Consider the following 98,407-nt stretch of genomic DNA (forward strand, 5'->3'; position numbering starts at 1 on the left):
ATATAAAAAAGTAGTGGTATTAGTAGCACCAACATCTTCAGGATTAGCAACAAAGATTAACGATTATTATGAAGATAACGAGATTGAAGTGGTAGATGTACAGTACCAAGTTATGGATAAACAATACACTGCATTAGTTCAGTATGTTTTAAATTAAGGTGGTGATTAAATGAAACAGTATCAACTATCAAGATTAAAACATACAGCACAGTTTGGTGAGTACCAAACACACGAAACAGTAAATGGTATTTCAGTATCATCATTTAAACCACTATTCACTAAACGGTTTGGTTATGTAACCCAGAGTATTAATAGTCAATTATCGAATACAGGTGTTAATCAAACATATCAAAAGGCAATCTTTGTTAAACATGATAAGCGACTAAAGGACACGCTTACAGTTATGATTGATAAAGTACAGTATGAAATTGTTTCATTGAATATTGATGATAGTTTAAATGGATATGACACGCTAACATTGCAGAAGAAAACAGGAAATAAAGTAAAATGAAACCAGTTAGACAATGCGAGCATGCAGGCTGTACAGTGCTAGTACCTTATGATGTTAAATATTGTACAATGCACAAGAAACAGGTTGAGAAACAGCGATATAGCTATCGAATGCAACGTGAAGGCAAGTATCAACGTTTCTATAAAACAACAGCATGGCGAAAACTATCGCACAGCTACTTATTAGCTAATCCATTATGCGAATGGTGCTTAAAAGATGGTATCATGCGCAAGGCTGACATCGTGGATCATATCGAACCAATCAGGGATAATTGGAACAAGCGACTGGATAAGGATAACTTACGGAGTTTATGTAATTCTTGCCACTGGAAACGACATCATCGAAAATAAAATTTTAAAAATCAACTAACTTAACTGATGAATGTTAGAAAAATAACCGGGGGCTATGAAATTATTTTGCAGGAGCGGGCACAGACTTTTCCGTAAATAAAAATCCCTTTAAAATAAAATGAAATTTTAGCTTTTGAACCATTAATAATAATTATTTATTGTTATTGGACTTTTTATAAAAAAATGTTATAATAAATGTATGATAGAGAGAGTATGAAGTGCCGTTGTTAGTAATAACAGCGGTATTTTTGTATACAAAGTGAGGTGAAATGATGAGTAGAAATGTAAAAGCGCTTGGTGACATGACTAAACATTTAACAAATGAAGAAAAAGCACAGCGTAGAGATATGGAAAAAGCGTTAAATCAGTACTCTAAATTAGATGTAACACCGCCTGAATGGTTAACTGATTACGCATTGGCTGAATGGAATCGAGTAACACCGATTTTATTAGAAGAAACACCAATCAGTGAATTAGACAAAGGGTTATTAACAGCTTACTGTGAAACGTATTCCTTAATTAAAACGTGTACCTTAGCAATCAAAGAAGAAGGAACAGTGGTTGATGGTAAGGAAAACAAAAATTTGCGCTTACGTGAAAAGGCAATTAAGGATTTACGCTCTTTAAGTAATGACTTAGGACTCTCAATTTCATCAAGAGCTAAGCTAGCTTTAAATCAAGCACGAGAAAATGAAGATGATGAAATCGGTGATCTGCTTGAATAATCGAGTGCAAGAATACGCTAATGAAGTTTTAAATGGTGAAATTACTGCATGTAATAAAGTTAAACAGGCTTGTGAACGATTTAACAATGATATTAAAAAACAAAACACAAATGATTTTCCTTACTATTTTGATGAGAAATTAGTAGATAAGATTTTTCGATTTGTTGAATTACTACCAAGAACAGATGGCAAACCACTAAAGCTTGAATTATTCCAATGTTTTATACTTGGTAATTTATATGGTTGGCGGTCTGTAAAAGATAACTCACGACGCTTTAATCGGTGCTTATTATCATTTGCACGTAAGAACGGTAAAACGTTTCTCATTGCAATTATGGGTGTGATTGAATTACTGCTAGAAAAAAGCCCAGCACGCGGTAAGCAGGTATTATTCACAGCTAACAGTAGTAAACAAGCTCATCTTGCTTTTGACATGATGGCGGACCAATTACATTTGCTTAGCGGTAAATCAAAAGCGGTTAGACGGAGAGTGAAGATTAACAAACAAAGAATTGAAGATCGAAAATCAAATTCATTTGCTGTTCCACTTGCAACTGATACAAGTTCGCTAGATGGTTATAATCCTACTTTAGGTGTTGTTGATGAATTTCATTCAAGCAAGAATCGAGATATTATTAACGTTTTAAAATCTGGTATGATTCAACAGCCTAACAGCTTATTAGCGATTATTTCAACTGCTGGGTTTAATACCAATTCGCCTTTTAAAGAAGAGTGTGATTACGTTTCTGATATTTTATCAGGCAAAGAACAATCAGACCGTTATTTTGGAATTATTTACACCTTAGACGACAAGGAAGAAATCAATGATCCTGATAAATGGATAAAGGCTAATCCGTTACTATCCAACAAAGAAGTTTGCGATACCATGCTTGAACAAATTAAATCAGATGTTGAAGTTGGTATGAAACAAGAGAATATCACGAATGTAATGGTAAAGAACATGAATGTATTCATGCAAGCTCAAGAAGATAGCTACATTAGTGTTAGCGATTGGAGCAAGGGCGAAACAGAAAAGATTGATATTCACGGTAAAGATATTTATATCGGTATCGATTTATCAAAGAGTAACGATTTAACAGCGGTAAGCTGGATAATTCCAAGCGATAATAAGTTTTACTGTGATTCGCATTCGTGGGTTGGTACTCATTACGGACTGGAAAGCAAGATAAAGCGTGATGGTATTAACTACATTTCGTTGGAACGTAAAGGTGAATGTACAATCACATCACTAGAAAGCGGAGTAATTGATTATGATGATGTATTTAATTATGTTCAAAACTTAATTTTAGAGAACGATTTAAACGTTAAATATATTTGTTATGATCCATGGAATTTTGCACCACTACTTACTAAGTTTGAAAAAGAGGGTTATCCATTGTTTGAAGTTCGACAGGGTACTAAAACGATGAATATACCGACACGTGATTTTAGAGAGAAACTTTATAATGACAAAATAAAGCATTATGGTAATAAGATCCTTGCTTATTCAATTAGTAATGCGATTTTAAAGGTTGATAATAACGGTGTGATTATTGATAAAGCGAGAAACAGTAATCGAATTGATCCAGTAGACGCCTTATTAAATGCTTACGTAGCGTGCATGAGTTATTTTGATGATGAGGAGGCGAACAAACAGCGTGAAGAAATTATTAATCAAGGTGCTTTCATTTTTTAAAAATTATATTCAAACCATTCTCTTAATGTTGGGAATGGTTTTTATTATGATTGGCTGTTTTATTAATTTTGGTGTGGGTACGGGAATGATTGTTACAGGCGGATTAATAACTGCGATTGCCTTCATTATCAATTACAACATGAAAGGAGGCGAATAAAATGGCGTTTTTTAAATCCAACACAATAAAACAAACCGTGTTGACTGATGATCCAGTCTTTAATGCTTTAATTTCATATACCGATACAGGAAATAGTTACATATCACCTTCAGTATTAAGAAATAGCGATATTTTTAGTGCAATTAATATTATTGCTTCTGATGTTGCTAGTAATGAAGTATATTGTGATGTCCCTGTATTAACAAAAATGGTTAATTTTACACCATGTGATTATATGGATGGCTGGCATTTTAAGTATGCGTTATGTGCAAATATGCTTTTAAATGGAAATGCTTTTGCGCTGATTGAAGGTAACCATACCTTACGCTTTGTTCCTAATTCTCAAATGGCAGTATTACAAGATGATATAACTGATGAAGTTTCTTACCAGTACACGCCAGAGAATGGTAGGGCGAGAGAATTAAAAGCGAAAGATGTTTTGCATTTTAAATATGCAACTGTTGACGGAGTAACAGGAATTAGTCCGTTATATTCATTAGCAAATGAAAGAAAAATACAAGATTTAGCTGATAAGTTACTTATCGGCTTTTTTAATAACGGCGTAATTGGGGCAAAGATCCTAAAAGTTAAAAATACAAACCTTAGTCAAGAAGGATTGGATAACATCGCACAAGGCTTTCAAGACTTAAAGAACGGAGAAGCTGGTGTTGTTGCCCTTGATGACAATATGGATTTACAAAACTTGGAAATCAATTCAGATATTCTAAAGCTAGTAAATTCAAATGATTGGACGACAAAGCAGATTGCAAAAGCCTTTGGGTTACCACCTGAAAAATTAGGTGTTGAAAATGAACACAGTAACCAACAGATGAGTAATCTTCAATACTTACAAGGATCACTGCAAAAATATTTTGACTGTTTCACATCAGAATTGTCTTTCAAACTTGGCAAGGATTGGAAATTTGATACCAGCAAGCTATTATCTTTAGATCCTACAACACAGCAAAATAATGCAATCGAAGGATACACAAACGGAGTGCTTACGTTAAATGAAGCACGGGCAAGAATTGGATTGCCTGAAGTTGATAATGGAAATGAATTTTTAGAAAGGAATGATATTCATGACACAGGATCGCAGGCTAACATCACAAGCGGGAATGGAAGCGAATGATGTTCAAGTTGAAACTCCTCAGAATGAGGATCAAGAACAAAACGAAAATAATACAGAAACATCTAAAGTTTTATCAGGATATGCGATTGTTTGGAATACGCCAAGTAAAGATTTAGGCGGATTTACAGAAGTTGTGGCGCCGAATGCTTTAGATGATGTAGATTTGTCTGATGTTTTAATGTTAAACAACCATGATTTTACACAAGTTTTAGCTAGTGTAAAGGCTGGAACTTTAGAATTAGAGCCAGATGATAAAGGGTTACATTTTAAAGCCACTTTGCCGAATACATCATTTGCTAATGATGTTTATGAAGAGGTTAAGAGTGGTAATGTTGACGCTTGTTCATTTGGTTTTGAAGTAAATGATGGTGGTGATACATGGACTAAGGACGATGAAGGAAACGTTACACGGACAATTAATCAAGTAAAGAATTTATTTGATGTTTCTGTGGTTGCTGTACCGTCTTATGATGATACAAATGTTCAAGTTGATACACGTAGTTATGAGAAATTTATGAATCAAGGAAAAGAGGAAAAAGAAATGAAAAAAGTAATTTTAGATAAAGAAGATAAATCAGAAACACGTTCATTTGAAGAATATATTCGTAGCCGTGGTGAATTTCGTGATGGTGTGACAACACAAGGTGCAAGCGCAGTTATTCCTGATGAAATCATCACGCCAGTATTTGAATTAAAAAACTCAACTTATGATTTAGCTAAACTTTGTACAGTAAAACAGGTTTCAAACGGACAAGGACATTATCCAATCGCTGCTAATCCACAAAGTGCGGTTTTGGCCACTAAAGAAGAATTAGCAGAAATTGGTGATGTTAATGCTAACATGTTCCAAGATGTTAAGTTTGATGTAAAAACACGTGCTGGTAAGATTGCTTTATCAAATGAAGTTATTGAGGATAGTGCAGTTGATATTGTTTCAGAAGTGAAAAATCAATTACAAAAATTAGTTCAAAATACTAATAACAAAAATATCATTGATTTATTAATCGGTTCATCAAGTCAATTTGCAAAGGCAACCGCTAAAAATATTGATGATTTAAAGAAGGTATTTAACGTTACTCTTGATCCTGCTTTGAGTAAAACATGGGTTGTAAATCAAAACGGATTTAATTTCTTAGATACGTTGAAAGACAATGAAGGACGTTACTTATTACAACCAGATGTAACAGCGCCAAGTGGTTTTAATTTATTAGGTGCACCAGTGATGGTAATTTCAAATGCGCTTTTACCAGATAATTCAGATGGTACATCACCTGTTTTAGTTGGCGATTTTGCTCAAGGGTTAGTTGTTTTTGAACGGAATCAAGTTACAGCTCAATGGGATAAATTTGATAGCTTTAGTGAAGGTTTATCAGTTATTTTACGTTCAGATTATGAAGTGATTGATAAGAACGCAATCGTAAATATTTCTTTAACAACGACTAATACATCAACCACTGAATCAGGAAAATAATTAGTAGGAAGTGAGCTTAGGTTTTGCCTAAGCTCTTTTTTTGTAAGGAGATGAAAGTATGGCGGTAAGCGTAGATGATGTAAAAAAAGCCTTATGTATTGATATAAACGATGATGATGAGGTAATTCAAACATATATTGATAATGCAGTTGAATATATAAAAACAGCAGTATCAGAAACAGCCGATTTAACGCAGTTTAAGCAATTTGATTATGCTGTTACGTTGTTAGCGCAATTTTGGTATTTAAATCGTGATACTGATATGAAAACACAGCCATATCAAGTAGTATCATTGATTCAACAGTTAAAGGCAAAAGCAACGTTCATAAATTAATATTATAACTATTTATAAAATGATAAATTTATGTTATAATTAATACGTGATGAAAATCACAACTAATTTATCAATATCAACACGTGATCTTAGTTCTCTTGACTGGAATTTTAAACGTAAACGATTGATATTCATTAATGCACTTTGCAAAATTTTTAATTTTTAATTTTTACCTCTATCAATTTTGATAGAGGTTTTTTTATTTAAAGAGGTGGTTAATTTGAGAAGTGATGTAAAGATGGTTAAAGCGATCTTGAATAAATATACCCAGTTAAAACAAGATTTACAAGAATTTACGATTATTTCAAGCCCTGCTTTAGGTATAGTTGGTGGGAAAAGTAAGAAAAATGGTGCTGAGAATAAAGTTATACGACACGTGGACTATGAATTAACCATCCAAAAAATTGAAAAAGCAATAGAAAGCGTTTCTGATGACCGTTTAAGGTTTATTTTGAATAACTACATAATTAATAAACAATATAGTGTTTCAGAAATGTGTGAGAAATTATCAACCTCAAAGAGCAATTTTAATTATTTAAAGAATAAAGCACTGAAAGAGTTTTACACGTTATATGCTGGGTGATCGCTATGAATGATGAAGAAAAAAGACTATAAAACAAGTTAAACAATTCTTCAAGAAAGATTATCCAAGATATAAACAGTTATCAGTTTTTGCTGATCTAGGTTCAGTAAATTTTGATGGTGTAAAAAGTTCTAGTAATATTAACCATCAAGAGCAAAAAATGGTAAAAACGATTGAGGCTAAAAATATTATAGAAATAGTTAATATAATTATTGATAATATCTTTGATAATCGATATAAAACGATTTTAAAGAAATGTTATTTACAGAATGTGCCTAAATGGCAAGTGGAAAATGAATTAATGTACAGTTATGCAGTGCTTTTTGAATTACAAAATAAAGCGCTGTTATTGTTTGCAGAGCCGATTAAAGGATTTAAAAAATACTAAATAAAGTTTAAAAATTTCATTTTATATTTATTTTAATATTTATTTTGTATTTATTTTAATATTTATTTTGTATTTATTTTAATATTTATTTTGTATTTATTTTAATATTTATTTTGTATTTATTTTAATATTTATTTTGTATTTATTCATTGCTATAATAGGCTTGTAAAGAAATATAAGGATAGAAGTTGAATAGACCATTGGAAATTACATTTACTAGTAAACAGCCTAAGAAGCCTACACTAGAATGGTGTATTCCACTGTTCCATGTAGGAACAAGTAAATCTATTGAAGAATTAAAAAAAGGAATTTTTGATTCTTCTATTAGCAATAACAGTGGTAATAAAAACTGGTTAGGTAAGGGCATTTATTTTTGGGATAATAAAGGTAATGCAAGATATTGGTATAATCAAAAAAATTCAAAGCCAGTGAAAATAGCACGCGTTCCTTTGCGTTTGAATGATAGTGTAAATTATGGCGATTTTACAGATTGTAATCAGTTGATTTTTTTTGATAAAATTTGGGATTCCTACAAAAGGCATTCAAACAATAAAAAAAAGGGTAAGAAAGAAGACTTTGTTGATTATTTGTCTGAAAAATTCGATATATCAGTTATTAGATGTACAGCAGTATATCCTAAAATTCATGTATTTGAATTTATTGCCGAAAGGATGAAAGAACAATCAATGCCACATATTTGCGGTAATGTTAAGGTTGTTTATTGTATTAAAAAAAATTTTAGAAATGCTTTAGATGTATCAAATTTATCAATAGTAGATGCGGAGTGATATCTATGTTAGTCGATATGGAAAAGATATATAAGGAATTCCAATCTTTTGATTCAAAAGATTGGGAAGCAGTTGATAAAGCAATGTCGGATATTATAGCTAGGCGAGAGGCTGCTGAAAGAGAATCGGTTGATTTTGATTTTAAAATATTATCACCTAAAACTGATAGATTTAAAAAGTTTAACGATTTAGCAAAAAAGAAGATAAGTGAAACTATAAGTGGATCTTGTATAAATAGTGAGAATATACCTAATAATTTAGAAATATCGTATCCTAACTATAAAAAAGGAGATGGCATTAATTGGAATTACAAAATTATAGAATAAAAAAAGTGGAATTTGAGACACATGATGAAAAATTAAATACAGAAGATAGTGTAGAAATAAACATTAATTTAGATTCTGACAATAATACTGTGTATTTTAATCCTACATTATCAGCTACAGAGTCGTTCAAAACTAATGATAATTCGTTTTTTTCTAAGAGTTTAAATATTACTTTTAATTTTATTTTAAAAATAGAGGATGATGAAATTCCTGAAAATGTTAAGGATAGAAATGATATGAAAAAATTTGCAATTAAATTATTCAATAATGTTTCACCCATCATCATATCTGTATGCACAATGATATCATCAATGGATGGGCAAGGGGCTATTCATGTTGGTAATAAATTATTATTAGAAAATATGAACTAGAGTCTTTTTTGCGCCACTTATAGTGGCGTTTTTTTTTGATTAAAAAAACTGCTAGCTTAATTGCTAACAGTTATGCCCTTGATCTAAAATTTTTTGGCTAGGTTTTGGCTAGGCTTATAGTGAAAACCAATGATATTCCATAAAAATAAATGAAACGATTAAAATAACAAAAAAGCCGTTATATCAAGGATAATTAAACCCAATATAACGGAACGCATAAATATTAGTTGGGTATACTGGATTCGAACCAGTACATTAAGGATTCAGAGTCCTCTGCCTTACCAATTTGGCTAATACCCAATAAAACCTGACTTTCTTATCTTATTAAACTTTAAAATGAATGTCAAGAACCAACAAAGTAAATTTGAAATAAAATTTTTCTTTAAAAAACGCTACGATCCGGTATAATGAATTCAAAAGATGAAAAGGGGATTGAAAGATGCATAAGGTTTTGATCGTGATGCATGATCACGTCCATGATGATTACTATCGAATGAATAAGGTTGAATTTGAAACCCTTCCAGCCATTGGACAGTATCTTTATAATACTGACGGATTAGTTTATCAGGTTGAAGAAGTTACGAATTTTGCCGGTTACGTATCAAGCAAGGGTGCAGTAGCCCTCGTTGTTGTTCATCAAGTTGAAAAAGAATTGCCAGTTAACGATTTATATGGATTAAATATTGAAGAAGATTTGGATGATTAAAAAGCGCAGCTGCGAGATGATCGCGGCTGCGTTTCATTTCTTACTATTCAAATGACAATTCAATTAAATAAGCCTTTTCCTTTAACAAATGAGCGGTCGTTGCCCAAACTTCATCAAAGCTTGGACGCGGCTTACCAGTTGCTTCCCAATAATCAGCAAATAAATTAGGATGCGATTTAATAAATTCATTCGGGAGACGGTTAACCATCAACTTATTTGATGGAAAGTAAAAATCAGCGTGTTCAACCGGCGTTGTGTCAGGAATGAAAACCTGGACAACGTTTTTATACGGTGATTTGATGGCGATGATTAGTTCAGGATGCGTTTCGATTCGTTTTAACACATCATAAATTGGTTCAAATTCAAACTCGATCAACGTGAAACCTTCTCTCAATGATATATTTTCATTTTAACAGGAAAGTCCAAAAAAAGATAATTAAGTTTATTCATAAAAACGCTTTTAATCGGTATAATTAAAAGTAGATGATATGAAAGGAGAGTTTTAATGGCAACGGTTCACTTTTACCTTGTTCGGCATGGCCAAACAAAATTAAATCGCGCAGCAAGGTTACAGGGGATTACCGACTCTCCTTTAACGGCAAAGGGAATTCGGATGGCGAAACGTTTAGGATATGAATTACGTAACCTTGAGTTTCGAGCAGTTTATACCAGTGATTTGAAACGGACCCAGGCAACCGCTAAATATATTTTAGAGGAAAATCAACGCAAGATTCCGCCAATTTATCGTGACCCGGATTTGCGTGAAATGAGTTTCGGTCAGTTTGAAGAAGCCAAGAACATGAAATTGATTCCGCAAGCGTTGCGTACCCTTGGGTTGAAGAAAATCATTCGGGCTTTCTTGAACGAAGAACATGTTGGCGAATTGATTCGGCTGTTTCGGACGATGGACGGAACGGAAGAGATTGAAAATGCAGCGCAGTTAAATACCCGTTTTCGTAGGGCGTTGCGCATGATTGGCGATGAATATCAAGACCGCGAATGCAATATTTTGATTGTTACTCATGGGTTGATTTTATCAAATTTCATTGAAAGTCTTTACGGTGAAGTGCCGTTATTTTTGGTTGATAATTCGCGGGCAAGTTTAGTTGATTATCAAAACGGCGAATTCAAAATCAGATATGTAAATCAGTTGAGACAGGAGGATCCAGATGAAGGCAGACGCAGTTAAGGCGCGAATGATGCAGATGGTTGATGAACAGATCGCTCCCGGAGTGTCCTACGCTCATTTGCACGATGGGCAAGTGGAAACGATGGTCTATGGCAAAGCAGCCCTGGTCCCGCAAGTTCAACCGCTGCGGTGGGGAATGTTGTACGATATGGCCTCATTAACTAAAGTTGTTGGAACAACAACGATGATTTTGAAAATGATCGAGCAGGAAATGCTTGCTCTTGATGATCGGGTTGCAGATCATATTCCGCTTTTTAACGATCAGCGGGTAACGGTGCGGCATTTATTAACGCATACATCTGCAATTTCAGGATACATTCCGCACCGCAATCAATTACCGCCGGACAAGTTACTTGCCGCCCTTGATTCGCTTTCGGTGGGCGATTGGTTTGATCAAAAAGTCGTGTATACTGATGTCGGCTTGATCATGCTTGGACAAACAATTGAGAAATTTTACCAAGCACCGGTTCAGACGGTAATCCAAAATGAAGTTTTGATTCCGCTTGGATTAACTGAAAGTACCTTTGATCCGGTCAAAGAAAATTGTGTTCCCACGGAGATGACAGCTACTCGGGGATTGATTCAAGGTGAAGTCCATGATCCCAAGGCCTTTATCCTGAAGAAGCATTGTGGTTCCGCCGGTCTTTTTATGCCGCTTAATGATTTGATCAAGTTTGCGCAGTGGATTTTAGGAATTACTGAGAATGATCTTTTACAACGTTCAACACTTGATTCCCTTTTCAAAGATTGGACAACGCACCATTTAGGGAGATCGCTTGGATGGGATCTCCGTATTTCGCCGGATCAAACGCCGTGGATCTATCATACGGGATATACCGGAACGTACATTTTACTAAGCAAAGCACGCCAAGAAGGATTGATCGTCTTGACGAACCGGGTTCATCCAACCGCGGATAACCAGGCATTTCTTGATTTCCGGGATCAATTAGTTGCGGATTTTATTGAATAGATAGCGTTTACATTTAACGCTCTTTTTGATAGAATTAAGGTAAATCTGATCAGTGAAGAAGGAATTATGAATGGCAGAACCAATGTTTTTGAAACCATATTTTCAGGAAAAAATGTGGGGCGGCGATAAGTTAGCAACTGAATTTGGTTATCAAATTCCAAGTGACCATACAGGAGAGTGCTGGGCAATTTCTGCTCATCCGCATGGGCCCGCAACGGTTGAAAATGGCAAATATAAGGGAATGACTCTTGACCAGGTTTGGAAAGATCACCGGGAAGTTTTTGGAAATGCTCAAGGTGATGTTTTTCCGTTATTAACAAAAATTTTAGATGCCAAAATTGATCTATCAGTGCAGGTTCACCCAGATGATGCGTATGCTGAAGAACACGAACATGAATTGGGCAAGACAGAATGCTGGTACGTGATCGAAGCTGACGAAGGCGCAATGATGTACTATGGGCATAATGCTCAAAGCCGTGAAGAATTTGCGGAAATGATTCAAAAAGGTGAATGGGATAAGTTATTACGGAAAATTCCAGTGCATGCCGGTGACTTTCTGTACGTTCCAAGCGGGACCGTTCACGCGGTCGGTAAGGGCATCATGGTGCTTGAAACGCAACAAAGTTCTGACACCACATATCGGATGTATGATTTTGACCGGGTGGATGCTTCAACCGGCAAAAAGCGGGATCTGCACATTCAACAATCAATTGATTGCGCAATGATTCCGCACAAGGATCCGAAATTAAATCAAAAGCACTATCAAGTTGGTGACGTAGCGGTGACTCAATTCGTTTCAACTGAATTTTTTGCAGTTTATGAATGGAAGGTTGACGGCGGTCAAGGAACGTTTACTCGGGGAACAGCCCCGTATACCTTGGTTTCAGTTCTTGACGGTGAAGGTCAGATCGAAGTTGACGGGAAAGCGTATGATTTGAAGAAGGGCATGCACTTTATCTTGCCATATGACATTCAAGAGTGGACAATTCGCGGGAAGATGCAGATCATTGCATCGGAACCGGGTGAAAAAGCATAATTAATTTGATAAAAGTAAGGCTGAAATGGCCTTACTTTTTTGGTAAAGTCTTTTTTGAAAATTCCCTTTTAAATGAAATAAGTTGTATACTTAACTATGTATTCTTTATATAAGGAGATTAATACATAAGCTATGAAAAAGAGAAATTGGCGGCTGGGAACCATTCTTGGGTTAGCAGTTGCGATGTTAACTGTTTTTGCACTTGGTTCTAACCGACCAAAACAGGGGCCTTTCGCGGTCCATGCAGATGATGTTTCTACCAAAACGGGAAAGAAGACAACGATCACGTTTTGGAATGCAATGAGCGGAAGTGCTTCGACTGCATTGAAGCAGATGACGGCTGACTTTGAAAAAGCTCATCCGAATATCGAAGTTAAGCTTGAAAATCAAGGTGATTATTCTGATTTGCAAGGCAAATTAAATTCAACCATGCAAAATCCTTCAAACTTGCCAACGATCACACAAGCTTATCCGCAATGGTTGTACACGGCTGTAACTAACGGCCAATTAGTTGACTTAAAGCCATATTTTGATAATTCGAAGATTGGTTTTGGTTCAATCCAACGGTCAAACATTGCCAAACCATTCCTTGAAGGGGCAACTATTAAAGGAAAACAATATGGGGTTCCGTTTAACAAGTCGACGGAAGTCTTATTCTACAACCCAGATCTTTTGAAGAAGTACGGGGTTAAGGTTCCCAAGACGATGGCTCAATTAAAACAAGCTTCAAAGGAAATCTATGAAAAGTCAAATCATAAAGTTGTTGGGGCTGGTTTTGATGCGTTGAATAACTATTACGTCATTGGAATGAAAGACTATGGCGATTCATTCACATCGAAATTGAACTTTGATTCAAAGGATTCAAAGAAAGTCATCAACTACTATGCTGATGGGGTCAAGGATGGCTACTTCCAAATTGCCGGCGCCCAAAAATACATGTATCTTCCATTTACGAACGGAAAAGTCGCAATGTTTGTCGGCTCATCATCATCAGAACAATACATTAAGCCAACGCATGCCAACTATGCGGTTGCTGCGCGTCCAAGCAAGAACAACTTGCAACAGGGAACGGACATTTACATGTTCAAGAATGCCAGCAAGGCTCAACGGACAGCGGCATTTGAATACATGAAGTTCTTAACCGAACCAAAACAACAATTGTACTGGGCAAAAACAACGGGTTACATGCCGGTCAACAATCAAGTCTTGAAGAGCGCCAGCTATAAGAACTTAGCCGGAACCAAGGTCCCAGTGGTTGTATCAAATTCAACTGAAAACATGTTTACGATGCCAGTCGTTAAGAATTCAAATACGGCGTTCGTTCAATTGAATCAAATTATGCAGGATATTTTGACTCATCCAAATAGTAATCGAAATCAATTGATCAAACAAAATGCGCAAAAATTAAAGAGTGCATGGAATCAATAACAAAATCTTCCTTCTGGAATAACCGGAAGGAAGTTTTTTTTAGTGTTAAAATTAAGAAAAAGAGGGGGAGAAATGCATGAAATCCAAAAATTCAAAATTTACCCGATATTTGAAATACGGGCGCATGAGTATTCAGGGCGAGAAGAAGAAACATTCAATTTTGATTTACTATGATACACAAGAACATCGCTTTGTAAAATTTCACGCGTCAGCAAAAACTTCCAGAAAAATGCTGATTTATAACATGATTGTTTTAGGAATTGTTCTGATCCTGGTTTGTTGGGATGAATTAATTTCGTGGGTTACCCCATACTCTTATTCAATTAATACCAAAGAGACGGCGCTGATGCAATGGTTAAACTCATTTGAATGGAAGTTTCATTGGTGGCTGGGAATACTTGCAGGAGTGCTTGCTGTTGGATGGTATTTACTTAACCGCCATGTGGATCCGAATGAATTCGAGGATCCAGTCGAGCTAAAAGGCGTTGCAGATTCTAATAAGGATTACGTTTTTATGTTTATCGTCATGCTGCTGTTTGATTGCTTTTTCATTTGGCTGATTTATAGTGATTCGGATTATCCGTTTCCCAATTTAGGGCTAAGCGATGTGTTCACGGTTTTCTTGGTAATTCTTTTTACAATTTATTTTTTGTGTATCATCGTTGAAAGCATGATTGCATATTGTAAGTATTTATGGAATGTGAAAATTAGAAAAAAATAAAAGTGCTGATTTAGTCAGCACTTTTTATAATATTAACTTTAGAATGCTCCATCACCAGAATCGCCACCGAAACCGCCGGAATCTCCGCTTGAAAATGAGTCGTTGTCATCACTGGATGAGCTATTGTCAGAATTTGAAGCAGTCGATGAGAAACTATCAAAGTCTGAAGAGAATTCATCATCGAAATAATTATCGTCATAGAAATAGAAATAATCATCTGCATTAAATGTTTGAAGAAGTTCAGCCTCAGTAAAACTTTGTTTCAATTTTTTCAAAACTTCTTTTGAAATATTGAAACCAACCGCAAATGGAAGAATGTCTTTCCATAATATTAAGTCATTAAATTTTGACTCTTTAAAGTTTCCGATTTCTAAAAGCATTTTTTTGAAGCCAGCAATCTTAAGATATTCAGTTAATCCATTAGAATTAAATGGAACTTTATTGCGATAAATATTTAATGTTAAAAGAGCAATTATAAAGGTAATCAAAGCGAGTGAGAATATGCTCCAACTTTGGTTAAAGAACCACCAGATTCCTAAAATAATGAAGGTTCCAATCAGATAGAAATAGTTATTAATAAAAAGAAAGTTTGCTTTAGCGTTAACATCTTCCTTTTCAACTGGTTGAGTGTAATCATCAAACCAAGTTGTTAAAGCATTAGTTATTTTTTTAGCAAAATCTTTGTCATTTTCTTCAACTAATTCTTTTAATTTTCCAATTGTAAATTGTTTGCCATCTCCAACAGTATTAAAAAGAATGTCAAAAATATTTCCTTCTTTAACTAATTCATTGTTGATGATCGAAATGACATAGTCATTTTGCTCATGTTTAATTGAAATTTTTTTTTGGTTATGAAGTTGAAGAAGCTGACCAGTAAAAGCATGATTTTTATCAACTGATTTACCCCAAAATGATTTTGAATCCATTTGAGCAAAAAATGCATCGGCCGTTCCAACTGAAATATTAGGAATTTCAAAATTGTGTGGAATTTCTGGCATTGATAGAATATTGTATTTTTTGATTTTAACAATTCCAATTATTAGCCGAATAACTGCATATAGAATAATAATCAATGGAATTAGAAGATACTTTTTGAATAACCGAATCTGGTTATCACGAATGATTTTCTTTTCTAAATTAATTGTTGATTGAATAATTTTGCGTTTACTTACATTAGGGTTTTGAGATGTAATTGAAGTTGGAAAGAGAATATCAGCTTCAACATCATCGTTTGCAGGTAACTTTTTAACCTTGATATTTACGGTTCCATTATGAGCAGAAACCTGTTTTTGAAGATTAACATCTGCGTGAACCCATGCCTTTAAGAGTTTAAGATTTTTCTTTCCAAAATCAAAGGTAATATTGACATTTTTTTGTGGAACATCAGTATCAAAACCGATTACTTTGTAATTCAAACGGGCTGCATCGCGATAATTGGTAATTGCATCAACCATTGTAAAAACATACCTAATCGTTACTTGTTGATCACTTTTAACTTTGTGATATGTCTTGATTAGGAAAACGTCAGGTAAGTCATTATCAGAAACGGAGTAGGTGTTGTTTTTATGTGAATTGCTTTTTGTTACGTTTTGAAAATGACCATTTCCGTTTGCAATTTCGACTTTTTGAATTGAATATTTTGAATTATCTTTTGGAAGTTCTTGTTGATATGTTAAACCATGAGCATCATCACTGAATTTGTAGGTTACTGTCCGTGTGAGTTGAAGAGAACCATCTTTTTCAATTTTGCAGTTGATGTTCAATTTATTAATTGAATATGATGGATCATCGTCTGCACGAATAATCCCAAATGATAGGAGAAAAACTGCAAATATTGAAAAGCAGATTTCAAAAAATATTTTTTGAAATTTCTTAATATTATTCATTTTCTTACATCCTTTTCTTTAAATAATCGCTTTAAATTATAATATATTCTAGAAATTTAAACAATTTAATAAATAAAAAGGCTCTCTTTCCGTTAAAAGAAAAGAGAGCCTTTTAGTTAAAACTAAGTTTATTTCATTTTCTTCTTGTTTTCCATGATTCCATCGATCAAACCATAATCAACGGCTTCTTGAGCAGTCATGAAGTTATCCCGATCAGTGTCGGCGTTGATCTTCTTGATTGATTGACCAGTGTGATCAGCAAGAATTTGATTGATCAACTTGCGGGTCTTAAGAATGTGTTCAGCTGCAATTTGAATTTCAGTTGATTGACCTTGAGCACCGCCAAGTGGTTGGTGAATCATAATTTCTGAGTTTGGCAATGCAAACCGTTTGCCTTTTGCTCCAGCGGTTGCAAGGATTGATGCCATTGATGCAGCCATGCCCATTACGATTGTTTGAACGTCAGCATTAACGAAGTTCATGGTGTCGTAAATTGCAAGCCCAGCTGAAACAGAACCACCGGGTGAGTTAATGTACATGTAAATATCTTTTTCTGAATCTTGGGCATCAAGGAAAAGTAATTGGGCGATGATGGCGTTTGCCATGTCGTCGTTGATTTCACCTGATACCATAATGATCCGATCCTTTAACAAACGGGAGTAAATGTCATAAGCCCGTTCGCTTTGACCAGATTGTTCAATAACTGTTGGAACTAAATTCATGAGAATTTGCCTCCTTAAAATAAAGTAACTAGTTTGAGTTTAACACACAAAACTGATTGATTACATTCTAACCCTTTGGTCAAAAAAGGTCAAATAATAAATTAAATGGGAACAAAGCCCGGAATTAAAAGATTTTAATAAAATAATGAATTTAATATGATAAAAATATGTCAAAAAGATTATAAAATGATTAAAAAGAATGGTATACTTAATTTAACGTTAATTAAAGGAGATGGCGAAATGTCAGGAATGCCCGCGTTAAATGATCCGGCCCTTCATTGGGAAAGCCGGTATAAACGGAACTGTTTTGTGTACATTGTAATTTATGGTTTATTAGGTGCGGTTACAGGAATTACCAATAACACTTTGGTTTCATACCTTGATCTTGCTGCACCGAAAGTTGTTACCGGATTGAATATTTATACTGCGATTGGATCAGTTTTAATGGCAATTATGCTGATCTACATTCACAAGACCGGATATAAAAAAGTTTTGGTCGTTGCGCCGATTTTAACGATTGCAACGATGTTAGCAATGATTTTTACTGATAATACGCAGATTATTGCGATCTCATATGCATTATTAACTGCCGGAGTCGGAATTTATGATTTCATGTATCCGTTAATGTATTCGGTTTACGTTCCGCGAAAAATTCGGACATTTATGATGTCAGTCGTTATGATCACGAACTTGGTTACTCAAGCAATTGTAACCTTCTTTGGCGGGAAGATTGTTGTTTGGGTTTTTAGTAAGATTATGGGAACCAGTTATGCGAAGGCTTCAATTTTGTCAGGGAATCAGGCTCATATGAAGGGCAGCATGTTACATAGCTACATCACGTCATACAAGTCAGTGATCTACATTGCGATTGGATTTACTGTCTTGGCATTTATTTGCTCATTGTTCTTGAAAGAACGGCCAAGCGACTACACCGAAACGGAAGCCGAACTTGCTGAACGGAAAGCTAAGAAGGCTGTTAACTTTAAGATGTTGGCGCAAAAGGACATTGTCTTATTCGTTACGTTCCTTGCTTTAATTCGGGTAGGGGCATACTTGGTAACACCATACTTCCCAATTTACCTGAACAACTTCTTACACATCCAACGGGGAACCGTTTCAACGATTATTACTTTGCAAACCTTTGCGATGTTGATTGGTTATACATTTGCACCGTGGTTGGAAAAGAAACTTGGTTCAATAGTTTCAATTTCAGTCATGACGCTTTCATGTACGCCATTGATGCTGCTGATGGCGAAGGGGAACATCTTCGGCAGCAACGTGGCAATTGCAATCGGAATTGTTTTGTTCCTCCGTTCAGGCTTGGCCAACGCTTCAATGCCGGTCCAACAGTCATTGCAAATGGCGCTTGTCCCGAAAAACTTACGGCCCGCATTTAGTTCACTAACAACGATCGTCAATGCGGTTGTCGGAATTGGGGTTGGATTATTTACATCATTGTTCTTACTGAAAGATCCATCAGGCTATGCGATTGCATACTATATTGCAGCGGCCTTCTATATCATTGCATGTATTCTTCTCTTGATCTTAAAGAAGAAATACAACCGCATCATGGAAAAAGAATCTGAAGAAGAAAAAATCGAACGCAAGCAAGAAGAACAAGCGGAGAAAAAAGAAGAACGGGAAGCTTAATACAAAGAAGGAAATGGCAACTGCTATTTCCTTCTTTGTAATTTGATTTTTTTAATAATTAGCGTAAAATATTCTCCTAGTATGACTTAAGTCAAAATAAACGATGCCTGTGAGCATTAATTTTGGAGGAAGATATTTATGGATAACTCAAAACCAACCAGTCTCAGTAAGGATCAAAAGCGTGTAATTGCGTCTACTGCGACTGGTTTTTCTTTTGAAAACATGGACTTTAACTTCATGTCTTTCGCTTTGACTTCCGTAATTGCCAGTTTGGGAATTACGACGACTCAAGCCGGGATGATCAACACGATCACCAACCTTGGAATGTTGCTTGGGGGATTGATTTTTGGAATCCTGAGCGATAAGTACGGCCGGGTAAAGATTTTCTCATATACGATCTTTATTTTTGCCGGCGCAACAGCGTTAATGTACTTTGCAAATAGCTTTACGATGGTTTGCATTTTGCGGTTCCTCGTCGGTTTTGGTGAAGGTGGGGAATACGGTGCCGGAATGGCAATGATCGGCGAGTATTTCTCAGCTAAGCGGTATGGTCGGGTGACGGCGATTGCAAGTATCGGCGGCCAACTTGGGGGCATCACTGCTGCGATTTTATCGGCATTGATCTTACCGCACTTTGGTTGGCACGTCTTATTCTTAGTCGGGGTCTTCCCAGTGATCTTAGCATTCTTTATTCGGCGGAATTTAAAGGAAAGTCCGACGTTCTTGAATAACCAAAAGAAAGCAGACAAGCCGAAAGTTTCATTCTCACGGTTGTTTGAAACTCCTCAACTTGCCGGGCAAACGATTGGTTTGATTTTCATGCTGATCGTGCAAACAGGTGGTTACTACGGCCTGATGAACTGGCTTCCAACCATCGTACAAAAGCAACTCGGGATTACCGTTCGCGGATCATCATTATGGATGGTAGCGACGATTATTGGAATGTGCATCGGGATGCTTGTTTTCGGAAATATCTTAGATTACTTTGGTCCGCGGAAGTCATTTGGCTGCTTCTTAATTGGAGCTGCATTTGTGATTTATGCGTTGATTCAAGCCCGCAACATGATCGAGTTGGTTATTTTAGGAGCGATTGTCGGTTTCTTCGCAAACGGAATGTACGGTGGTTATGGTGCTATTATGACATACCTGTACCCAGCTGACATTTCAGCAACTGCGAATAACCTGATCATGAATGTCGGAAAAGCGGTCGGAAGTTTTTCAACGATTGTAATCGGCTTTTTGATGAGCAAGTATTCAATGAATGTCGTAATGGGCTTCTTATCGGTGATGTATCTTTTAAGTTTTGTTGTAATGCTGCTGATTCCTGGATTAAGGGAAATGGGGAAGAAGAAAGCATAAAGCGAAGGTGTGACAAAACGTCAAAAATGAGCGTGGTGGAAGGAGAAAAGCGAACGAATCGCGGAGCATAGATTCGGAGTTTTTCGAACTTCCACATAGCTCGTTTGTTTTGGAACCCGATTATGCGGATATAATAAAAAGGTTGCGCTTTACGGCGCAACCTTATTTTTAACCTCGATAATAATTTAAAAAGTAATTAATAACCCGAAAAATCAGGTAAATAATCGCACAAATTACGAAAAGTTTTAAAATAACGTACAGGATCGGAATGTACCATAATTCAGTTTTAAAAAGCGCGAAAACGGGATGAATTCGGTGATAAGTTCCAGTGTGCGGATTTAACCCGATCAAAAGCTGAATTCCAAAAATGATGACCCCAAGAATGACGCTGAGTTTGAATTGTTTATGGTTAATCAATATGATTCCTCCCTCACGAGTTTCATTATAATATGAAAGGGTTTGAAAGAGAATATTAAATTCAAAAACGCAACCGAATTTTAAAATCAAAAATTTTTGATTATATTATTGACAACGCTTACATAGTGATATATATTATCAGTGTAAGGTATTTAATAATTTACCTTCTAATCAATTCTCTTTCTCTCTTATGCCGAGGTTGTGACAGTTGTCATAGCCTCTTTTTTATTGTTTCATTTTTTTGTACACTGGAACTAGGAATTTAAATGGAGGGATTGCCATGAAGAGTCACGAAACGTTAACGTTGATTGAAGAAATTACGCGCAATGATGGTTCGCGGTATTTTGAAATTTCAAACATTGTTCAAAATGGCCGGGCTGAACTGGCTGCAATTCGCGGTTTTATTAAAGAAGTGCGAATTGTTCAATTAAACATTCCGCGTTCCAAAAATGTGATTGCATACGAAAACTACATCAACGAAAATTTTGAAATGCCGGAAGAAAACTTTGACCATTTTGAAGAGTGGAAGCGGACGCCAGAAATGGAAGAGGTCGTTGAAAATATCTTGCATGAAAATCATGTTGCTTAAATTATAAAAGCGTTAATCTTGGTAGAACCTACTCGAGATTAGCGCTTTTATTTTAATAATATTAATTTTTAGAATTTAGTATTTTTTGGCTTTCATAGAACTCTTCAGCAGCAGGCAATTCATTAAAATCGAAGGTTAGATTTTGATAGTTCTTTAGTGCATTTTTTATATCATCGATGGTTATATTGAAATATTCTTTACGATGATTTACTTGGTTAATGCGTTTATCATTAAATTTATTATGTAATTCAGATTCAAGTTTATATGCATTATCGCTAAATATTAATGCATGAACGTCAAATTTAAATGGAACTGATGCACTTCCAAGTTCATTAATACGATCAAGAGGATTTAGACGGCGTGTAACGCCAATTTTGAATACATTTTTTCCAAATGAACCAATGTTGGAAATTATATAAACATAGCCGGCCGTTGGATTTTCTGCTCGATTGTTTAATTTTTCCTTTTTTTCCTGTATTTCAGAAAGTTTGTTTTGTAATTTAGAAAGCTGTTCCTTTAAGGAAAGAATTTCATTTTCATCTTTTGAATTGTCTATTTTTTCTTGCACTTCTTTTTCGGCCTGAGCAAAGTGTTGCTCATCTTTCTCATATTTTTTGCGCTCACTAGCTAATTCACGTTGAAGCGCTTTTTCCTCACGTTCGCGTTCTCTTTCTTCACGAAGTTGTTCTTTTTCTTCTTCCTTTTTTAGGGCATATTCTAGTGCAATATGGGCTTCATTAATTTTACTATCTAGGTAGTCTTCGGATATTCTAACACTGTTAGACTCCATTAATTTGTTTAATTGTTCATATGACCTTAAAATTCTTTTTTCAATGGTTTCTATATTTGATTTGGTTACTTTATTGATTGCAGCTTCACATTCTCCATTGAAAGCACGAAGCATAATTTTTATATTTTTCTTTTGCATTGCTTTTCCTTTTGCAACGCTATTATTTAAAGTCATTTGAGTAGTAACAATTCCTGCCTTGTTTTCTCTTATCATTTCTTTTTGATTGGCACGTTCAGTAAGTAATTTTGCTTTATAGGCACTAGAATTAGCAAATTTATATCTTGGTTTATATAGCCCAAATGACTCCATATTAACTTCATCTTTAATTGAAACTAATTGATTTTCTAAATCGTTGATTTGACTATTTATTTCTTGTTCATCGTTTGAAAGAGATTGAATTTTATTTTTTCTTGATAAGATTGCTGACTCTAAATCAGATAGTTCTTTTTCTTTTTTATTTATTTTAATTTCCAGATCGATTGGTTTTAATTGTTTAACAGAAAGTTTTAAATTAGCTGTTTCTTTCAAACTTTGATTTTCTTCTTCAAGTCTTTGAATTGTTTCAGCATTTTGTTGGATAGTTGTTTTAAATTGCTTGATTTTGAAAAAATCTTTAAAAGACATTAGTTCCTCCTTGAAATTATAAAATTTGGATTAGGTGAAAATATGATCTAATTTTATCATATTTTGATGTATTTTTTAGATTTAAAATCTTATTGTAGTTATAGAAATAAAATCTATATAGTAAAAGATATTGAGAGAAAAAGCTTTCAGAAAATAGCTTAATATGTTCATAACACCCATTAATGGCAATATGGTAAATGAAAAGGGATTGTGGTAAAATAATGGCGTACTCGGAAGAGTAATTACATGTATATTTTTAGGAGGCTGTTTTATGTCAGTATTCGTAAATGGTAACGCAATCTACAACGATGCTCGTAAGGGTCACTACGCTGTTGGTGCGTTCAACACAAATAACTTGGAATGGACACGTGCTATTCTTCAAGCTGCCCAAGAAACAAACACACCTGTTTTAATTCAATGCTCAATGGGTGCTGCTAAGTACATGGGTGACTATAAGTTAGTTAAGAACTTAGTAGAAAACGAAATGCGTGTTATGAACATCACAGTTCCAGTTATCATGCACTTAGATCACGGTAACTATGAAGCTGCTAAGGAATGCATTAAGGCTGGCTACTCATCAGTTATGTTTGATGGCCACGACTTACCATTCGAAGAAAACTTAGAAAAGACAAAGGAAATTGTTAAGTTAGCTCACGAACGCGGCATTTCTGTTGAAGCCGAAGTTGGTTCAATCGGTGGTACAGAAGACGGTGTCACAGGTGCCGGCGAATTAGCTAGTGTTGAAGAAGCTAAGACAATGGCTGCAACAGGCGTTGACTACTTAGCATGTGGAATTGGTAACATCCACGGCAAGTACCCAGAAAACTGGCAAGGTCTTAACTTCGACCGTTTGAAGGAAATTGCTGACGCTGTTGATACACCATTAGTATTACACGGTGGTTCAGGTATCCCTCAAGAACAAATCGAAAAAGCAATTAGCATGGGTATCTCAAAGGTTAACATCAACACAGAAAACCAACTTGCCTTTGCTGCTGCAACTCGTAAGTACATCGAAGCAGGTAAGGATGAAGAAGGTAAAGGTTACGACCCTCGTAAGTTACTTGCTCCTGGTACACAAGCAGTCGTTGATACAGTTAAGGAAATCATCGGCTGGCTTGGGACACCATCAATTAAATAATCGATTATTAATTGACATAAATAAAAAAGCTGCGATTTTAAGTCGCGGCTTTTTTGTTGTCTTTGATTTGAGGATAAATTAAACATAAAAATTAAGGTCACGGGATAAACCCATGACCTTAATTCAATTATTCAATTAAATTTCTTCAACAGCTGGTTTTTCACCATCATTGATGAAGTATACCTTGTACCATGTTAAGAATGTGTAAACATTCCAAATTTGTTTTCGGCTGTCGTTTTTACCATCATAGTAATCATCGAGCATCTTAAGCAATTTGTTTTGTTTGAAGAATTCCTTAACGTAATCTTGTGAGAATTCATCCCGCACGATCTTGTAGTATTTTTCTTCGTGTAACCAGTCCCGAATCGGGGTTGGAAAACCAAGCTTTTCACGGTTGTACCATTCTTTTGGTAAGTGGCGTTTAGCAGCTTGCCGGAATGCGTACTTCGTGTTCTTTGAGTTGATCATGTACTTGGTTGGAACCTTTTCTGAAACCTTAGCAACTTCAATATCAAGAATCGGAACCCGGGCTTCAAGGGAAGCGGCCATTGTCATCTTATCAGCTTTCAATAAGATATCGCCGGGCATGAAGTGGTGCAAGTCAAGGTATTGCATCTTGCGGATTTCAGCAGTTTGATCTTCAACCTTTTCGTATGTTGGGCCAATGATTTGTTGAATCGTTGGTGCGTCTTGATAATCGGCTTGTAAGAATTCGGTTGCTTCTTCCGGTTCGAAAACCCGTGAATCGCCGATGAAGAAATCTTCAGCAGGAGCGATTGATGTGTATAAGTGAGCCTTGCCGTGGAAGTTCTTGTCCCGAATTGAATCGGCAATTTTCTTCCGGGTCTTGCGCGGCAACTTCTTCAATGCTTCAGCAATCAACCGGATCATCCGCGACTTGGTCCAGAAACCGTATGCTTGGTAGCCACCGAATAATTCGTCAGCACCTTCACCACTCATAACAACCTTAACATCCTTGGCAGCAAGTTTTGACAAGAAGAACAACGGGATGCATGAGAAGTTTGAATCAGGTTCATCAAGGAAGTATTGAATCTGAGCAAAGTGACTGAATGCGTCATTGGCATCAATCGTTTCGGACTTCATGTTTGTTCCTAATTCTTTTGCCAAATCTTCCGCATCGTTGATTTCGTTAACCTTTCCGCGGTCAAAGCCAACTGAGTATGTTGTATGTGGCTTCAGAACCGAAGCAACGTAACTTGAGTCAACCCCACTTGAAAGGAAAGCACCAGTTTTAACTTCCTTATCAGTGATTGAGTGGGCTTTAACTGATTCAACGACCGCATTGTCGATTTCATCAGTAATTTCACTCAATGATTCGTTTGAAGGCTGAGCCTTGTAGTCGAAGTATTGGTGAATGTCCATTGTGCCGTCACGATAAATGAAGTAGTGACCTTCCTTCAATTTATATACACCCTTGAAGAATGTTTCATTTAAGGCTGAGTATTGGAACGTCATGAACGGTTTCAAGGCTTGCTTGTTAAGTTCCTTCTTGAAGCCTGGGTGACGCAAGAAACTCTTGATTTCAGAACCATACATGAAGGTATCACCCATTTGAGTGTAATAAAATGGCTTGATTCCGAATGGATCACGCGCACCAAAAAGTTCCTTTGTTTTGAAATCGTAAATTACGAATGCAAACATTCCGCGTAATTTTTTCAAAATGTCTGTTCCGTATTCTTCATACCCGTGAAGGATAACTTCCGTATCAGTATGCGTTGTAAATTTGTGTCCGGCAGCAACAAGTTCATCACGGAGTTCTTGGAAGTTATAAATTTCACCGTTAAATGTGATGACCTTTGATTTGTCTTCGTTAAAAATCGGTTGCTTACCTTCGTGGACATCGATAATGCTTAACCGCCGCATTCCGATGGCAACATTTTCGTCAACGACTTGACCGCCGCTATCGGGACCACGGTGTTTGATTGCATCCATCATTTTAGTTAAAATGGGGCGTTTTTCATCAGCACCCATTGAATCATTTATGAATCCTGTAATTCCACACATAATCAAATTCCTTTCTTATATATGAACGAATTATATCGCTATTACTGTAAATAATAAAGCAAATTTCAATTGTTGCAACCATTAAATCGAAATCTTGGCGATTTATTAAGGAACTTCGGCCGTCTTTTAACGGCGAAATATGCTAAAATATCAATATTAAGTGATTGAAAGGACGGAATTGATATGGCAGAGGGAAAACGCCGGTTTAAGGTTCAAATTGACGGCGAAGAATTTACGATTATTGGGAAGAGTACCCCTGAACACATGAATGCGGTAATGGAAGTTGCAAACCAAGAATTGGCAACGATCAAAAAAATGATGCCATCCCTTTCGGAAAAGAAGGCCGCATTACTTTTAGCAATCAACGCAGTTTCAGATCAATTGGAAAAGCAGGAAGAATTAGATAAGTTGCAACAAAAGATTGAAGATCAGACAGACTAGGTGATTAAATGTTAACGTTAATTATCGTTTTATTGTTGATTTTAGCTTTTCGCTTTGGCCTTAAGCGTGGGCTTTTGATGACGCTGTTAAGTGTTGCAGGTTACGTTATTGTTTTTTTGCTCGCAATCTTTTTAGCCAAACCGATGGGCGCAGCTTTAGCAACGATGATGCCGGCGTTATGGAAAAATTCGATTTTTTCAGGAATGTTTTATAACGTGCTTGCATTTTGGATCATTGCAATTGTTGGCAGTATTATTTATCGTTTTTTAGCACGGACAGTCAACGGGATTACCAAGTTACCATTAATTTCGCAGGTTAATGCCTTGGCGGGGGCAGCCCTATCAACGATTTTAATGTACGTGGTAATTTTCTTTGCGCTGTTATTGATGGCAGCATGGCCAAGTCAAAACGTGCGGGCCACGGTTCAACAATCGCCGGTTGCTGAATGGATTTTAAAGAAAACACCGGTGATCTCACAGCAGATAATGAATGACTATGATGATCAAAATCAATTCTAGAAGGGAGGAGCAGCATGAATAGCAAAATTTTAAAGACATTAGAGTACGACAAAATTCGGCAACAAATCGCGGAGTATACGGTAACTGAAAACGGTAAGAAGCTTGTTGAACGAATGAAACCGCAAAGCGATTATGACCGAATTGATGAATTATTAGACGAAACCCAGGACGGAGCAGATATTTTGCGGTTGAAGGGCGAAATTCCAATGCCAAAACTGCTTGATATTCGAATGCAGTTGAAACGCCTTGAAATTGGTGCAACCTTGAACGGCAAGGAACTTGCGATGATTGCAAAGGTTTTACGGGCAACGAACGCCGTTAAGGCTTTTTTCCGCGAATTGCTTGATGATGAAGTGGTTTTACAGCGTCTTTATGATTTAAATGATCAGCTTGAAACGTTACCGGATGTTGCCAAACGGTTATTAAATTCAATCGAAGGCGACGGGCATGTGACGGACGATGCGTCGAGCTTATTAAAGAGTTTACGACGGCAAATTGAAAATACGGAAGCCGAGATTCGGGATAAACTTTCAAGCCTGACGCGCGGAAGCAAGTCAAAATATTTAAGCGATTCGCTGGTTACAATCCGGAACGACCGTTATGTAATTCCGGTCAAAGCTGAAAATCGCGGTCAATTTGGCGGGGTCGTTCACGATCAAAGTGCTTCAGGGCAAACCCTATTTATCGAACCGCAAGCAATTGTCGATTTGAATAACCGGTTGAAGCAGCAACAATTAGCTGAAAAAGAAGAAATTCAACGGATTTTGCGCGAATTGTCCGAACTGATCGCCCCGTATACGAATGAACTTTCTGAAAATGCGTGGATTTTAGGCCGGATGGACTTTATTAATGCCAAGGCCCAGTATGCTCACGAAATTAAGGCAACGTTGCCTGAAATTTCAGCTGAAAATGACATTTATTTGCGCCAAGCATGGCACCCGCTCCTTGATCCGAAGACGGTGGTTAAAAATGACATTTCGCTTGGCAAAGATTATCAGGCAATCGTCATCACCGGACCCAATACTGGTGGGAAAACCATCACGTTAAAGACCTTAGGATTGATTCAATTGATGGGACAATCTGGCCTATTTATCCCAGCAGCTGAAGAAAGTCGGATCGGTGTTTTTGATGAAGTGTTTGCTGACATTGGTGATGAACAGTCGATTGAACAAAGTTTGAGTACCTTTTCATCACACATGACCAACATTGTTGATATTTTGAAGCATATTACTTCCCAATCACTGGTTTTATTCGATGAATTAGGTGCCGGAACTGATCCGCAGGAAGGAGCAGCTTTGGCGATTGCGATTTTGGATGCCGTGGGGGCTGAAGGAAGTTATGTCGTGGCAACGACCCACTATCCCGAATTGAAGGCTTATGGTTATGAACGGCCGCAAACGATTAACGCGTCAATGGAGTTTGATAGTGAAACTTTACAACCGACATATCATCTGTTGATTGGAATTCCAGGACGCAGTAACGCATTCGACATTTCGCAACGCCTTGGATTGCCGGAAATGATTGTTCAGTCTGCCCGGCAATTAGTAGCGCAAGACAGCCAAAACTTAAATGAAATGATTACTGATTTGGTCAAAAAACGGCATGATGCAGAAGAAAAGCAGGTCTTTTTCAAGAAACATTTGAAAGAAGCCGAAAAATTGCATCATGATTTGGAAAAGGGCTTTGAAAAATTTGAAAGCCAAAAAGAAAATCAGTTGAATCATGCTAAACAACAGGCTAATCAGATCGTAAACGATGCCCAGCGCAAGGCGGACCAGATTATTGCCGATTTACGGAAGATGCGGACTCAAAGTGCCAGCGCCGTTAAGGAAAATGAGTTAGTTGATGCGAAGACCAAATTGAATAAGCTGGAACAGCCAATTAACCTTAAAAAGAATAAGGTTTTACGGCGGGCCAAGAACCAAAAGGAATTCCACGTTGATGATGATGTTTTGGTTAAATCATACGGTCAGCGAGGTGTCTTGCTTCGGAAAGTTGATGACCACCATTGGGAAGTTCAGCTTGGAATTTTAAAAATGAAAATTGATACGGATGATCTTGAAAAGGTCAAAGTTGATGATCAGCCTGCAACGCATGCAAATGTAAGTGTCAAGCGCAGTTCATCATCGGGATTATCAACGAGTCTTGATCTTCGGGGACAAACGAAGGAAGAGGCCTTGATGAGCGTTGACCGGTACATTGATTCAGCATTGCTTGCTGGTTATCCGTCAGTGACGATTATTCACGGAAAGGGAACTGGAGCTTTACAACAGGCAATCAAGCAGTACCTTTCAACGAATCCGTCCGTTAAGAGCTTTAATTATGCATCGCCGAATGCGGGTGGCGATGGCGCAACGATTGTGAACTTTAAGTAGAAGGTGTGATTCGATCACACCTTCTTTTTTTCAATGCTTTATCTTGTACTTTTTCATTAAAAAAGCGTAACTTAATAATTGGAAATGAATATAGGAAGAGGTAAGATGAATGATTGATGTTACATTACTTGGAACGGGTGGCAGTATTCCGCTTCCAGATCGTTACTTATCATCAGCAATTATTGAATATAAAGGCCGGAAAATTTTGATGGATGCCGGCGAAGGAACTGGCGTTTCAATGCGGGCTGTTCGGAGCGGATTCAAATCCCTCGATGTAATTTGCATTACGCACTTGCATGGGGATCACGTTATTGGATTACAAGGAATTTTAGGAACGACCAGTAACACTGGCCGGACAGAACCAATCACGATCATTGGGCCAAAGGGAATCAAAGATGTTATGAAAGGTTTCCGGGTCATCATGCCATGGTTAAACTACGACATTAACATTATTGAAGACCCGGTTCCAGGTGAACCAATCGTAATCAACAACAAGTACATTCACGGTGAATTGTCAATTTCAGCATTGCCAGTTAAGCATACACGGCCAAACTTTGCATACCGGGTTGACTTAAAGCGGGAACCAAAATTTGACCCGCAAAAGGCAAAGGCCAACGGAGTTCCCCAACGGATCTGGGGCGACTTGCAACGCGGCCAAAAACCGGTTGAATATGAAGGTAAAACTTACACCCCAGACATGGTTCTTGGCGAAGCACGGAAAGGCATGCGGGTCAGCTGGGTAACTGATACGCGGCCAACACCTGAAATTCCAGGCTTCATTGAAGGTTCAGATTTACTTTTGAGCTGTGCAAACTTTGGTTCAAATGACGATACCGAAAAGGCAAAGAACAAGATGCACATGACATTTGCTGAAGCGGCAACGCAAGCAAAGAAGGGCCACGTTAAGGAAATGGTCTTGACCCACTTCTCACAAGCAATGCGTGATCCTGAAAAGTATGTGAAGAACGCAACGGATATCTTCCCGAACACGGTTATCGGAAAGGATCACATGCACTTTACATTAAATTACGATCAAGACTTTGCTGAACCAACAATGATTGAAGAAAAAGCTGATACAAAAGAAAATGATTAATTTCGATTAAAACAAAAAATGCGGTAGTCAGAGATGGCTATCGCATTTTTTAATATTAATACTTTTTGGCGCATAAAATGTGAACTATATTTCGAATAATCATCATTTTTGTTAATATACATTAAAAGGAGAGTTTAAAGGAGATTAAAAAATATGGTTTGTATATTGGCGGCTCTAATATCGTCAACTTCTAGAGGTGTAATTAGTGTAATCGATCGCTATCAAATGGGTTATCGTAAAGGGAATTTACTGGTTGTTAATTTTATTAATAATATTTTAGCGACAATTTTGGCAACGTTTGTTCTTATTGTTTTACAGCATGTAGTTTCATTGGATTTTTTGTTGTTGCCACAACAATGGTTCAGAATAATTATTTATGCATTGTTAGTACAACTTGTTGCATATGGTTATAGTTATTTATACCGTCACTTACCATTAATTGATGCGGTAATTTCAGGAAAGATTTCGGATTTATTTATCCCACTTGCATTAGCTTTTACAACTTCTTATTTTAGTTTTAAACAGTATTCTGTTTCAGTGATTTCAACTTTACTGGTTGGCTTACTTGCTTTTTCTCCCAGTACCAAAAAGGCTAATTTTGAAACATGGGTGAGGGGAATCTTAGTAATTGTGCCATTGTTGACGATTCAATCGGCTTTCTCGCCGCTTTTGGTTGACCGTATTCATGGAATCTCAGAATTAATGGGTTTTACGATCATCACAATTTATTTGCGCCTTGTGATTTCGTTTATTTCATTATTCACACGTCCAAAAAACAAATTGATTAATAAAAAGTCAATGAAAATTGGAAAAACGGTGGTGGCAGTTTACGGATTGCGTTCAGTGCTTACAATCGCGGCTCAAATATCGTTTACAATTGCAACGTCTTCCAAAACATCTGGCATTGCATGGGTTCTTTTAAACATGACCTCACTTTACGGTGTTGTTTTTGGAAGTTGGATTCTCAAAGAAAAAATTGGAAAGTTTGATGTCCTTGTACTTTTAGTTGTAACGGTGATGACTTTGTTGACGAGATAGATTTTTGAAAATAAAAAACCTAACTGTGAATTAACAGTTAGGCTGAAAGTTATTAAGGATTTAAATTATTAGTATTACGAAAATTTAATCACTAGTTTTTTACCGATTGCATTTGCAATTTTGGTTAAAGTATCAACACTTGTATTAGATCCACTTTCGATTCGGGCAATTGTTGATTGAGGAATATTAGAAATTGCAGATAGTTCTCTTTGAGAGAGGCCTTCGCTTTTTCGAACTTCAGATAAGGCAATTGCGCTTTCTAACTTTGTTGTTTCATTGTCAAATTCTTCTTTTAATTCTGGATCCTTAAGTTGTTCATTTAAATAATCTTCAAATTGAATATTACTCATAATTATTTCCTCCTATTTTTTAAATATTCTGAACGTAGGTCTTTGGCGTGGTTGATTTCGCGTTGGGGCGTTTTTTGAGTCTTTTTTGTAAATCCATGAGTGATGATATAGTGAGTACCTTCCTCATGAAAGTAAAGACCGCGTTGTTGATTATTGGAAACGCGAGAACGAACTTCATATAAGTTTTTATCAATCCGCTTAACCCAATTATGTTGGATGCCAGTACTAATTCCCTGAATGGAAATCATCTTAATGATAGCCAGCAGTCTTGCTCGCTCCTTTTTGTTAAGACTTTCAAGGTACTCTAAAAATTCTGTGTGCCCATTTGGCCGAGTATAAAATTCAAAAATTACTTTTTCCATGTTTTTATGATAGCGTATATAGGTTTAATAATCAATTTGAGATGTTTTAAATCGTTAATAAAAATCCAACCGTCGCATGATACGGTTGGATTTGTTTGAAAATATCATTCTTCTTTATCAGAATCAACCTTTTGGGCTTCCTTTTGAATTTTATCAAATTCAATCATTGAGAATGGCTCGACATCCGTGCTTTCTGGTTGAATGGGGGCGTTCGAATCAATGATGACGTTGATGGTAACAACGTCCTTTTTGTCGTCTGTCTTTTCGACCTTTGCTTCAGTTGTGAAGTTGCTATGTAACTGGAACGTTTCAGCAATAAAACCGGCTTCAAGCTGAAAGTCTGGTTTTTCCGTTGCACCAAACCGGACCTTGACCGGTTCACCGCTTAATTCAAAGGTGTGTTCTTCTTTCTTTGACTTGGTGTGGGTCAATGTTCCCCAACCGGCATATTCAAAGAACAAACGCAAATCATTATCGGTTGCAAGCAATAATTTACGCGCCAAAAGTTTTCCGGCCCAATACATGATATCGTCGTTATTACCAACAAGTGATGGAACCAAAACGTCGCGCAAAAGTTCACTGCCAAGCGTGATTCCGGTTTGATGACCTAATACTTGATTATAAAAGTCTTTTTTCATAATTAAGCTCCTCTAAACTTATCGTTATGTCTAATTATACCTTTTTAAAGGTAAAAATTCTTACTAATTTGGAAAATCAATGATAGAATAAGGATAAATTTAAGAGATGGGGAATCAAAATGCCGAAGATTTTAATTGCAACCAAAAATCCAGGAAAAGCACGTGAATATCGCAAAATCTTTGAACCAAAGGGCTTTGAAGTCACAACGTTGTTGGATCTTGATGCGGATCAAGTTCCAGCAATTGATGAAAATGGGAGTAGCTTTGCTGAAAATGCATTGATTAAGGCAAATGCCCTAATGAATGTTACGCATGCGACGGTTTTAGCTGACGATTCAGGATTATGTGTTGACGCCTTGGATGGGGCACCGGGAATTCATTCAGCTCGGTATGCGGGAGACCATGATGATGTTGCAAACCGCAAAAAATTGCTTGAAGCATTAGAAGGTGTTCCGGCAGATAAACGGACAGCTCATTTTCACACATCAATCGTGGTTGTTCACCCTGATAAGGCTCCGCTTGAAGTTAGTGGTGAAGCATTTGGTCGGATTCTTGATCACGAAACCGGCAGTGATGGGTTCGGCTATGATCCGTTGTTTTATTCAAACGATTTGCAAAAGTCATTTGCCGAAGTTTCCGTTGACGAAAAGAACCGCGTTAGTCATCGGGGGAAAGCCGTTAAAAAGTTAATGGCTGAGTTTGACAATTGGTGGCAAGATTAATTAAGGAATGAATTGAATGCGACACGAAATTGAAAATCTCAAACTGCGAATGATCAAGTGGAGTATTTTTACCATTATTATTTTAGTAATGAGCGAACTTTTTAAGATTAAGTTATTCTTGGTGATTGGGTGTTTGAGTTTAGGGTGGTGTCTGATATTATTTGCAATGTTTATTTATTTTTCGTTGCGGCATTTTTATGATAAGTGAGCTTGATTTTTATTAACGACAGGGTATAATAGAGAAAGTAACTTTGCCCGTTGGTCAAATTGGTTAAGACGTCGCCCTCTCAAGGCGGAGTTGCGGGTTCGATCCCCGTACGGGTGATATACTCTGAGAATGCTCGTGTTTATGAGCATTTTTCTTATATCAAGAACCAAATCTTAGTTTATTGAACGATAACTTGGTATAATAAAGGAGTAAAAGGCAGATAAGGAGGAATAACATGCTAAAGAAAACAAAACATTTCTTAAGAGCCCATGGCGTTGACTATGAAAAAGAGCACGTTAATCCATTAATTGTGCCTGAAAAAGTGTATGTTTTAAAGTTTGGCAAAAAAGGCGAAAAGCTTAATAACCGCTTTATTGTAGATCACACGTATACATGGACCGGACGCATTCGGATCAATAAGATTATTCTCCGCTTACATGGGCAACACCACCCGCGGGAATTTAATAGCGAAACAGATTTGTTATTATATTTGAAAAAGCATGCCAAGTCATTTGCAAAGGCAAATGCTTAATTAGCATGACTGATGAAAGTTATGAAAGACAGGTTTTCGATTAAAACGAGAGCTTGTCTTTTTGTTTCAATATTTAAATCTGAATTGCGAATTTAAATGATAGGGATGATTTTTCATTTCTGTTACATTTGGCAATTTTAGTCAAAATCATTTGAGGTAGTTTGGGGAGTTTAGTAAAATAAAGGCATTAGATAATAATTACGGAGGTGTTCTGGATGGCATCATCAGATAAGACGGTTTTCTTTGATTATAACGAGGGGGAACAAAAAGAAATTCATCAAACGTTACAAACGGTATACAATGCACTTGAAGAAAAGGGATATAATCCAATCAATCAAATTGTTGGGTATCTGATTTCAGGTGATCCGGCATACATTCCCCGGGCTGATAATGCGCGGAACTTAATTCGAAAATTTGAACGGGACGAAATTATTGAAGAGTTAGTTCGTTCATACCTTGATAGAGAGGATATGAAGATCAATTGGCACGAATAATGGGACTCGATGTCGGTTCAAAAACGGTTGGGGTCGCTGTAAGTGATCAATTGGGCTGGACAGCACAGGGAGTAGAGATCGTCCGAATCAATGAAGACGAAGAAGTTTTCGGCTTAGACCGGGTCGTTGAGCTTGCAAAGAAAAAACAAGTTGTCGGGTTTGTGATCGGCTTACCTAAAAACATGAATAATACTTGCGGCCCGCGGGTTGAAGCTGCTCAAAAATATGGTAAGATGTTACAGGCAAAGATCAATTTGCCAATTGATTTTCAAGATGAACGGTTAACGACGGTTGAAGCCCAGCGAATGCTGATTGAAGAAGCAGATGCTTCACGAAAGAAGCGTTATCAGGTGATCGATAAACTGGCAGCAACGTTGATCTTGCAAAACTATTTAGATCGCAAGGGCAAACTGGTAGACTTACTAAAGTGAGGTAAAGGAATGGCAAAAAATAATCAAAACCAATCAAATGATGATAATTTGATCACATTAGTTGATGATAAGGGAAATGAAAGTTTATATGAAATTTTATTCACGTTTAAATCTGAAGATTACGGCAAATCATATATTCTTTTAATTCCAGCTGGCTCAGAACCAGAAGAACAGGTTGATGTGCTTGCTTTTGCATTTGATCCGGATGAAAACGGCGATGCAAAGGATGCAGAACTTTACGACATTGAAAGCGATGAAGAATGGGACATGGTCGAAGGGGTTCTTGATACATTCTTAAACGACGAAAATATGCAATAGTCATGTTCAAGTTAATCGTAAAGAGGTTGTGACACAAGTCGCAACCTCTTTGCTATATCCGCATAATCGGGTTCCAAAACAAACGGAGCTACGACGCGAAGCTAGTGAAGTTCGAAAAGTTCCGAATCTATGCTCCGCGATTCGTTCGCTTTTCTGCTTCCACCACGCTCGTTTTTAACGTTTTGTCACACCTTCTTTTTTAGTAGCCTAAAAATTAATTTTTAAATGTGGTAGAATATTAGCGTTAATTTTTTAATTAATGTGAAGGAAGAGATATGATTAGTTTACTTAAGTTAGTATTATTTTTGATTCCAGCAGGCTTTCTTGCCGGAATTTCAAGCAGTGCAGCAGGGTTGGCATCGCTTGTTTCGTACCCGGCATTATTAATGGTCGGCCTGCCGCCGGTAATGGCCAACGTTACGAATACATATTCATTATTAGCGTCTGGATTCAGTTCGATTATTGCTTCGAAGCAGGAATTGAATGGTAAGAAAAAACAAATCTGGCAAATTTTGCCGTTATCAATTTTAGGCGTGATTTTCGGAGCGCTGTTGCTATTCTGGATTCCATCGACAATTTTCAAGAAAGTTGTTCCATTCTTTATTATGTTTGCGGGAGTTATGGTTCTTGTTCCAAACATGCGGCAAAAAACGATTGTTGCTGATGAGCAGGTTAGCATTGGCAAACGGCTCGCAGTTTATCTAGGAATTCTTCTTGAAGGTATTTATACCGGATATTTTGGTGCTGGGGGCGGTGTTGTTTTGCTGGCGCTTTTGATCGTTATTAATCGGCAGAATACATTTGCGGTCAATAATGCATTAAAGAACTTTACGTTAGCCTTTGCAAATGTGATTGGCGCAGTTGTTTATCTTTTTAAGGCGCCAATTTTATGGAAGTATGTTATTCCGTTGGCGATTGGATTGTGGTTTGGCGGCCTTGTTGGACCGAAAATCGTCCGGGTCGTGTCTGATCGCAAAATGCGGATCGTATGCTGCATTTTATCATGGATTCTCGGAATCTCATTATTTTTACAAGCATATCATTTAATTTAGGAAAACGGATCGCAAGTTTGCGGTCCGTTTTTCGTATTTAAAGATGAGGTGATGTAAAAATGAGATGTTCATGGGCAGAAAATGGAAAGCAAAGCATGATTGATTTTCATGATCATGAATGGGGTAAGCCGCAACATGATGACCAGCGTTTATTTGAGCTGCTTTCGCTGATGACATTTCAAGCAGGATTGCAATGGCAATTGATTTTGGATCGGCGTTCCGTTTTAAAACGGGTATTTAATGACTTTGATGTCCCGTCAGTGGCGGCAATGACGGAACGCGAGATTGAAGAAATGGTCCAAGTTGAGTATATGATTGCAAATCGCAGAAAAATTCGGGCAGTTATTCAAAATGCCCGGGTTTTAAATCAGCTTCATGAAAAGAAAATCTTGCTTGATCAAATTGTATGGGGGTTAACCGCGAATCAAGTAGTTGATCATCGGTGGCAGTGTGCGGAACAGATTCCATCTCAAAATTTACTTTCAGTTCAACTAGCGCATCAAATGAAAAATTATGGGTTTACATTTATCGGCCCGAAAAACATGTATGCATATTTAGAAACGGTCGGGGTGATCAATGATCATTTGATTAGTTGTGAATGGCGGTAAGTTATACATTATCCGCAATTATTTGTTCCTTATCATATCGTGCCCGTGATTCAGAAAATTCAAATGGAGTACCATCTTCTAGAAAGACAACTTGTTCAACCCTTAAGACTGGTTCACTATGAATGCAATTAAGATACTTTTGATCATATGCATCAGGAATATCCGCGCTAATAACACGGTTGGCCTTCCCAATTTTGAGATTTAATTTTTGTTCAATAAATGAATAAATTGAATCATTCAAGACATCAATTGTTAGATGTGGAATAATTTTCACGGGCATTATTGTGTATTCAAGCCGAAACGGCTCATTTTGGATAAGCCGTTGCCGGATAATATCATATACTAAATCATTTTCATTAATATGTAGCTTAAGCTGTTCTTTTTTAGTTGGAGTGCGGGTTGAAAAACTAATAATATGACTATGAATTGAAGTAAAGTCTCCGAGTTTGTTTTGAAGACCAAAATGGTATTTAACAGAATCAAGGGTTAGATAACGGTCAAAGCAGTTTCGATTGATAATTGCTGGATGACCGTTTATTTTTGAAATTAAGCCTTTGGCAGCTAAAATATCGAGTGCTTTGCTAAGGGTAACGCGACTAACGTTAAATTTATCAGCGAGGTGTTGTTGACCAGGAAGTTTTGATTGATATGTTCCGTTTAAAATTTGGTTTTCAATTGATTTAGCAATATTCTCTGATAACTTTTCTTTCCTCATTAGTTTTTCACATCCTTTTTAAATATTATAACGAGGAATTCAAAAACATTGAAGATAATTTTTGGCTGTAAATTGATTTATTTACAGCCATTTTAATTAGCATTGTGGTTATGAAAAAATGATGTTACTTTAGCTTTAGAAAACGTTTTCAATATTTTTAAAAGGAGCTTCATTTATGAATTTATCACATTTTCCAAATAAATTTTACTGGGGAAACTCAACTTCAAGCATGCAAACCGAAGGAGCATGGAATATTGATGGGAAGGGCCCATCGGTGTATGACGTTCGTAAAGCAGGAAATAATTCAACAGACTGGCATGTTGCGATTGATGAATATCATCGTTATGAAGAAGATTTGGATTTAATGCAGGAAATGGGAATGAATATGTATCGAATCCAAATTTCATGGTCACGGGTCAATCCAACAGGAAATGGTGAATTTAACGATAAAGGGATTGCCTTTTATGACCGGTTAATTAATGCAATGCTTAAGCGTGGAATTGAACCGATGATTTGTTTATATCATTTTGATATGCCGTTGAAACTTGCTCAAGAAAAGAACGGTTTTATGTCGCGTGAGACAGTTGATGCTTTTGTTCGATTTGCAAAAAAGATGGTCGACCATTTTTCAGATAGAGTGAAGTATTGGATTACGTTCAATGAACATAACTTATATTTCACAAATGAGGTATTTAACATTTCAGGTTATGAAAATGGAGATCGTTGTGTTGATGAAATGTATCAAATTTTCCATCACACGATTTTAGCGCATGCAAGAGTAGCTAATTATATTCATGAAACTTATCCAGATTTGAAGATTGGCGGGATGACGGCATACACCCCGGTTTATCCTGCTACATCTGACCCGTTGGATAATTTAATGGCCAATCAAGTAAATGAATTTTTATATAACAATTTAAACGATGTTTTTGTTAACGGAGAATATTCGCCTCAGGTAATGCAGTGGGTTAAAAATCACGAAATTAAGATGGATATTCAAAAGGATGATTTAGCAATTATTAAACAAACCAGATCCGACTTTTTAGCTTTTAGCTATTACCAATCAACAACCTTGAATAGTCATAAAGTTATGGAGGATGCTTTACCTAATACTTACCTTGAATCAGGTGGAGAAGCTAACCCATATACTCAGCAAACAAAATGGGGATGGAATATTGATGCCCTTGGGTTTCGAAATGTTATTACCGGTTTATATAATCGATATCATGTTCCTGTTTTTCCAATTGAAAATGGAATTGGACTGGAAGAAAAATGGGACGGAGTTCATGAAATTGATGATCAAACCAGAATTGATTATCATCGTGACCACATAAAGGCAATGCGGGATGCGATTAACGAAGATGGTGCAGTTGTGTTGGGATATCTCGGATGGGGATTAATCGATATTCCAAGTTCACAAGGAAATATGGAAAAGCGTTATGGTGCCGTTTACGTAAATCGTTCGAACCATGATCTTAAAGATTTAAAACGGGTTCCTAAAAAGTCATTTTATTGGTTTAAAAAGGTGTTTAAAAGTAATGGAGATGATTTAGATGAGTGACAAAAAGAAAAAGTCTAAAATTGGCGAATTTGTAAATCAGAAAATTGTTCCACCAATTATGAAATTTGTAAACACTAAAGCTGTAAAAGCAATGACAGACGGAATGGTTGCGGCATTGCCGTTTATCATTATCGGATCAATTTTCTTGATTTTTGCTAATTTTCCAATTCCAGCAGTTTCAAATTTTATTGCAAAAACAGGTTGGAAAGTATTTTTTAACCAAGCATATACAACGACCTTTGGATTCACTTCAATTTGGGCAGTAGTCGGAATTGCATATACGTATGTCAAAAATGAAGGATTAGAAGATGCATTGCCTGCCGGATTAACAGCGTTGTCAGCATTTTTTCTACTACAAAGTTTAACTGTTCAAAATCCAGTGGCAACTGCAATGAAGTCTGGCATTACTAACGCAGCTGGCGTAGTTACAACTAAGGCGTCAGTAGTTGCAAGTGAGATTCACCACCTTCCACATGCAATTCAAGCATATATTAATTCGCCAGTTACAAATGTATTGAATTTAACGTTTCAAGGTGGCCAAGGAATGATTGCTGCGTTGATTATTGGGCTGCTTGTTGGCTGGTCATATACTTACATGATTAAACATAATTGGAAAATTACGTTGCCAGAACAAGTTCCAGCCGGTGTTTCACGGCAATTTACAGCAATGATTCCAGCAGGGGTTATTTTAACCGTTTCAATGTTGATTTATGCTGCCTTTAAGGTGTTTATGCACACAGATATGCTTTCATGGATCTATAAGATTTTACAGATTCCATTGGAAGGAATGTCAGATTCATTCTGGGGAGCAATCCTGATTGCATTTGCTGTAACTTTCTTCTGGTTCTTTGGTGTTCATGGCGGTTTGATTGTTGGCGGAATTGCGGGGATTTTCCTTTTACCGAATACAACTGCTAATGCCGCATTGTATGCAGCACACAAACTATCATTAGTAAATGGTGCTCACATCGTAACGAATGAATTTTATAACAATATCATTAATTTAACGGGCTCAGGCATCACAATTGGATTATTGATTTTTACTTTAGTTGCTGCTAAATCAACGCAAATGAAATCAATGGGAAAACTTGAAGCAGTTCCGGCAGTTTTCAATATTAATGAACCATTTTTATTTGGAATGCCGATGGTAATGAATCCATGGCTTGCATTGCCATTCTTCTTTGTTCCGGTAGTTGTTGCCGCTTTGACCTACGGAGCAGTTTATTTCGGAATTTTACCACCATTAAATGGAGTTGCAGCTCCGTGGACGACTCCAATTATTATTTCAGGATTCTTTATTGGTGGATGGAAGTGGGCAGTATGGCAGGGTGTTATATTGATTATTTCAACGCTGATGTACTGGCCATTTGCTAGAAGATATGACAAATATCTTTTGAATGAGGAAACTAGTAATGAAGAAAAAATAGAAAAGCAAGCTAACTAAAAATAGAGGTTATGGTGTAACTAGCCATAGCCTCTATTTTAATCTAGATGAACATCTAATCCAAATTTACTTTGATTTCCAATAAAAATTGAGCGCGATAGTTCAAAAGGACGAGCTTTTTGATCATAACAAACTTGATTAATCGAAAGAATTGCAGTATTTTCTTTAATTTTTAAAAGTTCAGCCTCTTCTTGAGTAGCATTCAGTGCCTGGATAATTCGATGGGCATCGGTAATCTTAAGGCCACGTTTGCCAAGATAATCATACAAAGAGCCTTCAAGAATCTTTGTATCAATTGGAGCAATCTTGGTAGGAATAATAGTGTGTTCTAAACTGTATACTTTATCATTAATAAATCGAAGACGGCGAATATCATATACAGGATCAGAATCATTAAGTTCAAGGGCAGTTTTTTCTTTTTTTGATGGCATTCGAGCATCAAATTTTAAAATTTGATTTTTAATTTTGGCGTCACGATGAGAGTAGGTAACGCCAACTGGGTAATCAAGGGGTAATGTTTCATTATCCGGGAATTTATCCAATCGGGGCTTAACATACGTTCCGGAGCCTTGTTTGGTGTAAATTAAATTTTCCTTTTCTAAGCAATTTAAGGCTTTTTTGATTGTAACTCGACTTACATTAAATTCATTTGCAAGTTGTTCCTGAGTGGGAAGAAGCTTTCCAGCACGGTAGTGATTAGTTTCAATTGATTTTTTTATTTTAGAATAAATGTCCTGGTATCGATAACTATTCAAGGGTAAAACCTCTTTTACTTTTTGTAATTAATATTATTATATTAAAGGTATATTCAAATGTAAAATTTATATTTACAAATTTATAATATGTGTTATTCTATCTTTAGAAAGCGTTTTCTTAATTATGAGTTTTGGATTTGACATGGTTTTAAAAAGGGAGGGAAAATAATGAACTTTGATGTTGAAAAGTTTCAGGCCCCATTATTAAAAATATCTGGATGGGTAGATCAAAATAAGATTTTACAAGCAATAAAAAATGCGTTTATTCGAACGATTCCGTTTACAGTGGTTGGGTCTTTTGCAAACTTAATTAAAATGGAATTAGATGCGTTGATTAAGTCTAAACATCTTCATAATTTTTTCTTAACTGGAATTAGTAATTTATTTGGTTATTTAGGAACAGCAACTTTAGGAATTGTTGCCATTATTGTTGTTTTATCATCATCCTATTCATATGCAGTTGAGCTATCTCGCGATGAACGTTACTCAAAAATGAAACCGATTACAGCGACGCTGCTTGCATTATCATCATACTTCGTAATGGTTCCTAACAGTGTGAATTATCTAACCCCAAAGGCTAAGGTTATTCAAGGATTTTCAAATGATTTCTTTGGGTATGGCGGAATGTTCACTGGATTAATTGTGGGAATGTTGTCGGTTTGGTTATTTGCAAAACTTTCACGAAGTAAGTTTACAATCAAAATGCCTGCTTCGGTTCCACCAAACGTCTTTGATGCATTTTATTCATTGATTCCAATGGCTGAAATTCTTTTGTTATTTGGGATGATTCGATTAGGAATTGAGGCTTTAGGATTTCCATCAATCGTTCAGCTGATTTCAACGGTTTTAATCAAACCGCTTTTAACAGTTGGTACAGGCCTACCTGCGATTTTAGTGGTTATTATTATGGAACAGTTGTTATGGTTCTTGGGATTACATGGTTTCAATATTGTTTGGGGAATTGTATCTGCATTTTGGTTACCATTATTCTTAAAAAATGTTGCTTTGTTTGCAAAAACTCAAAGTTTTGCTGGAATTTCGATTGCCCCAAATACAATTACTAACGTTTATGCAATGATTGGTGGTTCAGGTGCAACTTTTGGATTGATTATTGCAATGCTGATTTTAACGAAGAAGCATGAAAAAGAACGTGAAGTTGCAAAGTTAGCGCTTGTGCCAGGGTGTTTTGGAATTAATGAACCGGTAATTTTCGGATTACCAATTGTCCTAAATCCGATAATGTTTATTCCGTGGATCTGTGTCCCAGTTATTAATGCGATTATTTCGTACACCGTGACAAAAATCGGTTGGGTTGTTCCGTTAGTTGTAATGAATTCAGGAAACGAACCAATTTTTGTAAGTACTTGGATTTTAGGAGCTTTCCATTTAAGTCCTGTAATTTTAACTTTAGTATTAGTAATTTTGGATGTCTTTCTTTATGCTCCATTTGTAATTTTGAATCAAAAACATGAACGGCAAATGGCTAAAGAAAACTTGGCAGCATAATCACAAGGAGGAATAAAATGAAAAAAGTACATGTAATTGCTCACACTCATTGGGATTATGAATGGTATTTTTCTCGCCAAGAAGCTCGAGTTCAGTTTGCATATCATATGGATGAGGTTTTGAAAGCGTTAAAGAGTCATCAGCTGGAATATTATATGTTAGATGGACAAATGGCAATCGTCGATGATTATTTACAAACTAACCCTGATAAAAAAAATGCAATCAAGAAATACAATCGGGCTGGAAGATTACTTCTTGGACCATGGTATACCCAGATTGATGAGTTTACGACGTCAGGCGAAAGCGCAGTTCGAAATTTACAATTAGGAATGAATTTGGCAAACGAATTGGGAGAATCAATGAAAATTGGTTATTTACCTGATTCATTTGGTCAAAGTCAAGACATGCCTAAGATCTATAATGGCTTTGGAATTTATGATGCTGTTTTTTGGCGCGGACTACCATACGAGAATAAAGCGCGCGAGTTTAAATGGCGAGCAAATGATGGTTCAGAAGTATACACGGTAAATATCAAAAATGGGTATTACGTTGGCGGAGAATTAATTAATTGTCAAAATTATCAACAATTAATTAATAAAATTGCAACTGATTCACTTCACCAAAACTTAGCCTTACCGGTTGGAGGCGATCAACGAGCGGTTGATTTCAATTTAAAGGATAAGATTGAAGATGCTAATCGAAATGTTAAAAATGCCTATTTAAAAGAAAGCAGCTACCCTCAATTCTTTAGAGAGTTGAAAAGTGAAGGCAGAATTGTTCCAGTTTACCAAGGAGAATATGTTGATCCATCGGTTTCAAAAATTCATCGCGGAATTTATTCATCACGTTATGATTTGAAACAAGTATACGATCGCTTGGAGCGGGTATTAACTTATCAAGTCGAGCCTTTAATGGTTTATGCAAAGTTCTGTGGAATTTTGTCTCAAGTTGGAATTGTAAAAAGTTTATGGAAGACGGTTGCTCGAGGTCAAGCGCACGATTCAGCTGGAGGATGCAATAGTGATAAAACAAACAATGATATTTTTCATCGTGGAATTGTTGCATTACAGACCGCTAATGCGGTGCGTGACTACTTATTACGGAAGTTAAGTATTAGTGATTCAAACCGTGCCGATTTATATTTCTATAATCCGTTACCGCTCCGTGTTCAACGGGTAAATGAAGTTGAAGTAAGTACCAGTTTTCCTTATTTTGATTTAATCGATGAAGATGGAAATAAAGTCGAATATGATATTTTAAATCAACGAGTTGAAAATGCTGCTTTATTAAGGCGAAATCATGCAGAAATGGAAGATGAGAAGTATTATGTTACTCAAATTGCAGTTAGAATCGACTTAAAAGGAACAAGTTTAAGAAGAATGCAAATTAAAGAAAGACAACAGCATTCTGAAATGAAAAAGGTCCAGAAAATTCAAAATAACCGATTAAAAATTGAAATGATTGACGGAAAGCTGCGGTTGAAAGATATTAGGTCAGGAAAAAGTTATTCGAACTTTTTAACCTTTATCGACCAGGGCGATGAAGGCGATAATTATGATTATTCGCCTGCCTACAATGACTGGCAATTAAATTTGAATTTTAATGGTGCAGCGGTGAAGTGTACAGCTGGAAAAGTGGTCAGCAAAATGCAGATTAGAGGAAGTTGGCAACTCCCATCTGATTTAGAAGCCCGAAAAAATAAAGAAAAAAATAAGGAACTAAAGTATTTTGTTGAACTGACGCTTGATAAAGAAAGCTCGAAAATTGGGTTCAAAATGAAAGTCGAAAATACAGTGAAGGATCATCGATTGCGGTTGGTTATTAATACGGATTTACCGTCAGAGTACTCGTATGCTGATACTCAATTTGGAGTAATCCAACGAGATGTTATCGATCCTCATTTAGATAGTTGGAAAGAAATTGGGTACCATGAAGAACCAACTGCCTTACGGCCAATGCTTCATTTTGCAAATTTACACAATGATCAACGTAGTATAACTTTCCTAACTCATGGAATGAAATCCTATGAGGTAATCGGTGAAAAATTTGATCAACTAGCAATTACCTTATATCGATCGGTTGGCTTTTTAGGACGTCCGGATATGAAACGCCGTCCAGGAGATGCGTCGGGACTTGAACGACATGAAACGTCGACTCCAGACAGTCAATTGCAAAAAGAACTGACATTTAGTGGTGAAATTTTGTTAGACAAGCGATTTGATCCTCAAAAGATCCAACGGCAGTATTTGGTTCAGACTACTCAGAATGAATTGTATTATCAGTGCCAGGAGATAAATCGGTATGTTACACCGTTGGAATATTTCCCATGTAATCCGATCAAGCTAAGACCATTTAAAGATGAAATTAATTTACAGGATAGTGAGTGCGTATTAAGTAGTTGGAAATTAACAACAGATGAAACAGGATATGAATTAAGAATATACAATCCTGGTTCAGATCTGTGTAAAGGGGGACGATTAATTTTTAAGTCTCCTAAAACGGTAGCAAAATTAGATTTGAATGGAAAAATAAGAGAAGTTTTAGCCTCCAACGTATCTAGTTATGATATTTTAAATGTAGAGAAGGGGAAAATCATTACATTAGGAATTTTCTGAGGAGAAAAATAGTATGAATTTAGGAGTAATCGATATTGGTGGAACTACGATAAAGTGTGCGTGTTGGGTGGACCATCATTTAACTGAACGTCAAAGGTATTCAACACCATCGAACTTAACGGAATTTATGAAAGTTCTTAAAGGATATATTACTTCACTTAAGACAGTTCATAATCTTCAAGGAGTGGCAATTAGTTCACCTGGTGCAGTCAATAAGAAAACAGGAGTAATTGAAGGTGCAAGTGCGGTTCCATATATTCATAATTTTAAAATTGTTCCAGTGTTTGAAGAACTATTTGAATTACCAGTAAGTATTGAAAACGATGCAAACTGTGCTGCTTTGGCAGAGTTAAATGCCGGTGCTGGTAAAGATTGTAAGAATTTGGTTTTTCTTGTAATTGGAACAGGGGTAGGTGGAACAATTGTGATTGACCATAATATCTATTATGGAAGTCATTTATATGGCGGTGAATTTGGCTTTCAATTAGTAAAGAATCGTTCAACGTTAAGTCAAATGGGATCACCGGTAAATCTTGCACGACGTTATAATGAAAAAACTGGCGAGAAAATGACCGGAAAAGACGTTTTTGAACAGGCGTTGGCAGGGAATCAGCTTGCTAAAAAATATGTTGATGAGATGATTGATTGCATTGCAACTGCAATTTTTAATATTCAGCATTCAATCGATCCCGAAAAGATCATTATTGGTGGTGCAATTTCACAAAATAAAAAATTTATTTTAATGATTAAACAACGTTTAAGTGAAATTTGTCAGGAAATACCAATTGCAACGCTAATGCCGAATGTTGAAGCATGTCATTTTACTGGTGATGCAAATTTGAGAGGTGCAGTTGTTGACTTTGAAAAAAGTAAATTTTAATTTTTATTGGAATTAAAAAGGAAGGTGTCCCGCTTGAGACACCTTCCTTTTTAGGTATGGTTTCAATTATAATCCTTCACGCCGATTAGCTTTAATTAAATCTTTTGTTAAAGCTGGTTTGTTTTCAAGATCAGTCCGAACAACCAGGACATCACATTGAGCTGTCCGCGTTACGTATTCAGTAACGGAACCGATTAAGATCCGTTCAACGGCATTTAATCCGGTAGCACCAATCATGATCAAATCAATATTCTTTTCGTCTGGGATATCTTTTGCGATGATTACCTTTGGAGCCCCATATTCAACTGAAAAGTCAACGTTTTTCACACCGGCTTTTTTAGCTTCATCAGCATATCCACTTAATGTTTTCTTTGCCGTTTCGGTAACCTGTTCAACCATTGTGGTATCAAAACTTGAAATGTTTTGGAAAGCCCGGGTATCAACAACGTGAACGAGGTGCAACGATGTGTCTTCACCGTTCCGCTTAGCGACGTTAATGGCTTTCTTGAATGCCAATTCTGATTCATATGAACCGTCGATTGGGACTAAAATACTTTTATAACTTTGTAACATTGATAATCACCTTCCTATCCTCAACTTCATTCTACAAAATTTATCTAGAAAAAGAAAGCGAAATCATTAATTTGAGAAAAGATAAATTAACAAGGTGAAAGTCATGATGGTTGCAAGGATGACATCGATTACAATCATCCATAAAAACGGAACAAGATTTGCCATGAAACTCGTGAACAGGGTTGCAAGCCCAGCGACCATCAAACATCCGCCTAAAACAGCAAGGGTGGTTGAAAGGGACGGCTTATCAGCAGGTGTGAAAACCAGAAATTGCTTTTTCCGGTGAGTCCACAAGTATTCCCCGAGGAACAGAATGATCAAGCTTAAAATAATAACCAGAATACGCGTAATTAGTGACATTGAAATTCCTCCAACTAATCAATTTTCTTTAATTTATTATATCAAAAAAGGATGTGATTGCTCACATCCTCATTGCTCCATTAGTGCCGTTAATCGTCTCGTGTAGTTGAACCCGCAATGTTAGCAGGAACGGACCACTTAAGATGGCTTTTGGTTCTCAAGTGAAATGAGCCTGCCAGCCACCAAATATCGTGATCCTAATGTCTAAAAGTGTTCGGTCAACCTTACATTGATGAGACAATGCGTACACCATAGAAATATTCTGACAGTATCTTAACACGCTTAAAATCTTTTTTCAAATTAGAAACTACTCATTCTTTGTCGGCGGGCGTCCCTTAAATTTTTCAAGGCGGTAATACTGTTCCGCAAGGGCTTTTTCATAACGCCCGTTCTCTTTCGGAAGGTAGTAATGCCGATTTTTGATCTTGTCAGGAAGATATTGCTGTTTGACCCAGTCGTGCGGGTAGTCATGCGGATATTTGTACCCAACACCATGCCCAAGTTTTTCAGCTCCCTGATAGTGCGGATCCTTAAGCCAATCCGGAATTTCACCGTAATTTCCTTGGTGTAGGTCATCAAGGGCTTTGTCGATTGCACTGATTGCGGAGTTTGATTTGGGGGATAAGCATAAGTCAATGACTGCTTCAGCAAGCGGAATTCGGGCTTCCGGAAATCCAACTTTTTCAGCGGCAATCACGGCTGCCACGGTTCGTGCAGCCGCTTGCGGGTTCGCTAAACCAACATCTTCATATGCGATTACTAAAAGGCGGCGGGTCACGCTTGGAAGGTCGTTAGCATCGGCCATGCGTGCCAAATAATGTAAAGCGGCATCAACATCGGATCCGCGAATCGATTTTTGAAAGGCGGAAACGACATCGTAGTGGGCATCGCCATTTTTATCATGGACTAATGCTTTGCGTTGAACGCATTCCTCAGCAATTTTCAACGTAATATGGATTTCACCGTCATCGTTTGCAGGCGTCGATTTAACTGCAAGTTCAAGCGCATTCAGTGAACTGCGCAAATCACCGTGCGTCGCGTTTGCAAGGTGGTCGAGGGCGGCGTCATCAAGGACGACGTTAAATGATCCTAAGCCGTTTTTCTCATCGTGAAGCGCACGTTCTAAGGCTTGGCGAATGTCGGTTGCAGTTAACGGCTTAAGTTCAAAAATTTGAGTCCGGCTCCGAATTGCGGGATTAATTGCGATGTATGGATTTTCAGTTGTCGCTCCGATCAGAATAATCTGCCCGCTTTCAAGGTGGGGTAAAAGAAAATCCTGCTTTGGTTTGGTTAAACGATGAATTTCATCTAACATCAAAATGACGGTTCCGCTTATTTTTGCTTCAGCAACGACTTGTTCAAGCGCTTTTTTTGAATCCGTCGCGGCATTCAGTTTCCGGAAGGCATATTTAGTTGATCCGGCAATGGCGCTTGCAATGCTGGTTTTTCCCGTTCCGGGCGGTCCATAAAGAATCATTGACGAAAGCAGTTTAGCGTCGACCATCCGGCGAATAATTTTTCCGGGGCCGACCAAGTGTTGCTGCCCGACGATTTCATCAAGGTTTTGCGGGCGCATCCGGTATGCTAATGGATGAAATGCCATGATGTCATTTCCTTTCAGTAATTTTCTAGTATTATAGCACTTTTAAAGGGTACCCGTTAAACATAAAATTGAGTATAATTATAGTAAAATCAAGCATAACAGGATGAATTAACATGAAATTAGATGAAATCGGAAAAACGATCAATGAAGAAGGATTAATTGACGTTTTAAATAATTTTAAATATTCAATGAGGCAGATTTACCTTGTTGTTGATGAAAATGGCAATGCGGTCAATGACATCGCATCGATGATCGATGAAAATCAATATTTACATATTAACGGGAACCACATTGAACTTGTTCAACCGCGAGCATATCGGCTTGAACGGGTGAAACAGGAAGTTCAACTTCAATTACGTTTTTTGAAACATCAATTAGCAACCCATGGATTTAAATTGTGGCCACTGGCAGCCGACGAAAACAGTAGCATGACGATTTCGATCCAGCTTCCAGAACAGCTCTTTTTGGAACTTTATCAACGCAAATTCAAGCAATACAAGATTGATTACTATGATTTTCGAAATCAAATTTACTTGAAACTTGCTCAAGGGTTTGAATTGAGTCAGCCACTTTTAACCTACCTTACAGGATCATCGCTAGCGTTTTTTAATGATCTTGATGGGCGGACGCGGCGGTCGACCTTAACCTTTGATCTTTTAAACGGAATTCAAGATTTTCAACCGGATTTTCGGGCGGTTAAAAGTTATTTAGGAACGAAAAATGCGCTTGGCAAAGTTGCGTTTGAAGGTCAATTTGATCATCAACAGGGCATCACGGCGTTAACGCTTCGAAAATTAGACTTTAATCCGGATAGTCAATTAGGAATTGGACTGAATATTCTGAACCTGATTGATGTAATGGTTGGATACTTTTTAATGAGTGAAGGCGTGGCAAACGACCAGTTGATGGCTCAAGTTAAGGCTTCACGGGAATTAGATCTTAAAGTCGCAGCCGCAAGTCCTTTCCGGAAGATTGATGAAATGGCGAAGTTTAAGTCATTAATTGATAATTTGAATCACTTCGCGGTTGATTTTAATTACGGTGAAAATTGGAACGGAACTGTTGAAGCAATCAAAGTTAAACTGGAAGACGGAATGCAGACCTTGGCAGCACGCTTACTGCGGGAACAAGGCAGTCAGTCGCTTTTAAAGTTTCTGCTTGCAAAGACCTATGCCGGAACGACCAAAGGGCAATCATCGAAGTTATCTGCAAATTCAATGCGGATTTTACAGGCTGCATTTGAAGCAGGAATGGACTACCAGGTGATCGATAATGGCCAGGATATTGTTGAAATTAACGGTCATTATGTCTGGAACGGTTTGCAAAGCGACTTGGATCAGGCGGTAACGGCAAAACTTTGGGATAACAAAGAATTGGCAAAGCAATTGGTCGGAAACCTTGCAATTCAAATTCAACCTTCATGGAAAATCACAACGGTTGACCAGGCAATTCGGCTTTATCCGATGATTAAAGAAAAGGCCGTTGTTCTGAAAAATGCGAATGGACACTCTGATGCCCACGGAATCTTGTATCGGATGGCTCCAAGTAAGAAAGAGTTTGTTGAAAGTGTCGGGGTGATGTTGAAGCAAACTTCACAGGTTTTAATTGAACAGGTTTCAACGGGTTCAACTTACCAGGCATTGATCTTGAATGGAAAAGTTGCCAGCCTAATTGAACGGGTTCCGGAAAATGTTGTTGGTGACGGGCGGAAAACATTAAAACAATTGATTGAAAATAAAAAGTTTGAACTTGGCCGCAATGAACGGAAGACGTTAATGATGCAGGGATTGACGTTGGATCAAGTTGTTCCTCGTGGAATCCAAGTATTACTCCGTTATGATTCATTCACCGGTTCACACTTCCAAAGTGTAGATGCATTGAATGATGCGGACCAGACGTACATTCAATTACTCGAAAAGATTGCGACCCAGCTTCAAATGCGGGATGGGTTCATTGATATGATTTTTAGCAATATTTATCAACCATATTCAGAAGAACACCCTGAATTAGCGGTCTTCTTAGGCGCCCATGCAAGCGGAGCATTTCAACCGCATGAAAAAATGGCGTTGAATCAGCAACGCGATGTCGCGGCAGAAATTGTTGCCCAATTTAAATAAAGGTTTGGCGAAATGCCAAACCTTTATTTTTTATGGAATAAATCTTTTAATGAAAAACGATGCTTTGAAGGCTTTTTATCGGATACTGTTGTTGCATTGTTATCAAGCGGATAGCGCAGAGCAACATCAACGATTTCAGTATGAATGGCTTGATGAGGAGCAGCAATCACGATTGCTAAATCAGAAGCTGCGTGGGGGAGGGTCAAATCAGAACTGCAGGTAAATGCAGCGTTGGCTGAATTGGCAATTTGAATTAGCCGGCTTAACTGGTCTTGATCAACGCTGCCATTGATCGTCATCCGGTATTTAGGATGCGCTTCAAGTTCTTTTTGAATTGCCGGATAATATTTCTCGGAATTCAACTGCGCAAACGTCACGGTTAAGTCAACCCGTTCGCGAAAGGTGCCAAGATATTTGCGCTGTTCGTCAGGTTTTAATTTCGGGGTCCCATACATTCCCTTGTTGAGATGTTCTTGTAATTCATCAGTCATGGTTCAACCTCCTTTAAGTATCGTTATTATATCAGATAAAAAAAGAAGGCCGCAATTGTTGCAGCCTTCCGTTTAATAATTGATAAATTATTAAAGTTTGTTGTAGTATTCAACGATAAGTGATTCGTCGATGTTAGCATCTAATTCGTCACGTTCTGGTAAACGAACTAATGTACCTTCCATCTTGTCTTCGTCAAATGATACGAATGGAGCACGACCAACAACGGCTTCCAAAGCATCCTTAACGATTTGTAAGTTCTTTGAACGTTCACGTAATGAAATTACTTGACCTGGTTGAACTTCGTATGATGGAATATCAACGCGCTTGCCATCAACAGTGATGTGACCGTGGTTAACAAGTTGCCGTGCTTGACGACGAGTTGTTGCTAAACCTAAACGGTAAACAACATTGTCTAAGCGTTGTTCCAAAAGAATCATGAAGTTATCACCGTGTTTACCTTCACGGATCTTGCCGGCACGTTTGAATGTATTAGCAAATTGACGTTCTGTCATGCCGTACATCATACGTAACTTTTGCTTTTCACGCAATTGCATACCGTATTCTGATAACTTCCGCCGGCTTTGACCATGTTGACCTGGGGCGTATGGACGCCGTGCTAATTCTTTACCTGAGCCTGTAAGGGAGATTCCTAAACGACGTGAAACCTTCCATGATGGACCTGTATAACGAGACATAATATCGTTCCTCCAAAAATGTATTTTTTATGGAGTAAAATAACGGTGCAGACTTAGTATTCGTGCAGTTGATTTTAGACGTTCGCTTTTGCAGCCGAAAAGTTACTTGCAGAACCAAAATGGCAACCAACTGTTGACGTTCTTACCGTCTACTGCTGCATTATTTTACACAATTGCCATTGTACCGGTCTGCAGCATGAAAGTCAATGGGTGACTTTGAATTTATTTATAATTAAACATTTTAATAGGAATGCCCGTTTATATGGTATAATTATGGAGAATAAAATTAGTGGTTATTTTAAATAAGAATTGATTCAAATAATTGTACGGACGAAGGATGGGATTTTATGGTTATCTTTTTGATTTCACTAATTATTATTGCGTTAGTGATCTACTTAGGAGTGTACTTGTTTAAACGCCATAAAGCAAAGCAAATTGAGGTTTACCAAGCCAAGGTAAATGAAATCACGGAAAATTCACTCGAAAAGGAGCTGGCTGAAATCAGCAAGTTGAATTTATCGGGTGACAGTTTAACGGAATTTGAAAAGGTTGATAAGGACTACCGCGAGATCGTCAACCGCAAGCTTCCTGAAATTTCAGAATTGTTGAATGATTTGCGTGAGCTGAATCAGCATTATCAATTTGGACGGACCAACCATGAATTGAAAGATGTTGACGAAAAGTTAAGCGGAACGGCTGCTCAATTTGAAAAAATCAAAGAAGAATTGAAGAATATCCGCAAAGTCACGGAAGAACATCAAAAAGCGGTTGAAGAATTAAGCGAAAAGTATAAGGACCTTCGGAAAACGCTTCTTGCCAAGAGCTTTTCATTTGGCCCAAGCAGCGACAAACTTGAAGAACAGCTTGGCGAATTGGAACAACAATTCAATGATTATACGAAGTTGATGGAAAGCGGCGATTACGTCAAATCAGCTAAACCACTTTCAGATTTGCAAGATGCAACTGCTGAAATGGAAGAAAAGGTTGAAAAGATTCCGCCAATTTTTAAAAACTTGAAGAGCGTCTTTCCTGATCAACTTAAAGAGTTAAACAGTGCGGTTGATCAGTTGTTAAAAGAAAAGTATGTTTTCCACGAAGATTTAAAAAAGAAGCTTGCTGACATCCAAAAGATGGTTGATAAGAACTTCGAAAACTTAAAGAAGGTTGATTTGAAGAATGCCACCAAGCTGGATGAAAAGCTCACAACGGAGATCGACAAGGTTTATGATGAGATTGATCAAGAATACCGGGCACGCAAGGTTGTTGAAAAGAATTACAACTATTATCAAGACTTTGTTGAACATGCTGAACGCCAAGAACATGAATTACTGATCGATTTGGATCGGTTATCTCAAAATTACGAATTAACGCATAATGAATTTGAGGATGCTCATGACCTTCAAGTTCAAATTCAAGCAATTCGGAAAGACTTTGATAGCTTTACGAAACAGCGCTCAGAAGGCGTGATCTATTCCGATGAATTGAAACGGCAAAAAGATAACATTGATAAGCTGACAAAGATTGAAAAGAAGCAAAAAGAAATCAATGACGGGGTTTCAAATCTTTGGAAAGAAGAAAAGGAAGCCCAAAAGGCTGTCCAAGGATTCGACCTTGAAATTCACCGGATGCGCCGGGATGTTGAGAAGTTGAATTTACCTGGGCTTTCACGGGAGTATACGGATTACTTCTTTAAGGTGAGCGATGAAATCGAAAACCTTGATGATGCACTTGGTCAAATTCAAATCAATATGGATGAAATCACGAAGGCATTGATCAATACGCAATCTGATTTAGATGTTTTAGGTGATAAGACCAAAGAAATCATTGATTGTGCAACGTTATCTGAAGAATTCTTACAGTATGCCAACCGTTACCGGACCCGGTATCCGGAAGTTGAAGAAGCATACAAGAAGGCAAGTCAACTATTCAATAAAGAATACAATTACGTTGATGCACTTGATACGATTTCAAATGCAGTTGAAGAGGTTGAACCGGGAGCATATAAACGAATTACCGACGATTATGAATCACGGGAACAGGCTCAACGGCAATATCCAATGAATTAAAAAATTGCGGCAGATGCCGCAATTTTTTTGTTGGAAGATGAGGGGATAATCGGTTGAGTCAAGCTCGTTTTTCTCTTTACAAAAAATTAGTAAGATGATTAAATTAGTTACGAGTCGTACCAGAATAAATGTAAATAAAATTTTAACGGAAAGGATAATTCGATGATATATTTTGATAACAGTGCAACCACCAAAATGGATCCGTCAGTTTTGCAAACGTATGACGCGGTTTGTCAAAATATCTGGGGAAATTCATCATCACTTCATTCGTGGGGCGAAAAAGCTTTTAATCTCCTTGAACAGTCACGGAAGCAAATTGCTGATTTGATGGATTGTTATCCGGATGAGATCTATTTTACAAGTGGCGGAACGGAAAGCGATAATTGGGCAATTAAGGGAACCGCAATGGAAAAACGCCCATACGGAAAGCACATTATTACGTCAAGCGTTGAACATGCCGCTGTCATGAATAGCATGAAACACCTTGAAAAAATGGGCTTTGATGTAACTTATCTGCCGGTCGATGATGAAGGCCGGGTTTCACCCGAAGACGTGCGCAAGGCAATTCGGAAAGATACGATTTTAGTTTCAATTATGGCAATTAATAACGAAATTGGAACGATTCAGCCAATTGAAGAAATTGCTGAAATTTTAAATGATTATCCGAAGATTCATTTTCACGTTGATTCTGTTCAAGCAATTGGCAAAGGGGTCGAAAAGCTGATTCGGAATCCGCGGGTCGATTTTCTTGCATTTTCAGGCCACAAATTTCATGCGCCGCGTGGAACAGGCTTTATGTACAAAAAGCGCGGCCGGATGGTTCAACCACTGATCGACGGCGGTGGCCAGGAAAAGAATTTACGGGGTGGAACGGAAAACTTGCCAGCAATTGCTGGAATGGCCAAGGCTCTTCGGCTTTTGATGGAAGATGAAGATCAAAAAGTCGCTCATCAACGGGCAATTAAAGATCGAATCTATCAGCATATCAGCCAATTTGATAAAGTGCATATTTTCTCAAAGAATGATGAAACGTTTGCACCGCACATTTTATGCTTCACAATTGATGGCGTTCGCGGTGAATCGATCGTGCATGCATTTGAAAAATATGATATCTATATTTCAACGACAAGTGCTTGTTCATCAAAGAAGGGTGACATTGCGGGAACATTAGCTGCAATGAAAGTCCCTGAAAAGATTGCAACGTCAGCGGTCCGGGTTAGTCTTGATGAACATAATACGCTTGAAGAGGCGGATGAATTCAATCGCGTTTTCGATAAGTTATATGAAGAATTTAAAATGATCAACTCATAATGGAGGACTTTGATGCAGTATTCAGAAATTATGGTTCGCTACGGTGAACTTTCAACGAAAGGAAAGAACCGCAAAAATTTTATTGATCGGTTAGGATACAATGTTCGCCAAGCATTGCATGAATTTCCAAATTTAAAAATTGCGGCCCATCGTGATCGGATGCATATCCAATTAAACGGTGAAGATTCAGAAAAAGTAATGGCTCGGTTAGGACAAGTTTTTGGAATTCAAAACTTTTCGCCATCTGTAAAAGTTGAACGAGATGTTAAAAAAGTTCAAGCAATGGCGATCGAAATGATGAAGGAAAAATATCATCCCGGATTAACGTTTAAGATCAATACCCGGCGTTCAGATCATAAGTTTAAGTATGACACAAATGCGATGAATGATCTTTTAGGCGGCACGATTTTACAGGCCTTTGATGATATTCACGTTAAAATGAAAGATCCAGATGTAACTTTGAGATGTGAAGTCCGGCCGGATGGAATTTTCCTATCATACGGAAAAATCAATGGTGCTGGCGGCTTGCCGGTTGGAACGGCAGGCAAGGCAATGTTGATGTTATCTGGCGGAATCGACTCACCAGTTGCGGGTTACCTTGCAATGAAGCGGGGAGTTGCCATTGAAATGGTCCACTTTTTTAGCCCGCCATATACCAGTGAACAAGCATTGAATAAGGCAAAGCAATTAACTGCCAAATTGGCACCGTATGTTGGAACAATCAAGTTTATTCAGGTTCCGTTTACGGAAATTCAAGAAACGATCAAACATGAAGTCCCAGAAGGATACTTAATGACGATTCAACGGCGCTTTATGTTGCGGTTAGCCGAAAAGATTGCCAAGATGCGGAAAGGCCTTGCCATTTTTAACGGTGAAGCCTTAGGCCAAGTTGCGTCACAAACGCTTGAAAGTATGGCAGCAATCAACGATGTTACCACAATGCCGGTTTTGCGGCCAGTTCTTTCAATGGATAAAAATGAAATCATTGAAATTGCTCAAAAAATCGACACGTTTGACTTATCGATCCAACCATTTGAAGACTGCTGTACCGTCTTTGCACCACCAGCTCCAAAGACTAAACCGCGAATTGATCGGGCACGTCAATATGAAGAACGATTAGATGTTGATGGCTTGATTCAACGGGCACTGGATGGCATTCAAATTACTGAAATCAACAGTTCAGATGAATTTATGAACGCAAATGAAGAAAGCTTTGCTGAACTCCTGTAATCTGCTTGACGATTATTGAATTGCAGATTAGAATACAACTATAAGCAGAGAACAAGAGGAATATTCGATGTTCATTTTACAGAGAAGACGGAGGTTGCGAAAGTCAAAATGGACCGGATATTTGTAGCTTGGGAGCTGTTATTCTGAACGGATATTAAGAATAACCGGACTGGCTGACAGTTCGTTATCATCAATCAGCTAAGCGGAAAGTGAATTAGTTCACTTTCAATTTAGGTGGTACCACGGCATTGTCGTCCTATGTGACGGCAATGCTTTTTTATATCCGCCAGTAAAAATTTAAAAGTGAAAGGAATCGACCGATGAGAGAAATCGATATGTCAACCAAGTACGATCCAAAAGAAGTTGAACCGGGTCGTTACGAAAAATGGGTTAAAGATGGCGCTTTTAAGCCAAGTGGCGATAAAAAGGCTAAGCCGTATTCAATTGTTATTCCTCCGCCAAATGTTACCGGAAAGCTGCATTTAGGCCATGCATGGGATAACACGTTACAAGATATGCTGATTCGGCAAAAGCGGATGCAAGGTTACGACACATTATGGGTTCCAGGAACTGACCACGCGGGAATTGCAACCCAAGCAAAAGTTGAAGCCCAATTGCGTGAAGAAGGCGTTACCCGTTACGACCTTGGCCGTGAAAAGTTTGTGGAAAAGGTTTGGGATTGGGTTCACGAATACAGTGACATTATCCACAAACAGTGGGCAAAGATGGGAATCTCTGTTGATTATGACCGCGAACGGTTTACTTTAGACGATGGATTATCAAAGGCTGTTCGGAAAGTCTTTGTTGATTTATACAATAAAGGCTTGATCTACCGGGGCGAATACATCATTAACTGGGATCCGCAAGCCCGGACTGCCTTATCGGATATTGAAGTTATCCACCAAGATGACGAAGGCGCATTTTACCACGTTAAATATCCATTTGTTGATGAAGACTACACCTTCAACGGCAAACACTACATTGAAATTGCAACGACCCGTCCGGAAACAATGTTTGGGGACGTTGCGGTTGCGGTTAACCCAAGTGATGAACGGTACAAGGAATTAGTCGGCAAGGAAGTTGTATTGCCGCTCCAAGGACGGCACATTCCAATCATTGCTGATCAATACGTTGATCCAGAATTTGGAACCGGAATGGTTAAAATCACTCCTGCCCACGACCCGAACGACTTTAAGGTTGGTAACCGGCATAACTTGAAGCGCATCAACACAATGAATGAAGATGCAACGATGAATGAAAATGCTGGCAAGTATGAAGGCATGGATCGTTTTGAAGCCCGGAAGGCAATCGTTAAGGATCTTCAAGATGAAGGTTACATGTTGAAGATCGAACCAATCGTTCACAGTGTTGGTCACTCAGAACGGACCGGAGTTCAAGTTGAAGCCCGGTTGTCAACGCAATGGTTCGTTAAGATGAAGCCGTTAGCTGAAATGGCATTGAAGAACCAAAAAGATGGCGACAAGGTCAACTTTGTTCCAAAGCGGTTTGAACATACCTGGAACCAATGGATGGAAAACATTCACGACTGGGTTATCTCACGTCAATTATGGTGGGGTCACCGGATTCCAGCATGGTATAACAAGCAAACCGGCGAAACATATGTTGGTATGGAAGCTCCTGAAGATGCCGAAAACTGGGAACAAGATCCAGATGTTTTAGATACATGGTTCAGTAGTGCATTATGGCCATTTTCAACAATGGGTTGGCCAGATACGGACGCCGAAGACTTTAAGCGTTACTTCCCAACAAGTACTTTGGTTACAGGATACGATATCATCTTCTTCTGGGTATCACGGATGATTTTCCAAAGCCTTGAATTTACTGGCAAGACACCGTTTAAGAACGTTGTTTTGCACGGCTTGATTCGGGATGAACAAGGCCGGAAGATGAGTAAGTCACTTGGAAACGGAATCGATCCAATGGACGTCATCGATAAGTATGGAACGGACGCATTACGGTGGTTCTTAACAACTGGTTCAACGCCAGGTCAAGATATTCGCTTCTCATACCAAAAGATGGATGGCGCATGGAACTTTATTAACAAGATTTGGAATGCCAGCCGGTTCGTAATCATGAACCTTGATGAAGATACCAAGGCTGAATTACCCCCGAAGGAAGAATGGCAATTAGCTGATAAATGGATCATCAGCCGGTTGAACGACACAGTCAAAGATGTTATTCACTTCTTTGATACCTTTGAATTTGGTGAAGCTGGCCGGGCAATGTACAACTTTATCTGGAATGATTTCTGTGATTGGTACATTGAAATGGCTAAGGAAAACTTGAATGGTTCTGATGAAAAATTAAAGAAGAACACCCAAGCAATTCTTTGCTACGTGCTTGACCAAACATTACGGCTCCTTCACCCGGTAATTCCATTTGTAACCGAAAAGATCTGGTTAACGATGCCGCATGAAGGCAAATCAATTGTGGTTGCAAAGTATCCTGAGGTTCACGCTGAATTTGATGATCAAGATGCTGAACGGCAAATGGAAAACTTGATCGAATTGATCAAGTCTGTTCGGAACAGTCGGGCAGAGGTAAATGCTCCAATGTCATCAGCAATTGATATTTTAATTAAGACTAAGGACGACGAAACCAAGAAGATCTTCGAAGACAATGTTGATTACATTCAACGTTTCTGTCATCCAAAGCACTTAGAGATCAATGCGGATGTTGAAGCCCCTGCATTAGCAATGACATCGGTGATCACCGGGGCCGAAGTTTACTTGCCGCTTGCTGATTTGATCGACTTGAACGAAGAAATCAAACGGCTTCAAGGAGAAGCAGCTAAACTTGAAAAAGAAGTTGCGCGCGGTGAAAAGAAACTGGGCAATGAAAAGTTTGTTGCAAATGCACCAGAAGCAGTGGTTGGCAAAGAACGTGAAAAACTTGCGAACTACAAGGAAAAACTTGCATCAACTAATGATCGGATCAGCCAATTACAAGCTGAATTGGATAAATAATTTGAAAGAGAAGATTGAAGTTCAATCTTCTCTTTTTATATAATGAAGGAAATGATACAAGAAGGGGATTCAGCGTGAAACAGTTAACTTATCAGGATGCCTTGGCGTTTATTCATGGTCGGACGAAATTCAAAAAGATTCCGACGCTTGATCGAATGCGCGATTTTTGCAAGCGGTTAGGTGATCCGCAACAAAAACTTAAGATGATTCATGTAACGGGGACCAATGGAAAGGGGTCAACGACGGCTTACATTCGACAACTTTTAATTGAAAACGGATTTAAGGTTGGTTCGTTTACCTCACCATTCATTATCAAGTTCAATGACCGCATTTGCATTAACGGTGAAATGATTCCGGATGATGATTTAGTTCAAATAGTAAGTGAAATTCAGCCAGTTGTTGCGCAAATGGATAATGATTGGGCAAACCGTGGCGGCGGGCCGACCGAATTTGAAATCGATACGGCAATTATGTTCAAGTATTTTGCAGAACAACAAGTTGATTACGCGGTAATTGAAGTTGGACTAGGTGGAACATATGATTCAACAAATGTTATCCAGCCATTGGTATCGGTTATTACTGGAGTAGCGGAGGACCATTTAAAGTATCTTGGTCCGACATTGCAAGACGTTGCCCGAAATAAAGCGGGAATAATTAAACAGGATACGCCGGTGGTGGTTGCTGATCTGCCAGATGACCTTTTGGCAGTCATTACGGAAAAAGCCCAGCGGATGAATGCTCCCGTATATAAGGTTAATGACCAAATCAAGACAACGTTGTTACCCAATAACGGTTGGGGTGAAAATTTTAATTATGATTTTGGCGAAAATCATCTTAAAAATCTGCATCTTGAAATGATGGGGGATTACCAAGTTTCGAATGCGGCTTTGGCAATTACGGCAGTTGAGCTGCTGGCTGAAAGCGAACATTGGAATTTGCAAGATGCAGATGTTAAGCGGGCGCTTGCCCAAACGAGGTGGCCCGGAAGGTTTGAACGCGTAAATGAATTACCGCTGATTGTTTTAGACGGAGCGCATAACATTCAGGCAGTCAAAAAGATTGCAAAACTATTAAAGGACCGGTTCCATGATCGGCAGATTCACATCATTACGTCAATTTTGGCTGATAAGCAACCGAAAGAGATGTTGACGGAACTGTTGGAATTGGCAAACGTTGAAATCACGGTGACCCGTTTCAATAGTCCACGCCCGGTCATCAATCCGCAAAAGGTTAAAGACGAATTTCCGCAAGTGAATGTTGCTGCCCAGTGGCAACAGGCGTTGGTTGATACGGTCCAAACGATGGATGAAAATGATATTTTGCTGTTTACCGGATCGCTTTACTTTATTTCAGAAGTGCGCCATTACTTTGTAAATGATGAGGAGAATGAAAATGAAAATTGATGCAATGATCTTTGATATGGATGGGGTCGTATACGATTCTGAAAAGATGTATTTTGCTGCTGACCAAAAAGCAGCTCAAAAATTGGGATTTGAATTCACATTTGATTACTATAAACAGTTTATTGGTGGCGGCTATGACCTAATGTATAACCAGATGGTCGCAGATTACGGCGATCCTGAATTGATCAAACGCTTTTTGGAATTAAGCCGGGATGAAATCCTTCCGGTCGTAAAAGAAGGAATGTTGAAATTTAAACCGGGTTTCTTAGATTTAGCTCGCTATTTAGAAGATCATCATATTCCATATGGATTGGCCTCGAGCAATTATCGGGAAGATATTGATTTTTACCTTAAAGAAACGAATTTTGAAAACCGATTCGATTTTATTGTTTCAGCGAATGATGTTCAAAAGTCCAAACCTTCACCGGCAATTTTCTTAAAAGCATGGGAAAAGGCGGGGCGGCCAGACAAAGAAAAGACGATCATCATTGAAGATTCAACCAATGGAATCAAGGCGGCTAACCGGGCTGAAATCCCAGTGATTATGGTGCCGGATTATATTCAACCGGAAGAATTTGAACGGAAACACACGTTAACGATTCAACCGGACTTAAATGCGGTGATTGATTTTATTAAAGATTAAAAAACACCTCCATTTGCGAATTTGTAAATGGAGGTGTTTTTGAATGACGTTAACCAATCAAATTCGAGCTGATTATTTAGAAAAGCAGATCAAACGTTATGGAGCAACTAAGTTAAGTGACCGGGAACTATTTGGACTTTTACTTTCGCAGTTTTGTGCGCCGCGAAAGGTTTCGCAACTGACAGATCAATTTTTTACAGAAAATTTTGATTTGACCCACATTAGTTACCTGACTGCAACCGATTGGGAAAGATACTTTAATAATCAAACAAAAGCGATAAGGATGCAGGTGGTCTGCGAGTTTGTAAAGCGATGTCGGCAGCGGCCACCGCTTGTTTTAGGACAAGTCGGTTCCAGTCAAATGATTGGAAACCATTTAATTGAAAAATTGAAATTTAACCGGCAAGAGGTCCTTTATGGCGTGCTATTGGATACGAAAAATCAGATCATTCATGAGAAAGAAATCTTTAAGGGAACGCTTGATAGTGCCACGGTTCATCCCCGCGAAATTTTTCAGTTAGCAATTCAGTTTACGGCGGCACGAATCATTATTGCGCATAACCATCCCAGTGGAAAACCGGAGCCATCAAAAAACGACCAGTTACTAACTGATCGTTTGGTGAAGTGTGGTGAGCTTTTAGGAATTGAATTGCTCGACCACATTATTATTGGTAAAAATAATTACTTCAGTTTTCGGGAAGCGCAATTAATTTAAAAGATTCCCTTCGCCAAGTTGTATGTCCCGGCGAGCAGCATTACGATGTAGGCGATTTTGCGAACGGTTTTCATTGAAATCCGTTGTAAAATTTTCGTTCCAACAAAAGTTCCAACCAAGCAACCGATGATTCCGAAAAGGGCGAGGATGCCGATTTTTGAAGATAAGTGAATGCAGAGGATGTCTTCGGTCACCATCGCAATCGAAGTTAAAAAGAAAAATGTTTGGATTGTTGCTTGGTATGTAACCGGATCATCAATGACGGAATCGTAGTAAGCAACCATTGGCGGGCCGCCGACCGCAAACATTCCGCCGGTAAATCCGCTGACCGCGCCGACACCGAGTTCAGCCCAAATATTCTTCTTTAGTCGAACTTTTGGCGCAATTAAAATTAAGTAAATCGCGAGGATCCAAAGAAAAATTCCAAGAAGAACCGCCATTGTTTTTGATGAGAAGCCAACCATCAGATGGATTCCAAGATATGAAGTAAAAAATGAAATAATAGCGGGGGCAATGATCAATTGCCATTGAATCTTTTTGAAATATTTAATAATAATTGAGATTTGTAAAAACATACATGTAATAATTGAAATAAAAGTTGCATAACGATAGGCAACAATCATTGAAACGAGCGGAACAAAGAGAGAGCCAAATCCAAAACCACCAGTTGTTTGAATAATTGCTGCACAAAATCCGATAAGTGTGATGAAAATAATGCTGGTCATTTGTTTTCTCCTTTAAAATGATGCTTCCATTATATCATTAACCATTTCTTGTTTATCAAAATTTGATATGATAGAATTTTGTTGCGTAAAGAAAGAAGGTCAATCATGTTAACGGGAACAGTTCATCAGTTTAATAAACAAAAAGGATACGGTTTTATTACCCCGGATGATCGGGGAAAAGATCTATTTGTTCATTTTTCAGCAATTATCACTCCGGGCTTTAAGACCCTTGATGAAGGACAACGGGTTCAGTTTGTCGAAATTGAAGGTAAACGGGGAATGCAAGCTGTCGAAGTTGAACCGTTGAATGGCGAACTGAACGATTGATTTTAGTGCTATTTAATTAATTTTAACTGTGGTATAATTTTACTAAATATTAAATTAAGCGGACGAAGGGATGAGAAAGAGTGTTCGGATTTGGTGCAAGAAATATTGGAATCGACCTTGGAACAGCGAACACAATTGTTTTTTCAGAAGGAAAGGGCATTGTATTACGTGAACCATCAGTGGTTGCAAAGAACACAAAGACAGACGAAATCGTTTCCGTTGGCTCAGAAGCACGCGCAATGATTGGAAGAACGCCAGCAAGCATTGTTGCGATTCGCCCAATGAAAGATGGGGTAATTGCCGACTATGATACGACGGTTTCAATGATGAAATACTATATTGATAAATCACTTGAACCTCATTCAGGCCGGCCAGACGTAATGGTTTGTGTGCCAAGTGGAGTAACTGAAGTTGAAAAGCGGGCCGTGATCGATGCAACGAAGGTCGCAGGGGCAAAGGATGCATATGTAATTGAAGAACCGTTTGCAGCTGCGATCGGTGCCGGCCTTCCTGTAATGGATCCAACCGGAAGTATGGTTGTTGATATCGGTGGTGGAACAACGGACGTTGCAACGATCTCATTAGGCGGGATCGTATCAAGCCGCTCGATTCGCATGGCTGGAGACAAGCTTGATGAGGCAATCACAGCATATGTGCGGCAACATTATAATTTGTTGATCGGTGAACGAACAGCTGAACAATTGAAGATCGACGTTGCTTCAGCTTCAGTTGAGGCTGCTAAAGAATTAGATAGTCAAAGCGTTCGGGGTCGTGACTTAATTAGCGGGTTGCCGCAAACGGTTGAAATTAAGCCTGAAGATGTTGCGAAGGCAATTCAAGAAGTTGTTCAAGCAATTATTACAGCAATCAAGGAAACGTTGGAAGAAACTTCTCCTGAAATTGCTGCCGATGTTATTGATCACGGAATTGTGTTAACTGGTGGCGGAGCACAATTAAGACATTTACCAGAAGTTATTTCAGAAGCAACGAAGGTTCCAGTATTTGTTGCCTCAGAACCACTAGATTGTGTTGCCATTGGTACAGGTGAATCATTAAAGAATATTGATGTAATGAAGAAATAACATGGCAATTAAAAATCGTATCATCGCGGGTTAAAATGATACGGTTTTTATTTTGAGGAGGATTTTAAATGCAAAAACCATTTTTCAATAAGAAACTTGTTATTACAATGGTATCGTTAATTATCGCGTTCTTATTGATTGCATTTTCAATTTTTGTTCGGAATGATCGTTCGACCCCTTCCTTTATTCAAAATATTGGGAATAGTGCTGCCGGAGTCGTTGATAAGGTTGTAAATGCTCCAGTTGAGGGAATTTCACGGATGACGGGTTCTGTTTCAAATTTGACGGATACATACCAAGAAAATGTGCAGTTGAAAAAGAAGTTGGATTCAATGAATGCCCTTCAAGTTGAAAATGAAACTTTAAAGCAAGAAAATAAGCAATTAAAGCAACAGTTATCATTGAATAAAAGCTTGACATCATATACTGATATTTTGACCTATGTTATTTCGCGTTCACCTTCGACCTGGCAAAACCAAATTGTAATCAGCAAAGGATCAAATGCAGGAATTACCAAGGGCTCAGCCGTTGTTTCTGATAAAGGGTTGATTGGCCGCGTTATGGAAGTTAATAGGAATAATAGTAAGGTCGAATTGGTAACAACCCAGGATGATGCGGCTGACCGGTTTGCAGTTCAATTGATTGATAATAATGGGCAGACTGTAAACGGCTTGATCACGGGTTATGATACGGATACAAACTTATTGGTCATGGGGCAAATTACTTCAAAGGAAAATGTAAAGAAGGGAACCCAAGTCATTACCTCTGGTTTAGGCGGAACGACGCCTAAAGGATTATTTGTCGGGACGGTCGAAAAGGTCGTTAACCAACAAGCAGGACTTCCAACCAAGATTTACATTAAGCCGGCAGCTGACATGACGAACTTAAACGTTGTAACGGTTGCGAAACGGCAAGATTAGAGGTGCACTATGCGAATTCCTAAAATGAGATACATCTTTCCACTCGGATTGATTCTTGCAATTTTTTTGGATGGAACGTTGACGCACGTTTGGTCAGGGTGGATGATCACCCCAACGACGTTTGTTGAATGCCGGACGGTCTTCCTATGGATCTTTATGGCGGTTTGTTTTGGCGAAGTGGATCACATCATTCCGTGGGCGATTTTTGCAGGCTTGATGTACGACATGTTTTATACCGGCATAATTGGAGTTTTCTTAGTTCTTTTTCCGTTAATGATTTATATTACACGGTGGATTATGCAATACTTTGAACCTTCATTTATTGTATTGCTGTTAATTTATTTAATTGATATTACCGTTTTAACGGCTCTTTCATATGGAATGAATTTGATCGTTGGGCAGACGTCAGTGTCGATCGTTGATTTTATCGGAAGAACTTTAGGACCGACTTTGGCATTTAACTTAGCATTGTATGTGGTTTTATATTACCCACTTAAAAAACTTTTTCTCAAATATTCATAGTAATTAAAAGAGGTGAGCGACTTGGCAAACGAAGCAATTTCACTTAAAGGACATAAAGACGGATATGAGATCGTTCTTCGAAGTGCCGCAAAGTTCAGCGATATTGAACACGAACTCAAACAACTGTTAGACCAGCTTTATAAGGATAATTCAAAGTTTGATGCTGATCAGGTTGACTTTAAGATTCAAACGGGTAACCGGTTGTTGTCAGCGGACGAAAAGAAGAAAATTGAAGATATTTTTGCAAACTATCCGCTATTTTCAATTCACCGCATTAAATCTGATGTTATCTTGAAAGATGATGCAGCGGCAATTATTGAAAAGAACATGATTCATGTGAATGCGGATATTATCCGGAATGGGCAGGTTAAGACAATTGACGGGGACGTCCTCTTTATGGGGACGATCCATGAAGGCGGAATCCTTCAGGCAACTGGAAATGTTTATCTTTTAGGAAAGACTGAAGGAATTGTTTCAGCTGGTTTCCCAGATAATAATTCGGCGGTAATTGTTGGAGATGTTACCCATACCCAACAGGTTCGAATTGCCGATTTAGTCACGATTTTTGACGATGAAGTCCAACCGGATGAATCAAAGCCAGTCGTTTTTGTAAATGATTTACATAAGCTCGCATATTTGAGAATGGATGAATTGAAGAAATTAAGGCCTAAAATTTATGCCAAGTTTGGAGGATTTTAATTATGGGAAAATCAATTGTAATTACTTCAGGAAAAGGTGGGGTAGGGAAAACAACGACCTCTGCTAACCTGGGAACAGCTTTGGCATTAATGGATAAAAAAGTTTGTTTGATCGACCTTGATATTGGATTGCGGAACCTTGACGTTGTTCTGGGACTCGACAATCGAATTATCTATGATATTGTTGATGTTGCTCAGGGACGCGCCAAATTGCACCAAGCATTGATTAAAGATAAGCGGTTTGATGACAAGCTTTTCCTTCTTCCAGCTGCTCAAAATACGGATAAAAGTGCACTGGAACCTGAAGAAGTGAAGAAAATCGTTGAAGAGTTACGCCCAGACTTTGATTATATTTTGCTTGATTGTCCAGCAGGAATTGAACAAGGATTTATGAACGCCGTTGCGGGTGCCGATCAAGCAATTGTCGTTTCAACTCCGGAAATTTCATCTGTTCGTGATGCAGACCGGGTTGTTGGTTTATTGGAACAGAAGGACTTAAAGGAAGCTCCAATGTTGATTATTAACCGGATTAAAAAACACATGGTGAACGATGGCGACATGATGGATGTTGATGAAATCACCCGGCATTTGTCAATTAAGCTGTTAGGAATTGTCTTTGACGACGAAGACGTGATCAGTTCATCAAATAAAGGCGAACCGGTCGTTTTAAACGAAAAGAGTGCTGCGGGACAGGGATACCGCAACATTGCACGGCGACTTGAAGGTGAAACGGTGCCGTTGATGTCCCTTAAGGAACAGAAGAAAAAAGGATTCTTTGAGAAAGTTACAGAATGGTTTAAGAGAAAATAAATTTGATTTAAAGGGCATTTGGAGGCAATTAAATCTAAATGTCCTTTTTCGTTTTAATTTTTGAGAAAGAGAGAATGAGAAGTGAAAATGGCAGAGAAGAGAAAGCAAAGCCGTCGATGGCTGAAAATTTTGATTGGAATTTTAATTGCGGTAATTGTAATTTACCTTGGAATTTGTTTTTATTTTATTAACTACGGGTTTGGAAGAAAGACGAAGACGCCAGATCAACCGACCCGCGAAGCCATTGAGTGGCTCAATAAGACACCGCAACAAACCTGGCATGAAACGGCAGTCGGTAACAAGGATATTAAGTTAGTTGCGCGGTATGTTCCAGCAGCTGAAAAAACAAATAAAACAATTGTGGTTGCCCATGGTTGGCATGAAAATTCACGATTGATGGCCCGTTACATCAAAATGTTTCATCAATTAGGATACAACGTTTTAGCTCCTGATGGTCGGGGAAGCGGGCGCAGCGGCGGCAAGTATCTTTCATTTGGATGGCTTGATCGGTTAGATTATGTCAAATGGATTCATCAAATTATTGATCGCGAAGGTTCAAACGTTGAAATTGGCCTTTTTGGTGTAAGTATGGGCGGTGCAACCGTGATGAATGTCAGTGGTCAGAAACTTCCACCGCAAGTCAAGTGTGTGGTAGAAGACTGCGGTTTTAGCAGTATTCACCAAGAATTTTATGATGTGATCACGCATGATTTTCATATTCCAGCGAGACCGATCTTGGCTGGGGGAGCATATTTGGCCCAACCGATGATTGGGTTCAACTTTAATGATGCGAATACATTAAAACAACTGGCAAAGGATAAGCTTCCAATTTTATTTATTCATGGTGATAAGGATGATTTTGTCCGCACTTACATGGTTTACCAAAACTACCATGCAACGAAAGCACCAAAGGAAATTTGGATCACTAAAAATACCGGTCATGCCCATTCATTAGAAAATCACTATCAGGCATACAAGGCAAAAGTCGGCGCATTTTTTGCGCAATATTTAAAGTAGTCCGGAAGCAGAATGTGATAAAATAAAACCTATTAAATTGAAATTAACGAATGCCACTTCATTTTATTTTTGATTAAATTTATGGCAAAATTAAAGTCAAGAAGTTAGTGGACTTGAGTGAAGGTGAGAACATGGCGATTAATTTGGAAGATGCGCAAATTTTACTGAAAGAACACCATTTGCTGAAAGAGCAATTTACCGGCCAAAAAAGTAATTTTGAACATGTCACGTATGATTCGCGGCAGGTTGAGCAGGATACATTATTCTTTTGTAAAGGAAACTTTAAAAGGGAATATCTTGTAGATGCAATCGATCATGGTGCAACCGGCTACGTTGCAGAAGAAAAGTATGTTGATGATGGTCAAACTTCTTTTTTGATCGTAACGGATGTTCAAAAGGCGATGGCGCTTTTAGGGGCTGCATTTTATGGTTACCCCCAAAATGATTTATTTGTAATTGGAATTACTGGCACAAAAGGAAAAACGACGAGTTCTTATTTTGCAAAGGGAATTCTCGATCAAACAACTGCTCAGAAAACGGCATTGTTTTCAACCGTGAACCGGGTTGTGGGGCAACAACCAGAAGATACATTCAAATCAAATTTGACGACTCCGGAATCGCTTGATCTGTTTCGTGATATGCGTCGGGCCGTTGATAACGGAATGACGCATTTAGTGATGGAAGTTTCATCGCAGGCGTACAAAAAGAATCGCGTTTATAGCCTCCATTATAATGTTGGGATTTTTCTTAATATCTCACCGGACCATGTCGGCGAAAATGAACACCCAACGTTTGCAGATTATCTGTTCTGCAAGGAACAGATCCTTGCCAACTCCGATTATTGTATTTTAAATGTTGATACGGAGCATTTTAAAGATATCTATTATGCGGCTAAATCGGATGTTGAATCAGACCGGTTATTGACATTCACGCATACTGAAAGTCGGACTCTTCCGGATGGAAATCCAATCGATATCCAAATCGAAAATCTTCAAGAAACACTGCTTGATAGTCAGTTTAGATTGCATGCCTTAACGTCTAAGGCCAATAATCTTCAACTTGAAGGGACTTACTCGATTGCAATTCCAGGAGACTATAATGAAGGCAATGCAACCGCAGCGATTATTGCATCTGTTCTTGGCAATGCAACGCAAACGGATGCGGTTGAAGGATTAAAGCATGTCAAGGTGGCTGGCCGAATGGAGATGGTTCAAACCAAGAACCATGGATTAGTCTATATCGATTATGCCCATAACTATGCAAGTCTCCATGCCTTGCTTGAATTCCTGAAAGCCCAACGGAAAGTTGAACGGCTGATCGTTGTTGTGGGGTCAACCGGGAATAAGGGAGTCTCACGGCGCGAAGGCTTTGGTAAGGCGTTAAGTCAAGGTGCGGATGTAGCAATTTTGACAAGCGATGATCCAGGATATGAAGATCCAATGAAGATTGCCCAAGAAATTGACCATTATATCGACCATCAACGGGTCCAGGTTATTTTTGAAATGGATCGGGCAACAGCGATTAAAAGGGCGATTGAAATGGGAAAGCCGAATGACGTGGTTGTTCTGGCTGGCAAGGGAGAAGACAAGTATCAAAAGATCAATGGAGTTGATACCCCATATCCAAATGATTTAAATGTTGCAAAAAATGTTATGAAGGGATTAGAAGATGAACAGTAATTTACCAGATTTTACACCAGTTTTATTAGGAAGCGACTTTAACGTATATGGAATGGCACGTTCGTTTTATGAATTAACGGGCAAACCGGTTAAAGCATTTGCAGAACAACAATTAGCACCAACGCGATTTACCAAAATCGTTGACTTGGAATTAATTGACGGCTTTGCTGACGATCCCCAATGGATCAATTCAATGCTTAAAATCAAGGAACGGTACCGTGACCACCAAGAGCCAGTAATTTTAATTGGCTGCGGGGATGGTTATGCCGAATTGATTTCCAAACATAAAGCCGAATTAAGCGACGTTTTTGTGTGTCCGTACATTGATTTTGACTTGTTGAAAAGGTTGAATAAAAAAGAATCATTTTATGAAATCTGTGATCAATATAACTTGCCATATCCGAAGACCAAAGTCATTACAAAAGAAATGTGGGCTAGTGATGAACCAATTGAACAACCATTTGATTATCCGGTGGCTTTAAAGCCATCAAACAGTGTTGAATGGGTCGACATTCATTTTGATGGGCGGAAGAAAGCTTATCGGGTAAAATCACGGCCTGAATTAGATGAAATTTTACAAAAGGCCTATACGAATGGATATGAATCAGATTTCATTTTACAAGACTTTATTCCAGGTGACGATAGTAATATGCGGGTGTTGAACGCCTATGTTGATCAAAATCACCATGTTAAAATGATGTGTTTAGGCCACCCGTTATTGGAAGATCCGTCACCATCTGCAATTGGAAATTACGTTGCAATTTTGCCTGAATATAATAAAGACATTTATCAACGTTTCCAAAAGTTCTTGGAAGATATCAAGTTTACCGGCTATGCAAACTTTGATATGAAGTATGACTCACGCGACAACACGTATAAATTGTTTGAAATCAATTTGCGGCAAGGACGGAGCAGTTTCTTTGTAACCCTGAATGGCTATAACCTTGCTCAATGGGTTGTTCGTGATTACGTCACTAAGGATCTTGCAGACGCCGAAACGGTATATGGAAACAAGGATGCCAATAAACATCAACTCTGGCTTGGAGTTCCCGTTAAGGTCTTCAAGAAATATGCGCGTCAAAACGGCGATAAGGAACGGGCGCTTGATTTGATCGACCATAAACGTTATGGCATGACATACCGTTATGATAAGGACATGAATATTAAACGATGGACACTCTTAAAGTGGATGGAACACATTTACACTAAGAATTTCAACCGTTACTTCAAAGAAAACAAAGGATGATCAGAATGAAGAAGTTCTTTACGATTATTGGTGGAATGGGCACGATGGCAACGGAAAGCTTTATTCATCAGTTAAATAAGCGAATTCCGGCAAGTTGTGATCAAGATTATCTTGACTATATTTTGCTGAACCATGCAACGATTCCGGATCGGACGGCTTATCTTTTGGATAATTCGAAACCAAGTCCATACCCTGATTTAGCCGAAGACATTCGGCAACAGGCAAAATTGAATCCGGAATTTTTTGCAATCCCATGTAATACGGCTCACTATTTCTATGATGACTTGCAAAAGTTAACGAAAATTCCGATCCTTCATATGCCGCGAGAAGCAGTTAAGGAAATTGGAAATAGGTATCCGAAAGCCAAACGGGTTGGATTGTTAGCAACTCATGGAACGATTGCAGATCATGTTTATGAGAATGAAATTAAAAAAGCTGGGTATGAATTTGTTGGCCCAACGGATGCAATTCAGGCTAAAACCGATGAATTGATTTATACGGATATTAAGGAACATGATTTTGTTGATCGGCAGTTATTCCACGGATTGGTTAAAACAATGATCAATGAGCGAAAGTGTGACGTAGTAATTTTAGGATGTACTGAATTGTCGCTTGCACAGGAACGGGAACCGGTCGATGGAATGCCAATCGTTGATGGTCAAATTGTTTTGGTTGAGCGGACGCTTGAAAAGGCAATGAAGTTGCAGAAAGGAAAGTAATAAAAAAACGGTTTTCAGTCGAAAACCGTTTTTTATTTTTATAAATTGAAAAGACTACCGAATGCACCAAAAATAACCGCACCGATCGTAAAAATTAACATTAACCACACAACGACCATGGTGACCTTTTGGAAAGTTGATTTTTTCTTTTTCTTTTTTGCCACAATAAATCATCCTTTAATATCAATTACACAAGTTACTATACCGTTGATAATTCGGAGTGTCAAACCAAGATTCAATTTAAAATTGAAAATTATAATCAGAGTTTATATAATTGAATGCAGAGTTTTTTTTAAATGAGGGTATGAAATGATTAAAGAATGGTACGTCCAATTATTGATTTTAATTTTGGTGTGGTTGATCCTCACCCTTTTGAAAAAGAGGTTTTTCAGAAAACAATTAAAAAATTTCAAACGGCTTGATGTGATGAGTTTGTTCTTATTGGTTTCAATTCACTTTCTTTCGCAAGATGTGATGGGGCTATCAATTATTCCGTTTTTGATCTGCGGATTGTCAGCTTACGGATTGATCATGACGATTTTGTATGCGCTAATGGAAGGCCAGATCCTATATAAGAAGTTTTTGATTAAGTTTTGGCGGGTTGCTGATATTTTATTTCTAGGAACATACTGTGTGTTACTGATTTTTAAAGTAGTATCGTTTTTCAATTAAAGGAGAAAAAAGACTGGGATGTCATCCCAGTCTTTTTTTGATTGGTTTTAGGCGATAAAAGCACTCGTTTTACAATGTTTCAATGTCAAAAAGCGTTGTAATAAAAACTTAATTTTTATTAGGTGGTTTTTGTTCAATACTAAGTGGTTGAAAGTGGGGGAATGTGGTAAGATGTTAAATGAAGGTAATTAGAAGGTGGTGAGGACACGTGTTCATGGGTGAATTTCAACATTCGATCGATTCAAAGGGTCGGTTGATTATTCCGGCAAAATTTCGTGATCAGCTTGGTTCGAAATTTGTAATCACTCGTGGATTGGATGGATGTCTTTTTGGATATCCAATGGATGAATGGCGTGTCCTTGAAGAAAAACTGAAAAAATTACCTCTTAATAAACGCGATGCACGTTCGTTCGTGCGTTTCTTTTATTCGGCAGCAACTGAAAGTGAACTTGATAAGCAAGGACGGATCAATGTTCCGAAAACTTTACGTTCACACGCTGGATTAGAAAAGAAATGTGTGATCGTTGGGGTATCAAACCGCTTTGAAATTTGGTCAGAAGAACGGTGGAACTCATTTACTGATGAAGCCGAAGAAAACTTTGATGAGATTGCGGAAAATATGATTGACTTTGAATTTTAGGAGAGATTATGGCTGAGTTTAAACATGTAACGGTTTTGCTAAATGAAGCAGTTGAAAATTTAAAAATCAAGCCAGACGGGGTTTATGTTGACTGTACTTTAGGCGGTGGCGGTCATACCCGGAAAATTTTATCTCAATTAAATGAAAATGGACGATTATTTTCCTTTGATCAGGATCGAACGGCGATTGAATATAATCAAAAATCCCTTGACAATCAACTTCAAAGTGGGAAACTAACATTAGTTAAGGATAATTTTCGGAATATTAAGAAACGTCTTAATGATTTTGGAGTTTCTAAAATTGATGGGGCGGTTTATGATCTTGGAGTTTCATCACCTCAGTTTGATGTTGCTCAACGCGGGTTTAGTTATAAACTTGAAGCTCCGCTGGATATGCGGATGGATCAAGGCCAAGCCTTAACTGCGAAGCAGATCGTCAACGAATGGTCGTTTAACGATCTTGTTCGGATTTTCTCACGTTACGGTGAGGAAAAGTTTGCCAAATCGATTGCCCGCAAGATTGAAAAACAGCGTCAGCTTCAACCAATTCAAACCACAACGGAATTGGTTGAAGTCATCAAAGCGGGAATTCCTACCCGGGCACGCCGGACAGGTGGTCATCCCGCCAAAAGAGTTTTTCAAGCTTTACGAATTGCAGTTAACGATGAGCTTGGAGCCCTTGAAACTTCATTGGAACAAGTCCTTGAAATGTTAAATGTTGATGGTCGAGTAAGTGTAATTACCTTCCAATCACTTGAGGATCGACTTGTGAAGAGCATGTTTAAAGAGAAGACCAGTTTACCAGATTTACCACAGGGATTACCAGTTATTCCGCAAGGCATGGAAGTTGATTATCGATTGGTTAATCGCAAGCCGATTTTACCAACTAAAAGCGAAATTGAAACAAATCACCGCGCACATTCTGCGAAGTTGCGCGTTATTGAACGAATAAAATAAGAGAATATGGGGTTGTGAATAGGATGGCTGAAACAGCACGCAAAATTGTAAATCATTCAAATATTAGGAAACAAACGACGGCACAAATCGATCCGCTCGATATCCAAAAGAAAAAATTTAAACGGCGGGAACGGTTAGCCGTATGTGTTTCATTAGGATGGGCAGCATTGCTCGGTTGCGTTACGATTTCATCGTCAATTCACGTTAATACGGCGCAAAGCGATTTACAAGCTGTTACAACGCAAGTAACAAAGCTTAACAGTAAGAATTCAAATATTCGCCAAGAAATTAGTGAACTTTCAAGTCGTTCGCGTTTAATGGGAATCGCTAAGAAAGATGGCCTTTCATTGAATGAACAAAATACAAGGAATGTAACTAAATAATGAATAATCAAAATAAGCGCAAGATAGAAGAAAATACAGAAGATAGCAAGCAATTTGGAAAACTGATCTTTTTCATAGTTCTCAGTGTTTTTGTATTGATTATCTTCCGCTTTTTTTATGTCGGCATTTTTCATCGTGCTGACGGCGTTAATTTGCGTCAAAAAGTGGAACAGTTGTATGCAAAACGAACTGAAATCAAAGCTAAACGGGGAACGATTTATGATGCGAATGATCAGGTAATTGCTGAAGATACAACCACATATTCCGTATACGTTGTCCTTTCAAAGGAAGCCCGGACATTTGACGGGAAGCCAGCCTACTTAAAGGTCTCAGAAAAGGATAAGGCAGCAAAAGTTTTAAGCGAAAATCTTGGAGCATCGTATTCAAAAATCAAGAAGATTTTGTCACCCAAAGATCCAGATGTTTATCAAGTTGAACTTGGATCAGCTGGGAAGAACATCTCGCTTGAAACTAAAAAACGGATCCAAGCAGCGCATATTCCCGGGATTGACTTCACGCCATCCGAAGCCCGGTTATATCCGAATGGAACGTTTGCTTCGCATTTGATTGGATTAGCTGAAAATGAAAATGGCAAACTCCTCGGAATTATGGGAATTGAAAAGAACTATAATTCTGAATTAGCAGGACAAAACGGGGTCAAAAGCGAACAGACCGATATTGAGGGAACCAAATTACCATGGACAAAGGCCGTTGCCCGGCCGGTTAAAAACGGGGATAACGTTTATACGACCCTTGATGGACATTTGCAAAACTATTTGGAAACCTTGATGACCAAGGCTGAAGAAGCATATCATCCAAAGAATATGGATGCCGTTTTGATGAATGCTAAAACGGGTGAAATTATTGCGGCAACTCAACGCCCAACGTTTAATGCTCAAACACGGGTGGGGTTAAACAATTCATGGACGAATACGTTGACTGAATCGGCATATGAACCGGGTTCATGTATGAAGATTTTCTCAATGGCAGCTGCAATTAACAGTGGAATCTATAATCCAAATGCAACCTTTATGTCGGGAAGATATGACATTGACGGAGCGTATGTTTATGATTGGGACCGCAATGGTTGGGGGCCAATCACATACCGGCAAGCATTCATTCGGTCATCTAACGTTGGGATGGCCCACTTGGAACAACAAATGGGTGCTAAACGCTGGTTACGCTATTTGAAATCATTTGGTTTCTTAAAAGCCGTAAATGGGCCAGGATTAGGAACTGAAGCAAGCGGTGCGATTGGTTACAAGTATCCAATCGATCAAGCCAATACAGCCTATGGTCAAAGTATTGATGTAACGGTCATGCAAATGATGCAAGGTTTTTCAATGCTGGCCAATAACGGGGAAATGGTTCAACCGCGATTAATTAAAAAGATCGTTAATCCGAATACTGGAAAGACCGTATACCGTTCAAAACGAAAAGTGGTTGGTCATCCGGTAACGGCATCAACCGTTAAACAGGTTTTAGGAATGATGCAGGATGTTATTACTGATCCAAATGGGACAGGTCAAGCATACAAAATCAACGGTTATAATGTCGGGGTTAAAACTGGGACAGCTCAAATTGCCAATCCAAAGGGCGGCGGATACCTTACTGGTGATATGAATTATATCTTCTCCGTTGCTGGGGTTGCCCCGTTGAATGATCCGAAGTATGTATTGTATATTACAATGCAACAACCGCAAACGTTTGGAAATGAAGGGGCTGCAACTAAGGCCCTTGCAACGGTCTTCAATCCAATGATGAAACAGGCATTGCAAGATGACAGTTCAAATGGTTCAAATCAAAACAATAAGGTTCCAAACGTTAAGGGATTAAGCATTGCAACTGCTAAACAAGAATTAGAAAAGACCGGCGCAAACGTAATTGTTTGTGGTAACGGGGTAAAGATCAACCAGCAATCCGTTGCTGCAGGTCAAACAATTATGAAGGGTTCAAAGGTCATTCTTGTTACAAATGGTGCAAAGACGATTCCAGATATGACGGGATGGTCACGGAATGATGTAAGCAACCTTGCAAACATGTTAGGAATCAAGGTTCATTTTGATGGAACCGGATTTGTAAAGTCCCAAAGTGTTTCACCAAATACGGTTGTAACGAAGAATCAGCAAGTTAACATTGCATTGCAATAAAACAAGGAGAAATAGAGATGACGTTCATTAAATTATTATTTCCATTTTGCATGAGTTTAATTTTAACGGCGGTCTTTTTACCGGCGTTTATCAATTATGCCCATCGAAAAAAGCAAGGCCAAATGATTCGTGAAGAAGGACCAAAGTGGCATGAGAAAAAGTCAGGGACTCCCACAATGGGGGGCTTCGTCTTTAACTTTGTAATTTTGATAACGGGCATTATTGTCCCGCTTGTTTACAAATGCTTAAACCCAAGTGTTTTAGTACTTGATTTTATCTTGATCTTGTATGGTTTCCTTGGGTTCTGGGACGATTCAATCAAGTTATGGAAGAAACAAAACGAAGGATTAAAGCCATGGCAAAAACTTGCCGGCCAGATTCTCGGCGGAATTGTTTTTCTCGCAGTTTACTACTTTGAAGGCTTTCCGTTTTCAATTAGTTTCTTTGGTCACGAAATTCATTTAGGATTTCTTTATGCCTTATTCGTCATGTTCTGGTTAGTCGGATTTTCAAATGCGGTTAACTTGACGGATGGCATTGACGGGTTAGTTGCCGGCCAATCAATTATTGCCTTTGGAGCATATGCAGTTATTGCGTGGGCCCAAGATCAATTTGGCGTTCTGATTTTCTGTGTTGCTGTAATGGGGGCATTAGTTGCATTCTTGTTCTTTAACCACAAACCAGCAAAAATTTTTATGGGTGATATGGGTTCACTTGCCCTTGGGGGTGCGCTTGCAGCCGTTTCAATTTTAGTTCACCATGAGCCGTCGTTGCTTGTCATCGGAATTATTTTTGTAATTGAAACTGCAAGTGTAATTCTTCAGGTAACGTCTTTCCGGTTAACTGGAAAACGAATTTTTAAAATGAGTCCAATTCACCATCACTTCGAAATGTGTGGCTGGAATGAATGGCAAATTGATATTGTTTTTTGGATCGTCGGCTTAATTGCCGCTGTGATTTCAGTAATGATAATTTTATAAAGTATTAGGAAGAAGTTAGTTGTCATGAAAAACATTAGTTCTTACCAAAATAAACAAGTTCTTGTAATCGGAATGGGGAAAAGTGGCGTAAATTCAGCTAAACTTTTAGTTAAGCTGGGAGCGCAGGTAATTGTCAACGACAAGACGGATCAGCCCAATCAATCCCAAGTTGATGAACTTAAAAAGATTGGCGTGAAGGTTGTTACGGGGAGTCATCCGCTTGAGTTATTGGATGGAACAACGACGGTCGTTAAGAATCCAGTTGTTCCGTACGATAACCCGTTAGTTGCGAAGGCAATTGGGGAAAAAATTCCAGTCATTACGGAACCAGAACTTGCATATCAAGTTTTAGATGCAACCATGATCGGAATTACCGGAACTAATGGAAAAACAACGACAACAACAATGATTACGGAAATGTTGAACCGGAACCGGTCAAAGGGCAAGGCTTACGCAGCCGGAAATATTGGAATTCCGACAACTCAAATTGCTCAACAAGCGACCGCCGATGACGTGATGGTAACTGAATTATCGAGTTTCCAATTGATGGGAATTAAGACGTTACATCCGCACATTGCTGTTTTGACTAATATTTATGAAGCCCATACAGATTGGCACGGATCACACGCAAATTATGTGAATGCCAAAATGCGGATCTTAATGAATCAGACGGCAGATGATTATTTTGTTGTTAACTGGGATAACGAAGAAGCCCGGCAATTTAGTAAGCATACTCAAGCAACCGTTGTTCCGTTTTCACGCGAAGATCAAACTGAAGCGGGAGCATATGAAAAAGATGGTGTGCTTTACTTTAAGGGTGAAAAAATCATTGATGCTGATCAAATCGGGGTTCCCGGATCACACAATGTTGAAAATGCCCTTGCTGCAATTGCTGCTGCCAAGTTGATGGGCCAATCAGCTGAAAACATCAAAGAAGTTCTACAACAATTCACAGGTGTGCGGCACCGGATGCAATACGTTACAACCTTTAATGAACGTAAGTTTTATAACGATTCGAAGGCAACGGATATCGAAGCGACTCAAAAAGCATTGGATGGCTTCAATCAATCGGTTGTCTTATTGGCAGGTGGACTTGATCGCGGCTTTAAGTTTGATCGCCTGGTTCCGTACTTCAGGAAGCACGTGCGGGCATTAGTTGTCTTTGGCGAAACTGCAGATCTAATGGCTGATGCTGGAAAGCAAGCGGGTATTAAGGAAATTGTTAAAACCGAAAATGCGGTTACGGCGGTTCCTGAAGCATACCGTTTAAGTAAGCCGGGCGATGTAATTTTGCTTTCACCAGCATGTGCAAGCTGGGATCAATGGCCAACGTTTGAGGTTCGCGGTGATCAGTATATTAAAGCAGTTGAAGATTTGATCAAGAAAATGGAGGAAGCAAAATGAGGATATTAGTTTCTGGCGGTGGAACTGGAGGACACATTTATCCAGCCCTTGCATTGATCGATGAAGCTAAGAAAAAAGATCCAACAACGAAGGTCTTATATGTTGGGACCAATCGCGGGCTTGAAAGCCGAATCGTTCCGGATGCGGGAATTGATTTTAAAACAATTGAAATTCAAGGGTTTAAACGCTCACTTTCACTTGAAAACTTTAAGACGGTTTATTTATTCTTGAAGAGTATCCATGAATCTAAAAAGATCATTAAAGAATTTAAACCGGATATTGTTGTTGGAACCGGTGGCTATGTTTGTGGATCAGTCGTTTTTGCGGCATCACAGATGCATATTCCGACCGTTATTCATGAACAAAACAGCGTTGCCGGAGTAACCAACAAGTTTTTAAGTCATTTTGTTGATAAAGTTGCGATTTGTTTTGACGATGTTCGTTCGAATTTCCCTGAAAACAAAATTGTATTTACCGGGAATCCACGGGCACAACAAGTTGCGCATATGGAAAATAAAAATCGGTTAAAGGAATACGGATTAAAGGATAATTATCCAACCGTTTTGATTTTTGGCGGGTCACGCGGAGCAGAAGGCATTAATCAGGCTGCTTTGGATGCGGCTTCAAAGTTTAAGGACCGGCCTTACCAAGTTCTTTTTGTAACGGGGCAGGTTCATTATGATGAAATCAAAAAGCAGGCCGCCCAAAAGGAAATTCCATCAAATATGATAATTCAGCCATATATCAGTAATATGCCTGAAATTCTTCCGGAAATCGATTTGATCGTTGGCCGGGCAGGGGCAACGAGTTTAGCTGAAATTACGGCACTGGGGATTCCTTCAATTTTAATTCCAAGCCCGTATGTAACAGCTGACCATCAGACTAAAAATGCGATGAGTTTGGTGAACAAAAATGCTGCCAAAATGATTACCGAAAAGGAATTAACAGGAGCTAAGCTGGCTGATGCCGTTGACCAGTTAATGAATGACTCAGCCCAACGAAGTGAAATGGCGAAGAATGCTTCAGATGCAGGAGTGCGGGATGCAGCCGATCGGTTGTATAATGTATTAAAAGATTTGGTTAATCAAAAATAAGTCTGAGGGATAATGATATCAAGATGAAAAAGCTCAAAAAATCGAATGCCGAGTTAACTCCGTGGGAAAAGGCACAAAAAAAACGCAAACAAGCAAAGAAGCATCACCGCCCAACGACGGCTCGTTCTTTTGTAAAAAAGCTTCCGCGAACAAACAGTTTACGGAAACAACGGTTAGCGAAGGGAACGATTGCATTGATTGCGGTTTTTGGAATTACGTTTGCAGTATCGTTATTTTTCATTCTTCCGTTTAGCAGAATTCTTTCACTTCAAGTAAATACAAATGATGATGCAACCCGTACGGCGGTTGTTAAGGCTAGTAACTTGCATTACTACGAATCATTGTTTGGAGTGTGGCCTGAAACCGCGAAGATTGAAAACCAAATTCACGAAAAAGTTCCTTCTGTAAAAAAGGCAACGATTCAATATCAAGGAACGCATGTGAAAATCAACGTTGAGGAGTATCCAACGATTGGGTATGTCGTAAGAAACAATAAATACTACAAATTGACGTCTTCAGGAATGATCGATAAATATGGATCAAATAATCCGAAGGAAAATTACCCGATTTTTTATAATTTTAAAAATAAGGATCGCCTTCTAGAGATGACTAAGCAATTTGATAAGTTGCCAGCCAAAGTCAAAAAGGGAATTGCGGAAGTTCACCTTGAACCGACAAAGGCGGATCCGGGAAAAATCAAATTATATATGAATGACGGTAATCAAGTAATTGCTTCAATTGATACGTTTGCAGAGAAAATGCAATACTATCCAAGCATTGTTTCGAAGATGAATTATACGGGTGTTGTTGACCTCGAAGTCGGGGCGTACTCATATCCTTATGGTAAAAATTAATATTTTCGAAAAAAACACGGAAACCCTTGATTAAAGGTAGTAAATTGGTTTATTTGTATGGTAAAATTTAAATTAAGATACTTTTCTTGAAACTAATTAAAGAAAACTGGATTGGAGGATCAAAAGGTGGAAAATTCCGGAATTTATGTAGGATTGGACATCGGAACAACTTCGATCAAAGTCGTAATTGCAGAATTTATGAAAGGCCAATTAAATATTATTGGCTATGGCAGTTCACATTCCGCTGGCTTGTCACGTGGTGTAATTGTAGACATTGACCAAGTTGTTGCTACAATTAAGGAAACAATTAAACAAGCAGAACAAAAAGCAAACATTGAGATTGAAAATGTAACGGTTGGCGTTCCGGCAAATATGTTACAAATTCAACGGTGCAAGGGCATGATCGCAGTTGGCGGTCAAGATGGCAATTCTGCTGAAATTACAGATGAGGATGTTCACGAAGTTACACGGGCAGCATTAGTTCAAAACTTGCCGCCAGAACGCGATGTAATCGATATCGTTCCAGACGAGTTCTTTGTTGATGATATTGATAATATCAAAGATCCGCGTGGAATGATGGGCGTTCGGTTAGAGATGCAAGGGGTAATGTATACGGGCCCAAAGACGATTTTACATAATATTCGTAAATGTGTTCAACGAGCAGGCTTAAAGATTCAAGACATCGTGGTTGCTCCAATTGCACTTTCTGAATATGCATTAAGTGATGCTGAACAGGATTTTGGGGCCGTTTTAATTGACCTTGGTGGAGGCCAAACGACAGCCGCTGTTGTTCATGATCACAAAGTAAAGTATACTTATGTTGATCAGGAAGGTGGCGACTACGTAACTCGCGATATTTCAATTGTTTTGAATACGTCATTTGAAAATGCTGAAACATTGAAGCGAAATTACGGGTATGCCCTTGCTGAAATGGCTTCATCCGAGGATTCGATTCCGGTTGAAGTTGTTGGTCAACAAGAGGATGAAATGGTTACCGAAGAATACCTTTCAGAAATTATTGAAGCCCGGATGCGGCAGATTTTCGAAAAAATCAAACAATCTCTTGGAAGTATCAATGCCTTTCAACTGCCAGGCGGAGTTGTGTTAACAGGTGGAATGGCTGCATTACAAGGGGTAACCGAATTAGCTCAAGAAATTTTTGAAGTTCCGGTAAAGATTTTCTATCCTCAAGAAATGAATTTACGTTCACCACAATTCTCACAAGTTATTGGTTTAATTGAAGATACGACTCATCAAAACGAAATCAACATGGTTGTTAAGAGCACGTTGAATAATATTGATGCGGTTGTCAATCAAGGACCAGTGCAAGCTCCACCAATGAAGGCCGTTAAGAAGGCTAACATGAAGAGTGTGAAAACAAAACCGCGGAAAGCGGCTAAACCAGTTGAGAAACAAGCTAAACAAAATAAGTCAGCTGAAAAGAAGCATCATTCAATTTCAGGTTTGAAAGATTGGTTTGGCAGTTTCTTTGATTAATTAGTTTAAGAAACAGATTGGATAACGGAGGAGAACTAAATGGACTACGAAGTAGATGAAAACAACAAGGCGAACATCAAAGTAATCGGTGTCGGCGGTGCTGGTGGTAACGCGGTTAACCGGATGATTGCCGAAGACGTTAAAGGTGTTGAATTTATTGCTGCAAACACAGATGTTCAAGCATTAAAGAACTCAAATGCGGAAACGAAGATTCAATTAGGACCGAAATTGACCAAGGGACTTGGTGCAGGTGCTAACCCTGATATCGGTGAAAAGGCTGCTGAAGAAAGCGAAGAACAAATTTCTGAAGCTTTACAAGGCGCTAACATGATCTTTGTTACTGCCGGAATGGGTGGTGGTACTGGTACCGGTGCTGCTCCAGTAATTGCAAAGGTTGCCAAGGAAATGGGCGCATTGACTGTTGGGGTCGTAACCCGTCCATTCTCATTTGAAGGCCCAAAGCGTGCACGGTTTGCTGCTGAAGGTGTTCAAAAGATGAAGGAACACGTCGATACTTTGATCATCATTGCCAATAACCGTTTGTTAGAAATCGTTGATAAAAAGACGCCAATGCTTCAAGCATTCCAAGAAGCAGATAACGTTTTACGTCAAGGTGTTCAAGGAATTACTGATTTGATCACATCACCAGGTTACGTTAACTTGGACTTCGCTGACGTTACAACTGTTATGAAAGACAAGGGTTCAGCTTTGATGGGAATTGGTTCTGCAAACGGCGAAAACCGAATTGAAGAAGCAACAAAGAAAGCTATTTCATCACCACTGTTGGAAGTTTCAATTGATGGGGCTGAACAAGTTCTGTTGAACATTACTGGTGGTCCAGATTTGAGCTTGTTTGAAGCCCAAACAGCTTCAGAAATTGTAACGGATGCCGCTTCAAGCGATGTCAATATTATCTTTGGGACATCAATCAACGAAAACCTCGAAGATGAAGTAGTCGTGACTGTAATCGCAACTGGAATTGACAAAAAGCGCAATGCGCGTAAAACAGTTAAGAAGCCAACATCAAACGGAATTTTAAACAATAACCGGAATGCTGCTTCAAATCAACCAGCATCAAATTCACGGAGTAATGATCCGCTTGCTGATTGGGATATTACAACTGAGATGAACGGTAATTCACATGCAGCAAACCAACGGGATAATTTCCAAGACGTTGAAAAGAAAGACTTTAACGTATTTGGTTCAGATTCATCAAATAATAACTTTGATCAAGATGATGACGATAATATGCCACCATTCTTGCGTCATCGTCGGAAATAATGAAGGAGGCTTGAGGTCATGTCATTAACTGATCGGATTAGTCATTTTTTTAATGGATACGACGATGAAACGGAATATGATAATTATGATAATGGTTCATCACAGGTAAGAACAGAAAGTGAAGGACCTCAGGGCAATCAGAAAAATCGAATTATGTCAATTGTAGGTAAAGGTGATCATTCGCAAAAAAAGATCATGTTGTTTGAACCCCGCGTGTTCTCAGATGCTAAGCAAATTGCATCGCGCTTGTTAAACGGTCAAGCAGCAATTATCAATTTTGAACGAATGGACAACCAACAATCGCGACGAATCGTTGATTTCCTTTCAGGGGTGACGTATGCCATTGATGGGGATATCAAACGAATCGGCGAACAAATTTTTCTATGCACTCCGTCTGAATTTTCAGTTGAAGGAATGCTTAATGAAGCCGTTAAGCTTCAAGACTTTTAGTAAGGAGTCGGAAAGTGTTAGTAGGAATTATTAATGGTCTATTTCAACTTTATACGTTGGCAATTGTTGTGTACTGTTTGATGTCATGGTTCCCGGGTGCTTTGCAGACAAAGTTCGGGATGTTTTTAGACCGGATCGTGAGTCCGTTCTTAAACCTTTTCCATTTTATTCCACCGATTTTTAACATTGATTTTTCACCTATCATTGCGTTAATCGTTTTGGAATTAGTTGAGCAGGGACTTTTCTTCCTCTTACGGATTCTAATTGGATAATTGGGGTTAATTTCAAATGAATGATGGAATTTACCAGCATTTTCGAAAGGAAGAGCGGCCAACAATTGATCAGGTTGCATCTTTAATTTCGGAGGCGGAATTAAACTATGCGCCGGTGTTAACTGATTTTTTGAATCCTCGGGAGCGTTTTATTGCCCAGGCATTGATTGGAAAAAGTTCAACGATTCAAATGGCGACGCAGGGCGGGTATCAGAATGCTGATCGAAAACGGGTATTATTTTACCCGCAGTATTTTGAACCTCAAACTGAGGATTTTGAAATTCAAGTTCTTGAAGTTGATTATCCGATTAAATTTGCGTCATTACATCATGGACAGATTCTCGGTGCGCTTGTTCATTCTGGAATTACGCGGGATGTGCTTGGCGATATTATAACCGATGGAACACGGTGGCAATTGATTGTTGAAAAAAAGATTGCGTCATTTCTGGTTAGTCAGCTTGATCGAATTGGTCGGACAAAGGTGAAGCTTAATCCGAAAGAATTATCGGAGTTGTTAACACCGGAAAGTGCATGGCAAGAAGTCTATTTGCTAATCAGTTCGCAGCGAATTGATCGGATCATCGCTAGTAGCTACCACTTGTCACGTGGAAAGGCCAAGGAACTGATTGAAAATGCTAAAGTTCAAGTAAATTGGATGGAAGTTGATCGTCCAGATTATGTGATTAACATTCGCGATATTATTTCAGTCCGCGGTTATGGACGCATTCGATTTGATGCAATTTTGGGAATGACCCATAAAGGAAAGTTAAAAGTTGAAATGGCGATTATTCGGAAATAGTCCATTTAGACAATAGCGTGTCAATTACTTTAATGATAAAATGACTTATAGTGGAGGTGATAGGGATGGCTTTGACCCCCTTGGATATTCATAATAAAGAATTTCACGTAAAATTACGTGGTTATGATCAAGACGAAGTTAATGAATTCTTAGATCAGATTATCAAAGATTATGAAGCTTTGTTAAAAGAAAATGATTCACTTCGTGACAGCTTAGATCAAAATAAAGAAAAATTAAAATACTTCAATGATTTGAAAGATTCTTTGAATCAATCAATTATTGTTGCTCAAGAAGCAGCCGATAAGGTTAAGGCGAACTCACAACGTGAAGCTGAAATTATTAACCGTGAAGCTCAAAAGCAAGGTCAAGATATTATTGACCAAGCAAATGAAAAGGCGCGGAATATCATTGATGAAGCTTCAAAGAAAGCTAAGAAACTTGCAATTGAAACTGATGATTTGCGGAAGCAAGCTCGAATTTTCCGGCAAAAACTTCAAGTAATGATGGAATCTCAATTAGAAGTTGTTAAGGGCAGCGAATGGGACGAAATCTTGAAGCAAGGCAAGACAAGCAGCTATGAAGAAATTCAAGATGCAATTCGTCAAGACGAAACGTTGGATAAAGAAACTGCACGTGAAATTAAGCCAGTCCAAGATGATGAAGAGTTTAACTTCCAACCAGTTGATCCAAATCCTCCTGAAATCAATCCTGCTGATGATGGTCAAGCGGAAACAGTTGTTGTTTTCCCTGATAATAATGATTCAACAACAGAAACTGAACCAACTCCACAAAGTGAACCTGAAGATTCAAACAATGGCCTTCAAGGACAACACTTTGCTGACACAGATGATTTAAACTAATTTGAAACGCGACTTATTTTAAATACTTCAAAGCGAGTCAACGATGGTGAAAGGTTGATAGTCACTTTAAAGTAAGCCATCATTCAATGATTGAAATGCTGAATTCAAAGTAAGCATTTTCGGTTCACACCGTTATTTGTGATTAAAGTAGATTTAATAATCTAAAATTTGGGTGGTACCACGATAATCTCGTCCCTTGCGGATGGGATTATTTTTTTGAAAGGAGAAAACGATGCGAATTAAGAAAACCTTAAATATGGGTAGAACTAAATTCCCAATGCGCGGAAATCTTCCAGTTAAAGAAGCTGAAAGACAAAAGGTATGGGAAGAAAACAAAGTTTATGAAAAACGACAAAAATTAAATGAAGGCAAACCGTCATTTGTTTTGCACGATGGCCCTCCATATGCAAACGGAAACATTCACATGGGACACGCCATGAACAAGATTTCAAAGGACTTTATCGTGCGTTCAAAATCAATGATGGGCTTCCGGGCACCATATGTTCCTGGATGGGACACTCATGGATTGCCAATTGAACAACAATTGAAGAAGCAAGGGGTTGATCGGAAGGCCCTTTCAATTGCTGATTTCCGTGAAAAGTGCAGGGAATATGCTTTACAACAAGTTGATAAGCAACGCCAAGACTTTAAGCGGTTAGGAATTTCTGCCGAATGGGATAACCCATACGTAACCCTTGACCCTAAATTTGAAGCTCAAGAAGTTCGCGTCTTTGGTAAGATGGCTGAAAAAGGCTTGATTTATAAGGGCCGGAAGCCGGTTTACTGGTCATGGTCATCCGAATCAGCTTTAGCCGAAGCGGAAGTTGAATATCATGACGTAACTTCACCATCAGCCTTTTATGGCGAAAAGGTTATCGATGGCAAAGGTGTTTTAGATGATGATACATACATGGTTGTCTGGACAACAACGCCATGGACAATTCCTGGTTCAGAAGGGATCACAATTTCTGCGAAGTACGAATATTCAGTTGTTCAACATGACGATGATCCGCGGAAATTTGTTATCGCAACTGAATTGCTTGCAAAGGATACGGAATTATTTGGATGGAAAGATGTTAAGACACTGAAGACCGTTAAGGGTGCTGAAATGGAAAATATCCTTGCCCAACATCCATTTGATCCGGAACGGAAATTAGTTGTAATGCTTGGCGACTTCGTTACGCTTGATGCCGGAACTGGATTAGTTCACACGGCTCCTGGATTTGGGGAAGACGACTACAATGTCGGAATGAAGTACGGCTTAGATGTCTTTGCTCCAGTTGATGCCAAAGGATACTTGACGGATGAAGCCGGCGAAGACTTTGCAGGTGTCTTTTATGAAGATGCTAACCAGATTTCATTAGATAAATTAAAAGCTTCAAATGCATTGATCAAGCAAATGGACTACGAACACAGTTATCCATTTGACTGGCGGACAAAGAAACCAATCATCTTCCGGGCAACGCCACAATGGTTTGCATCGGTTGATAAGATTCGGGACGATATTCTGAACGCAATTGACAGTGTTAAGTTTATGCCAGAATGGGGTCAAAAACGACTTCACAACATGATTCGTGACCGTGGCGACTGGGTAATTTCACGGCAACGGGTATGGGGTGTTCCATTACCGATTTTCTATGCCGAAGATGGCGAAGCAATCATGACACCGGAAACGATCGAACATGTTGCTCAATTGATTGAAAAGCACGGTTCAAATATTTGGTTTGAAAAGGATGCTAAAGATCTTTTGCCTGAAGGGTTCACCAGTGAACATTCACCAAACGGGAAGTTTACCAAGGAAACCGATATCATGGATGTTTGGTTTGATTCTGGTTCATCTCACCAAGGTGTGCTTGCTTCCCGAGATTACCTGACATATCCGGCTGATTTGGTTCTTGAAGGTTCAGATCAATACCGGGGATGGTTCAACTCAAGCATGATCACGAGCGTTGCCGTTTCAGGAAAGGCACCATATAAGCAAGTTATTTCACAAGGATTTACCCTTGATGGTAAAGGGCACAAGATGAGTAAATCACTTGGAAATACAATTGTTCCCAATGACGTGATCAAGCAAATGGGGGCTGAGATTATCCGGTTATGGGTATTGAGTGCTGACACATCAGCAGATGTTCGCGTTTCAATGGGCAGTTTCCAACAAATTGCGGAAAGTTACCGAAAGATTCGGAATACCTTCAGATTCCTGCTTTCAAACGTTGCGGACTTTGATCCGGAAAAGAATCAAGTTGCATTTGATGATCTTGAAGCCATTGACCGTTACATGCAAATTCAAGCAAATGAATTTACAAAGGATATTTTAGATGATTACGCAACGTATGATTTTATGGACATCTATAAGAAGGTCATCAAGTTTATCACCACTGACTTATCAGCATTCTACCTTGATATTGCAAAGGATGTTATTTACATTGAAGAAGCTGATGGTCACAAGCGGCGTTCAATGCAAACTGTTTTGTATGACATCGTTGTTCGGTTAGCTAAATTGTTAACTCCAATTTTGCCACATACAACCGAAGAAGTCTGGGAATACTTGCATGAACCAGAAGAATTTGCCCAATTATCAGAAATGCCGGCAGTGAACTACTATGATGGTCAAAAGAAGTTTCTTGAAAACTGGAGCCGCTTCATGAAAGTGCGGTCAAATGTTTACAAGTCACTTGAAATTGCCCGGGATGATAAGATGATTGGAAAATCGTTTGAAGCCCATGTCAAGTTGTACGTCACTGATGGAATCAAACAAGAATTGGATAGTTTGGATGCTGATATTCGTCAAGCAATGATCGTTTCAGCATTGGATATTCTTCCAATTGATGAAGCTCCTGCTGATGCAGATGACTACGATGAAGTAAAGGTTAAGATTGAAAAGGCAACGGGTGAAGTTTGTCCTCGTTGCCGGATGATCAAGACTGATGTGGGTGCTGACCAAGAATTACCACAAGTTTGTGCTCACTGTGCTGAAATCATTCGGCATGACTTCCCTGAAGCAGTTGAAGAAGGATTAGAAAATTAATTATGAGTGAAAAGACTGGGCTGCCACGTCCAGTCTTTTTTAGCGTTTAATGAACTATATTTTTTGGAATTTCTCTGCTATTATTAGAGTTAAAGTGAGATAAAACGAGGAATGCAAAATGGATTTTAAAGAAAAGACCTTATCAACTGAAAATATCTATAATGGGAAAGTTGTTCATTTAGATAAAGAAACTGTTAAACTTCCCAATGGTAAGGAAGCAGTTCGTGAAGTTATCCGGCATCAAGGAGCTGTCGGGGTGATTGCCATTACTGATTCAAATAAAATTGTAATGATTCGTCAATGGCGTGAACCGTTAAAGAAGGTTACCCTTGAAATTCCGGCAGGAAAAATTGAACCAAGCGAACATGGTGATCCGGAAAAAACAGCCCGGCGTGAATTAAATGAGGAAACGCGTTTTGCAGCTGATCAGTTTGAATTAGTTACGAAATTTTATACCTCACCTGGCTTTGCTGATGAATTAATGTATTTATATCATGCAGTGGGATTAAAAGCTGTTAAAGATGAATTACCGCAGGATGACGATGAGTTTCTTGAATTGGTTGAGTTATCGCCAAAGGAAGTTCAAGAGGCAATTAGCCGCGGCGAAATTTGTGATGTAAAAACATTGATGGCGGTTATGTTTTGGCAAATGATGGGGTAGGTCAATGAGCTGGGATAACGAAGGACGCCACTTTTATGATCAGGAAAATGATGATTCAAATGAATCGTTAAGAAGAAGTAAGACCCCAAGTTTTACGGATGAACCTGATGATAAAAGGCTTCGGCGGCATCAAGCAATCGATGAAAGTGAAAATTCTTTTCTGACCCGTTTTCGGAAGGCTGACCATTCTGAAAGAACTAACACGAATGATGAAGAGATTCTTTCCCGGGCAGAACAAAAGAAGCGGGATCAGGATGAGGAAAATGAACGGAAAGCCCGATTATTAGGAAAAAAATTAAATAAAGTAATTTGGATTTTAATTGGGTTGATTATTATCACGTATTTAATTATGCGGTTTGTTAATTTTTAGGAGGAAACAATGAAATACGGAATTATTTGTGCAATGGAAGAAGAAATTAAAACGTTGGTTGAAAAGTTAGCAGATAAGCAAGAACAATCAATTGCTGACATGAAATACTATACTGGAACGATCAACGGGCATGAAGTTGTACTTGTTCAATCAGGAATCGGTAAAGTCCAAGCAGCAGTCAACACTGCATTTTTGGCAAATAATTTCCACGTTGACTGCATTATTAACTCTGGTTCTGCTGGTGGAATTGGGGATGGGATGCACGTTGGTGATGTGGTCCTTTCAACCGGAACAGCATATCATGACGCTGATTCAACAGCTTTTGGTTATAAGATGGGGCAAATGCCGGGACAACCGCAAATCTTTGAAGCGGATACTCATCTTCGCGCAGCAGTCAAAAAAGCCGCTGAAGAAAATGGTTTGCCAGTCCGGGAAGGATTGATCGTTACGGGTGATCAATTTATCAATTCAACTGCAAAGATCAAGCAAATCAAGAGTATTTTCCTTGATGCGCTTTGCAGTGAAATGGAAGGGGCAGCTGTTGGCCAAGTTGCCCATGAATTTAACATTCCGTATTTAGTTATTCGGGCAATGTCAGATGTTGGTGATGAAGAAGCAAGCCAATCATTTGATGAATTTGTAATTGATGCAGGAAAACGGTCTGCAAAAATGATTTTAACTTTATTATCAGAAGAGGCATAAAAATGGAAAGGATTTATTTAGATAACGCGGCAACCACACCGATGGATCCGGCGGTTGTCAAGGTCATTGCAGATGCAATGCAAAATAATTTCGGCAATGCGTCAGCGGTTAATTCATGGGGGAGAGAGGCCCGGTCAATTTTGGACCGGAGCCGCCATGTAATTGCTCAGTCGATCAACGCACGGCTTGATAATGAAATTATTTTTACAAGTGGCGGAACAGAAAGTGATAATACTGCAATTATCCAAACGGCGATGAAGCGGCAAAATGAAGGCCGGCATATTATTACGACTGCGGTTGAACATGAAGCGGTTTTGAAGCCAATGCAGTATCTTGAAACGCAGGGATTTGAAGTTACGTATCTGCCAGTTGATCAAAATGGTGAGATCAGTCTGGATGATTTGAAGAAGGAATTACGCGATGATACGATTTTAGTTTCAGTAATGACTGGAAATAACGAAGTCGGGAGCAAAATGCCGATTCATGAGATCGGTGAAATTGTTGCGGATTCAAATGCATGGTTCCACACGGATGCCGTTCAAGCATACGGCCTGTTGGACATTGATGTTCAGGCTGATCACATTGATTTATTGTCAACGTCTGCTCATAAACTGAATGGGCCAAAATTCCTTGGTTTCTTGTATCAACGTGACGGAATCAAATTCGATTCGTATATCAAGGGCGGCGATCAGGAACTTACGCGGCGCGCTGGAACCGAAAATGTTCCGGCAATTGCCGGCTTTGCCAAAGCGGTTGAAATTGATAATTCCGAAGAAAAGCAACGGCGGCGTGACCGGTACTATGGCTTTAAAAAACAATTGACTGACGGATTGAAAGCCAATCACATTGATTTTGAAATTAATGGTAAAATGAATGCAGGCGAATTACCGCATGTTTTGAACATTTGGTTTAAGGGAATTCCGAATGATGCCTTCATTACAAATTTGGACCTTAATGGAATCGCGGTTGCCGCAGGGTCAGCATGTACGGCTGGTTCGCTTGAACCATCCCATGTTTTAAAAGCAATGTATGGTTCAGATTCACCGCGAATTCGCGAATCAATTCGGTTCAGCTTTGGGATGGAAAATACCGCTGAGGAAATCGATCGGACAGTTGATCAAATTGTCAAAATTATCAATCGGTTTTTAAAGAAATAGGAGGAAGTTCGATGGCTTTTACAGAAGTAAATCAAATCAAGGGTGATAATCAAAAATACCGGTTGTCACCAGAAATTAAAAAGTATTCATTGCGGGATGTTGGGTTTATGGAAACCAAGACCGGTAAATTCGAATTAGAACGGTCATTGGATCCAAATTCACCGTATAATCAAGGATTTAAATTTAAAATGACCGTTGAAGCTGATTTGAAGAAATTTAAGATGGCAACGTTAACGGCTAACGGAATGCGTGAAGTTGATGTTCACAAGGGGAAAGATGTTGATACTCACTTGGAACAATTAAACTTCATTCTTGATAATTTAATTGAACGGCAAATTATTGAAAAAGCATAATTTACTTATCAAAAGTAAGAAAGCCTCCTTGCAATGGGAGGCTTTTCGCGTTTATAATTAACATTACTGGACAAAACGACCTTCAAATCGTTGATGATTCAGAATCTAAATGAAATGATGGTGAGTTTATGAAAGATAACAGCAAAACACGTGTCGTTGTTGGAATGAGCGGCGGCGTTGATTCATCAGTTTCAGCGTACTTGCTTAAGCAACAAGGCTACGATGTTGTCGGTGTTTTTATGAAGAATTGGGATGAAAAAAACGACAGCGGCGTCTGCACGGTAACCGAAGATTATCAGGATGTTGCCAAGGTTGCTGCTGAAATTGGCATTCCATACTATTCAGTCAATTTTGAAAAGGAATATTGGGACAATGTTTTCTCATATTTCCTTGATGAATATAAACGTGGGCGGACTCCTAATCCTGACGTTTTGTGTAATAAGGAAGTTAAGTTTAAAGCATTTTTAGATTATGCAATGGAACTTGATGCTGATTACATTGCAATGGGCCACTACGCTCAAATTCGACGGGATGAAGACGGGACCGTGCATATGCTTCGCGGCGCAGATCCGAATAAAGACCAGACCTACTTCTTGAGCCAGTTGACCCAAAAGCATTTGCAAAAAGCAATGTTTCCGATTGGCGGGATGCAAAAATCCGAAGTTCGGCGGATCGCTGAAGAAGCCGGCTTGGCAACTGCTCACAAAAAGGATTCAACCGGGGTTTGTTTCATTGGGGAACGAAATTTCAGTAAGTTCTTGGGTGAATTCTTACCAGCGCAACCAGGAGTAATGAAGACCTTTAAAGGCGAAGTTAAGGGGCAACATTACGGGTTAATGAATTACACAATTGGTCAGCGGCGCGGATTAGGAATCGGCGGTGATGGCAAGAGTAACGAACCATGGTTTGTGGTTGGCAAGGATATTAAGACCAATACCTTATACGTTGGCCAGGGATATCACAACGAACACTTATACGCAACTAGTCTGGATGCAAGCCAGTTGAGTTTCGTTGCACCAATCGATCGTTACGGAAATGATTTTCACTGTACGGCTAAATTCCGTTACCGGCAAAAGGACTGCGGTGTAACCGTTCATTTAAATGATGATCATACAGCAATGACCGTTGAATTTGATGATCCGGCACGGGCAGTTACCCCAGGGCAAGAAGTTGTCTTGTATGACGGTGAAGAATGTCTTGGAAGCGGAACGATCGATCATGCATATCAAGAAGGCAAACTTTTACAATATGTTTAATTAAAATCAGATTACGACTAGAGGCGTGGGATGAGCTCACAGCCTCTATTTTTTTGATGTATAATTAAACTAAATATGTTAAAGAGGAAATTGAAATGGCGACTTTTTATTTTGTAAGACATGGAAAAACAGAATGGAATTTGGAAGGGCGCTATCAAGGATCACATGGTGATTCACCGCTTCTTCCAGAAAGTTACGAAGAGATCAAACAATTAGCTGCGTATTTTAATAGTGAGAAGATTCGGTTTGCGAAAATTTACTGCAGTCCCCTGAAGCGGACGATGACAACGGCGCAAGAAATTAACAAGAATCTTGATCAACCCGGATTAAAAATTGAAGCCGATCCGGCATTTATGGAATTTAATTTGGGAAAAATGGAAAAAATGAAGTTTGTGGATGCTGAAAAGCAGTATCCCGAAATGGTTGAAAATTTTCGTTACCATCCTGATAAATATGATCCAACTGCAATTGATGGGGAATCATATGAAGAATTATTTAAGCGAATGACACCGAAGATCCAAGCAATCTATCAGCGTTACCCGAAAGATAATATTTTGGTTGTCAGCCATGGAGCTGCATTGGGAGCGGAAACTCGGTATCTATTAGGCGTTCCGTTGGCAAAGATTCGTGAACGTGGCGGCTTGGCTAACACGAGTACAACCATTTTGAAAACAACGGACGGCGAGCATTTTAAATGCATTGCATGGAATAAAACTGACTATTTAAAGCGGAAATTAGACCCGACGGATATTATTTAAGGAATGAGAAGATGGCAAAAGAAGATAAAAAGACGCAAGAAGCTGAAAAAGCAACCCATAAGTTAGTTCAAGCAATTGATCAGGATCCTTATAATGTTGATAATTATTATCAGCTGGGAACAATTTTGACTGAAATGCAAAGTTTTCCCCAGGCAGAAGAACTTTTTAAGCGGGCAATCAATATTTTCAACGATCAGCCAGCTAAAGTTGACCTCTTAACTTACGGGCTTGGCAATGTTTTTTATTCGGCAGGACTATACGATGAAGCAATTCAAGCGTTTCAAAAGGTTACGGATCACAAACTAAAGGCGGAAGCATACTTAATGATCGGCCAAGCAAATTATGCTCAGCAAAAGTACCAGCAAGCAATGGTTTTTGCATTAACGGCCAGTGATGAAATGCCGCAAAATAAGGAACCCAAACGATTATTAGCAGATTGCTTTTTAGCGTTAGGAAAGTTTGATCAGGCAGAGGACTTTTATCAACAAGTGCTTGAGATGGATGATACTGATTTACGTGCCCTCTTTCAACTGGGAGTGATCAAGTTTACTCAGGAAAGTCCAGAAGCTGCAGATGAGTATTTTAGCAAGGTCAAGCAACTTGATCAGGATTATTATGACCGGATGCAAGAGCGATTAAGCGACGTTCAACGCGCAATTAAATCAAAGGATCAAGATGATGAATAACACCCAGCAAGAGTTAATTCAAAATGAACAGCAGTTTGTAAAGGGCCGGGTCAAAAGTGTCTTTTTTCAGAGTAATGATAGTTTCTACAAGGTAATTTTAATTAGTGTGAAGGAAACGAACTTCGATTGGAAAGAGCACACGATCACGGTGACGGGTGATTTTGCAAATTTGCAGGAAGAAAACGAGTACCGGTTTATCGGCCACGTCGTTGATCATCCGCGTTACGGCAAGCAATTCAAGGCGGAAACGTACGAGGTTGATGTTCCGGATACGACGGAAGGCCTCGTTCATTATTTTTCAAGTGATAAATTTCCAGGAATTGGGAAAAAATCAGCAGAACGAATTGTTAAAATTTTAGGTGATGATGCCTTGAACTTATTGATTCAGGATCCTGAACGCGCACAGGACCTCGGTTTAAGCCCCCGGCAAGCGCAAACCTTGATTGAAGGGATTAAGGATAATAATCAAACTGATATCATCATCATTGGGTTGAATAATTACGGCTTTTCAAGCAAAATTTCAGCTAAGATTTTTGCCAAGTATCATGAAAAGTCATTGACGGTGATCAATGAAAATCCGTATCAGTTATCAATTGATATTGATGGAATCGGGTTCGTGAAGGCTGATCAAATTGCAATGCAAATTGGGATCAAGGATGATTCGGCGGTCCGAATTCGCGGGGCGATTTTTCAGGTTTTAAATGATCTTTGCTATGAAAGTGGCAATACGTATGCAACGAGTCAGCAGGTGATTGAAAATGCGATCACGTTGCTTGAAAAGGGCCGGCAAACGGCAATTGATCCGGAAATGGTTGCCGACCAGATTATCGAACTTGAGAAGAAACACCGAATCGTTGCGGATCAACAGCATATTTATGTTCGCCGGCTTTATCATGAAGAACATGGAATTGCCAATAAATTATATACGATTGCGACGAATCAGGATCAAAAAAATTATGACGAAAAGAAGCTTGTCAAAATTTTACGACGAATTGAACGCCATCTTGGAATCCAATATGATGATGTTCAACAGGATGCAATTTTTACGGCGCTTAATTCGCGGTGTTTTTTGTTAACCGGAGGACCTGGAACAGGGAAAACGACCATTATTAATGGAATTGTGGCGATGTTTGCTGAGTTGAATGGGATTGACCTTGAACGCATTCGTCAGCAAAAGGATGATTCTCATCTTCCAATCCTATTAGCTGCGCCAACTGGCCGGGCTGCGAAACGGATGACGGAAACAACTGGTTTGTCAGCAAGAACGATTCACCGGTTACTTGGAATCAACGGGCATGACGAGGAGTTGTCAGAAAGTAAGGTGGATGAGCTTTCGGGCGACTTATTGATCATTGATGAAACGTCAATGGTTGATACGGAGTTAATGGATGTTTTGTTAGGCGCAATTCCATATAACATGCAGGTGATTTTTGTCGGCGATAAGGATCAGTTACCATCAGTCGGTCCGGGACAGGTTTTTGCAGATTTACTTGAAAGTGATGAACTACCGAAGAAAGAATTAACGCGAATTTACCGTCAATCGGATGATTCATCGATCGTTGAATTGTCACACAGTATTCAGCAGGGGCAGTTGCCACCGGATTTTACGCAACAACATGCCGATCGTTCATTTATCGCATGCAATGCGTTTCAAGTTCCGGATGTGCTTGAACAGGTTGTTCAATTGTGGCTGAGTAAAGGGAATTCAATTGATGATCTGCAAGTGCTTGCTCCAATGTACAAGGGAGTGGCCGGAATTGATAATTTAAATAATCGGATGCAGGCCATTGTTAACCCTGCAAAACACGGGCGAAAGGAAGTTCAGGTTAATCAACAGGTTTTCCGAATCGGGGATCGCGTTTTGCAACTTGTGAATGATCCAGAACATAATATTTTTAATGGGGATATTGGAAAAGTAATTGGAATTGATCTTAAAAGTGCTAAAAACCATGTTCCCACGGATAAGATAATCGTTGATTTCGATGGAAATGAAGTTGGTTATGAGAAACGTAACTGGAACCAGCTGACCCTTGCGTACTGCATGTCGATTCATAAATCGCAGGGGGGCGAATTCCCACTGATCATCTTACCAATGGTTCGTCAATTTTCACGGATGTTTGCGCGGAATTTGCTTTATACGGCAGTCAGCCGGGCAAAGCAAAAACTGGTTTTATTAGGTGAAGTCGAAGCATTTAAAAAGTCAGTTTCAATTGTTTCATCAAACCGCCAAACGGGATTGAAAGAAATGCTTTGGGAAGCGTTTGGCGACCATGAAAAGGTGAACTTAATCGAGGATCCTGTCAGTGAAGATGAAAGTGAAACAGTGGAAGCGGATGATCAAGAACTAAATCAAAATTCAAATGTGTTAACGAATTCAATGATTGAAAGTGGAAAAATTGATCCGCTGATTGGAATGAACGGGATTCAGCCAAAAGATTTTATGGAAACAAAAACCGAGTAACATTG

Annotated in this window: 101 protein-coding genes, 2 tRNA genes and 1 other annotated feature; of the genes, 84 read left to right on the forward strand and 19 right to left on the reverse strand. The window is 38.5% G+C overall.

Going from position 1 to position 98,407, the window contains the following annotated elements; genetic code table 11:
- The first annotated feature begins 169 nt into the window (after positions 1–169).
- The 13 genes from Q3C15_RS02650 (at position 170) to Q3C15_RS02710 (ending at position 8,832) form a co-directional block, all read left to right on the forward strand.
- Positions 170–511, forward strand: coding sequence for a head-tail adaptor protein (locus Q3C15_RS02650; RefSeq protein ID WP_302703941.1), 342 nt, complete (start codon positions 170–172; stop codon positions 509–511).
- Positions 508–861 carry an HNH endonuclease signature motif containing protein gene (locus Q3C15_RS02655; protein WP_302703943.1) on the forward strand — a complete coding sequence of 118 codons (354 nt, stop codon included), beginning with the start codon at positions 508–510 and terminating at the stop codon, positions 859–861. Before Q3C15_RS02650 ends, Q3C15_RS02655 begins: the two co-directional genes overlap by 4 nt.
- 269 nt (positions 862–1,130) lie before the next feature.
- Complete coding sequence (locus Q3C15_RS02660) at positions 1,131–1,586, forward strand: phage terminase small subunit P27 family (protein WP_302703945.1); 456 nt, start codon at positions 1,131–1,133, stop codon at positions 1,584–1,586.
- Positions 1,558–3,282, forward strand: a complete 1,725-nt coding sequence (locus Q3C15_RS02665; RefSeq protein ID WP_302703947.1) for a terminase large subunit — start codon at positions 1,558–1,560, stop codon at positions 3,280–3,282. The genes Q3C15_RS02660 and Q3C15_RS02665 overlap by 29 nt, the downstream gene beginning before the upstream one ends.
- Positions 3,245–3,439 carry a hypothetical protein gene (locus tag Q3C15_RS02670; RefSeq protein ID WP_302703949.1) on the forward strand — a complete coding sequence of 65 codons (195 nt, stop codon included), beginning with the start codon at positions 3,245–3,247 and terminating at the stop codon, positions 3,437–3,439. Before Q3C15_RS02665 ends, Q3C15_RS02670 begins: the two co-directional genes overlap by 38 nt.
- Before the next feature lies 1 nt (position 3,440).
- Complete coding sequence (locus Q3C15_RS02675) at positions 3,441–4,571, forward strand: phage portal protein (protein ID WP_302703950.1); 1,131 nt, start codon at positions 3,441–3,443, stop codon at positions 4,569–4,571.
- A complete protein-coding gene (locus Q3C15_RS02680) occupies positions 4,522–6,042 on the forward strand; it encodes a phage major capsid protein (protein ID WP_302703952.1) in 1,521 nt (506 codons plus the stop codon). Before Q3C15_RS02675 ends, Q3C15_RS02680 begins: the two co-directional genes overlap by 50 nt.
- A gap of 58 nt (positions 6,043–6,100) precedes the next feature.
- A complete protein-coding gene (locus tag Q3C15_RS02685; protein WP_302703953.1) occupies positions 6,101–6,376 on the forward strand; it encodes a head-tail connector protein in 276 nt (91 codons plus the stop codon).
- Positions 6,377–6,596: 220 nt separating this feature from the next.
- A complete protein-coding gene (locus Q3C15_RS02690; RefSeq protein ID WP_302703954.1) occupies positions 6,597–6,959 on the forward strand; it encodes a hypothetical protein in 363 nt (120 codons plus the stop codon).
- Between the two features lie 28 nt (positions 6,960–6,987).
- The gene (locus tag Q3C15_RS02695) at positions 6,988–7,347 is read left to right on the forward strand and encodes a DUF1492 domain-containing protein (protein WP_302704047.1); all 360 of its coding nucleotides are present in this window, start codon (positions 6,988–6,990) and stop codon (positions 7,345–7,347) included.
- Between the two features lie 200 nt (positions 7,348–7,547).
- On the forward strand, positions 7,548–8,135 hold the full coding sequence (locus Q3C15_RS02700; protein ID WP_302703956.1) for a hypothetical protein: 588 nt from the start codon (positions 7,548–7,550) through the stop codon (positions 8,133–8,135).
- 5 nt (positions 8,136–8,140) lie between these two features.
- Positions 8,141–8,461, forward strand: coding sequence for a hypothetical protein (locus tag Q3C15_RS02705; protein ID WP_302703957.1), 321 nt, complete (start codon positions 8,141–8,143; stop codon positions 8,459–8,461).
- Positions 8,437–8,832 (forward strand): hypothetical protein, encoded by a 396-nt coding sequence (locus Q3C15_RS02710; RefSeq protein WP_302703959.1) that lies wholly within the window; start codon positions 8,437–8,439, stop codon positions 8,830–8,832. Before Q3C15_RS02705 ends, Q3C15_RS02710 begins: the two co-directional genes overlap by 25 nt.
- A 227-nt stretch (positions 8,833–9,059) precedes the next feature.
- Here Q3C15_RS02710 and Q3C15_RS02715 read toward each other — a convergent pair.
- Positions 9,060–9,132 (reverse strand) — tRNA-Gln (locus Q3C15_RS02715).
- Positions 9,133–9,271: 139 nt separating this feature from the next.
- On the opposite strand from Q3C15_RS02715, the gene Q3C15_RS02720 reads away from it, so the two are divergent.
- Positions 9,272–9,538, forward strand: coding sequence for a LysR family transcriptional regulator (locus tag Q3C15_RS02720; protein ID WP_278851749.1), 267 nt, complete (start codon positions 9,272–9,274; stop codon positions 9,536–9,538).
- Between the two features lie 43 nt (positions 9,539–9,581).
- Here Q3C15_RS02720 and Q3C15_RS02725 read toward each other — a convergent pair whose 3' ends face one another.
- Positions 9,582–9,914, reverse strand: a complete 333-nt coding sequence (locus Q3C15_RS02725) for a hypothetical protein (RefSeq protein ID WP_204778907.1) — start codon at positions 9,912–9,914, stop codon at positions 9,582–9,584.
- A 129-nt stretch (positions 9,915–10,043) separates the two neighbouring features.
- On the opposite strand from Q3C15_RS02725, the gene Q3C15_RS02730 reads away from it, so the two are divergent.
- The 5 genes from Q3C15_RS02730 to Q3C15_RS02750 all read left to right on the forward strand — a co-directional run bounded on the left by Q3C15_RS02730 (position 10,044) and on the right by Q3C15_RS02750 (position 14,882).
- Positions 10,044–10,727, forward strand: coding sequence for a histidine phosphatase family protein (locus Q3C15_RS02730; protein ID WP_064208117.1), 684 nt, complete (start codon positions 10,044–10,046; stop codon positions 10,725–10,727).
- Positions 10,708–11,697 (forward strand): serine hydrolase domain-containing protein, encoded by a 990-nt coding sequence (locus Q3C15_RS02735; RefSeq protein WP_302703967.1) that lies wholly within the window; start codon positions 10,708–10,710, stop codon positions 11,695–11,697. The genes Q3C15_RS02730 and Q3C15_RS02735 overlap by 20 nt, the downstream gene beginning before the upstream one ends.
- A 70-nt stretch (positions 11,698–11,767) precedes the next feature.
- Positions 11,768–12,733 carry a mannose-6-phosphate isomerase, class I gene (gene manA / locus Q3C15_RS02740; protein ID WP_302703969.1) on the forward strand — a complete coding sequence of 322 codons (966 nt, stop codon included), beginning with the start codon at positions 11,768–11,770 and terminating at the stop codon, positions 12,731–12,733.
- Positions 12,734–12,865: 132 nt separating this feature from the next.
- The gene (locus tag Q3C15_RS02745; protein WP_302703971.1) at positions 12,866–14,161 is read left to right on the forward strand and encodes an extracellular solute-binding protein; all 1,296 of its coding nucleotides are present in this window, start codon (positions 12,866–12,868) and stop codon (positions 14,159–14,161) included.
- A gap of 76 nt (positions 14,162–14,237) precedes the next feature.
- Entirely contained in the window at positions 14,238–14,882 is a 645-nt protein-coding gene (locus Q3C15_RS02750; RefSeq protein WP_302703973.1) for a hypothetical protein, read from the forward strand.
- A 38-nt stretch (positions 14,883–14,920) separates the two neighbouring features.
- On the opposite strand, the gene Q3C15_RS02755 is transcribed toward Q3C15_RS02750, so the two are convergent.
- Both Q3C15_RS02755 and clpP read right to left on the reverse strand, forming a co-directional pair.
- Positions 14,921–16,768, reverse strand: a complete 1,848-nt coding sequence (locus tag Q3C15_RS02755) for a DUF2207 domain-containing protein (protein WP_302703974.1) — start codon at positions 16,766–16,768, stop codon at positions 14,921–14,923.
- 128 nt (positions 16,769–16,896) lie between these two features.
- Positions 16,897–17,490 carry an ATP-dependent Clp endopeptidase proteolytic subunit ClpP gene (gene clpP, locus Q3C15_RS02760; protein WP_302703976.1) on the reverse strand — a complete coding sequence of 198 codons (594 nt, stop codon included), beginning with the start codon at positions 17,488–17,490 and terminating at the stop codon, positions 16,897–16,899.
- 240 nt (positions 17,491–17,730) lie between these two features.
- Between clpP and Q3C15_RS02765 the strand changes: the two genes are divergently transcribed.
- Together Q3C15_RS02765 and Q3C15_RS02770 are read left to right on the forward strand one after the other, a co-directional pair.
- A complete protein-coding gene (locus Q3C15_RS02765; RefSeq protein WP_302703978.1) occupies positions 17,731–19,140 on the forward strand; it encodes an MFS transporter in 1,410 nt (469 codons plus the stop codon).
- 138 nt (positions 19,141–19,278) lie between these two features.
- Complete coding sequence (locus tag Q3C15_RS02770) at positions 19,279–20,499, forward strand: MFS transporter (protein ID WP_302703980.1); 1,221 nt, start codon at positions 19,279–19,281, stop codon at positions 20,497–20,499.
- Positions 20,500–20,667: 168 nt separating this feature from the next.
- Here Q3C15_RS02770 and Q3C15_RS02775 read toward each other — a convergent pair whose 3' ends face one another.
- Complete coding sequence (locus tag Q3C15_RS02775) at positions 20,668–20,916, reverse strand: hypothetical protein (protein WP_278851734.1); 249 nt, start codon at positions 20,914–20,916, stop codon at positions 20,668–20,670.
- Positions 20,917–21,196: 280 nt separating this feature from the next.
- On the opposite strand from Q3C15_RS02775, the gene Q3C15_RS02780 reads away from it, so the two are divergent.
- Positions 21,197–21,505 carry a hypothetical protein gene (locus Q3C15_RS02780; protein WP_057827676.1) on the forward strand — a complete coding sequence of 103 codons (309 nt, stop codon included), beginning with the start codon at positions 21,197–21,199 and terminating at the stop codon, positions 21,503–21,505.
- A 61-nt stretch (positions 21,506–21,566) separates the two neighbouring features.
- Here the strand turns inward: Q3C15_RS02780 and Q3C15_RS02785 are convergent, their stop codons facing one another.
- Positions 21,567–22,919, reverse strand: a complete 1,353-nt coding sequence (locus Q3C15_RS02785) for a DUF4041 domain-containing protein (RefSeq protein WP_302703984.1) — start codon at positions 22,917–22,919, stop codon at positions 21,567–21,569.
- Positions 22,920–23,190: 271 nt separating this feature from the next.
- Here Q3C15_RS02785 and fba point away from each other — a divergent pair, with 271 nt between their 5' ends.
- The gene (gene fba / locus Q3C15_RS02790; protein ID WP_057827678.1) at positions 23,191–24,057 is read left to right on the forward strand and encodes a class II fructose-1,6-bisphosphate aldolase; all 867 of its coding nucleotides are present in this window, start codon (positions 23,191–23,193) and stop codon (positions 24,055–24,057) included.
- 135 nt (positions 24,058–24,192) lie between these two features.
- Here the strand turns inward: fba and asnB are convergent, their stop codons facing one another.
- A complete protein-coding gene (gene asnB / locus Q3C15_RS02795) occupies positions 24,193–26,082 on the reverse strand; it encodes an asparagine synthase (glutamine-hydrolyzing) (protein ID WP_302703985.1) in 1,890 nt (629 codons plus the stop codon).
- Between the two features lie 183 nt (positions 26,083–26,265).
- On the opposite strand from asnB, the gene zapA reads away from it, so the two are divergent.
- From zapA to Q3C15_RS02820, 5 genes are all read left to right on the forward strand, one after another.
- Positions 26,266–26,523 (forward strand): cell division protein ZapA, encoded by a 258-nt coding sequence (gene zapA, locus Q3C15_RS02800; RefSeq protein ID WP_204778897.1) that lies wholly within the window; start codon positions 26,266–26,268, stop codon positions 26,521–26,523.
- An 8-nt stretch (positions 26,524–26,531) separates the two neighbouring features.
- Positions 26,532–27,041, forward strand: a complete 510-nt coding sequence (locus Q3C15_RS02805) for a CvpA family protein (RefSeq protein ID WP_302703986.1) — start codon at positions 26,532–26,534, stop codon at positions 27,039–27,041.
- Positions 27,042–27,055: 14 nt separating this feature from the next.
- Positions 27,056–29,416 carry an endonuclease MutS2 gene (locus Q3C15_RS02810; RefSeq protein WP_302703987.1) on the forward strand — a complete coding sequence of 787 codons (2,361 nt, stop codon included), beginning with the start codon at positions 27,056–27,058 and terminating at the stop codon, positions 29,414–29,416.
- A 109-nt stretch (positions 29,417–29,525) separates the two neighbouring features.
- A complete protein-coding gene (locus Q3C15_RS02815) occupies positions 29,526–30,509 on the forward strand; it encodes a ribonuclease Z (RefSeq protein ID WP_302703988.1) in 984 nt (327 codons plus the stop codon).
- 153 nt (positions 30,510–30,662) lie between these two features.
- A complete protein-coding gene (locus Q3C15_RS02820) occupies positions 30,663–31,547 on the forward strand; it encodes a hypothetical protein (protein ID WP_283600660.1) in 885 nt (294 codons plus the stop codon).
- A 74-nt stretch (positions 31,548–31,621) separates the two neighbouring features.
- Here the strand turns inward: Q3C15_RS02820 and Q3C15_RS02825 are convergent, their stop codons facing one another.
- The 3 genes from Q3C15_RS02825 to Q3C15_RS02835 all read right to left on the reverse strand — a co-directional run bounded on the left by Q3C15_RS02825 (position 31,622) and on the right by Q3C15_RS02835 (position 32,897).
- Complete coding sequence (locus tag Q3C15_RS02825) at positions 31,622–31,897, reverse strand: helix-turn-helix domain-containing protein (RefSeq protein WP_283600661.1); 276 nt, start codon at positions 31,895–31,897, stop codon at positions 31,622–31,624.
- A gap of 2 nt (positions 31,898–31,899) precedes the next feature.
- Positions 31,900–32,259 (reverse strand): type II toxin-antitoxin system RelE/ParE family toxin, encoded by a 360-nt coding sequence (locus Q3C15_RS02830; RefSeq protein WP_283600662.1) that lies wholly within the window; start codon positions 32,257–32,259, stop codon positions 31,900–31,902.
- Positions 32,260–32,363: 104 nt separating this feature from the next.
- On the reverse strand, positions 32,364–32,897 hold the full coding sequence (locus Q3C15_RS02835) for a DUF2507 domain-containing protein (RefSeq protein WP_302703989.1): 534 nt from the start codon (positions 32,895–32,897) through the stop codon (positions 32,364–32,366).
- A 119-nt stretch (positions 32,898–33,016) separates the two neighbouring features.
- Here Q3C15_RS02835 and Q3C15_RS02840 point away from each other — a divergent pair, with 119 nt between their 5' ends.
- From Q3C15_RS02840 to Q3C15_RS02875, 8 genes are all read left to right on the forward strand, one after another.
- Complete coding sequence (locus Q3C15_RS02840; RefSeq protein ID WP_204778893.1) at positions 33,017–33,619, forward strand: XTP/dITP diphosphatase; 603 nt, start codon at positions 33,017–33,019, stop codon at positions 33,617–33,619.
- 252 nt (positions 33,620–33,871) lie between these two features.
- Positions 33,872–33,944, forward strand: a tRNA-Glu gene (locus Q3C15_RS02845).
- A gap of 118 nt (positions 33,945–34,062) precedes the next feature.
- A complete protein-coding gene (locus Q3C15_RS02850) occupies positions 34,063–34,359 on the forward strand; it encodes a hypothetical protein (protein ID WP_057827687.1) in 297 nt (98 codons plus the stop codon).
- 215 nt (positions 34,360–34,574) lie between these two features.
- On the forward strand, positions 34,575–34,853 hold the full coding sequence (locus Q3C15_RS02855) for an IreB family regulatory phosphoprotein (RefSeq protein WP_057827688.1): 279 nt from the start codon (positions 34,575–34,577) through the stop codon (positions 34,851–34,853).
- On the forward strand, positions 34,841–35,284 hold the full coding sequence (ruvX, locus tag Q3C15_RS02860) for a Holliday junction resolvase RuvX (RefSeq protein WP_302703990.1): 444 nt from the start codon (positions 34,841–34,843) through the stop codon (positions 35,282–35,284). Before Q3C15_RS02855 ends, ruvX begins: the two co-directional genes overlap by 13 nt.
- Before the next feature lie 9 nt (positions 35,285–35,293).
- A complete protein-coding gene (locus Q3C15_RS02865; RefSeq protein WP_302703991.1) occupies positions 35,294–35,602 on the forward strand; it encodes a DUF1292 domain-containing protein in 309 nt (102 codons plus the stop codon).
- Between the two features lie 275 nt (positions 35,603–35,877).
- Positions 35,878–36,654, forward strand: a complete 777-nt coding sequence (locus tag Q3C15_RS02870) for a sulfite exporter TauE/SafE family protein (protein ID WP_204778892.1) — start codon at positions 35,878–35,880, stop codon at positions 36,652–36,654.
- Positions 36,655–36,713: 59 nt separating this feature from the next.
- Positions 36,714–37,262 (forward strand): DNA-3-methyladenine glycosylase I, encoded by a 549-nt coding sequence (locus tag Q3C15_RS02875; RefSeq protein ID WP_289554525.1) that lies wholly within the window; start codon positions 36,714–36,716, stop codon positions 37,260–37,262.
- A 1-nt stretch (position 37,263) separates the two neighbouring features.
- Here Q3C15_RS02875 and Q3C15_RS02880 read toward each other — a convergent pair whose 3' ends face one another.
- Entirely contained in the window at positions 37,264–37,977 is a 714-nt protein-coding gene (locus Q3C15_RS02880; RefSeq protein WP_283598940.1) for a GntR family transcriptional regulator, read from the reverse strand.
- A 175-nt stretch (positions 37,978–38,152) separates the two neighbouring features.
- Between Q3C15_RS02880 and Q3C15_RS02885 the strand changes: the two genes are divergently transcribed.
- Positions 38,153–39,538, forward strand: a complete 1,386-nt coding sequence (locus tag Q3C15_RS02885; RefSeq protein ID WP_283598942.1) for a glycoside hydrolase family 1 protein — start codon at positions 38,153–38,155, stop codon at positions 39,536–39,538.
- Positions 39,531–40,982 (forward strand): PTS sugar transporter subunit IIC, encoded by a 1,452-nt coding sequence (locus Q3C15_RS02890; RefSeq protein ID WP_283598944.1) that lies wholly within the window; start codon positions 39,531–39,533, stop codon positions 40,980–40,982. The genes Q3C15_RS02885 and Q3C15_RS02890 overlap by 8 nt, the downstream gene beginning before the upstream one ends.
- A gap of 38 nt (positions 40,983–41,020) precedes the next feature.
- On the opposite strand, the gene Q3C15_RS02895 is transcribed toward Q3C15_RS02890, so the two are convergent.
- Entirely contained in the window at positions 41,021–41,737 is a 717-nt protein-coding gene (locus tag Q3C15_RS02895) for a GntR family transcriptional regulator (protein ID WP_283598945.1), read from the reverse strand.
- Positions 41,738–41,905: 168 nt separating this feature from the next.
- Here Q3C15_RS02895 and Q3C15_RS02900 point away from each other — a divergent pair, with 168 nt between their 5' ends.
- From Q3C15_RS02900 to Q3C15_RS02910, 3 genes are read left to right on the forward strand one after another with little or no spacing between them, the layout of a single operon-like run.
- Positions 41,906–43,243 carry a PTS transporter subunit EIIC gene (locus tag Q3C15_RS02900; protein WP_283598946.1) on the forward strand — a complete coding sequence of 446 codons (1,338 nt, stop codon included), beginning with the start codon at positions 41,906–41,908 and terminating at the stop codon, positions 43,241–43,243.
- A gap of 17 nt (positions 43,244–43,260) precedes the next feature.
- Entirely contained in the window at positions 43,261–45,858 is a 2,598-nt protein-coding gene (locus Q3C15_RS02905; protein WP_283598948.1) for a glycoside hydrolase family 38 C-terminal domain-containing protein, read from the forward strand.
- Between the two features lie 13 nt (positions 45,859–45,871).
- Entirely contained in the window at positions 45,872–46,738 is an 867-nt protein-coding gene (locus Q3C15_RS02910; protein ID WP_283598949.1) for an ROK family protein, read from the forward strand.
- A 66-nt stretch (positions 46,739–46,804) separates the two neighbouring features.
- Here the strand turns inward: Q3C15_RS02910 and Q3C15_RS02915 are convergent, their stop codons facing one another.
- From Q3C15_RS02915 to Q3C15_RS02925, 3 genes are all read right to left on the reverse strand, one after another.
- A complete protein-coding gene (locus Q3C15_RS02915) occupies positions 46,805–47,311 on the reverse strand; it encodes a universal stress protein (RefSeq protein WP_057827693.1) in 507 nt (168 codons plus the stop codon).
- A gap of 66 nt (positions 47,312–47,377) precedes the next feature.
- On the reverse strand, positions 47,378–47,671 hold the full coding sequence (locus Q3C15_RS02920) for a hypothetical protein (protein WP_278851715.1): 294 nt from the start codon (positions 47,669–47,671) through the stop codon (positions 47,378–47,380).
- Between the two features lie 307 nt (positions 47,672–47,978).
- On the reverse strand, positions 47,979–49,274 hold the full coding sequence (locus Q3C15_RS02925; RefSeq protein ID WP_278851714.1) for a replication-associated recombination protein A: 1,296 nt from the start codon (positions 49,272–49,274) through the stop codon (positions 47,979–47,981).
- 113 nt (positions 49,275–49,387) lie between these two features.
- Here Q3C15_RS02925 and Q3C15_RS02930 point away from each other — a divergent pair, with 113 nt between their 5' ends.
- Positions 49,388–51,391: a hypothetical protein gene (locus Q3C15_RS02930; RefSeq protein ID WP_289554526.1), complete on the forward strand. Its 2,004-nt coding sequence runs from the start codon at positions 49,388–49,390 to the stop codon at positions 51,389–51,391.
- Positions 51,392–51,414: 23 nt separating this feature from the next.
- Here the strand turns inward: Q3C15_RS02930 and Q3C15_RS02935 are convergent, their stop codons facing one another.
- Together Q3C15_RS02935 and rpsD are read right to left on the reverse strand one after the other, a co-directional pair.
- A complete protein-coding gene (locus Q3C15_RS02935; protein WP_278851712.1) occupies positions 51,415–51,882 on the reverse strand; it encodes a YueI family protein in 468 nt (155 codons plus the stop codon).
- A 90-nt stretch (positions 51,883–51,972) separates the two neighbouring features.
- Entirely contained in the window at positions 51,973–52,578 is a 606-nt protein-coding gene (rpsD, locus tag Q3C15_RS02940; protein WP_057827697.1) for a 30S ribosomal protein S4, read from the reverse strand.
- A 347-nt stretch (positions 52,579–52,925) separates the two neighbouring features.
- Between rpsD and ezrA the strand changes: the two genes are divergently transcribed.
- The 7 genes from ezrA (at position 52,926) to radC (ending at position 62,933) form a co-directional block, all read left to right on the forward strand.
- On the forward strand, positions 52,926–54,644 hold the full coding sequence (gene ezrA / locus Q3C15_RS02945; RefSeq protein WP_289554527.1) for a septation ring formation regulator EzrA: 1,719 nt from the start codon (positions 52,926–52,928) through the stop codon (positions 54,642–54,644).
- 162 nt (positions 54,645–54,806) lie between these two features.
- Complete coding sequence (locus Q3C15_RS02950; RefSeq protein ID WP_278851709.1) at positions 54,807–55,955, forward strand: cysteine desulfurase family protein; 1,149 nt, start codon at positions 54,807–54,809, stop codon at positions 55,953–55,955.
- 12 nt (positions 55,956–55,967) lie between these two features.
- Positions 55,968–57,185: a tRNA uracil 4-sulfurtransferase ThiI gene (gene thiI / locus Q3C15_RS02955; RefSeq protein ID WP_064208479.1), complete on the forward strand. Its 1,218-nt coding sequence runs from the start codon at positions 55,968–55,970 to the stop codon at positions 57,183–57,185.
- Between the two features lie 38 nt (positions 57,186–57,223).
- Positions 57,224–57,447: a binding site (T-box leader), on the forward strand.
- A 58-nt stretch (positions 57,448–57,505) separates the two neighbouring features.
- The gene (locus Q3C15_RS02960; protein WP_289554528.1) at positions 57,506–60,172 is read left to right on the forward strand and encodes a valine--tRNA ligase; all 2,667 of its coding nucleotides are present in this window, start codon (positions 57,506–57,508) and stop codon (positions 60,170–60,172) included.
- Positions 60,173–60,246: 74 nt separating this feature from the next.
- Positions 60,247–61,575: a folylpolyglutamate synthase/dihydrofolate synthase family protein gene (locus tag Q3C15_RS02965; RefSeq protein ID WP_289554529.1), complete on the forward strand. Its 1,329-nt coding sequence runs from the start codon at positions 60,247–60,249 to the stop codon at positions 61,573–61,575.
- Positions 61,565–62,218 carry an HAD family phosphatase gene (locus Q3C15_RS02970; protein WP_204778878.1) on the forward strand — a complete coding sequence of 218 codons (654 nt, stop codon included), beginning with the start codon at positions 61,565–61,567 and terminating at the stop codon, positions 62,216–62,218. The genes Q3C15_RS02965 and Q3C15_RS02970 overlap by 11 nt, the downstream gene beginning before the upstream one ends.
- A 43-nt stretch (positions 62,219–62,261) precedes the next feature.
- Positions 62,262–62,933, forward strand: a complete 672-nt coding sequence (radC, locus tag Q3C15_RS02975; RefSeq protein WP_204778877.1) for a DNA repair protein RadC — start codon at positions 62,262–62,264, stop codon at positions 62,931–62,933.
- Here the strand turns inward: radC and Q3C15_RS02980 are convergent.
- Positions 62,930–63,658: a sulfite exporter TauE/SafE family protein gene (locus tag Q3C15_RS02980; RefSeq protein ID WP_204778876.1), complete on the reverse strand. Its 729-nt coding sequence runs from the start codon at positions 63,656–63,658 to the stop codon at positions 62,930–62,932. The two genes, radC and Q3C15_RS02980, sit on opposite strands and share 4 nt — an antisense overlap.
- Positions 63,659–63,763: 105 nt before the next feature.
- On the opposite strand from Q3C15_RS02980, the gene Q3C15_RS02985 reads away from it, so the two are divergent.
- The 10 genes from Q3C15_RS02985 to Q3C15_RS03030 all read left to right on the forward strand — a co-directional run bounded on the left by Q3C15_RS02985 (position 63,764) and on the right by Q3C15_RS03030 (position 72,678).
- A complete protein-coding gene (locus Q3C15_RS02985) occupies positions 63,764–63,985 on the forward strand; it encodes a cold-shock protein (protein WP_204778875.1) in 222 nt (73 codons plus the stop codon).
- An 80-nt stretch (positions 63,986–64,065) separates the two neighbouring features.
- A complete protein-coding gene (locus Q3C15_RS02990) occupies positions 64,066–65,067 on the forward strand; it encodes a rod shape-determining protein (RefSeq protein WP_057906842.1) in 1,002 nt (333 codons plus the stop codon).
- Positions 65,068–65,135: 68 nt separating this feature from the next.
- Positions 65,136–65,987, forward strand: a complete 852-nt coding sequence (mreC, locus tag Q3C15_RS02995; protein WP_302704005.1) for a rod shape-determining protein MreC — start codon at positions 65,136–65,138, stop codon at positions 65,985–65,987.
- Positions 65,988–65,996: 9 nt separating this feature from the next.
- Positions 65,997–66,509, forward strand: coding sequence for a rod shape-determining protein MreD (gene mreD / locus Q3C15_RS03000; RefSeq protein ID WP_204778873.1), 513 nt, complete (start codon positions 65,997–65,999; stop codon positions 66,507–66,509).
- 21 nt (positions 66,510–66,530) lie between these two features.
- Positions 66,531–67,208 (forward strand): septum site-determining protein MinC, encoded by a 678-nt coding sequence (locus tag Q3C15_RS03005; RefSeq protein WP_278851696.1) that lies wholly within the window; start codon positions 66,531–66,533, stop codon positions 67,206–67,208.
- 2 nt (positions 67,209–67,210) lie between these two features.
- Complete coding sequence (gene minD / locus Q3C15_RS03010) at positions 67,211–68,017, forward strand: septum site-determining protein MinD (protein WP_057827711.1); 807 nt, start codon at positions 67,211–67,213, stop codon at positions 68,015–68,017.
- Positions 68,018–68,104: 87 nt separating this feature from the next.
- A complete protein-coding gene (locus Q3C15_RS03015) occupies positions 68,105–69,034 on the forward strand; it encodes an alpha/beta hydrolase (protein ID WP_204779552.1) in 930 nt (309 codons plus the stop codon).
- Positions 69,035–69,165: 131 nt separating this feature from the next.
- Positions 69,166–70,713 carry a UDP-N-acetylmuramoyl-L-alanyl-D-glutamate--2,6-diaminopimelate ligase gene (locus Q3C15_RS03020; RefSeq protein WP_289554530.1) on the forward strand — a complete coding sequence of 516 codons (1,548 nt, stop codon included), beginning with the start codon at positions 69,166–69,168 and terminating at the stop codon, positions 70,711–70,713.
- Positions 70,703–71,959 (forward strand): carboxylate--amine ligase, encoded by a 1,257-nt coding sequence (locus Q3C15_RS03025; RefSeq protein ID WP_289554531.1) that lies wholly within the window; start codon positions 70,703–70,705, stop codon positions 71,957–71,959. The genes Q3C15_RS03020 and Q3C15_RS03025 overlap by 11 nt, the downstream gene beginning before the upstream one ends.
- Before the next feature lie 5 nt (positions 71,960–71,964).
- Positions 71,965–72,678 carry an aspartate/glutamate racemase family protein gene (locus Q3C15_RS03030; RefSeq protein WP_204779554.1) on the forward strand — a complete coding sequence of 238 codons (714 nt, stop codon included), beginning with the start codon at positions 71,965–71,967 and terminating at the stop codon, positions 72,676–72,678.
- Between the two features lie 38 nt (positions 72,679–72,716).
- Here Q3C15_RS03030 and Q3C15_RS03035 read toward each other — a convergent pair whose 3' ends face one another.
- Complete coding sequence (locus Q3C15_RS03035) at positions 72,717–72,842, reverse strand: DUF4044 domain-containing protein (protein WP_064485260.1); 126 nt, start codon at positions 72,840–72,842, stop codon at positions 72,717–72,719.
- A 145-nt stretch (positions 72,843–72,987) separates the two neighbouring features.
- On the opposite strand from Q3C15_RS03035, the gene Q3C15_RS03040 reads away from it, so the two are divergent.
- The 25 genes from Q3C15_RS03040 (at position 72,988) to Q3C15_RS03160 (ending at position 98,402) form a co-directional block, all read left to right on the forward strand.
- Positions 72,988–73,350, forward strand: coding sequence for a DUF3397 domain-containing protein (locus tag Q3C15_RS03040; protein ID WP_204779555.1), 363 nt, complete (start codon positions 72,988–72,990; stop codon positions 73,348–73,350).
- Positions 73,351–73,558: 208 nt separating this feature from the next.
- A complete protein-coding gene (gene mraZ, locus Q3C15_RS03045) occupies positions 73,559–73,990 on the forward strand; it encodes a division/cell wall cluster transcriptional repressor MraZ (protein ID WP_057827717.1) in 432 nt (143 codons plus the stop codon).
- An 8-nt stretch (positions 73,991–73,998) separates the two neighbouring features.
- Positions 73,999–74,946: a 16S rRNA (cytosine(1402)-N(4))-methyltransferase RsmH gene (gene rsmH, locus Q3C15_RS03050; protein WP_289554532.1), complete on the forward strand. Its 948-nt coding sequence runs from the start codon at positions 73,999–74,001 to the stop codon at positions 74,944–74,946.
- Between the two features lie 23 nt (positions 74,947–74,969).
- Positions 74,970–75,329 carry a cell division protein FtsL gene (gene ftsL / locus Q3C15_RS03055; RefSeq protein ID WP_289554533.1) on the forward strand — a complete coding sequence of 120 codons (360 nt, stop codon included), beginning with the start codon at positions 74,970–74,972 and terminating at the stop codon, positions 75,327–75,329.
- A complete protein-coding gene (locus Q3C15_RS03060; protein WP_289554534.1) occupies positions 75,329–77,479 on the forward strand; it encodes a penicillin-binding protein in 2,151 nt (716 codons plus the stop codon). Before ftsL ends, Q3C15_RS03060 begins: the two co-directional genes overlap by 1 nt.
- A 17-nt stretch (positions 77,480–77,496) precedes the next feature.
- Positions 77,497–78,459: a phospho-N-acetylmuramoyl-pentapeptide-transferase gene (gene mraY / locus Q3C15_RS03065; RefSeq protein WP_302704013.1), complete on the forward strand. Its 963-nt coding sequence runs from the start codon at positions 77,497–77,499 to the stop codon at positions 78,457–78,459.
- Positions 78,460–78,483: 24 nt separating this feature from the next.
- Positions 78,484–79,863 (forward strand): UDP-N-acetylmuramoyl-L-alanine--D-glutamate ligase, encoded by a 1,380-nt coding sequence (gene murD / locus Q3C15_RS03070; RefSeq protein WP_302704020.1) that lies wholly within the window; start codon positions 78,484–78,486, stop codon positions 79,861–79,863.
- A complete protein-coding gene (gene murG, locus Q3C15_RS03075) occupies positions 79,860–80,957 on the forward strand; it encodes an undecaprenyldiphospho-muramoylpentapeptide beta-N-acetylglucosaminyltransferase (protein WP_302704023.1) in 1,098 nt (365 codons plus the stop codon). Before murD ends, murG begins: the two co-directional genes overlap by 4 nt.
- Positions 80,958–80,980: 23 nt before the next feature.
- Entirely contained in the window at positions 80,981–81,811 is an 831-nt protein-coding gene (locus Q3C15_RS03080) for a cell division protein FtsQ/DivIB (protein ID WP_283600693.1), read from the forward strand.
- 126 nt (positions 81,812–81,937) lie between these two features.
- Positions 81,938–83,308, forward strand: coding sequence for a cell division protein FtsA (gene ftsA / locus Q3C15_RS03085; RefSeq protein ID WP_302704025.1), 1,371 nt, complete (start codon positions 81,938–81,940; stop codon positions 83,306–83,308).
- 39 nt (positions 83,309–83,347) lie between these two features.
- Positions 83,348–84,589, forward strand: a complete 1,242-nt coding sequence (gene ftsZ / locus Q3C15_RS03090; protein WP_302704027.1) for a cell division protein FtsZ — start codon at positions 83,348–83,350, stop codon at positions 84,587–84,589.
- 18 nt (positions 84,590–84,607) lie between these two features.
- Positions 84,608–85,039: a cell division protein SepF gene (locus Q3C15_RS03095; RefSeq protein WP_057906861.1), complete on the forward strand. Its 432-nt coding sequence runs from the start codon at positions 84,608–84,610 to the stop codon at positions 85,037–85,039.
- Positions 85,040–85,053: 14 nt separating this feature from the next.
- Positions 85,054–85,311, forward strand: coding sequence for a YggT family protein (locus Q3C15_RS03100; protein ID WP_204779564.1), 258 nt, complete (start codon positions 85,054–85,056; stop codon positions 85,309–85,311).
- A 16-nt stretch (positions 85,312–85,327) separates the two neighbouring features.
- Positions 85,328–86,110 carry an RNA-binding protein gene (locus Q3C15_RS03105; RefSeq protein ID WP_302704030.1) on the forward strand — a complete coding sequence of 261 codons (783 nt, stop codon included), beginning with the start codon at positions 85,328–85,330 and terminating at the stop codon, positions 86,108–86,110.
- Between the two features lie 65 nt (positions 86,111–86,175).
- Positions 86,176–86,970 (forward strand): DivIVA domain-containing protein, encoded by a 795-nt coding sequence (locus Q3C15_RS03110; RefSeq protein ID WP_064207767.1) that lies wholly within the window; start codon positions 86,176–86,178, stop codon positions 86,968–86,970.
- Positions 86,971–87,202: 232 nt separating this feature from the next.
- Complete coding sequence (ileS, locus tag Q3C15_RS03115) at positions 87,203–89,998, forward strand: isoleucine--tRNA ligase (RefSeq protein WP_302704033.1); 2,796 nt, start codon at positions 87,203–87,205, stop codon at positions 89,996–89,998.
- 118 nt (positions 89,999–90,116) lie between these two features.
- The gene (locus Q3C15_RS03120) at positions 90,117–90,659 is read left to right on the forward strand and encodes an NUDIX hydrolase (RefSeq protein ID WP_302704035.1); all 543 of its coding nucleotides are present in this window, start codon (positions 90,117–90,119) and stop codon (positions 90,657–90,659) included.
- A gap of 4 nt (positions 90,660–90,663) precedes the next feature.
- A complete protein-coding gene (locus Q3C15_RS03125) occupies positions 90,664–91,029 on the forward strand; it encodes a hypothetical protein (RefSeq protein ID WP_302704036.1) in 366 nt (121 codons plus the stop codon).
- Positions 91,030–91,038: 9 nt separating this feature from the next.
- Entirely contained in the window at positions 91,039–91,731 is a 693-nt protein-coding gene (locus Q3C15_RS03130) for a 5'-methylthioadenosine/adenosylhomocysteine nucleosidase (RefSeq protein ID WP_302704038.1), read from the forward strand.
- Positions 91,732–91,733: 2 nt separating this feature from the next.
- Complete coding sequence (locus tag Q3C15_RS03135; RefSeq protein ID WP_057827735.1) at positions 91,734–92,888, forward strand: cysteine desulfurase family protein; 1,155 nt, start codon at positions 91,734–91,736, stop codon at positions 92,886–92,888.
- 11 nt (positions 92,889–92,899) lie between these two features.
- Entirely contained in the window at positions 92,900–93,241 is a 342-nt protein-coding gene (locus Q3C15_RS03140) for a DUF1831 domain-containing protein (protein WP_057827736.1), read from the forward strand.
- 128 nt (positions 93,242–93,369) lie between these two features.
- Complete coding sequence (gene mnmA, locus Q3C15_RS03145; protein WP_204779569.1) at positions 93,370–94,497, forward strand: tRNA 2-thiouridine(34) synthase MnmA; 1,128 nt, start codon at positions 93,370–93,372, stop codon at positions 94,495–94,497.
- A gap of 95 nt (positions 94,498–94,592) precedes the next feature.
- A complete protein-coding gene (locus Q3C15_RS03150) occupies positions 94,593–95,255 on the forward strand; it encodes a histidine phosphatase family protein (RefSeq protein ID WP_302704045.1) in 663 nt (220 codons plus the stop codon).
- A gap of 11 nt (positions 95,256–95,266) precedes the next feature.
- Positions 95,267–95,941, forward strand: coding sequence for a lipopolysaccharide assembly protein LapB (locus tag Q3C15_RS03155; protein ID WP_283577046.1), 675 nt, complete (start codon positions 95,267–95,269; stop codon positions 95,939–95,941).
- Entirely contained in the window at positions 95,931–98,402 is a 2,472-nt protein-coding gene (locus Q3C15_RS03160) for an ATP-dependent RecD-like DNA helicase (protein WP_302704046.1), read from the forward strand. Before Q3C15_RS03155 ends, Q3C15_RS03160 begins: the two co-directional genes overlap by 11 nt.
- The last annotated feature ends 5 nt before the right edge of the window (positions 98,403–98,407 follow it).

The sequence above is a fragment of the Ligilactobacillus sp. 110_WCHN genome, from assembly GCF_030518115.1.
GTDB lineage: Bacteria > Bacillota > Bacilli > Lactobacillales > Lactobacillaceae > Ligilactobacillus > Ligilactobacillus aviarius_C.

Bases quoted from the DNA above. Each gene is read 5' to 3' on its own strand.
- Q3C15_RS02650 (WP_302703941.1), top strand. From the start codon at position 170: ATGAAACAGTATCAACTATCAAGATTAAAACATACAGCACAGTTTGGT.
- Q3C15_RS02655 (WP_302703943.1), top strand. From the start codon at position 508: ATGAAACCAGTTAGACAATGCGAGCATGCAGGCTGTACAGTGCTAGTA.
- Q3C15_RS02660 (WP_302703945.1), top strand. From the start codon at position 1,131: ATGATGAGTAGAAATGTAAAAGCGCTTGGTGACATGACTAAACATTTA.
- Q3C15_RS02665 (WP_302703947.1), top strand. From the start codon at position 1,558: ATGATGAAATCGGTGATCTGCTTGAATAATCGAGTGCAAGAATACGCT.
- Q3C15_RS02675 (WP_302703950.1), top strand. From the start codon at position 3,441: ATGGCGTTTTTTAAATCCAACACAATAAAACAAACCGTGTTGACTGAT.
- Q3C15_RS02680 (WP_302703952.1), top strand. From the start codon at position 4,522: ATGACACAGGATCGCAGGCTAACATCACAAGCGGGAATGGAAGCGAAT.
- Q3C15_RS02685 (WP_302703953.1), top strand. From the start codon at position 6,101: ATGGCGGTAAGCGTAGATGATGTAAAAAAAGCCTTATGTATTGATATA.
- Q3C15_RS02705 (WP_302703957.1), top strand. From the start codon at position 8,141: ATGTTAGTCGATATGGAAAAGATATATAAGGAATTCCAATCTTTTGAT.
- Q3C15_RS02720 (WP_278851749.1), top strand. From the start codon at position 9,272: ATGCATAAGGTTTTGATCGTGATGCATGATCACGTCCATGATGATTAC.
- Q3C15_RS02730 (WP_064208117.1), top strand. From the start codon at position 10,044: ATGGCAACGGTTCACTTTTACCTTGTTCGGCATGGCCAAACAAAATTA.
- Q3C15_RS02735 (WP_302703967.1), top strand. From the start codon at position 10,708: ATGAAGGCAGACGCAGTTAAGGCGCGAATGATGCAGATGGTTGATGAA.
- manA (WP_302703969.1), top strand. From the start codon at position 11,768: ATGGCAGAACCAATGTTTTTGAAACCATATTTTCAGGAAAAAATGTGG.
- Q3C15_RS02745 (WP_302703971.1), top strand. From the start codon at position 12,866: ATGAAAAAGAGAAATTGGCGGCTGGGAACCATTCTTGGGTTAGCAGTT.
- Q3C15_RS02750 (WP_302703973.1), top strand. From the start codon at position 14,238: ATGAAATCCAAAAATTCAAAATTTACCCGATATTTGAAATACGGGCGC.
- Q3C15_RS02755 (WP_302703974.1), bottom strand. From the start codon at position 16,768: ATGAATAATATTAAGAAATTTCAAAAAATATTTTTTGAAATCTGCTTT.
- clpP (WP_302703976.1), bottom strand. From the start codon at position 17,490: ATGAATTTAGTTCCAACAGTTATTGAACAATCTGGTCAAAGCGAACGG.
- Q3C15_RS02765 (WP_302703978.1), top strand. From the start codon at position 17,731: ATGTCAGGAATGCCCGCGTTAAATGATCCGGCCCTTCATTGGGAAAGC.
- Q3C15_RS02770 (WP_302703980.1), top strand. From the start codon at position 19,279: ATGGATAACTCAAAACCAACCAGTCTCAGTAAGGATCAAAAGCGTGTA.
- Q3C15_RS02780 (WP_057827676.1), top strand. From the start codon at position 21,197: ATGAAGAGTCACGAAACGTTAACGTTGATTGAAGAAATTACGCGCAAT.
- Q3C15_RS02785 (WP_302703984.1), bottom strand. From the start codon at position 22,919: ATGTCTTTTAAAGATTTTTTCAAAATCAAGCAATTTAAAACAACTATC.
- fba (WP_057827678.1), top strand. From the start codon at position 23,191: ATGTCAGTATTCGTAAATGGTAACGCAATCTACAACGATGCTCGTAAG.
- asnB (WP_302703985.1), bottom strand. From the start codon at position 26,082: ATGTGTGGAATTACAGGATTCATAAATGATTCAATGGGTGCTGATGAA.
- zapA (WP_204778897.1), top strand. From the start codon at position 26,266: ATGGCAGAGGGAAAACGCCGGTTTAAGGTTCAAATTGACGGCGAAGAA.
- Q3C15_RS02805 (WP_302703986.1), top strand. From the start codon at position 26,532: ATGTTAACGTTAATTATCGTTTTATTGTTGATTTTAGCTTTTCGCTTT.
- Q3C15_RS02810 (WP_302703987.1), top strand. From the start codon at position 27,056: ATGAATAGCAAAATTTTAAAGACATTAGAGTACGACAAAATTCGGCAA.
- Q3C15_RS02815 (WP_302703988.1), top strand. From the start codon at position 29,526: ATGATTGATGTTACATTACTTGGAACGGGTGGCAGTATTCCGCTTCCA.
- Q3C15_RS02820 (WP_283600660.1), top strand. From the start codon at position 30,663: ATGGTTTGTATATTGGCGGCTCTAATATCGTCAACTTCTAGAGGTGTA.
- Q3C15_RS02825 (WP_283600661.1), bottom strand. From the start codon at position 31,897: ATGAGTAATATTCAATTTGAAGATTATTTAAATGAACAACTTAAGGAT.
- Q3C15_RS02830 (WP_283600662.1), bottom strand. From the start codon at position 32,259: ATGGAAAAAGTAATTTTTGAATTTTATACTCGGCCAAATGGGCACACA.
- Q3C15_RS02835 (WP_302703989.1), bottom strand. From the start codon at position 32,897: ATGAAAAAAGACTTTTATAATCAAGTATTAGGTCATCAAACCGGAATC.
- Q3C15_RS02840 (WP_204778893.1), top strand. From the start codon at position 33,017: ATGCCGAAGATTTTAATTGCAACCAAAAATCCAGGAAAAGCACGTGAA.
- Q3C15_RS02850 (WP_057827687.1), top strand. From the start codon at position 34,063: ATGCTAAAGAAAACAAAACATTTCTTAAGAGCCCATGGCGTTGACTAT.
- Q3C15_RS02855 (WP_057827688.1), top strand. From the start codon at position 34,575: ATGGCATCATCAGATAAGACGGTTTTCTTTGATTATAACGAGGGGGAA.
- Q3C15_RS02865 (WP_302703991.1), top strand. From the start codon at position 35,294: ATGGCAAAAAATAATCAAAACCAATCAAATGATGATAATTTGATCACA.
- Q3C15_RS02870 (WP_204778892.1), top strand. From the start codon at position 35,878: ATGATTAGTTTACTTAAGTTAGTATTATTTTTGATTCCAGCAGGCTTT.
- Q3C15_RS02875 (WP_289554525.1), top strand. From the start codon at position 36,714: ATGAGATGTTCATGGGCAGAAAATGGAAAGCAAAGCATGATTGATTTT.
- Q3C15_RS02880 (WP_283598940.1), bottom strand. From the start codon at position 37,977: ATGAGGAAAGAAAAGTTATCAGAGAATATTGCTAAATCAATTGAAAAC.
- Q3C15_RS02885 (WP_283598942.1), top strand. From the start codon at position 38,153: ATGAATTTATCACATTTTCCAAATAAATTTTACTGGGGAAACTCAACT.
- Q3C15_RS02890 (WP_283598944.1), top strand. From the start codon at position 39,531: ATGAGTGACAAAAAGAAAAAGTCTAAAATTGGCGAATTTGTAAATCAG.
- Q3C15_RS02900 (WP_283598946.1), top strand. From the start codon at position 41,906: ATGAACTTTGATGTTGAAAAGTTTCAGGCCCCATTATTAAAAATATCT.
- Q3C15_RS02905 (WP_283598948.1), top strand. From the start codon at position 43,261: ATGAAAAAAGTACATGTAATTGCTCACACTCATTGGGATTATGAATGG.
- Q3C15_RS02910 (WP_283598949.1), top strand. From the start codon at position 45,872: ATGAATTTAGGAGTAATCGATATTGGTGGAACTACGATAAAGTGTGCG.
- Q3C15_RS02915 (WP_057827693.1), bottom strand. From the start codon at position 47,311: ATGTTACAAAGTTATAAAAGTATTTTAGTCCCAATCGACGGTTCATAT.
- Q3C15_RS02920 (WP_278851715.1), bottom strand. From the start codon at position 47,671: ATGTCACTAATTACGCGTATTCTGGTTATTATTTTAAGCTTGATCATT.
- Q3C15_RS02925 (WP_278851714.1), bottom strand. From the start codon at position 49,274: ATGGCATTTCATCCATTAGCATACCGGATGCGCCCGCAAAACCTTGAT.
- Q3C15_RS02930 (WP_289554526.1), top strand. From the start codon at position 49,388: ATGAAATTAGATGAAATCGGAAAAACGATCAATGAAGAAGGATTAATT.
- Q3C15_RS02935 (WP_278851712.1), bottom strand. From the start codon at position 51,882: ATGACTGATGAATTACAAGAACATCTCAACAAGGGAATGTATGGGACC.
- rpsD (WP_057827697.1), bottom strand. From the start codon at position 52,578: ATGTCTCGTTATACAGGTCCATCATGGAAGGTTTCACGTCGTTTAGGA.
- ezrA (WP_289554527.1), top strand. From the start codon at position 52,926: ATGGTTATCTTTTTGATTTCACTAATTATTATTGCGTTAGTGATCTAC.
- Q3C15_RS02950 (WP_278851709.1), top strand. From the start codon at position 54,807: ATGATATATTTTGATAACAGTGCAACCACCAAAATGGATCCGTCAGTT.
- thiI (WP_064208479.1), top strand. From the start codon at position 55,968: ATGCAGTATTCAGAAATTATGGTTCGCTACGGTGAACTTTCAACGAAA.
- Q3C15_RS02960 (WP_289554528.1), top strand. From the start codon at position 57,506: ATGAGAGAAATCGATATGTCAACCAAGTACGATCCAAAAGAAGTTGAA.
- Q3C15_RS02970 (WP_204778878.1), top strand. From the start codon at position 61,565: ATGAAAATTGATGCAATGATCTTTGATATGGATGGGGTCGTATACGAT.
- radC (WP_204778877.1), top strand. From the start codon at position 62,262: ATGACGTTAACCAATCAAATTCGAGCTGATTATTTAGAAAAGCAGATC.
- Q3C15_RS02980 (WP_204778876.1), bottom strand. From the start codon at position 63,658: ATGACCAGCATTATTTTCATCACACTTATCGGATTTTGTGCAGCAATT.
- Q3C15_RS02985 (WP_204778875.1), top strand. From the start codon at position 63,764: ATGTTAACGGGAACAGTTCATCAGTTTAATAAACAAAAAGGATACGGT.
- mreC (WP_302704005.1), top strand. From the start codon at position 65,136: ATGCAAAAACCATTTTTCAATAAGAAACTTGTTATTACAATGGTATCG.
- mreD (WP_204778873.1), top strand. From the start codon at position 65,997: ATGCGAATTCCTAAAATGAGATACATCTTTCCACTCGGATTGATTCTT.
- minD (WP_057827711.1), top strand. From the start codon at position 67,211: ATGGGAAAATCAATTGTAATTACTTCAGGAAAAGGTGGGGTAGGGAAA.
- Q3C15_RS03015 (WP_204779552.1), top strand. From the start codon at position 68,105: ATGGCAGAGAAGAGAAAGCAAAGCCGTCGATGGCTGAAAATTTTGATT.
- Q3C15_RS03020 (WP_289554530.1), top strand. From the start codon at position 69,166: ATGGCGATTAATTTGGAAGATGCGCAAATTTTACTGAAAGAACACCAT.
- Q3C15_RS03025 (WP_289554531.1), top strand. From the start codon at position 70,703: ATGAACAGTAATTTACCAGATTTTACACCAGTTTTATTAGGAAGCGAC.
- Q3C15_RS03030 (WP_204779554.1), top strand. From the start codon at position 71,965: ATGAAGAAGTTCTTTACGATTATTGGTGGAATGGGCACGATGGCAACG.
- Q3C15_RS03040 (WP_204779555.1), top strand. From the start codon at position 72,988: ATGATTAAAGAATGGTACGTCCAATTATTGATTTTAATTTTGGTGTGG.
- rsmH (WP_289554532.1), top strand. From the start codon at position 73,999: ATGGCTGAGTTTAAACATGTAACGGTTTTGCTAAATGAAGCAGTTGAA.
- ftsL (WP_289554533.1), top strand. From the start codon at position 74,970: ATGGCTGAAACAGCACGCAAAATTGTAAATCATTCAAATATTAGGAAA.
- Q3C15_RS03060 (WP_289554534.1), top strand. From the start codon at position 75,329: ATGAATAATCAAAATAAGCGCAAGATAGAAGAAAATACAGAAGATAGC.
- mraY (WP_302704013.1), top strand. From the start codon at position 77,497: ATGACGTTCATTAAATTATTATTTCCATTTTGCATGAGTTTAATTTTA.
- murD (WP_302704020.1), top strand. From the start codon at position 78,484: ATGAAAAACATTAGTTCTTACCAAAATAAACAAGTTCTTGTAATCGGA.
- murG (WP_302704023.1), top strand. From the start codon at position 79,860: ATGAGGATATTAGTTTCTGGCGGTGGAACTGGAGGACACATTTATCCA.
- Q3C15_RS03080 (WP_283600693.1), top strand. From the start codon at position 80,981: ATGAAAAAGCTCAAAAAATCGAATGCCGAGTTAACTCCGTGGGAAAAG.
- ftsZ (WP_302704027.1), top strand. From the start codon at position 83,348: ATGGACTACGAAGTAGATGAAAACAACAAGGCGAACATCAAAGTAATC.
- Q3C15_RS03095 (WP_057906861.1), top strand. From the start codon at position 84,608: ATGTCATTAACTGATCGGATTAGTCATTTTTTTAATGGATACGACGAT.
- Q3C15_RS03105 (WP_302704030.1), top strand. From the start codon at position 85,328: ATGAATGATGGAATTTACCAGCATTTTCGAAAGGAAGAGCGGCCAACA.
- Q3C15_RS03110 (WP_064207767.1), top strand. From the start codon at position 86,176: ATGGCTTTGACCCCCTTGGATATTCATAATAAAGAATTTCACGTAAAA.
- ileS (WP_302704033.1), top strand. From the start codon at position 87,203: ATGCGAATTAAGAAAACCTTAAATATGGGTAGAACTAAATTCCCAATG.
- Q3C15_RS03120 (WP_302704035.1), top strand. From the start codon at position 90,117: ATGGATTTTAAAGAAAAGACCTTATCAACTGAAAATATCTATAATGGG.
- Q3C15_RS03125 (WP_302704036.1), top strand. From the start codon at position 90,664: ATGAGCTGGGATAACGAAGGACGCCACTTTTATGATCAGGAAAATGAT.
- Q3C15_RS03130 (WP_302704038.1), top strand. From the start codon at position 91,039: ATGAAATACGGAATTATTTGTGCAATGGAAGAAGAAATTAAAACGTTG.
- Q3C15_RS03135 (WP_057827735.1), top strand. From the start codon at position 91,734: ATGGAAAGGATTTATTTAGATAACGCGGCAACCACACCGATGGATCCG.
- Q3C15_RS03140 (WP_057827736.1), top strand. From the start codon at position 92,900: ATGGCTTTTACAGAAGTAAATCAAATCAAGGGTGATAATCAAAAATAC.
- mnmA (WP_204779569.1), top strand. From the start codon at position 93,370: ATGAAAGATAACAGCAAAACACGTGTCGTTGTTGGAATGAGCGGCGGC.
- Q3C15_RS03150 (WP_302704045.1), top strand. From the start codon at position 94,593: ATGGCGACTTTTTATTTTGTAAGACATGGAAAAACAGAATGGAATTTG.
- Q3C15_RS03155 (WP_283577046.1), top strand. From the start codon at position 95,267: ATGGCAAAAGAAGATAAAAAGACGCAAGAAGCTGAAAAAGCAACCCAT.
- Q3C15_RS03160 (WP_302704046.1), top strand. From the start codon at position 95,931: ATGATGAATAACACCCAGCAAGAGTTAATTCAAAATGAACAGCAGTTT.